The sequence below is a fragment of the Amphritea atlantica genome (assembly GCF_900111095.1).
Classification (GTDB): domain Bacteria; phylum Pseudomonadota; class Gammaproteobacteria; order Pseudomonadales; family Balneatricaceae; genus Amphritea; species Amphritea atlantica.
In genome coordinates this window covers 1-115343 of sequence record NZ_FOGB01000001.1, presented here as the reverse complement: position 1 = coordinate 115343, position 115343 = coordinate 1, and the positions used below count along the sequence as shown (strand labels likewise).

General features: G+C 49.7%; 110 protein-coding genes and 2 pseudogenes (1 of these 112 running past the window's edge). 48 read left to right on the top strand and 64 right to left on the bottom strand.

Annotated features, from left to right (window positions below):
- The 4 genes in view from xdhA to guaD are tightly spaced (at most 42 nt apart) and all read left to right on the top strand, a layout consistent with a single transcriptional unit that may run on beyond the window.
- Nucleotides 1-26, top strand: partial view of a xanthine dehydrogenase small subunit gene (gene xdhA / locus BMY09_RS00560; RefSeq protein WP_091352534.1) — the end only. The gene continues 1414 nt to the left of window position 1, outside the view; the window shows 26 of its 1440 coding nt (coding positions 1415-1440); the start codon falls outside the window, past its left edge; it ends in the stop codon at nucleotides 24-26.
- Complete coding sequence (xdhB, locus tag BMY09_RS00555) at nucleotides 19-2412, top strand: xanthine dehydrogenase molybdopterin binding subunit (RefSeq protein ID WP_091352531.1); 2394 nt, start codon at nucleotides 19-21, stop codon at nucleotides 2410-2412. Before xdhA ends, xdhB begins: the two co-directional genes overlap by 8 nt.
- 24 nt (nucleotides 2413-2436) lie before the next feature.
- Nucleotides 2437-3273 (top strand): xanthine dehydrogenase accessory protein XdhC, encoded by an 837-nt coding sequence (xdhC, locus tag BMY09_RS00550; RefSeq protein WP_091352528.1) that lies wholly within the window; start codon nucleotides 2437-2439, stop codon nucleotides 3271-3273.
- Between the two features lie 42 nt (nucleotides 3274-3315).
- Complete coding sequence (guaD, locus tag BMY09_RS00545) at nucleotides 3316-4626, top strand: guanine deaminase (protein ID WP_091352525.1); 1311 nt, start codon at nucleotides 3316-3318, stop codon at nucleotides 4624-4626.
- Between the two features lie 138 nt (nucleotides 4627-4764).
- Here the strand turns inward: guaD and BMY09_RS00540 are convergent, their stop codons facing one another.
- Nucleotides 4765-5493: a GntR family transcriptional regulator gene (locus tag BMY09_RS00540; RefSeq protein ID WP_091352521.1), complete on the bottom strand. Its 729-nt coding sequence runs from the start codon at nucleotides 5491-5493 to the stop codon at nucleotides 4765-4767.
- Nucleotides 5494-5956: 463 nt separating this feature from the next.
- On the opposite strand from BMY09_RS00540, the gene BMY09_RS00535 reads away from it, so the two are divergent.
- The 3 genes from BMY09_RS00535 (at nucleotide 5957) to BMY09_RS00525 (ending at nucleotide 8753) form a co-directional block, all read left to right on the top strand.
- Nucleotides 5957-7375 carry an NCS2 family permease gene (locus BMY09_RS00535; protein WP_091353833.1) on the top strand — a complete coding sequence of 473 codons (1419 nt, stop codon included), beginning with the start codon at nucleotides 5957-5959 and terminating at the stop codon, nucleotides 7373-7375.
- 86 nt (nucleotides 7376-7461) lie between these two features.
- The gene (locus tag BMY09_RS00530) at nucleotides 7462-8076 is read left to right on the top strand and encodes a LysE family translocator (RefSeq protein WP_091352518.1); all 615 of its coding nucleotides are present in this window, start codon (nucleotides 7462-7464) and stop codon (nucleotides 8074-8076) included.
- 332 nt (nucleotides 8077-8408) lie between these two features.
- Nucleotides 8409-8753 carry a cupin domain-containing protein gene (locus BMY09_RS00525; protein ID WP_091352515.1) on the top strand — a complete coding sequence of 115 codons (345 nt, stop codon included), beginning with the start codon at nucleotides 8409-8411 and terminating at the stop codon, nucleotides 8751-8753.
- 138 nt (nucleotides 8754-8891) lie between these two features.
- On the opposite strand, the gene BMY09_RS00520 is transcribed toward BMY09_RS00525, so the two are convergent.
- Nucleotides 8892-9407 (bottom strand): lipocalin family protein, encoded by a 516-nt coding sequence (locus tag BMY09_RS00520; protein WP_091353831.1) that lies wholly within the window; start codon nucleotides 9405-9407, stop codon nucleotides 8892-8894.
- A 103-nt stretch (nucleotides 9408-9510) separates the two neighbouring features.
- Entirely contained in the window at nucleotides 9511-10581 is a 1071-nt protein-coding gene (locus tag BMY09_RS00515) for a zinc-binding metallopeptidase family protein (RefSeq protein WP_175483411.1), read from the bottom strand.
- Between the two features lie 467 nt (nucleotides 10582-11048).
- Here BMY09_RS00515 and BMY09_RS00510 point away from each other — a divergent pair, with 467 nt between their 5' ends.
- Nucleotides 11049-11252: a hypothetical protein gene (locus BMY09_RS00510; protein ID WP_091352511.1), complete on the top strand. Its 204-nt coding sequence runs from the start codon at nucleotides 11049-11051 to the stop codon at nucleotides 11250-11252.
- Between the two features lie 127 nt (nucleotides 11253-11379).
- Here the strand turns inward: BMY09_RS00510 and BMY09_RS00505 are convergent, their stop codons facing one another.
- The 5 genes from BMY09_RS00505 to alaC form a co-directional block, all read right to left on the bottom strand.
- On the bottom strand, nucleotides 11380-12612 hold the full coding sequence (locus BMY09_RS00505) for a DUF711 family protein (protein WP_091352508.1): 1233 nt from the start codon (nucleotides 12610-12612) through the stop codon (nucleotides 11380-11382).
- 87 nt (nucleotides 12613-12699) lie between these two features.
- Nucleotides 12700-13086 (bottom strand): tautomerase family protein, encoded by a 387-nt coding sequence (locus tag BMY09_RS00500; RefSeq protein WP_091352502.1) that lies wholly within the window; start codon nucleotides 13084-13086, stop codon nucleotides 12700-12702.
- 59 nt (nucleotides 13087-13145) lie between these two features.
- Nucleotides 13146-13868, bottom strand: coding sequence for a polyamine aminopropyltransferase (locus BMY09_RS00495; RefSeq protein ID WP_091352499.1), 723 nt, complete (start codon nucleotides 13866-13868; stop codon nucleotides 13146-13148).
- Between the two features lie 183 nt (nucleotides 13869-14051).
- Nucleotides 14052-14480: a gamma-glutamylcyclotransferase family protein gene (locus BMY09_RS00490; protein ID WP_245756469.1), complete on the bottom strand. Its 429-nt coding sequence runs from the start codon at nucleotides 14478-14480 to the stop codon at nucleotides 14052-14054.
- A 309-nt stretch (nucleotides 14481-14789) separates the two neighbouring features.
- Complete coding sequence (gene alaC / locus BMY09_RS00485) at nucleotides 14790-16022, bottom strand: alanine transaminase (RefSeq protein WP_091352496.1); 1233 nt, start codon at nucleotides 16020-16022, stop codon at nucleotides 14790-14792.
- Between the two features lie 587 nt (nucleotides 16023-16609).
- Here alaC and BMY09_RS00475 point away from each other — a divergent pair.
- The gene (locus BMY09_RS00475; RefSeq protein WP_091352490.1) at nucleotides 16610-17227 is read left to right on the top strand and encodes a Fic/DOC family protein; all 618 of its coding nucleotides are present in this window, start codon (nucleotides 16610-16612) and stop codon (nucleotides 17225-17227) included.
- A gap of 503 nt (nucleotides 17228-17730) precedes the next feature.
- Here the strand turns inward: BMY09_RS00475 and BMY09_RS00470 are convergent.
- The 10 genes from BMY09_RS00470 to uraH all read right to left on the bottom strand — a co-directional run bounded on the left by BMY09_RS00470 (nucleotide 17731) and on the right by uraH (nucleotide 26660).
- Nucleotides 17731-18078 carry a DUF3024 domain-containing protein gene (locus BMY09_RS00470; protein ID WP_091352487.1) on the bottom strand — a complete coding sequence of 116 codons (348 nt, stop codon included), beginning with the start codon at nucleotides 18076-18078 and terminating at the stop codon, nucleotides 17731-17733.
- A 158-nt stretch (nucleotides 18079-18236) separates the two neighbouring features.
- Nucleotides 18237-18641: a DUF1801 domain-containing protein gene (locus BMY09_RS00465; RefSeq protein ID WP_091352484.1), complete on the bottom strand. Its 405-nt coding sequence runs from the start codon at nucleotides 18639-18641 to the stop codon at nucleotides 18237-18239.
- Nucleotides 18642-18732: 91 nt separating this feature from the next.
- Entirely contained in the window at nucleotides 18733-19098 is a 366-nt protein-coding gene (locus BMY09_RS00460) for a VOC family protein (protein WP_091352482.1), read from the bottom strand.
- Nucleotides 19099-19891: 793 nt separating this feature from the next.
- Nucleotides 19892-20926: a GGDEF domain-containing protein gene (locus BMY09_RS00455; protein WP_091352479.1), complete on the bottom strand. Its 1035-nt coding sequence runs from the start codon at nucleotides 20924-20926 to the stop codon at nucleotides 19892-19894.
- An 857-nt stretch (nucleotides 20927-21783) separates the two neighbouring features.
- The gene (locus BMY09_RS00450) at nucleotides 21784-22974 is read right to left on the bottom strand and encodes a DUF3047 domain-containing protein (RefSeq protein ID WP_091352476.1); all 1191 of its coding nucleotides are present in this window, start codon (nucleotides 22972-22974) and stop codon (nucleotides 21784-21786) included.
- Between the two features lie 102 nt (nucleotides 22975-23076).
- Complete coding sequence (locus tag BMY09_RS00445; protein WP_091352474.1) at nucleotides 23077-23763, bottom strand: response regulator transcription factor; 687 nt, start codon at nucleotides 23761-23763, stop codon at nucleotides 23077-23079.
- Nucleotides 23757-24323, bottom strand: coding sequence for a sensor histidine kinase (locus BMY09_RS00440; RefSeq protein ID WP_245756468.1), 567 nt, complete (start codon nucleotides 24321-24323; stop codon nucleotides 23757-23759). Before BMY09_RS00440 ends, BMY09_RS00445 begins: the two co-directional genes overlap by 7 nt.
- On the bottom strand, nucleotides 24263-25243 hold the full coding sequence (locus BMY09_RS22300) for a hypothetical protein (RefSeq protein ID WP_245756467.1): 981 nt from the start codon (nucleotides 25241-25243) through the stop codon (nucleotides 24263-24265). The genes BMY09_RS00440 and BMY09_RS22300 overlap by 61 nt, the downstream gene beginning before the upstream one ends.
- Nucleotides 25227-25745 (bottom strand): tetratricopeptide repeat protein, encoded by a 519-nt coding sequence (locus BMY09_RS00435; RefSeq protein WP_091352469.1) that lies wholly within the window; start codon nucleotides 25743-25745, stop codon nucleotides 25227-25229. Before BMY09_RS00435 ends, BMY09_RS22300 begins: the two co-directional genes overlap by 17 nt.
- Nucleotides 25746-26306: 561 nt before the next feature.
- On the bottom strand, nucleotides 26307-26660 hold the full coding sequence (gene uraH, locus BMY09_RS00430; protein ID WP_091352468.1) for a hydroxyisourate hydrolase: 354 nt from the start codon (nucleotides 26658-26660) through the stop codon (nucleotides 26307-26309).
- A 347-nt stretch (nucleotides 26661-27007) separates the two neighbouring features.
- Here uraH and puuE point away from each other — a divergent pair, with 347 nt between their 5' ends.
- From puuE to BMY09_RS00400, 6 genes are all read left to right on the top strand, one after another.
- The gene (puuE, locus tag BMY09_RS00425; protein WP_217647365.1) at nucleotides 27008-27961 is read left to right on the top strand and encodes an allantoinase PuuE; all 954 of its coding nucleotides are present in this window, start codon (nucleotides 27008-27010) and stop codon (nucleotides 27959-27961) included.
- Nucleotides 27958-28479, top strand: a complete 522-nt coding sequence (gene uraD, locus BMY09_RS00420) for a 2-oxo-4-hydroxy-4-carboxy-5-ureidoimidazoline decarboxylase (protein ID WP_091352462.1) — start codon at nucleotides 27958-27960, stop codon at nucleotides 28477-28479. Before puuE ends, uraD begins: the two co-directional genes overlap by 4 nt.
- Nucleotides 28480-28505: 26 nt before the next feature.
- The gene (gene alc / locus BMY09_RS00415) at nucleotides 28506-29492 is read left to right on the top strand and encodes an allantoicase (protein ID WP_091352459.1); all 987 of its coding nucleotides are present in this window, start codon (nucleotides 28506-28508) and stop codon (nucleotides 29490-29492) included.
- Nucleotides 29493-29530: 38 nt separating this feature from the next.
- Entirely contained in the window at nucleotides 29531-30049 is a 519-nt protein-coding gene (locus BMY09_RS00410) for an ureidoglycolate lyase (RefSeq protein WP_091352455.1), read from the top strand.
- Between the two features lie 116 nt (nucleotides 30050-30165).
- A complete protein-coding gene (locus BMY09_RS00405; protein WP_091352452.1) occupies nucleotides 30166-31341 on the top strand; it encodes a urate hydroxylase PuuD in 1176 nt (391 codons plus the stop codon).
- 164 nt (nucleotides 31342-31505) lie between these two features.
- Nucleotides 31506-32126, top strand: coding sequence for a TetR/AcrR family transcriptional regulator (locus BMY09_RS00400; protein WP_091352450.1), 621 nt, complete (start codon nucleotides 31506-31508; stop codon nucleotides 32124-32126).
- Between the two features lie 66 nt (nucleotides 32127-32192).
- Here BMY09_RS00400 and BMY09_RS00395 read toward each other — a convergent pair whose 3' ends face one another.
- The gene (locus BMY09_RS00395; protein WP_091352447.1) at nucleotides 32193-32630 is read right to left on the bottom strand and encodes a GlcG/HbpS family heme-binding protein; all 438 of its coding nucleotides are present in this window, start codon (nucleotides 32628-32630) and stop codon (nucleotides 32193-32195) included.
- 1202 nt (nucleotides 32631-33832) lie between these two features.
- Here BMY09_RS00395 and BMY09_RS00390 point away from each other — a divergent pair.
- Entirely contained in the window at nucleotides 33833-34477 is a 645-nt protein-coding gene (locus BMY09_RS00390; protein WP_091352445.1) for an HAD hydrolase-like protein, read from the top strand.
- A gap of 20 nt (nucleotides 34478-34497) precedes the next feature.
- Here the strand turns inward: BMY09_RS00390 and BMY09_RS00385 are convergent, their stop codons facing one another.
- The 5 genes from BMY09_RS00385 to bhcA form a co-directional block, all read right to left on the bottom strand.
- The gene (locus BMY09_RS00385; RefSeq protein WP_175483410.1) at nucleotides 34498-35364 is read right to left on the bottom strand and encodes an isocitrate lyase/PEP mutase family protein; all 867 of its coding nucleotides are present in this window, start codon (nucleotides 35362-35364) and stop codon (nucleotides 34498-34500) included.
- 134 nt (nucleotides 35365-35498) lie between these two features.
- Nucleotides 35499-36527 carry an iminosuccinate reductase BhcD gene (bhcD, locus tag BMY09_RS00380; RefSeq protein ID WP_091352440.1) on the bottom strand — a complete coding sequence of 343 codons (1029 nt, stop codon included), beginning with the start codon at nucleotides 36525-36527 and terminating at the stop codon, nucleotides 35499-35501.
- Between the two features lie 79 nt (nucleotides 36528-36606).
- Nucleotides 36607-37764, bottom strand: a complete 1158-nt coding sequence (gene bhcC, locus BMY09_RS00375; RefSeq protein ID WP_091352438.1) for a 3-hydroxy-D-aspartate aldolase BhcC — start codon at nucleotides 37762-37764, stop codon at nucleotides 36607-36609.
- Nucleotides 37765-37786: 22 nt separating this feature from the next.
- Nucleotides 37787-38764, bottom strand: coding sequence for a beta-hydroxyaspartate dehydratase BhcB (gene bhcB, locus BMY09_RS00370; protein WP_091352434.1), 978 nt, complete (start codon nucleotides 38762-38764; stop codon nucleotides 37787-37789).
- A gap of 21 nt (nucleotides 38765-38785) precedes the next feature.
- Nucleotides 38786-39967, bottom strand: a complete 1182-nt coding sequence (gene bhcA / locus BMY09_RS00365) for an L-aspartate--glyoxylate aminotransferase BhcA (RefSeq protein WP_091352431.1) — start codon at nucleotides 39965-39967, stop codon at nucleotides 38786-38788.
- A gap of 324 nt (nucleotides 39968-40291) precedes the next feature.
- Between bhcA and BMY09_RS00360 the strand changes: the two genes are divergently transcribed.
- The 3 genes from BMY09_RS00360 (at nucleotide 40292) to BMY09_RS00350 (ending at nucleotide 42690) form a co-directional block, all read left to right on the top strand.
- Nucleotides 40292-41062 carry an IclR family transcriptional regulator gene (locus BMY09_RS00360; protein WP_091352428.1) on the top strand — a complete coding sequence of 257 codons (771 nt, stop codon included), beginning with the start codon at nucleotides 40292-40294 and terminating at the stop codon, nucleotides 41060-41062.
- A 262-nt stretch (nucleotides 41063-41324) separates the two neighbouring features.
- Nucleotides 41325-41768 (top strand): hypothetical protein, encoded by a 444-nt coding sequence (locus tag BMY09_RS00355; protein ID WP_091352426.1) that lies wholly within the window; start codon nucleotides 41325-41327, stop codon nucleotides 41766-41768.
- A 436-nt stretch (nucleotides 41769-42204) separates the two neighbouring features.
- Nucleotides 42205-42690 carry a hypothetical protein gene (locus BMY09_RS00350; protein ID WP_091352423.1) on the top strand — a complete coding sequence of 162 codons (486 nt, stop codon included), beginning with the start codon at nucleotides 42205-42207 and terminating at the stop codon, nucleotides 42688-42690.
- A gap of 244 nt (nucleotides 42691-42934) precedes the next feature.
- Here the strand turns inward: BMY09_RS00350 and BMY09_RS00345 are convergent, their stop codons facing one another.
- The 5 genes and pseudogenes from BMY09_RS00345 to BMY09_RS00325 form a co-directional block, all read right to left on the bottom strand.
- A complete protein-coding gene (locus tag BMY09_RS00345) occupies nucleotides 42935-43642 on the bottom strand; it encodes a hypothetical protein (protein WP_091352420.1) in 708 nt (235 codons plus the stop codon).
- A gap of 80 nt (nucleotides 43643-43722) precedes the next feature.
- A pseudogene (locus BMY09_RS00340) lies at nucleotides 43723-44033 on the bottom strand (transposase); the annotation flags it as partial.
- A 251-nt stretch (nucleotides 44034-44284) separates the two neighbouring features.
- Nucleotides 44285-45562 carry an HNH endonuclease gene (locus BMY09_RS00335; RefSeq protein ID WP_091352416.1) on the bottom strand — a complete coding sequence of 426 codons (1278 nt, stop codon included), beginning with the start codon at nucleotides 45560-45562 and terminating at the stop codon, nucleotides 44285-44287.
- A gap of 60 nt (nucleotides 45563-45622) precedes the next feature.
- On the bottom strand, nucleotides 45623-46495 hold the full coding sequence (locus BMY09_RS00330) for a hypothetical protein (RefSeq protein ID WP_091352413.1): 873 nt from the start codon (nucleotides 46493-46495) through the stop codon (nucleotides 45623-45625).
- 99 nt (nucleotides 46496-46594) lie between these two features.
- Nucleotides 46595-47101, bottom strand: a complete 507-nt coding sequence (locus BMY09_RS00325) for a hypothetical protein (protein WP_091352410.1) — start codon at nucleotides 47099-47101, stop codon at nucleotides 46595-46597.
- Nucleotides 47102-47436: 335 nt separating this feature from the next.
- On the opposite strand from BMY09_RS00325, the gene BMY09_RS00320 reads away from it, so the two are divergent.
- Nucleotides 47437-48387, top strand: a complete 951-nt coding sequence (locus tag BMY09_RS00320; protein ID WP_091353826.1) for an IS110 family RNA-guided transposase — start codon at nucleotides 47437-47439, stop codon at nucleotides 48385-48387.
- Nucleotides 48388-48409: 22 nt separating this feature from the next.
- Here BMY09_RS00320 and BMY09_RS00315 read toward each other — a convergent pair whose 3' ends face one another.
- The 3 genes from BMY09_RS00315 to BMY09_RS00305 form a co-directional block, all read right to left on the bottom strand.
- Nucleotides 48410-49546: an SIR2 family protein gene (locus BMY09_RS00315; RefSeq protein ID WP_091352407.1), complete on the bottom strand. Its 1137-nt coding sequence runs from the start codon at nucleotides 49544-49546 to the stop codon at nucleotides 48410-48412.
- 67 nt (nucleotides 49547-49613) lie between these two features.
- Complete coding sequence (locus BMY09_RS00310; protein ID WP_091352405.1) at nucleotides 49614-50315, bottom strand: hypothetical protein; 702 nt, start codon at nucleotides 50313-50315, stop codon at nucleotides 49614-49616.
- A 646-nt stretch (nucleotides 50316-50961) separates the two neighbouring features.
- Nucleotides 50962-51849, bottom strand: coding sequence for a LysR family transcriptional regulator (locus tag BMY09_RS00305; RefSeq protein ID WP_091352402.1), 888 nt, complete (start codon nucleotides 51847-51849; stop codon nucleotides 50962-50964).
- Between the two features lie 123 nt (nucleotides 51850-51972).
- Here BMY09_RS00305 and BMY09_RS00300 point away from each other — a divergent pair, with 123 nt between their 5' ends.
- Nucleotides 51973-52443, top strand: a complete 471-nt coding sequence (locus BMY09_RS00300) for a PACE efflux transporter (protein ID WP_091352399.1) — start codon at nucleotides 51973-51975, stop codon at nucleotides 52441-52443.
- A 308-nt stretch (nucleotides 52444-52751) separates the two neighbouring features.
- Here BMY09_RS00300 and BMY09_RS00295 read toward each other — a convergent pair whose 3' ends face one another.
- The 9 genes from BMY09_RS00295 to BMY09_RS00255 all read right to left on the bottom strand — a co-directional run bounded on the left by BMY09_RS00295 (nucleotide 52752) and on the right by BMY09_RS00255 (nucleotide 59962).
- Complete coding sequence (locus tag BMY09_RS00295; RefSeq protein ID WP_091352396.1) at nucleotides 52752-54356, bottom strand: ABC-F family ATPase; 1605 nt, start codon at nucleotides 54354-54356, stop codon at nucleotides 52752-52754.
- Nucleotides 54357-54684: 328 nt separating this feature from the next.
- Nucleotides 54685-55371 (bottom strand): tetratricopeptide repeat protein, encoded by a 687-nt coding sequence (locus BMY09_RS00290; protein ID WP_091352395.1) that lies wholly within the window; start codon nucleotides 55369-55371, stop codon nucleotides 54685-54687.
- A gap of 102 nt (nucleotides 55372-55473) precedes the next feature.
- Nucleotides 55474-56085, bottom strand: coding sequence for a DNA-3-methyladenine glycosylase family protein (locus BMY09_RS00285; RefSeq protein WP_091352392.1), 612 nt, complete (start codon nucleotides 56083-56085; stop codon nucleotides 55474-55476).
- Between the two features lie 69 nt (nucleotides 56086-56154).
- Nucleotides 56155-57510: a sensor histidine kinase gene (locus BMY09_RS00280; protein ID WP_091352390.1), complete on the bottom strand. Its 1356-nt coding sequence runs from the start codon at nucleotides 57508-57510 to the stop codon at nucleotides 56155-56157.
- Nucleotides 57507-58166, bottom strand: a complete 660-nt coding sequence (locus tag BMY09_RS00275; protein ID WP_091352387.1) for a response regulator transcription factor — start codon at nucleotides 58164-58166, stop codon at nucleotides 57507-57509. Before BMY09_RS00275 ends, BMY09_RS00280 begins: the two co-directional genes overlap by 4 nt.
- Complete coding sequence (locus tag BMY09_RS00270; RefSeq protein WP_245756466.1) at nucleotides 58163-58465, bottom strand: PepSY domain-containing protein; 303 nt, start codon at nucleotides 58463-58465, stop codon at nucleotides 58163-58165. The genes BMY09_RS00275 and BMY09_RS00270 overlap by 4 nt, the downstream gene beginning before the upstream one ends.
- Nucleotides 58419-58946, bottom strand: a complete 528-nt coding sequence (locus BMY09_RS00265; RefSeq protein ID WP_217647364.1) for a diheme cytochrome c — start codon at nucleotides 58944-58946, stop codon at nucleotides 58419-58421. Before BMY09_RS00265 ends, BMY09_RS00270 begins: the two co-directional genes overlap by 47 nt.
- A gap of 25 nt (nucleotides 58947-58971) precedes the next feature.
- Complete coding sequence (locus BMY09_RS00260) at nucleotides 58972-59355, bottom strand: DUF1924 domain-containing protein (protein WP_091352379.1); 384 nt, start codon at nucleotides 59353-59355, stop codon at nucleotides 58972-58974.
- Nucleotides 59348-59962 carry a cytochrome b/b6 domain-containing protein gene (locus tag BMY09_RS00255; RefSeq protein WP_091352377.1) on the bottom strand — a complete coding sequence of 205 codons (615 nt, stop codon included), beginning with the start codon at nucleotides 59960-59962 and terminating at the stop codon, nucleotides 59348-59350. Before BMY09_RS00255 ends, BMY09_RS00260 begins: the two co-directional genes overlap by 8 nt.
- A 390-nt stretch (nucleotides 59963-60352) precedes the next feature.
- On the opposite strand from BMY09_RS00255, the gene ilvC reads away from it, so the two are divergent.
- Both ilvC and modF read left to right on the top strand, forming a co-directional pair.
- Nucleotides 60353-61828, top strand: a complete 1476-nt coding sequence (gene ilvC, locus BMY09_RS00250; protein ID WP_091352373.1) for a ketol-acid reductoisomerase — start codon at nucleotides 60353-60355, stop codon at nucleotides 61826-61828.
- 205 nt (nucleotides 61829-62033) lie between these two features.
- Nucleotides 62034-63467, top strand: coding sequence for a molybdate ABC transporter ATP-binding protein ModF (gene modF, locus BMY09_RS00245; RefSeq protein ID WP_091352370.1), 1434 nt, complete (start codon nucleotides 62034-62036; stop codon nucleotides 63465-63467).
- A 138-nt stretch (nucleotides 63468-63605) separates the two neighbouring features.
- Here modF and BMY09_RS00240 read toward each other — a convergent pair whose 3' ends face one another.
- From BMY09_RS00240 to BMY09_RS00225, 4 genes are all read right to left on the bottom strand, one after another.
- On the bottom strand, nucleotides 63606-64547 hold the full coding sequence (locus BMY09_RS00240; RefSeq protein WP_091352367.1) for a porin: 942 nt from the start codon (nucleotides 64545-64547) through the stop codon (nucleotides 63606-63608).
- A 307-nt stretch (nucleotides 64548-64854) separates the two neighbouring features.
- A complete protein-coding gene (locus tag BMY09_RS00235) occupies nucleotides 64855-66396 on the bottom strand; it encodes a tripartite tricarboxylate transporter permease (RefSeq protein ID WP_091352364.1) in 1542 nt (513 codons plus the stop codon).
- A gap of 4 nt (nucleotides 66397-66400) precedes the next feature.
- The gene (locus tag BMY09_RS00230) at nucleotides 66401-66874 is read right to left on the bottom strand and encodes a tripartite tricarboxylate transporter TctB family protein (protein WP_091352361.1); all 474 of its coding nucleotides are present in this window, start codon (nucleotides 66872-66874) and stop codon (nucleotides 66401-66403) included.
- A gap of 178 nt (nucleotides 66875-67052) precedes the next feature.
- Nucleotides 67053-68036, bottom strand: coding sequence for a tripartite tricarboxylate transporter substrate binding protein (locus tag BMY09_RS00225; RefSeq protein ID WP_091352358.1), 984 nt, complete (start codon nucleotides 68034-68036; stop codon nucleotides 67053-67055).
- 244 nt (nucleotides 68037-68280) lie between these two features.
- Here BMY09_RS00225 and BMY09_RS00220 point away from each other — a divergent pair, with 244 nt between their 5' ends.
- The 11 genes from BMY09_RS00220 to yafN all read left to right on the top strand — a co-directional run bounded on the left by BMY09_RS00220 (nucleotide 68281) and on the right by yafN (nucleotide 80586).
- On the top strand, nucleotides 68281-69885 hold the full coding sequence (locus tag BMY09_RS00220; RefSeq protein ID WP_091352356.1) for an ATP-binding protein: 1605 nt from the start codon (nucleotides 68281-68283) through the stop codon (nucleotides 69883-69885).
- 16 nt (nucleotides 69886-69901) lie between these two features.
- Nucleotides 69902-70588, top strand: coding sequence for a response regulator (locus BMY09_RS00215; RefSeq protein WP_091352353.1), 687 nt, complete (start codon nucleotides 69902-69904; stop codon nucleotides 70586-70588).
- A gap of 103 nt (nucleotides 70589-70691) precedes the next feature.
- Nucleotides 70692-71204 carry a DUF2937 family protein gene (locus BMY09_RS00210; RefSeq protein ID WP_091352351.1) on the top strand — a complete coding sequence of 171 codons (513 nt, stop codon included), beginning with the start codon at nucleotides 70692-70694 and terminating at the stop codon, nucleotides 71202-71204.
- Between the two features lie 402 nt (nucleotides 71205-71606).
- Complete coding sequence (locus BMY09_RS00205) at nucleotides 71607-72107, top strand: putative pterin-binding protein (protein ID WP_091352348.1); 501 nt, start codon at nucleotides 71607-71609, stop codon at nucleotides 72105-72107.
- Complete coding sequence (locus BMY09_RS00200) at nucleotides 72107-74059, top strand: putative bifunctional diguanylate cyclase/phosphodiesterase (protein WP_091352345.1); 1953 nt, start codon at nucleotides 72107-72109, stop codon at nucleotides 74057-74059. The genes BMY09_RS00205 and BMY09_RS00200 overlap by 1 nt, the downstream gene beginning before the upstream one ends.
- Before the next feature lie 191 nt (nucleotides 74060-74250).
- Nucleotides 74251-75258: an MsnO8 family LLM class oxidoreductase gene (locus BMY09_RS00195; protein WP_091352342.1), complete on the top strand. Its 1008-nt coding sequence runs from the start codon at nucleotides 74251-74253 to the stop codon at nucleotides 75256-75258.
- A 587-nt stretch (nucleotides 75259-75845) separates the two neighbouring features.
- Nucleotides 75846-76676 carry an AraC family transcriptional regulator gene (locus tag BMY09_RS00190; protein WP_091352340.1) on the top strand — a complete coding sequence of 277 codons (831 nt, stop codon included), beginning with the start codon at nucleotides 75846-75848 and terminating at the stop codon, nucleotides 76674-76676.
- 63 nt (nucleotides 76677-76739) lie between these two features.
- A complete protein-coding gene (locus BMY09_RS00185) occupies nucleotides 76740-77348 on the top strand; it encodes a LysE family translocator (RefSeq protein ID WP_091352337.1) in 609 nt (202 codons plus the stop codon).
- Nucleotides 77349-77701: 353 nt separating this feature from the next.
- Nucleotides 77702-78697: a sulfotransferase domain-containing protein gene (locus tag BMY09_RS00180; RefSeq protein ID WP_091352336.1), complete on the top strand. Its 996-nt coding sequence runs from the start codon at nucleotides 77702-77704 to the stop codon at nucleotides 78695-78697.
- Nucleotides 78698-79177: 480 nt separating this feature from the next.
- On the top strand, nucleotides 79178-80068 hold the full coding sequence (locus tag BMY09_RS00175) for a DUF2167 domain-containing protein (RefSeq protein ID WP_091352334.1): 891 nt from the start codon (nucleotides 79178-79180) through the stop codon (nucleotides 80066-80068).
- A 218-nt stretch (nucleotides 80069-80286) separates the two neighbouring features.
- Nucleotides 80287-80586 (top strand): type I toxin-antitoxin system antitoxin YafN, encoded by a 300-nt coding sequence (yafN, locus tag BMY09_RS00170; RefSeq protein WP_091352331.1) that lies wholly within the window; start codon nucleotides 80287-80289, stop codon nucleotides 80584-80586.
- A gap of 393 nt (nucleotides 80587-80979) precedes the next feature.
- On the opposite strand, the gene BMY09_RS00165 is transcribed toward yafN, so the two are convergent.
- The 6 genes from BMY09_RS00165 to BMY09_RS00140 form a co-directional block, all read right to left on the bottom strand.
- Nucleotides 80980-81585: a DNA-3-methyladenine glycosylase I gene (locus BMY09_RS00165; RefSeq protein ID WP_091352328.1), complete on the bottom strand. Its 606-nt coding sequence runs from the start codon at nucleotides 81583-81585 to the stop codon at nucleotides 80980-80982.
- 5 nt (nucleotides 81586-81590) lie between these two features.
- Nucleotides 81591-81878 (bottom strand): YciI family protein, encoded by a 288-nt coding sequence (locus BMY09_RS00160; RefSeq protein ID WP_091352326.1) that lies wholly within the window; start codon nucleotides 81876-81878, stop codon nucleotides 81591-81593.
- Nucleotides 81879-81908: 30 nt separating this feature from the next.
- The gene (locus BMY09_RS00155) at nucleotides 81909-82493 is read right to left on the bottom strand and encodes a TetR/AcrR family transcriptional regulator (RefSeq protein WP_091352324.1); all 585 of its coding nucleotides are present in this window, start codon (nucleotides 82491-82493) and stop codon (nucleotides 81909-81911) included.
- Nucleotides 82494-83074: 581 nt separating this feature from the next.
- On the bottom strand, nucleotides 83075-83710 hold the full coding sequence (locus tag BMY09_RS00150) for a hypothetical protein (protein WP_091352322.1): 636 nt from the start codon (nucleotides 83708-83710) through the stop codon (nucleotides 83075-83077).
- Nucleotides 83711-83838: 128 nt separating this feature from the next.
- Entirely contained in the window at nucleotides 83839-84228 is a 390-nt protein-coding gene (locus BMY09_RS21990) for a hypothetical protein (RefSeq protein WP_139203111.1), read from the bottom strand.
- A gap of 92 nt (nucleotides 84229-84320) precedes the next feature.
- A complete protein-coding gene (locus BMY09_RS00140) occupies nucleotides 84321-84854 on the bottom strand; it encodes a hypothetical protein (protein ID WP_091352318.1) in 534 nt (177 codons plus the stop codon).
- A gap of 435 nt (nucleotides 84855-85289) precedes the next feature.
- Between BMY09_RS00140 and BMY09_RS22495 the strand changes: the two are divergent.
- Nucleotides 85290-85514, top strand: a pseudogene (locus tag BMY09_RS22495) (phage integrase N-terminal SAM-like domain-containing protein); the annotation flags it as partial.
- 132 nt (nucleotides 85515-85646) lie between these two features.
- On the opposite strand, the gene BMY09_RS00130 reads toward BMY09_RS22495, so the two are convergent.
- Genes BMY09_RS00130 through BMY09_RS00115 form a run of 4 tightly spaced genes read right to left on the bottom strand, consistent with a single transcriptional unit; the run spans nucleotide 85647 to nucleotide 90783 of the window.
- The gene (locus tag BMY09_RS00130) at nucleotides 85647-87296 is read right to left on the bottom strand and encodes an electron transfer flavoprotein-ubiquinone oxidoreductase (RefSeq protein ID WP_091352316.1); all 1650 of its coding nucleotides are present in this window, start codon (nucleotides 87294-87296) and stop codon (nucleotides 85647-85649) included.
- Between the two features lie 27 nt (nucleotides 87297-87323).
- Nucleotides 87324-89069 carry an acyl-CoA dehydrogenase gene (locus tag BMY09_RS00125; protein WP_091352314.1) on the bottom strand — a complete coding sequence of 582 codons (1746 nt, stop codon included), beginning with the start codon at nucleotides 89067-89069 and terminating at the stop codon, nucleotides 87324-87326.
- Nucleotides 89070-89092: 23 nt separating this feature from the next.
- Nucleotides 89093-90022: an electron transfer flavoprotein subunit alpha/FixB family protein gene (locus BMY09_RS00120; protein ID WP_091352312.1), complete on the bottom strand. Its 930-nt coding sequence runs from the start codon at nucleotides 90020-90022 to the stop codon at nucleotides 89093-89095.
- Nucleotides 90023-90033: 11 nt separating this feature from the next.
- Complete coding sequence (locus BMY09_RS00115; RefSeq protein ID WP_091352310.1) at nucleotides 90034-90783, bottom strand: electron transfer flavoprotein subunit beta/FixA family protein; 750 nt, start codon at nucleotides 90781-90783, stop codon at nucleotides 90034-90036.
- A gap of 193 nt (nucleotides 90784-90976) precedes the next feature.
- Between BMY09_RS00115 and BMY09_RS00110 the strand changes: the two genes are divergently transcribed.
- From BMY09_RS00110 to BMY09_RS00100, 3 genes are all read left to right on the top strand, one after another.
- Nucleotides 90977-91987 carry an AraC family transcriptional regulator gene (locus BMY09_RS00110; RefSeq protein ID WP_091352307.1) on the top strand — a complete coding sequence of 337 codons (1011 nt, stop codon included), beginning with the start codon at nucleotides 90977-90979 and terminating at the stop codon, nucleotides 91985-91987.
- A 298-nt stretch (nucleotides 91988-92285) separates the two neighbouring features.
- A complete protein-coding gene (locus tag BMY09_RS00105; RefSeq protein WP_091352305.1) occupies nucleotides 92286-92819 on the top strand; it encodes a hypothetical protein in 534 nt (177 codons plus the stop codon).
- Between the two features lie 9 nt (nucleotides 92820-92828).
- Nucleotides 92829-94319, top strand: coding sequence for a di-heme oxidoreductase family protein (locus BMY09_RS00100; protein ID WP_091352302.1), 1491 nt, complete (start codon nucleotides 92829-92831; stop codon nucleotides 94317-94319).
- Between the two features lie 60 nt (nucleotides 94320-94379).
- Here the strand turns inward: BMY09_RS00100 and BMY09_RS00095 are convergent, their stop codons facing one another.
- Together BMY09_RS00095 and BMY09_RS00090 are read right to left on the bottom strand one after the other, a co-directional pair.
- The gene (locus tag BMY09_RS00095) at nucleotides 94380-94952 is read right to left on the bottom strand and encodes a hypothetical protein (RefSeq protein WP_091352300.1); all 573 of its coding nucleotides are present in this window, start codon (nucleotides 94950-94952) and stop codon (nucleotides 94380-94382) included.
- Between the two features lie 69 nt (nucleotides 94953-95021).
- Nucleotides 95022-96656: an acyl-CoA synthetase gene (locus BMY09_RS00090; RefSeq protein ID WP_091352298.1), complete on the bottom strand. Its 1635-nt coding sequence runs from the start codon at nucleotides 96654-96656 to the stop codon at nucleotides 95022-95024.
- A gap of 487 nt (nucleotides 96657-97143) precedes the next feature.
- Between BMY09_RS00090 and BMY09_RS00085 the strand changes: the two genes are divergently transcribed.
- Entirely contained in the window at nucleotides 97144-99987 is a 2844-nt protein-coding gene (locus BMY09_RS00085) for a cache domain-containing protein (RefSeq protein ID WP_091352295.1), read from the top strand.
- Between the two features lie 36 nt (nucleotides 99988-100023).
- Nucleotides 100024-100731 (top strand): response regulator transcription factor, encoded by a 708-nt coding sequence (locus tag BMY09_RS00080; RefSeq protein ID WP_245756465.1) that lies wholly within the window; start codon nucleotides 100024-100026, stop codon nucleotides 100729-100731.
- A gap of 104 nt (nucleotides 100732-100835) precedes the next feature.
- On the opposite strand, the gene BMY09_RS00075 is transcribed toward BMY09_RS00080, so the two are convergent.
- Nucleotides 100836-102287: a xanthine/uracil/vitamin C permease gene (locus BMY09_RS00075; protein WP_091352293.1), complete on the bottom strand. Its 1452-nt coding sequence runs from the start codon at nucleotides 102285-102287 to the stop codon at nucleotides 100836-100838.
- A 671-nt stretch (nucleotides 102288-102958) separates the two neighbouring features.
- On the opposite strand from BMY09_RS00075, the gene BMY09_RS00070 reads away from it, so the two are divergent.
- Nucleotides 102959-103183: a hypothetical protein gene (locus BMY09_RS00070; protein ID WP_139203110.1), complete on the top strand. Its 225-nt coding sequence runs from the start codon at nucleotides 102959-102961 to the stop codon at nucleotides 103181-103183.
- Nucleotides 103184-103359: 176 nt separating this feature from the next.
- On the opposite strand, the gene BMY09_RS00065 is transcribed toward BMY09_RS00070, so the two are convergent.
- The 5 genes from BMY09_RS00065 to BMY09_RS00045 form a co-directional block, all read right to left on the bottom strand.
- A complete protein-coding gene (locus BMY09_RS00065) occupies nucleotides 103360-104121 on the bottom strand; it encodes an ABC transporter permease (RefSeq protein WP_091352288.1) in 762 nt (253 codons plus the stop codon).
- A 1-nt stretch (nucleotide 104122) separates the two neighbouring features.
- A complete protein-coding gene (locus BMY09_RS00060) occupies nucleotides 104123-105052 on the bottom strand; it encodes an ABC transporter ATP-binding protein (protein ID WP_091352285.1) in 930 nt (309 codons plus the stop codon).
- A 62-nt stretch (nucleotides 105053-105114) separates the two neighbouring features.
- Nucleotides 105115-105750, bottom strand: coding sequence for a LysE family translocator (locus BMY09_RS00055; protein WP_091352281.1), 636 nt, complete (start codon nucleotides 105748-105750; stop codon nucleotides 105115-105117).
- Between the two features lie 74 nt (nucleotides 105751-105824).
- Complete coding sequence (locus tag BMY09_RS00050) at nucleotides 105825-106634, bottom strand: helix-turn-helix transcriptional regulator (RefSeq protein WP_091352279.1); 810 nt, start codon at nucleotides 106632-106634, stop codon at nucleotides 105825-105827.
- Between the two features lie 17 nt (nucleotides 106635-106651).
- Complete coding sequence (locus BMY09_RS00045; protein ID WP_091352274.1) at nucleotides 106652-107596, bottom strand: AEC family transporter; 945 nt, start codon at nucleotides 107594-107596, stop codon at nucleotides 106652-106654.
- A 447-nt stretch (nucleotides 107597-108043) separates the two neighbouring features.
- Here BMY09_RS00045 and BMY09_RS00040 point away from each other — a divergent pair, with 447 nt between their 5' ends.
- The 4 genes from BMY09_RS00040 to BMY09_RS00025 all read left to right on the top strand — a co-directional run bounded on the left by BMY09_RS00040 (nucleotide 108044) and on the right by BMY09_RS00025 (nucleotide 111801).
- Entirely contained in the window at nucleotides 108044-108982 is a 939-nt protein-coding gene (locus BMY09_RS00040; RefSeq protein WP_091352272.1) for a 3-carboxyethylcatechol 2,3-dioxygenase, read from the top strand.
- 53 nt (nucleotides 108983-109035) lie between these two features.
- Complete coding sequence (locus BMY09_RS00035; RefSeq protein ID WP_091352270.1) at nucleotides 109036-110235, top strand: acyl-CoA dehydrogenase family protein; 1200 nt, start codon at nucleotides 109036-109038, stop codon at nucleotides 110233-110235.
- 69 nt (nucleotides 110236-110304) lie between these two features.
- The gene (locus BMY09_RS00030) at nucleotides 110305-110856 is read left to right on the top strand and encodes a flavin reductase family protein (RefSeq protein ID WP_091352267.1); all 552 of its coding nucleotides are present in this window, start codon (nucleotides 110305-110307) and stop codon (nucleotides 110854-110856) included.
- A gap of 81 nt (nucleotides 110857-110937) precedes the next feature.
- Nucleotides 110938-111801 (top strand): alpha/beta fold hydrolase, encoded by an 864-nt coding sequence (locus BMY09_RS00025; protein WP_091352265.1) that lies wholly within the window; start codon nucleotides 110938-110940, stop codon nucleotides 111799-111801.
- Between the two features lie 74 nt (nucleotides 111802-111875).
- On the opposite strand, the gene BMY09_RS00020 is transcribed toward BMY09_RS00025, so the two are convergent.
- Entirely contained in the window at nucleotides 111876-112658 is a 783-nt protein-coding gene (locus BMY09_RS00020; protein WP_091352262.1) for a DNA-binding transcriptional regulator, read from the bottom strand.
- 324 nt (nucleotides 112659-112982) lie between these two features.
- Between BMY09_RS00020 and mhpD the strand changes: the two genes are divergently transcribed.
- The 3 genes from mhpD to dmpG all read left to right on the top strand — a co-directional run.
- A complete protein-coding gene (mhpD, locus tag BMY09_RS00015) occupies nucleotides 112983-113768 on the top strand; it encodes a 2-keto-4-pentenoate hydratase (protein WP_091352259.1) in 786 nt (261 codons plus the stop codon).
- 71 nt (nucleotides 113769-113839) lie between these two features.
- Nucleotides 113840-114748, top strand: coding sequence for an acetaldehyde dehydrogenase (acetylating) (locus tag BMY09_RS00010; RefSeq protein WP_091352256.1), 909 nt, complete (start codon nucleotides 113840-113842; stop codon nucleotides 114746-114748).
- A gap of 15 nt (nucleotides 114749-114763) precedes the next feature.
- A partial coding sequence (dmpG, locus tag BMY09_RS00005; RefSeq protein ID WP_139203109.1) for a 4-hydroxy-2-oxovalerate aldolase occupies nucleotides 114764-115343 on the top strand: 580 nt, incomplete at its 3' end.

The following is a 115343-nucleotide window of genomic DNA, read 5'->3' as shown; positions in this document are numbered from 1 at the left end:
AAACACGGGTAACTGCATATGTCTGATCATAAGAAAAAAGCCAGCTATGAAGAGATGCTGGAACTGACGAAACAGGATCTGAATACCGGCGTTGGCCGCAGCGTTAAACATGAAAGCGCGGCAAAGCAGGTCAGCGGTGAAGCGATCTATATCGATGACCGGCTTGAGTTTCCCAATCAGTTACATATCTATGCGCGGATGTCTGAAAAGGCCCACGCCCGGATCACCCGCATCGACACCAGCCCCTGCTATGAATTTCCTGGGGTTGCCATTGCGATCACCGCTGAGGATATCCCCGGTATAAAAGATATCGGCGCACTGAAACCCGGAGACCCGCTGCTGGTTGAAGATCTGGTGGAGTATTATGGTCAGCCGTTACTGGCGGTGGCCGCCAATGACCACGAAACCGCCCGCAAAGCAGCGATGGCCGCCATTGTCGAGTATGAAGAGCTGGAACCGGTGCTGTCGGTTGAACAGGCTCTGCGAAACAACCACTTTGTCAGCGATCCGCACACCCATCAACGGGGTGATTCTGCCGCTGCGCTGGCCTCTGCAAAACACCGTATCTCCGGCAGCGTGCATATTGGAGGTCAGGAGCATTTCTATCTGGAAACCCAGATATCCTCAGTTGTGCCCACCGAAGATGGCGGCATGATCGTCTACTCCTCCACCCAGAACCCCACAGAGGTTCAGAAACTGGTGGCTGAGGTACTCGACATCCCCTTTAACAAGGTGCAGATCGATATGCGTCGCATGGGCGGCGGCTTTGGTGGTAAAGAGACTCAGGCGGCGGGACCTGCCTGCATCGCCGCCGTGGTAGCCAGACTCACCGGTCGCCCCGCCAAGATGCGTCTGCCCCGTATGGAAGATATGATGATGACCGGTAAGCGTCATCCCTTCTTCAACCAGTATGACGTTGGCTTTGACGATAACGGTATGATCACCGGCTGCGAAATGAAGCTGGCGGGCAACTGCGGTAACTCCCCCGACCTGTCCGACTCAATTGTCGACCGGGCGATGTTCCACAGCGATAACAGTTATTACCTGGGTGATGCCACTATCACCGGTTATCGCTGCAAAACCAACACCGCATCGAATACCGCCTATCGCGGCTTTGGTGGCCCACAGGGGCTGATCATGCCGGAAATCATTCTCGATGAGATCGCCCGCACACTGGGAAAAGACCCTCTGGAGGTGCGCAAGCTTAACCTCTACGGTGATGAGGGTCGCGACACCACCCACTACTACCAGAAAGTGGAGGATAATGTGCTGCCCGAAATGCTGGCCGATCTTGAGCAGAGCAGCGATTACCACCAGCGGCGCCGGGAGATTAAGGCATACAATGCCAGCAGTCCATTCCTGAAAAAGGGGCTGGCGCTGACACCGGTCAAATTTGGCATCTCCTTCACGGCCACCTTCCTCAACCAGGCCGGCGCCCTGATCCATATCTACACCGATGGCAGCATCCACCTTAATCACGGGGGTACCGAGATGGGACAGGGGCTGAACACCAAGGTTGCGCAGATCGTCGCAGAAGAGTTCCAGGTGGACTTTAACAACATTCAGATCACCGCCACCAATACTGAGAAAGTGCCCAACACCTCACCGACAGCCGCCTCATCCGGCGCTGACCTGAACGGTAAAGCAGCGCAGAACGCAGCCCGTACCATCAAACAGCGTCTGGTAGAGTTTGCCGCCCGTCACTTTAACGTGACCGAAGAGGATGTTGAGTTTCGTAATAATCACGTGCGGATCCGGGATCAACTGATGCCCTTCGCTGACTTTATTCAGCTGGCCTATTTCAATCAGATCTCGCTCTCCAGCACCGGTTTCTATCGCACACCTAAGATATTCTATGACCGGGAAAAAGCCAGTGGCCGTCCTTTCTACTACTTTGCCTATGGCGCGGCCTGCAGCGAAGTGGTGATCGATACCCTCACCGGTGAATACAAAATTCTGCGGGTTGATATTCTTCATGATGTAGGTGCATCGCTGAACCCGGCCATCGATATTGGTCAGGTTGAAGGGGCATTCGTGCAGGGTGCCGGCTGGCTGACAACAGAGGAACTGGTGTGGAACGATCAGGGACGTCTGATGACCTCAGGCCCGGCCGGATACAAAATTCCTGCGATCACCGATATGCCGATCGATTTCCGTGTCCGACTGGTAGAAAACCGTAAAAACCGCGAAGACACCGTGTTCCATTCTAAAGCGGTGGGAGAACCCCCCTTTATGCTGGGAATCTCGGTATTCTGCGCCATTAAAGACGCCATCGCCAGCATTGGGGACTATCGCAGCAGCCCGGCACTGGATGCACCGGCAACCCCCGAACGGGTGCTCTGGGCGGTCCATGATATGCAGCAGCAACAAACGCAGCATAACCCGGCCCCGGCGGCTGAGATAACCACCTGAAGCGAAAATCGCAGGAGCCTTGCCATGAACACAGCATGGATCAGAGCACTAAGCCAGATTGAAGCCGATGCCACTCCGGCGGTTATCATCACGGTGGTGGAGGAGCGCGGGTCAACCCCGCGCAACGCCGGCGCCAAGATGATCGTCAGCGAAGCACAGCAGTTTGACACCATCGGCGGTGGACATCTGGAGTATAAGGCGATCAAAATCGCCCGTAAGCTACTGCAGGAACAACAGACACAACCGAGGCTGGAACGCTTCTCCCTGGGGGCCAGCCTGGGACAGTGCTGCGGCGGCGCCACAACACTGCTGTTTGAGCCGATGAACACTGATATAGTCAAAATCACCCTGTTCGGTGCCGGTCATGTTGGCCGGGCGCTGATACCGATACTGGCCAGCCTGCCCTGCAAAATCCGCTGGGTTGATGCCCGTGAGGATGAGTTTCCAGCCAGCATCCCTGAAGGAGTGGAGAAAGTGGTCAACGAGTTCCCGGTGGATGAAGTCGAGAAGCAACCTGCTGGCAGTTACTTTATCGTCATGACCCACAACCACCAGTTGGATCAGGAACTCACTGAAGCGATACTGAAGCGAAATGACTTCAGCTACTTTGGACTAATCGGCTCGCAAACCAAACGTAACAAGTTTATCCACCGGCTGCAGGCAAAAGGTTTCAACAGCGAACAGATCGATCGGATGACCTGCCCAATGGGTATTGCCGAGGTCAAAGGCAAGCTGCCCGCCGAGATCGCTGTATCGGTGGCCGGAGAGATCATCGCCCACTACAACGCTGGATTCAACAGCGGACGTAACGCGACAACCACGACGTCAGCAACCACTGTGGTTGATCGTCTGGCCATCTGAAGCGGCCAGCAAATGATAAATGATGTACAACAGAGAACCCGCATGACACAAAACACCGCAATCGCTTACCGTGCCGCTATGCTGGACAGCCTGGGCGACCCCGCTGAGATCGGTTTAACCGACAGCATCCGCTATTTTGAAGATGGCCTGATGCTGGTTGAGAACGGTAAAATCAGCGCACTGGGACACGCCACGGACCTGTTACCAGAGCTACCGCAGGGCTGTGAAATCAAGCATTACCCGAATGCACTGATCACCCCGGGGTTTATCGACACCCACATCCATTACCCGCAAACGGGCATGATCGCCTCCTACGGCGAGCAGTTACTGGACTGGCTGGAAAACTACACCTTCCCGGCTGAACAACAGTTTGCCGACCGTCAGCATGCTGACGAGGTCGCTGATATCTTCCTGACCGAATTACTTCGAAACGGCACCACCACTGCACTGGTATTTGGCACTGTGCACCCGGAATCAGTTGACGCCCTCTTCAGCAAAGCGGAGCAGCGCAACCTGCGTATGATTGCCGGTAAGGTGATGATGGATCGCAACGCCCCCGAAGCGCTCACCGATACCCCTCGCGGCAGCTACGAAGAGAGTAAAGCTCTGATCGAACGCTGGCATGGTAAAGGCCGTCTGCACTATGCGGTCACCCCCCGTTTTGCCCCTACCAGCTCACCGGAGCAGCTGGACCTGGCCGGCCAGTTACTCAAGGAGTATGACGGCCTCTATATGCACACCCACCTGTCGGAAAACAGAAATGAGATCGAGTGGGTTAAAGAGCTGTTCCCGCAACAAAACGGCTATCTTGATGTGTATGATCACCACCAGCTACTGGGTGAGCGCTCGGTATTTGCCCATGGTGTGCATCTGTGCGATGAGGAGTGTGCGCGTCTCAGTGAAACCGGCTCAGCCATCGCATTCTGCCCCACCTCCAACCTGTTCCTCGGCAGCGGGCTGTTTAACCTGCCCCAGGCAGAGCAGCACAAAGTCAAAGTGGGACTGGGTACCGATGTCGGTGCCGGCACCAGCTTCTCGATCCTGCAAACCCTCAATGAAGCTTATAAAGTGATGCAGTTGCAGGGCGTCAGACTACATCCGTACAAGTCCTTCTACCTAGCCACACTGGGCGGCGCCCGGGCGCTGCATCTCGATCATCAGATCGGTAGCCTGGAGCCCGGCAGTGAAGCCGACTTTGTGGTGCTGGACTATCAGGCCACACCGCTGCTGAGCTACCGTATGGCACAGACAAAGACAATTGAGGAACGTCTGTTTGTGATGATGACGCTGGGTGATGACCGGATGATCAAACATACCTTCTCCATGGGAGAGCCGGTATATAACCGACACTAAACACTGCCGTTGAGTAATAAAAAAGGCTGATCGTGAAAGATCAGCCTTTTTTACATTCTGCGGTTAACACTTTGCCAAATCTGGCAAAGCGTTAACAATACTTAACCGCAGAGCTCGACAAGCGTGAGAAACCAGCAATCATCTCGGATTACGGACATGGGAGAAGATCGCCTTCAGATCATCGGTAGCGATCTCATCATCCAGACTCAGCTTCTCCTCAATATGATCGAGGTGATGCATCATCAGGCTTACCGCCCTGGGTTTGTCTTTCCCGGCAATGGCATCGATCAGCTCAAAGTGCTCATCATAGGAACAGTGAGACTTAGCCCCGCTTTCATACTGGGCAATAATCAGTGAACAGAGCGACACCAGACTGCGTTGAAAACTCAGCAGCGGTGGATTATTCGCAATCTCAGCCAGCAGCAGATGAAACTCACCGGATAACCGGATACCCGCCCCCCGGTCACCACGATCAAAGCAGGCCTGCTCATCCCGCACCATCTGTCTCAGCTGCTCCAGCTGTTTCTTCTGGGCATTATCACACACCAGCTCCATAACCGCCTTCTCGACCACCCGGCGGGCAAACACGATCTGCCGGGCCTCTTCTATGGTCGGACAAGCCACCACGGCACCACGGTTAGGCCTTAAAACCACCACCTGCTCATACCCCAGGCGGGATAGCGCCCGACGAATAATGGTGCGGCTGACACCAAAGATTTCACCCAATGATTCCTCATTCAGCTTGGTGCCGGGAGAGAGGCGCTGTTCCAGAATCGCATCAAAGATATGTGCGTAGACAATATCATCCTGGGTCTTTTTACCATCCCTTTTGGTATCACTCTTTTTTAGCTCAGATATCTGACTCATTTAAGCCTCATTAACTCCGGGTTAGCGGTCAAAAGCAGATCGGGAAACAGCCATAACATTTTGATCGTAAACGTGATTCGATAGTACACAAAAGTGGTTATTTTGTACACATAATCAATATTATGCTTGCCTCAACCTCATCACATCAAGGTTTGTTCAGACAGGTTGATTTAACGTCTGCTCCAGCAGTTTCTCTGCTACGTTCGATACCCGGCTGACAAAACAATTTCATATAATAAAACTAGCAAAATCCAAAAACCTGACTTTTGGGTTGACTTTTTTGTATACAATTATAGTATGAATACAAGCACAATATTACTCAGGACGCGTTATATTTCCAGGGAATGAAACACAACAACCCGGCAGCTACCCCTTCCGTTGACTGCCTCCATAAAAATAAAATGGGTGACACCCCAAATCAGGAGTTAAAGTTGTGGAAAACATACAACTCGATACCGCCACGATGGATTCACCGTCGGCGTCTCAAAAGCGCACGTTTCTGGACCGTTTTTTTAAACTCAGCGAACATAAAACCAATCTTCGGACAGAGATGATCGCAGGCCTGACCACCTTCGTCACCATGTCCTATATTATGTTTCTTAACCCCATCATCATGTCGAAAACAGGCATGCCGTTTGATGGTCTGTTTCTGGCCACCTGTATCGGTGCTGCCATCGCCACTATTTTCATGGGGCTTTATGCCAACTGGCCTATTGGTCTGGCACCCGGCATGGGCCTGAACGCCTTCTTTACCTTCACCGTTGTGCTGGAGATGAACTACAGCTGGCAGATCGCCCTGGGGGCGGTATTCCTCTCCGGGGTGCTGTTCGTGCTGATGAGTGTCACCCGTTTAAGAGAGTGGATGCTGGAAAGTATCCCTCTAAGCCTGCGTCTGGCGATGACCGCCGGTGTAGGACTGTTCCTCGGCTTTATCGGCCTGCGCTTTACCGGCCTGATCGTACCCAACGCCGACAATGTGGTTGCTCTGGCAGACCTGACCCACTTCGGTTTTGGTCCCTTCGGTCCGGAAGCCCCCGCACTGGGGCTGCTGAGTTTTCTGCTGATCTGTATCCTCAGCTATCGCCGTGTTTTTGGTTCTGTCATTATCGGTATCGCCATTACCACTGCGATCGCCTTCCTGATGTCGGCAGTACTTCCCCATGAGTTTTTCAGTGTAACCTCAGACAGAGCACCCGCCTCTGGCTTTATGGCCTGGCCTGAAAACGGTCTGATCGCGGTACCCAACTTTAGTGATCTCGGACCCGTCTTTATGCAGCTGGATATTATCGGCGCGTTGGATGTCGCGTTGATTCCGGTGATTATCACCTTCCTCTTCGTGAATATCTTCGATACCGCCGGCACCCTGATGGGGGTTGCTCAGCGAGCTAACCTGCAGGATGAAAACGGTAAAATCGAGGGGCTGGACAAATCGCTGAAAGCGGACTCTATCTCTTCGGTTATCGGTACCGCGTTTGGCTGCCCTCCGGTCACCTCCTATGTTGAGTCTGCAGCAGGAGTTGCCGCCGGTGGCCGTACCGGTCTCACCGCTGTGGTGATCGGTATCCTGTTCCTGCTGGGGCTGTTCCTGCTGCCGCTGGCGCAGATGCTGCCAGGCTTTGCGGTGGATGGTGCACTGATCTATGTCGCCATGCTGATGATGGGCTCACTGGCCAGTATCGACTGGGATGATCTGACCGAATTTGCTCCCGCGCTGATGACCACCATCATGATGCCGCTGACCTTCTCCATCGCCAACGGTATCGCTATCGGTTTTGTCACCTACACCTTTATGAAGGTGGCTACCGGTAAGGCATCCAGCATCTCCACCGGCGTCTGGGCACTGACCGCGATATTCGTTGCAAAGTTTATCTTCCTGCCATAAAGTGCGCTTAATTTTTGATCAGATTTAACCGGCCCTCCCTTCTCAGGAAGGGCCTTTTTATTGACTCAATAACCTACGAGAAACAGATGACCCTGGACACCTGGCTACTTTACTGTTCTGCCGCCCTGCTGGTAATCCTGATCCCCGGCCCGCTATCGCTACTGATGATGGCCAACAGTCTGAATTTTGGTATCCGCCGCAGCTATCCTGCATTTTTAGGCGGTGTCAGTGCCTCCCTGATTCTGCTGATCGCCTCGGCCACCGGACTGGGGGCGTTGCTGCTGGCCTCAGAGCAACTGTTTACCCTGCTGCGTTATTGCGGTGCCGCCTACCTGATCTGGCTGGGCTACCGGGCCTGGCGGGATGCCGGCCAGGCAAGCGGCAGGAATGAAACGACGAATAACAGTGGTCGTGGTGTAATGTTCCGGCGGGCATTTACTCTGGGTATCAGTAACCCCAAGGATATTCTCTTCTTTGTCGCCTTTCTGCCGCAGTTTATGACTCAGGAAAGTCCACTACTGACCCAACTGCTGATTATGTCGGTCAGTTGGTGTGTCCTCGATCTGATCAGTAAACTGGGATACGGCCTGGCCGCCCGGGTGCTGGCACCGGCCCTGAAAAAGCAGCGCAATATCCGCCACTTTAACCGCGTCTGTGGCGGACTGTTTATCAGCGCCGGAAGCCTGGTGTTTATCCGCTAGCCAGTTTCACTAAACACATTTTTTACCACAGAGAGATATGCATTCCCACGCAGGAGCGTGGGAACGAGATAAACTGAAAGAGCCTCAGTATATTTCTCTGTACCCTTCACCGATCACTGCAGCTAAGCCAGAATCAACGCCGCTGTATTAAAAATATAGATCTTTGCTCTTCTCCGTGTACTCTGGGCACTTCTCCTCCCTGCCCTCTGGGGTTATCGCTATTTAAGGCTCTGAATGAGCGTTTTAGAATAAAGCAGGTCGGAACCGGACAACCCGGAATATGACACTCCAATACAATGACCGCTCTTTGAATCATAATCTTTGGAGCTGATATGTCCGATTTCATCACAGTAATGCGCGAAACCTGCCCCACTCCAGTCGTTGACGCAACCAAGTGGAAACGCATCGGCGGTGAGCCGCACACCGTGAACCTCAACGCCTATCTGTCTGACGACGGCAGCAAAATCATGGGCACATGGATCTGCACCCCGGGAAAATTCGAAGTTAACTACGATAAGTGGGAATTCTGCCACTTCCTGGAAGGTTACTGCATCATCACACCGGAAGGCGAAGAGCCGGTTCACCTGAAAGGTGGCGATGTCTTTGTGATCGAACCCGGAATGAAAGGCACCTGGGAAGTCGTCGAGACTGTACGCAAATATTTCGTTTTTGCCTGATCGTTCTCTGCCCTGAGCGTTCTTTACCAGGACGCTATATCTGAATGACAGATCAATCCGTTGGGCTGAGTAAAACAAAGCCCAACGTTTAACGGCTGAGCGAAAAGATGTAAAACAGGTCTTTTCTGGCAGCTGTGGTCATTGCTGCTTAACCCAGATGAGTTCATCCGTATCAAAACCCCGTTCCTCAGACAATCTGATAAACCACTCTCTCACCTCCGGTGTCACCGTCGGCTTTCGTGACAGCAACCAGAGATAGGATGAGTCAGGTCCGGAAACAAAGGAGTACTGATAGTTCTCACGATCCAGATCGAACACCACATAGGAACCATAAAATGGTCCAAAGAAGGACACCTTGAGATACCCTTCATCGTGGTCATTAACGAAATAAGCCTTCCCTTCAGCTTCCTGCCAGACTCCACTCGCTTCAGAATACCCCCGGTTAAGAACAGCAACACCACCATCATTCCGCAAAGAGTATTCCGCCGATACCCGGGTTAACCCCCGCTCAAACGAGTGATCCAATCGGGCAACTTCATACCACTTGCCTAAATACCGCGCTAACTCAAACTGACCCACCGGCTTCACAGACTCCGGCATTCCCAAGCAGCCATGCAGCAGTAACGCGGTCATCAAAATCAAAACCGTTTTCATACTATCAATCTCAAAAGCGATAGACAGGCCCAATGAAACCAGACCATTTGCACCTTATACGCTGAGATAGCCGTTCAGATCATCCACTGTTGTAACAGAGCGCTCAGATCCGCTCTTTCAGCAGTTCATGGATAAAGCGCAGTTTCTCTTTCACACGAGGCATCAGCACGAAGGGGTAGAGATCAGGCTGCCCCATACTGCGATTCAGGCAGTTGGTTGCAAAAATCACCGCCAGAGCTTTGGACATAAAGGCATCAAAATCGACCTGGCCGTAAGGGTCAATATCTGCAGTCATCGCTAAGCCCTGATTTTTCTCAGCATAATAAGGGTTAACCGATACCCTTAGCGCCGTGGCCGTTTCCATAATATCGGTAAGATGCAGATAGTGAGACCAGGTTTCGGCCCAGTCCTCCCAGGGGTGGGACGAAGCATACTCAGTAACATAATACTGATTCCAGTCGGGCACAGGGCCGTTATCATAGTAACGCTGTAGCGCCTGAGCATAATTTTTCCGCTCGTCACCAAACGCTGTTCGATAGCGCTCCAGCCAGCGAGGGTTATCCCGAATCAGTACGTCCCAGTAATAATGACCCACCTCATGACGCAGATGCCCCAGCAGGGTTCGATATTGCTCATGCATATCAATGCGGGCCTGCTCACGCTGGACTGAGTTAGCCTCATTCATTGTTATCGTGATTTTGCCACCGGCATGACCCGTCATGGTGTGCGCATCTTTCGGCACAACCTGCCGGGTGTTGATAAAGTCAAACGAGATGCCCGAGTCCTGAGGAGACTGCTTACGGTCAACCGGTAACTGATGTTTCAATAAACTGTAGACCAGCCGGTGTTTGGCAGACTGCAGAGCACGCCAGCCATCGAGATTTTCAATCGTACCAATATTCGGAATATACCGGTTCAGTTCACAGGAGATACACAAACCACTGGCTGAGTCACTGTCGACCAGCCAGTTGCACGCCTGCTGCTGCTTGTTTTTACAATATTTCCAGGTGAGCCCCTGCGGTTTATTCACCTCGATTAAGTTGCCGTTATGCTCACAGACGGTAATAAAGCGTAATAACTTAGGCTCAAAGGCAACCTCATATTGACAGCGTTCGCACCTGACACTCTCAAACAGTATGACGTGCTCACAGTGTCCGCATTGAAAAATCTGCATAGTTTCGCCTTCTGAAATTGCTACAGCACTGACCGGATTGCCGCCCGCCGCAGGTTGGGCCCAGCTTGAGCCCTGGTTAAAATGTCGTTGTATTGGCTCACTCATGATCCTGACTGAATTCATGCGGCTGAGAACCGATAACAGTGTCACCTTAGATTAGATCCGCTCAAAAAAGTATCAAATAATGTTTCCGCACCGCTGTGGTTATAAACAGGTCAGAAAGTCTGATTAGCTCTATGAACGTTCGCGCATTACCGGTGTCTCAGTGAGAGATCGTGAAAGACCATCAGTTACCACAGTAGCTCTGAGATAAAGCACGACCGAAGAGTGCAGAGGAGTAAATCGCCACCGATCTGATAGACGCCTCTTTACCGCTTCAACCTAAAGTAAAGTAACGTAAAGTGAATTGAACAGTCCCCTGCTTAAACGTTATAAAACAGTGGTTGTCTAATAATAAGGAGAAGATTATGAATAAGTATATCGCATCATTTCTTGCTGCCAGCGCGCTGGCATTCACAGGCACCAGCGCTATGGCGCAGGACAGTAGCCGCACCGAAAGCCAGACAGAAGAACACCGGGCTCAGTCAGAATCCACAACCGAATATTCAGCTATCTCAGACAACGAACTCTCTGCATATACCGGCTTAAAGGATAACCAGGCTGAAGGGTAATTCAGCTTAGCCATCATTAACAGGGAAGCGGTTACTCAGCCGCTTGAAAAGGCTCTCCCCCTTGACTCAGTCTGGCTATACAGGCCTGAGTCGTTCAGCAGCCCGTCCAGTGTCGCTGGCATGATGTTTATGGAACAGCCAACACCGCGCAATTGCAAAGATCATCACTTTCAAAAGCCGTGATATCGCCCGCGTCCAGGCCGGGAACGGGAAACACACGCACGGTTAATGGTTTATTCAAACGGTATGCCATAGTCCCGGTATCTCTCATCAGCGCCGCAATCTTGTCTGCTGGGGTGTCTCCAGGGATCGGTACGGTATCCAGCCCAATACCGCACACAGCGCTATAGGTTAACAACGAACGGATATCAAAATTTGCCTCGATACTGCCCTGCGCCAGGCCGGTATCTTCTGTCAGCGCCAGCATCAGGCCGGAAAAGCCGACCAGATCGACCCCCTCAATCGATTTGAAAACCCGGGTCAACAACGCTGACGCCTCAACGGTGCCCGCAGCACCAAAGTATTCCACTCCCATCTGTTCATAGACAGCCGTCATACTCGCACAGTTTTTAGACGGGGCGGCAGAGCTGTCAAAGCCCGCAAATTCAAATGGCATATCAAATTCAGCACGGCTGATAATCGTTTGAATATGGCTGATATGGTGCTGTAGTGCGTTACGCATCACCTGATAATACCCTTGAAACAGGTCATTATGGTTTTCAGCGTTGGCTTTCTGGTTATAGGTCTGCAGCACATCAACCAACAGGTCCGGTGTTTCAAGGCCGATAACAAAGCGGTTACCTGACGCTTTGCGATGATAGCTGGCGGGAAAATAGGGAATAAGCGGCTCACAGTTAAAATTAACGGTGAAGTTAAAGTTCCCCTCACCCCGCGGGGTGATAGCGCTGATCCTTTTAACCGCCTTTACCGCATGGTGGATCAATTCGTTATCAAGAAAGCCATATTCATCCAGACCGACATTGACACACACATTGCACAGATCACCAAACGCCTGAATTAACTCGGGTAAAAGCGATATTTCATGTGCCGTTTTAGCCTCACCGATGGCAAAGCGGATGCGCAACCCGGACAGGTCAGACGCGTTCAACAGCTCACTCAGAAACGCCAGATCAGCTCTGGCACTGTCAAGACTGGCGGTATTCAGATACTCACCGAAGGGGTTTGTCACAATGCGAATCGACTGAACAGTATAGCCATTATCGATAAATTCTTGTGATAATCGCAGACAAAACCGGGAGGCTTTATCGATCTCGTCCTTCCAGCTCTCTATATCACCCGTCAAAGACAGAAAAGTGGTGATCGTTCTGACTTTACAAAGATCTTTATTGTGATAGCTCAATTGTCTGCCTCCATTCTATATAAGCTCTCTAACCCGGTCTTAGAGCTCTGTCTGAGAATTGTGTGATCAACACAGCTCTACCGTTTCTTACACATTAACTTTGTAGTTCAGATCCCTGGCTTCATCGCCAGTTATCCCTCTGAAGCCCCACTGATAAGGAGCCTGCTCCTTAATGGTAATCTCAACATCCACCGGGGAGATAGACAGCTGCCCCTCGATCTCATGAAACAGGGCCTTGATCAGCGCCTTTTGCGTTTCCGGTTTACGACCCGCCATCATATTAATCTCAATCACCGTATAGGCGTCAGATCGGCCACCCGGATAATAGAAGTCCTCTTTATCCATCGGCACAAAACGGTGGGCACGCTTATCTTCAGGCATACCCAGCACCGCTTGCATACAACCATGAATCACATCGGATAGCTGAGCTTTTAGCGGATTTAAGCGCTCTTTAATTCCATAGACAACGATCATAATTATTCCTTAATGATGATAAGTATGGGGTTGCGAAAACCGCAAGCCTACTGAATGCGCTATGGCTTCACACACACATACACAGAGTTAGTCGATTCGCCGCCCTGAAACGGATTATAGAAAGAGACCACATGGGATGTCACTTGTGCAAAAACTGTGTTCAGCAACGCTTCAAACTGCGCTTCAGGCAGATTCTGTGACCACATGGCAAACACACCACCGGGATTCAGCTGTTGCGCCATCAGTGCCAGATTTTCAGTGGTATAAAAGCTGGCATTGGCAGAGTTAAGGTATTCCGTAGGCGAATGATCGATATCCAGCAGAATGGCATCAAACTGTTTACCAGCACTGTCCGGGTCAAACCCCTGCTCAGGGTCTGTCGCCAGATCGAAGAAGCTACCCAGCACATAGCGATTACGAGTATCTTCATTCAGTATTTTCCCCAGCGGCACCTGCTCTTTCCGGTGCCAGCCGATCACAGTCTCAATCGCATCAACCACCAGCAGCTCTGCAATGCGCTCATCCTTCAGAGCAGCCACAGCGGTATAACCCAGCCCCAGTCCACCGACCACAACACTAAGGTCATCACCCTGCACTGCCGCTAACCCCAATGTCGAGAGTGCCTCTTCCGCCTCGACAAACATACTCGACATGAGAAACTCTTCACCGAGTTTCACTTCGTAGATATCCCGGTCACCAAAAGCAGGCATCCGCCGTTTGCGTAATGAGATCTGCCCTAATGGCGAGCTCTGGCTATCAATCTCTTCAAATAATGGCGGCATGGCGGGTTAGTCCTGATATCTGATGTGAAATGGAGGCAGGCAAACATCATACTTGCCTGATGCGGTAATGGAAAATATTGGTTAGTTTCGCTGTGAGAGTTTTTAAAAAACAAAAGCGGTTTAACCACAGAGGGCACTGAGGACACTGAGGAAAGAACTGAGGAAAGATAAACGGGAACGGATTCATTCTTTTTTCAGCAGACGGTACACCCAGGCTGACCGACCATCCTGCAGCGTCACTTCCACCCTCTCGTAGCGAACACCCAGGCGTTCATAGCGATCCAGCGCTCTGAACTCATTGGCATTCACCATGATCAGCTGTCCCTTGATAACCGCCCCGTTATCCACCTGAATATCAAGCTTATCCTTACGAAAACCCGGTAACTCAGCCAGCTCAACATCGCCGCTACGCCCCATCACCAGCCAGCGAACCCAGGGTTTGGTGAGGGTTCCATAGACAAATACGGGATAGGTCGCGTGCTCCTCAATAACAGGCAGATTGTCAGGCGGATTATAGCCAAAGGGGCTGGCAAAGGTCAGCCACAGATAGCCAACCGCCATAATCATGAATGCGGACAGAGTCGCCAGTATATATCGAATCGGTTTTCCCATGGCGTTCCCCTGATTGAACCTACTTTTTATAAAAATCGAGCGTTTTTACTGCAGTAGCCAAAGGGCATGCTAAGGACACAGAAAGCACTGAGGGAAAAGCGGAGAAAGAGGCTCGCTTATAAATCGAATATATCTATCCTTAACCTTCTTCTCCCGAGCCTTTTCTTTATCCTTTCTCCGTGTACTCAGTGCCCTCTGTGGTAAGTTTTTTAAGGATTATCCACAGAGAACACGGAGGACAGAGAGGAAAACGCGGGTAAAGATTCATTTTTATAAGCACAATAAATCTGTCCCGTTTTTTCCTTATGCTTAGCGGCGTTTTTCCGGCATCTCAATCAGGCCATCTTTGCGGAACATCGCCTTAATACCACGCACCGCCTGACGGATACGGTCCTGATTCTCGATCAGGGCAAAGCGAACGAAACCATCACCGTAATCGCCAAAACCCACGCCCGGAGAGACGCATACTTTAGCGTCAGAGAGCAGTTTCTTGGCGAACTCCAGTGAGCCCATCGCCTGATAAGGTTCAGGGATTTTAGCCCAGATATACATCGATGCTTTAGGGATATCTACCATCCAGCCTGCTTCATGCAGCCCTTTTGCCAGCGCATTACGCCGTTGCCGATACTGCTCAGCAATATCCAATACGCACTGCTGATCCCCTTCCAGCGCCGCAATTGCCGCGACCTGCAGCGGCGTGAAGGTGCCGTAATCGTGATAGCTTTTGATTCTCGCCAGCGCATGCACCAGCTCTTTATTACCCACCATAAAGCCGATACGCCAGCCCGCCATATTGTAGCTCTTGGACAGGGTGAAGAACTCCACCGCGACATCCTTGGCACCCGGCACCTGCATAATCGAAGGGGCTTTCCAGCCATCATAGACAATGTCGGCATAAGCAAGATCATGCACCACGATGATATCGTGCTCTTTGGCCAGGGCGACCACACGTTCAAAGAAATCCAGTTCAACACATTGTGCAGTGGGATTGGACGGAAAACCAAGAATCATCATCTTCGGTTTCGGAATCGATTCACGGATCGCCCGTTCCAGTTCCACGAAAAAGTCGACGCCGGGAATCAGCGGTATCGAGCGCACCTGGGCACCGGCAATCACCGCACCGTAGATATGGATCGGGTAACTCGGATTGGGCACCAGCACGGTATCACCATGATCCACCGTCGCCAGCATCAGATGCGCCAGCCCCTCCTTTGAACCAATGGTAACAATCGCCTCCTCTTCAGGATCGATATCAACATCATAACGGTCCTGATACCAGCGGGAGATCGCCCGTCGAAGGCGTGGAATACCCCGAGACGTGGAGTAACCATGGGTATCATCGCGCTGCGCGACGGTGCAGAGCTTCTCAACAATATGCGGTGGTGTGGGGCCATCGGGGTTGCCCATACTGAAATCGATAATATCCTCGCCACGACGGCGCGCCGCCATCTTCAGCTCAGCGGTGATATTAAAAACGTACGGGGGCAAGCGATCGATACGGGAAAAATGACGTACGGGGGGTGTGCCAGAATTATCGGCCATAGTAACCTCTATTAACGTAAGCGCCCGGAACCGTCCGAGCGACGCCGACCCTGTGTTCAGGGACGTAGGGGAAATATTAGCGGTATATGAGCGGGCTGGCTAGTCGGGAATACCAAAATTTCTGGAGAAGCAGGTAAAGACTTGAGTCGCTAGACGTCGCTTCGCAGCTATTAACTTCAGTAGTTAGACGTCGCTTCGCTCCTTGCCAGATGCGGCTTCGCCGCTTGCTAGAAAAAGACCTGCGCAGCTCGTGGTTCAAACGCCGGTTCCCAGCTTGCTCGTTATCTCGGAAAGCCTGCTTAACAGGAAGAGTGATGGAGCAGGTTTCTGTGCTATTAAGAAGGGGTGGTGAAATCGATGACTCTCCGGCCCTTTTAATTTCATTCACCACAGAGGGCACGGAGGAAGAATTCATGATTCATAACCCATATAATTTTATCGCCGATGGATTACGGTTACTCTTGCGCATAAAAGGAATCTACCTCTTTATTTTGTCACTATCCCGAATATAACAAACAATCGTGATTGAATTGTTTGGTATGTGCTTTTAAGCTGGCAATACTAACGCTAAGGGGTTTCATTAACCTATGACCAGATATGAGATCGATTCGTCTGAAACCCGATACCAGAATGGTTCAAACGGCACCGTGTTGGCAAATTCGCTCGGCATCACAAATCCTTCAGAGATGAATGATATTGAAGCAATACTGTTAACCAAGCTCTATGAAAAAATTTTCACCGCTAACACTCTTGAACCTGACAGCTGTTCTTTTGAAGACATTTCAACCTGGCATAGACAATGGCTTGGTAACGTCTATGAGTGGGCAGGGAAAATAAGGAATGTCGATATGGGAAAAGCCGGATTCCAGTTTACTTCACCACTTCAGATTCGCAGATGCATAAACAAATTTGAAACAGACTATTTATCCCAATTCCAAAATCTGCCATACATGGATAAAGAAGAACTAATCCGCTACCTGGCACGCAGCCATATCGAATTTATCCTGATACACCCTTTTCGTGAGGGGAACGGGCGCATAAGTCGATTACTGATGGATTGCATGTGCAACAAAGCGGGAATTGGGTTATTAGATTATAGCCTTTGGGATAAACATAAAGAATTTTACGTAGCATCTATCCAGGCAGGCGTGTCACACGAATACCAGCATATGGAGCGGTTAGTTAGTGATATTCTAGACAGCTAAAGACAGTGAGCGATACTTACTCTTGTTTGCTTGCAGCTTTTGCTCTATCGAATCCACAGACTCCCTTGTTTCGATAGCGGTAGAGCTAGCCACGGCCCTGTATATCATTTTTTGGGTTACTTTTTTCTTTTCATGTTTCATGGCTGGCTACCGTAACATCAGCAAACTAATAAATTACATGCTACATCAGCACTACTCGCTATTCAATCTCAAAAAGTCCATCGTTAGGTTGAGGGTCTTTGCAAACACACTGCGGGTATTGAGTGCTCTGAATTACAAGAACGTCAGGTTCTGTTTTTTGTACTGAGTCTGAATCATATTTTCAGATCAAAATAAAACTGCCCCTTTTTTAAGACTATCTACATAGCGGCTGCTGGAGTTATCCGACAGTCTGAAGCTTGCAATAAAAGCCAATTGAAGTAGAACTAAACCATGATAGAGTCGCGCAGTGAATCACGGGGTTGGCGGCACGAAAAATGATCGCAATGCTTGTGATTGTTATCTTATCCGAAGAAGCAGCTGTTTGCGTCTTCACCCACAACTGCTAAGAATTCTTCGAAATACTTCACAGTTGGCATTGGCGTGTAGCTATGCCATTTAAGATCCTGGCGCTGCCAGAAGATCTTCCAAATGCCGTTCTTTTTCACGTAGGTTGCTTTCGCAATGGGAATTTCGATTTTCTCGTTTGGATTATCCCATCCAGATCTAATTTCGAATATCTCGACACTTTGATTTTCAATGCGATAAGCGAGATCAACCTCATTCCGAATATGGGGTGGAGGCCGATGATCATCAAGAAATTTCTCCAACTCCTTCTCACATCGCTTAGTTTCAAACTCACTGATCGCCATCTTGGAAGCCTAATCCTCGTTTTCAAATAACACAGAGTTCAGGGGGGAGCAACGCTACCACCCTGCCTAAACCATTGTGCCGCAAACACTAAAGTCGATTCAAACTAAAAATGCCAGGCGTTGAGAATCTCTCTTAAACGCTTTGTAATGTGAATTTTTCAGGCACCAAGAAGCGGTAAATGTTTACGCTGTTGATACGTTAAAGCCAACTCTAAGCAGTGCTTTATGATTCCTTCTGGCAGTGGCTCTGATAATGAAAACACTATTGCTCTGTTTCCCTGAAACTCTAGCACTTCACCATACAGTTCCCGGAATGTATCGACTAACTTAGTTTTGCAATTGAAGAAGAGAAAGTAATGATTGGGAGACTTCAGTTTCCAGTCCATTCTGAGCGGGGTTCCTGTTTTGACACTGTAGCTTGGTTCACCCCATTTAAGAGATTCTTCGACTTCACCCAACTCCAACTCAGCAGCGACTTTAAAGACAAGATTTCTCACTTCCTCTAACCTGGCACGTGCACTTTCTGGATATTTATCGAAGCGATCTTTAACGACCCGATCCATTGAACTCTCCTACTTACATAATGCCACACATCGGCGGTGCAGCTTTGCTGAGTCAAGCTGCATGTGATTGTTAGGCGGTAGTTTTGATATATTAATTATCAATCTTCTCACCAAACATTATTCGGTGTCCGTCATTCGTACAAATTCCGAACTCCCTCATGCCCCAGGGTTCACTTTTTAGAGCTTTTATTACTTCGGCACCTTTACTGGAAATCTCCGCGAAATGCTGATCTGCGCTATCAACTATAAGGTACGCAAAATAGGAATGATCCCCCAATTCACTTGCCGGAATCGAATCTGGGCAATCTCCTGCCATTATTCGGCATCCATCGCGTTCAAACATACGCCACCCATCATCTCCGATTTCTCGAATAGTGAATCCAAGCACATCTTGATAATACGAGGCTGCCGCAGATAAATCCCGAACGGCAATAACATACATATTGTGAGTAATCATTGCTTACCACCTAACATTAGAGTTGCGTGCCTTCGCGCTTTGACACCGCCAGACTGTAAAATGAGAAGCTATATCTATTTGAACTGAAAGGGTAGTTCTGAAGCACATCGTTTTTCATCCCTGAAAATGCGCATGCGCGTTTTGGCACTTTCAACCGGCACATAGTCTCACCTGTTGATATCCTTATTTGCCTGATTCTGCACCACTTTAAAGGGTTATGCCAGTGGCAAAGCGTACCACTCTTTCTGAGTTATCCCAATTGACTGTTTATATAAAAATACTGGGATTATCCACAGCGAGTAACGAGAAGATTAAAGACTATAAATGAGGCCCTTTCTCTGTGACCTCAGTGTTCTCTGTGGTTAACCTTTGATCTCTGAAAGTCGTTCTAGCGCATAAAACGCAGGGGATCAAAAAGTATCATCGGCCGTGGTATCAGGGTATGCATTCCCATGCCGGAGCATGGGAACGAGCGCAAGGGCTCCTACAGTGAGTTGATTAATTGCAGGGGGCGTGTGGGCGAGTCTTTTCAATAAGAAGTTTGACAGTAACCCCAATCGAGACGGGGTCGCCGTCTCCCACAAAACACAGAAGGCCATAATTCCCGCTTTTTCGAGCAACAAGCCACGAACAACGGCTTCGCTTTTTCTAACAACTCAATCCCTATCATTAGAGCAGCATCCATAGGTGCCATTTGCAGGTTACCCAGTCTTGCATTGATGTGACGTTGATGCGCCCAAAGCGAAGATAAGCAGTATCTATCAATGACTGAACAGTATATTCATACGACTGATTACATGTACGCTGGATTATTGGCAATGTCCTGAATGCCTGAGTTTTTTCTTACTTCTTTGTACTTGTGTTTTGCAACATACATATTCTTATCAGCCTGCTGGATTAACCCTTCAGCTGAAATATTTTCGCCTGCAGAGGCCTGTGCATAGCCAAGACTAATAGAAAGGTTTTTATCATACTTCCTAAGCCGATCGGCGATACGCACGCCAAAGGTATTCTTTGCCTGAGCTTCTGTGCAGTTAGCGAAAATGATACCGAACTCATCACCACCATAACGAAAAGCATGATCTTCTAATCGCGTAAGACTCTTAATTGCGTCGGCTACAGCGATCAGGATTTGATCTCCTTGTTGATGACCAAGGGTGTCATTGATTAGCTTGAAATCATTTATATCGATAAATACATAGGTCAGTGGTTCGGAAGATCGCTTTGAGCGACTCAACTCATTAGTAAGTATTTCAGTCAGCGAACGCACATTCATCAGACCTGTCAGAGGGTCTTTTGCGGCCATGATATTTAAGTGATCAACAATGACTTCACGTCCTGACTCGTATACATGGGCTGCAGCCCATATTGCTGTAGAGCATAGTCCAATATTAACCAATGCAATCCAATGAGCCTCCGGGACTGGTTGCCAGTTGCGCCACCCAAGAATGCTTAACCCCACCAGTAGAAAGACTGATGTTATCCACATAGCTGTTTTGCGGCCCAACAGAAGATAGGAGATCACTGGGAAAATATAAATCCAGGAAAACAGGCCTGAACGAAAACTGGAAACCCAAATACCAAGCAGAACTAAGCTAAAAAAGGTACACAGATAAATAAGTGACCATCTATGCAGGTTAGGTGTTTTTTTAGCAATTAATAATAAACAGCACCAGAAAACTGTCATCGTTACCTGAATCAATGCATAGAGCTTGAGATCTACTGTCCAGTTAAAATATGCAAAAAAAGCTGCGGAGGGGATAGAAATGCTGAGCAGGACACTCAATACTGATCGACGGTAGTGATTTACATCTGACAAGAGCATCATGTGTTCTTTAAGAACCTCTTACGGCAAAGAATTATTTCAGCGTTGAAATGTGTCTGTAATCATTGAAGAACCATTGGCTGCTATTTGATCTTTACCAAGCGTAAATGTTTTACGAAATGCCACAGCTGCTAAACACCTGATTCTCTAATGAGGAAATAAGCATAGTGGCTGCGTTGAACAAAATATACTGTATATTTTGGGGAAGATACTCATTTTAGGGTCTGCCCTATTCCGCCCCCTGGTGAGAGATTGTGCGGCTTGTGAGAGCAGTGGGGTTAGGGCGAGTACTGCCTCTTGAGATGATCAGGTGTGGGATTTTAGAGATGGGCTAAGTGGGGCTGGTCGAAAGGCAAAGCCGAGGAGGAAAGATAGAGATAAAAGATCGCCCTTTCTCTGTGTTCTCTGTGGTTAACCTTTGATTTCTGAAAGTCGTTCTGGCGTAGAAAACACAGGGGATCAAAAAGTATCATCGGCCGTGGTATCAGGGTATGCGTTCCCACGCCGGAGCATGGGAACGAGCGCAAAGTCGTTCTGGCGCAGAATGCACAGCGGATCAAAAAGTATCACCGGCGTGGTATCAGGGTATGCATTCCCACGCCGGAGCATGGGAACGAGCGCAATAGTTTATTGCAGGGGTCGTGAGGGTGAGTCTTTTCAATAAGAAGTTTGGCAGTAACCCCAATCGCGACGAGGGCGTCGCTCCCACAAAACACAGAAGGCCATAATTCCCGCTTTTTCGAGCAACGAGCGACGGCCTTTCATTTAACCATCCATCGCTTCAGCAGAAAATAATGCCCCTTCAAAAGGGGCGAATATCCTTTTCTTTCAATTAGTTAACACAGGAGAAATAACCAGCGTCACAACACTTTGACGATTGTTGAGCCGTGGTGTAAGGCTATATCACTATAACTACATCTACCCGAGCTACGAAGGAACACGCTGTTGGCAATCAACCAGATTCGGGTGATCTGGGTGGCCGAACCTCCAATAAATTGCTGATAATCACTATACAGGTTCCGCTGCTCTTTCAATTCTTTACCTAACTCAGTTGCCCCACTTCGCTGCACAACATGGGTTTCTATGTCGCTCCAGCGCGGCAGTGGACATTGAAAAACCTTGCCTTCCGGTAACGATGAGCTCCACATATATGTAATGTCTTTACCATCATCAAACTCAACTGCAATTGATAGATAATCGTGACTCAAGACGGCATCTTCGGCTACATCAGCCGGTAGCTGTTCAACCAGCCACTGCCAGGAAATACCCAGCCCCTTCTCCAGGGGCATTTCGATGGGATATTGTAAAATACCTACATCTTTGTGAGTGTTGCAGTCTATATGGCCCTCATGATCACCGGTAAAGATCCCCCCATCACCAAACATATACATATAGTGCCAACCCGCCGGCAGGCTGCTTTCATGGCTTAATCGCTTTATTTCGGCACTTACCAAGCCTTCTACATCACCGGCTGCGGAAAGTTGTATCAGTCCCTGGAGCGGATCGTCCTGCCATACGATCGCCACTCCCTCGATGAAGCCTTCAGCCGCGACGTAGTGCTCAGGGGGCGTGAATAACTCACCCTGTGGATTTGAAAATTCACCTACGGAACGGGCGATCTCTAAAACACCGGAGCGGTCGGCTAGCATAGTGCCGCTATTATTCATCGGATTATATGAGAGGCCACCATCAATACGTGCATGAAAAGCAACACCCGGCTCCACCCACAGATCCATCTCTTTAACAATCCACCAGCGACCGTTCAACAGAAAAGTAACAGATTGCCCTGCAGTTAACTGTCCCAGCGTTTGGGTCCAGGGAAGATCCTCCGGGGTCAGGGTAAAGTTGATCAGCCGTTCGATATTAGCCCTGGAGCGGTTAACTAAATTCGCCACCTTGAGATGAAAGTTTTTATTCGGCTCCGGTGCAGAGGCACCACTTTTCAATGCTAATGCCGAGGCACAGGGAAGCAGAGCGCCAACCCCCAATATAGATTTAATCGCTCGTCTGCGACTCTGACTGCTTGACTGATCTGAAGATGACTTTGACATACAGGATTCCTTATTACGTTACGGTTTCTATGTAGCGTAATAAGTGCGCGCTGTTGTTAGGTCAGTTTTGAGTAAGTAGAAGGTAAGTTTTTTGTAAGCCCTTCATGCCTCATAACGATAGCCAGAACCCCGTGCGGTTTTAATAATCTCGGGAACCTTCTGATCTGTTTCAATTTTCCCCCTTAGCACCGCAATAGATTGATCAAGCGCCCGGCTATTGGGAAAGTAATCGCGTCCCCAGCACTCGTTAAACAGCATATCCCGGCTTACCACATTGCCCTCTGATTCATACAATAAGCGCAGAATAGATAGCTCTCTGGGGGTTAATTCCACTGAATTACCCTCACGCACCGCCCTTAAACCACCAACATCAACATACAGATCACGCATCCAGAATCCGGAGATCGGTTCACAGCTTTTATACAGGGGTATTCTTCTCACCATCGCCTCGATGCGAGCTAACAGTTCATTCACACTGTAAGGTTTGCTGACATAATCATCCACACCCAGCGCGAGTCCTTCAATACGTTCAGGTTCAGAGCCCTTGGCAGATAACATCAGAATCGGCAGTGTCGGCCAGTGACTTCGCAGCCTTTTACAGAGTTCGTCACCCGACATGCCCGGTAAATTCCGATCCAGAATACAGAGATCCGGTTTCGACTGCTGACAGGCTTGCCAGGCGTGTTCTGCCGTGTCAAAGCACAGGCAACGATAACCCTCAAGTGTCAAAAGCTCTTTTAAGCCCAAAGTGGTCAGAGAGTCATCTTCAACAATCAGCACAGTTAACATGGGGGATCTCGCTTCAGTATGGGCAGATAAAGCTTATAGTGACGGCCGGAGTCTGTCATTTTCATATCCAGTCGACCATCAAATTGAGCTGCGAGTCGCTGACAGGTTTGCAAGCCAAGGCCCAGCCCGGCAGGGGCGATAGCATAGGGGCTATCAACCGCTTGCTGCCTGCAGTTATTTACCGAGAAGAACAATTCGTTGTCCTCCAGTCCTGCCGCCATTGTAACCAGATGTCCGGGAGCATACTTACGCGCGTTGTCGAGCAGATTCAGTAACACTAACTCAACCGCGAGTTTTGGATACCAGTACTTATCATTGAGTGTCGTTTGTACACAAAGCTGACAGCCCGTTGACGTCAACCGGAGCTGATACTGCTGATATAGCGACTGTAAATGGGTTGCCGGTGACAAATACTGCCACGGGTCTACTGGTTTTCCACGCATGAGTGCTGTGGCATTATCGATGATCTGAGAAATACGCAGCATCTCGTTATCAACAATCAATTGATAACGTTCTTTATCTGATTGTTCTTCGGAGCGCAGCATGAGACCGACATACAAATTGATATTACCCAGAGGAGTTCTGAGTTCGTGGGCAATATCCTGAGTACAACTAAGCAGCGTTCCGCCCGCGAGACCTGCACTTTGTAATGCCGGTAAACCAGGTAGGAGACAGCGCAGCTCAGCCCCAGCAGCGGCAGCACCATCGCGAGAAATAACCAGCGAGCAGAGGCAGTTTCCTGCGGTGCAACTTTAAGTTGCGGCGTAATGATCAACCCGAGTTTTTTGAAGGTGTACTGCACCTTGGGCGGAGTATCAGGAGCGGCCTGCAACTGACTAAAGCTGTCCTCAATTTTAAAGTCATGGCTCAGCACTCTGAGTTCATCGCTATCCCACACCCAATCATGTACCACTTTAGCTGTCGACAACACACATAGGGTCATACCTGGCTGCCCCCGCCAACAGTAAAGATATGCAGGACCAATTGAAGTGGTTACCGCCAGCCAGACATCCACTGTCTGATTAGCTGAGCGACGCTGTAATTGATCATGTGCAGAGATAATGTCTGTTTTCACATCGTCCAGTAACGTTTTATCAAAAAACGTCAGTGCGAGGCCAGAATCCGGGTAGAGAATACCATCGTCGGTATACACAGATACCAGTTCAATCAGGGGGCTATTAGTGGCCAGAGAACTTAAATCTCCATATTTATCATCCAGTATCGCACTGCGCACCGCGGTCTGATGCGATAAGGCCAGGGCATCAACCTGCCTGGATAATAAACTCTGTAACAGCCTGGACTCTGCCGTAGTCTTATCGAACAACTCGCCCTTATGCAGCTCGTCCAGCGCCCGATAACCATGAATACCCAGTCCAACGACCAGCATAAACGGAATCAGAACGGCGATACCGATAAGCAACCCAGCATACCGGCCAGTGCTGCTAATCAACCGACTTAGCACATTATCTCCACTGCTCATACGCCTCTACGGCATCTGGAAACCCTTGTCTGGCAGCCAGTTCTATCCATTGCCGGCCGAGTGTTTCATTTCTGCTATGGCCGTAACCCCGTAACAGCGCCAGGCCATAATAATACTGCCCCCGGCTATCGCCAGTGTCTGCCGCACGCTTTAACCATAACGTCGCAACTTCAGGTAGTTCACCTGTATTAAGCACGCCGTCCTCATAAAAATTTGAGAGCATTAACATTGAGGCAACCAGGCCTCGGTCAGCACAAGCATTAAGCAGGGTCATCGCACTCTCATGTTTACCCTCTTTATGAACCTCATAAGCTGCCCAGCAGATCACCCCTAATCTTTCGGGCAAACGCTCAAGCTGTTCCATATAGTAACGTAGATCTTCCACCGGATTAAGATAACCATCGTCGATGGGGGCAGTATTCGCGTGAACAGTGCCGCCGTGCAACATGAATATCAGCGCCAGGCTGGTATATAAGTGATGAACGTTCAGGAAGTATTTCATAGCTAACCTCTGTATTAGAAAAAACCGTTATAGGTAGGCTTTAATTTTTACAGAAGTTGCTCCGCCTGTGTGTAAGAAGCACGTAAGAAATTGATCGGGGATATGACAGCATGAAATTTACAGAAAGACAGATGTAAAAGGTCGCCCTTTCTCTGTGACCTCTGTGTTCTCTGTGGTTAACCTTTGATCTCTGAAAGTCGTTCTGGCGTAGAAAACACAGGGGATCAAAGAGTATCATCGGCGTGGTATCAGGGTATGCATTCCCACGCCGGAGCATGGGAACGAGCGCAACAGTGGGTTGATTAATTGTGTGGTTGAGTCCCTTTAATAATAAGTGCGGCAGTAATACCAATCGCGACGAGGTACCCAGAGGGCATGCTAGCGTCGCTCCCACAGCTCCTACAATACCCAGAGGGCATGCTAGCGTCGTTGCTACAATTACCAACCCCCGCTTTTTCGAGCAACGAACAACGAGCTACAGCTTTTGAAACGCTTTTTCTAACAACTAGCAAGCGGCGAAGCCGCGTCTGGCAGTCGCGAAGCGACGTCTAGCGACTGCAGTTAAGACCCGCGATACGTCGAATAGCTGTAAGGCGAGATCAGCAGTGGAACATGGTAGTGCTCCTCTTCATCGGCAATACCAAAGCGCAGTACCACATCATCAAGGAAGGCGGGTTCTGGTAGTTCGACACCCCGTTTGCGGTAATAACTGCCAACACTGAAGACCAGTTCGTAGACGCCCTTTTTAAAATCAGCTCCTTCCAGCACCGGCTGGTCACAGCGGCCATCATCATTGGTCAGGGTGGTATGCAGCAGTTCGCGGCGGGTATCGCTGATACGGTAGAGCGCGACAGGTATGTCACTGCCAGGACAGCCGTGGGCTGAGTCCAGCACATGTGTTGTCAGATAACCCATAAGTTATTCATCCTCTCTTTTATACTTACGCTTTGCATAGTTAAACGTTTGCGACTTACGTTCGGCAGACCGGACTAAACTGATCTGAAGATAGCTACACTATAGAACAGCCAAAACCACAGTTAAAGACAATTTTTTAATTTATTGTATACATTATTATCTGAGTAATATCACATTCTGAAATCAAACCCTGAAACCATTGATCTTAAAGGTGTAGCATCGGTTTTAGTGGAGATCCACCCGGGCTAACCTGGAATTTACTGCCTATTTTCGCTTGTTACTTTTAAAAAATATTGTATACAATGATTGCATACCAGTTTGGATTGATCCATTATTTAGTCCAATAGATGCTTACCGTTTCGTTAAGGAGTGCCCCTGTGAACAATGACTATCCCCGTGATCTGATCGGATATGGCAGCAATCCGCCCCATCCCCGCTGGCCTGGTGAGGCCCGTATCGCTATATCATTTGTTCTTAACTACGAAGAGGGGGGCGAGCGCTGCATTCTGCATGGTGACAGCGAGTCCGAGGCGTTTCTGTCAGAGATGCCGGGGGCACAGCCGCTGCCCGGTGTGCGCCATATGAGTATGGAGTCCTGTTATGAATATGGCAGCCGTGCCGGTGTCTGGCGTCTGTTAAAACTGTTTAGTAAATACGAGATCCCCCTGACGATCTTTGCTGTGGCGATGGCGATTGAGCGTCACCCGGAGGTGGCAAAAGCGATGGTCGAGGCCGGCCATGAGATCTGCAGCCACGGTTATCGCTGGATCGACTATCAGTATTTTGATGAGTCGGAAGAGCGTGATCATCTGATGCGCGCCATCGATATCATCACTCAGGTGACCGGTGAGCGGCCGCAGGGCTGGTACACCGGTCGCAACAGCCCCAACACCCGTAAGCTGGTGATGGAGGAAGGCGGCTTTATGTATGACTCCGATGCCTATGACGATGACCTGCCCTACTGGGTCAATAATCAGGGCAAGGGCCATCTGGTGATCCCTTATACACTGGACACCAACGATATGCGCTTTGCCACACAACAGGGCTTTAATAGTGGCGAACAGTTCTATCAGTATCTGAAAGACAGTTTCGACACCCTGTACGCAGAGGGCGCCGATGCACCAAAAATGCTCTCTATCGGTCTGCACTGCCGTCTTATCGGTCGTCCGGCCCGGATCGCAGCACTGGAACGGTTTATCCAATATGCCCAGAGCCATGAGCAGGTGTGGTTCAGTCGCCGCATCGACATTGCCAAACACTGGTACGCCGAACACCCCTTTAACCCGGAGAGCGCATCATGAGTCACGCTCAGTTTCAAAGCTGCACCCCAAGCCAGATGAGCCGCGAAAGCTTTGTCAGTACCTTTGGCGACATCTATGAGCATTCGGCCTGGGTTGCTGAGCAGGTCTTTGATCAGGGAATCGATAGCCGTTGTGATGAGATAGAGGCTCTGCATGGACGGATGGCAAAGATCTTGCTCGAGTCTGATAAACAATCTCAGCTGGATCTGATCAATGCTCACCCGGACCTGGCCGGAAAAGCCGCTATTGCGGGTGAGCTGACCGAATCTTCAACGTCAGAACAGGCCGGTGCGGGCATCAGTGAGTGCACCGCCGAAGAGTTCGCCCGTTTTACCCAGCTGAATGATGCGTATAAAGCGAAATTTGGTTTTCCGTTCATTATGGCGGTCAAGGGCAGCAACCGGCACCAGATTCTGGCGGCCTTTGAAGAGCGCATCCATAACAGTCCCGAGCAGGAGTTCAGCCGGGCATTACAGGAAATCAACAAAATAGCGCAGTTCCGACTGGAAGCTATGTAACCAATTTACGCTAGATGAGTAAAATAATGACAACAACATTTGAGAAACAGATCAACCTGGCTGACGCCCGTCTGGGCAGCAAGGCAATTTTTGTAACCGACGACTGGTTTGCCGCCGTCGACCGGATGCTACAACCCGAAGCCCCCGTCTGGAAAGAGGGTGTTTTTGACGACAATGGCAAATGGATGGATGGCTGGGAATCCCGCCGTAAGCGTTTTGAAGGCTATGACTACACCATCATCCGCCTCGGCGTACCCGGTGTGATCAGCGGCGTCGATATCGATACCTCGTTCTTCACCGGCAACTACCCGCCTTCAGCCTCACTGGAAGCCTGCTTCTGTCAGGACGGAGATCCAGCTGAAGATGCCGAGTGGACCGAACTCCTGAGTGCCGTCAGCCTGAATGGCAATAGCCACCACCTGCACGCCATTAATAATGATAAGCCCTGGACCCATATCCGCTTTAATATCTTTCCGGATGGCGGTGTTGCCCGTTTACGGGTGTATGGCACTCCCTACCTGAACTGGTCTGAGATTGGCAGCGAGCAGGAGATCGATCTGGCGTCCTCCCTCAACGGTGGCCGGGCGCTGGCCTGTAGTGACGAACACTTCGGCAGGATGAGCAACATTCTTAACCCGGGACGAGGGGTTAATATGGGCGATGGCTGGGAAACCGCCCGCCGCCGGACACCGGGAAATGACTGGGTAATCGTGGCCCTGGGACATCCAGGCGAGATCAGCCGCATCGTGGTGGACACCCTGCACTTTAAGGGCAACTACCCGGACAGCTGCTCCATTCAGGCCGCCTACGTTAAAGGCGGCACCGATGAGCAGATCGAAACCCAGAGCCTGTTCTGGAAAGAGTTACTGCCCTCGCAAAAACTGGAGATGCATCAGGAACATGAGTTCAGTGAGCAGATCAACGCGCTGGGGCCGATCACCCATATCCGGTTGAATATCTTCCCGGACGGCGGCATCAGCCGACTGAGACTGTTTGGCCATATTTCTGACTAAGAGCTACGGACTGAGAACTAAGGACTAAGGTGCTTTAAATGACTGAACAAACCAGGCTGACGCTAACACCGGAACCGCTGACCGCCACCGCATTCGCCCCCTATGGCACGGTGATTGAGACCCGGGATCGTGATTTTTTCATGATCAACAACGGCTCTACCCAGCGTTTCCACCGACTGGCTGAAGTGATGCTGGGCAAGCCGGACGACCGGGGGATTATCAGTATCTTCCGCGCTCAGGGGCTGGCAATGCCGTTGCGGGTGAAACTGCTGGAGCGGCATCCGTTTGGTAGTCAGGCGTTTATTCCCCTGAAGCAGAACCCGTTTCTGATTATTGTTGCAGAACCCGGCGAAGTGCCAGAGCCTGCCAATATCAGGGCTTTTATCACCGATGGCAGCCAGGGGATCAATTACCACCCCGGCGTCTGGCATCACCCGGTGTTAAGTTGCGTGCCCGAAGATGACTTTCTGGTGGTCGACCGTGAGGGTGAGGGCAATAACTGCGATGAATATTTCTTTGCTGAAGACACTGAGATAGTCCTTGAGAACAGTCCTTGAGAACAGTCCTTGAAAATAGCCCTTGAGAACAGCCAATAGCGACCAGAGCACAACAAGAACATTAACACTTTGGCCTTTAGCGAAAGCTATGAGTGTCACTATATGAGGAGTAAACCATGGATCCCCATATCACTGAATGGTTAAACCTGGCGGTACGCTGGGTACATATGATTACCGGTATCGCCTGGATCGGCGCGTCCTTCTATTTCGTCTGGCTGGAGAACCACCTGGACCGGAGTAACCCCCGTGAAGGTCTGTCCGGCGATCTGTGGGCTATCCACGGAGGCGGCATCTACCATCTGGAAAAATACAAACTGGCTCCGCCAAAAATGCCGGAGCAGTTGCACTGGTTTAAATGGGAAGCCTACGCGACCTTCCTGTCTGGCTTTACCCTGCTGGCGGTGGTGTATTACCTCAATGCACAACTCTATCTGGTAGCGCCCGGTTCAGACCTCAGCTCGGCTGCCGCCATCGGCATCAGTGTCGGCAGTCTGGTGGCGGGCTGGTTTATCTATACCACCCTGTGTGATTCCCCCCTGGGTAAGCAACCCGCACTGCTGGGCCTGGTTCTGTTTGTTCTGCTGGTTGCTGCTGCCTGGGGCTTCACTCATGTATTCAGTGGCCGCGCGGCATTCATCCATATCGGCGCTATTATCGGCACCATCATGGTGGGCAACGTATTCTTTATCATTATGCCGGCTCAGAGTGATCTGGTGGGGGCAATTAATGCAGGGCGCGAGCCTGATCCTGCGCTGCCAGCTAAAGGCTTACTGCGCTCCCGGCACAACAACTACTTCACCCTGCCGGTGCTGTTTATTATGATCAGCAACCACTTCCCCAGCACTTACAGCTTTGAGTATAACTGGGCGATTCTGGCGGGCTTAGCGATACTGAGTGTGCTGGTGCGCCACTACTTTAACACCCGTCACGAAAGCCAGAAATTTGTCTGGACCCTTCCCGCGGCGGCGCTGGGGATGATCGCACTGGCGTTTGTCACCGCACCGAAAACCGCTGAAACATCCACCACCCAGGTCAGCTTTACACAGGTGAAGCAGATCATCGATGAGCGCTGTTCCGTGTGCCATTCGGCCACACCGACCTTTGCCGGTTTTACCGCCGCACCTCTCGGGGTCATCATGGATAATCCGCAACAGATCCAGATGCTGGCTCCGCGGATTCAGGCGCAGGCGATTACCACCCAGGCGATGCCGCTGGGTAATATCACCCAGATGACGCCGCAGGAACGGGATCTGCTGGGCACCTGGATCGCTCAGGGCGCGTTGACAAAGTAGTCAGCGTCACAATCCGTTTGCTACATTCTGCTAAAAAGCCCTGTTAACCGACAGGGCTTTTTCATTTTCGCAATAACACGGTTGAGCCGGGTTCAGTGCGGGTGATAACATGGCCCCGCAGTTGACCATCACGGTTAAAGAATAAGACAGGATAAGGTAAGCCGATGGCTAAAATAGGGGACCGTAACCGGGAGCTGATTATTCAGGCTGCCAGTGAAATTTTTGCCGCCCGGGGTTACGCCGCGACGAAAACCATGGATATAGCCAACCATGCGGGCCTCCCCAAAGCCAACGTTTACTACTACTTCAAGAGTAAAAAAAACCTCTACCGCAGCGTTGTTGAAAGCGTTATTGATCCCCTGTTGCAGGCAGCCACACCGTTTTACGAGAACGATGATCCGGCCACCGTGCTGGAACAATATATCCGCGCCAAAATCCGGGTGTCGCAACAGCACCCCCACGCCTCGAAGGTGTTTGCCAGTGAGATTATGCATGGTGCTCCCCATCTGCCTGAGGATATTGCTGAACAGATGATGGAGCAGACCAGGGTCAGCAGTAACAGAATAGCGTCCTGGGTCAAACGCCAGCTGATCGATCCGGTAGACCCCCATCATCTGCTGTTCACCATCTGGGCGGCCACCCAGACCTATGCCGATTTTGACTGGCAGATATCCCGGGTGACCGGTAAAGATAAGATGAGTCAGGCTGACTACGACACCGCCGCAGAGCAACTCACCCGGCTGATACTGAAAGGCTGTGGGGTTAAAAGCATACAGCCTGAATAGCAAAAAGCCCCCGATTGACTGGAGGTCTGATCGGAGGCTTTATCTGTCTTAATAAACGACTATACGCTAGATAGCCCCGGCATCCGCGATCAGCCCGGCGGCCTGAATGCCGGTGATGGCACACAGCTCATCCACATCGGACAGATCACCACTGACTCCCACAGCACCAACCACCTCATTTTCGCTGTTGCGCACCAGCACACCACCGGCTACCGGTACCAGATGCCCCTGCGCCAGCGTCGTTAACGATGAGATAAAGGCGGGACGTTCCAGCGCATCCCGGCCCAGATCACGGGAGGATTTACCCATCGCTACCGCCCCCCAGGCCTTACCTATCGCAATATCCGGCCGCAGCATACTGGAACCGTCCTGACGCTGCAGCGAGATCAGCCTGCCCGCACTGTCCAGAATCGCCACGGTCAATGGCGAAGTATTCAGCTCGCGGCTTTTATTGAATGCCGCCTGGATTATGGTGATCGAATTTTCCAGATTTAGTCTGACCATCAGTGTTACCTCTGAATTGTTAATTTTATTAATTGAGAAATCTGATCGTTCGGCGCTGTGGGCAACCCTCACTCAGCGGTAGACAAAACGAATATATAGATAAAACTTACATTCAGACCAAAGTATTGTATACAAATAATAATATATATTGTTGCCATATTATGAAACGGGATTATCTGACAACAAGTTGACCAAAAAGTCAGGATTAACCACAATAGCAACAGCATTACGGCCCTGAAACCAGTGATCGCTGATCTCAGGCTTCACAGGTCCGGGTGCTGTGTCTTCACCGGCAACCTATCATTGTCGGTAAGATTCTTGTTGACTCCCCTCTGCGAGGGTTTAAGACTGTCAGGACGCTGACGGTCTTTTTTTTGTGCTTTTCCGTACCTCGGACCTCAAATAACGCCCCCGTAGGAGCTGCATCCTGCAGCGATTGAGCTTATTGCCTGCACCCAATATCGCCGCGAGGGCGCGCCTCCTACAAACGAGACAACCACCCTGCATTTTCCGGACTGCGGACAAGCGCAGCGTTCGGACCCGGCCCCCGAATAACGCCCCCGTAGGAGCTGCATCCTGCAGCGATTTGGCCCAATGCCTGTTCAGACTATCGCCGCGAGGTACCCGGAGGGCATGCTAGCGCGTCTCCTACAAAAGCGATTCTATCGCCGCTGGAAGCGGCTCCTACAAAAGATGCCACCCCCTCTGCTCTTTCCGACCTCGGACAAGCGCAGCGTTCGGACCCCGGCCCCCGAATAACGCCCTGGTAGGAGCTGCATCCTGCAGCGATTGAGCCCAATGCCGCACCCAATGTCGCCGCTGGAAGCGGCTCCTACAAAAGATGCCACCCCCTCTGCTCTTTCCGACTGCGGACAAGCGCAGCGCTCGAACCCCGGACCCCGAATAACGCCCTCGTAGGAGCTGCATCTTGCAGCGATTTGGCCCAATGCCTGCACCCAATATCGCCGCTGAAAGCGGCTCCTACAAACGAGACAACCAACCTGCATTTTCCGGACTGCGAACAAGCGCAGCGTTCGGACCCGGCCCCCGAATAACGCCCTCGTAGGAGCTGCATCCTGCAGCGATTCAGCCCAATGCCGCACTTCGGACAAGCGTAGCGTTCGGACATCGAACAACGATCTTTAAAATTGTGTACAATAATCAACTCACACTCTGTAACCGGATAGATAAATATAAACGCCATGAAAACGCTGTTTTTTGATCTCGATGGCACCCTCCTCGATTCTCAACGGGGAATAGCCGAATCGATCCAGAGCGCCCTCTCCGGTCTGGGGTATCCACAGGCCGACCCTGAGCAGCTACAGCGCTGCTTTGGCCCACCTATTCGCGATAGCTTTGCCCGACTGATGAACAGCACTGAGAAGGCGCTGATTGAGGATGCAGTGATCCGCTTTCGCCAGCATTATCTGCAACAGGGGATTCGCAACTATCAGGTTTATCCCGGTATCAGGGATCTGCTACAACAGCTTTCAGATGCCGGGCTGCGGTTGCGGGTGCTGACAGTTAAACCCCAGCCGCAGGCTGAGTGGCTACTTGAGGATGCACAGCTGGCTAAACTGTTTGAGGGGGTTCACGGTAGTGAACTCAACGGCGCTAAAAGTGATAAAACTGAGCATCTGGGAGAGTTGATCAAAGAGCACCCCAGGCCCTACAGCCGTCACTGGATGATCGGCGACAGAGCGAGCGATATCCGGGCGGCCCGGGCCCATGGTCTTAATTCGGTGGCGGTTAGCTGGGGTTATGGCGAAGCCGGGGAGCTGCATAGCAGTGACTGCGATTATCTGATTAATGAACCGTCGGCCCTGTTGGATCTGCTGATCCGTTAACCCCCCTTCAAACGACTCCATTACCCATGGGAGGGGTTGAGGTAGTCATTGCAGATCGCATTGAATCTCTGTTGTTGAGCAAACCGGCCAATCAGCTGTTTACCATTGCGGCTGTTAGCCATTTCGCGGCTGGGAAAATCGCTGTTATACAGTTGCAGCAGTGACTGATAGATCGCCTTAACGGAGTCTTCATAGGTGCGATGCCCCCTGAAGTGGATCCTTACCCCCAGCTGCATCATCTCTTCTGCTGAAACCGTCGTCTCTGCATAATCGATCAGCATCAATGGCAGATCAGTCACCCGGTTAAGCTGTACCAGCAGCGCCTTGGAGATCTGGCCAAAAATGCAGATACCATCAACACCCGTGCGACTATAGGCATCCACCCGTTGCAGCAGATCCCGATGGGGTTGCTGTGCATGAGTGCGGGCAAAGATCGCCATATCAGCATCGTTACGGGCTTGCAGCGCGGCCTGTAATTTACTGCATCCCTCTTCCACCGTACTGAGGTTCAGCTCCGGTTGTTTATAAGGTCTGGGAATCACCGTATCTTCGATAGTGATCACCGCCGCGCCGGCATGTTCCAGCTCAGACACCGTTCGCATCACATTGAGGGCGTTACCATAGCCATTATCACCATCGACAATCACTGGCAGGTCGGATGCCAGACACACCCGGCGCGCCTGCTCTGCCAGCTCACTCAGGGTCAGCAGATAGATATCCGGCACACCCAGCGACATCAGCGAGGCCACTGAGCCACCCAGTATGCCAACCTGAAAACCAATATCATCCGCCATTCTTGAAGACAGGGGATCAAACACAGACGCGCAGGTCACACACTGCTGGTTGTCCAGCAGCTGACGCAGTCGTAATCGCGCAACAGAAGCCATCATGGATACCTGTAATACAAAGAGGATTAACCAATAAAACACCCCGTCCGTCGGAAGGGGTGCTCAGCGGGAGAGACTAGATCTGCTCAGGGCAGTCAGCTCAGTTATAAAAAGCTTGTTTATAAAGTGCTCAGTTACAAAGAGACCTGTCCCGCCAGCCCTTTGGCTTGTGCAAGCTCGACTGCTGCAGAAGCGACGGCCAGATCCTGCAGACCGACCCCGGTGCCATCAAACAGGGTGATCTCAAGATCATCCCGACGACCCGGATGGGTGCCATTAATCACCTCACCTATCGGCGTGATATCGGCTTCATTCAGCAACCCGGACGCGACGGCATGCTGCGCTTCACCGATACTGATCGATTGCGCCACCTCATCGGTAAAGACGGAGGCTGATGCCAGCAGTTCAGGATCAACCTCCTGCTTACCTTTGGTATCGGTGCCCATGCAGGCGATATGGGTTCCCGGTTTAATCCACTGCTTCATGAGCAACGGTTCAAACGCTGAGGTGATAGTGATAATAACATCCGCCTCGGCGCCCAGTTGTTCCCGCTCGACGGCGGCAAACGGCATACCCAGCTCTTCACACACGGCAGCCAGTCGGGACAGGTATTCCGGGTGGGGGTTCCAGGCAACCACTTTTTCAAAGTTGCGCTGTTCAAGAGCGGCCCGCAACTGGAAGGTTGACTGATGTCCGGCACCCACCATCCCCAGCACCCGGGCATCTTTACGCGCCAGATGAGCGATAGACACCGCCGACGCGGCAGCGGTGCGTACCGCCGTCAGATAGTTGCCTCCCACCAGCGACCGCAGTTGGCCGGTATCCGGATCAAACAGAATCACGGTGGACTGATGGTTGGTCAGGTTTTTATCAACGTTGCCCGGCCAGTAGCCGCCGGATTTAACCCCCAGTACCATCCCGGCACGATCGAAACCGGACTTGAACCCATAGAGGGCATCCGCGTGGCCGATCGCTTCCCGCACCACGGGAAAGTTATAGGCAGCACCGCTGGCCATCGCAGCAAACACGCTTTCAACAGCAGTGAAGGCTTCAGGACGACCCACCACCTGTTCACATACCGCTTCAGATACCAGGGATATTCCTGCGCCTGCATCAACCGGAGAAAGCTCTTCAAAACTACGTTCTTCAATAGAACCACCCATAGATATTCTCCTTATTCGGATAACCGGTAGCGCCCGGACGGGCAGCTACCGTAAAGATGAGATTAATAAGACCGCTTTATTAATACGCCTTACCACGGGCGGAGACTGGCCACAGCGTCTCAACCTTACCGTTACGCACACCCACATAGTAATCGTGAACGTTACAGGTGGGATCGCAGTGTCCCGGCACCAGGCGGATCTTCTGATTAACTTTCAGTGCGCCATTGGGATCGGAGATCACCCCGTGTTCATCGGAGCACTTGATATACTCCACATCATCGCGACCAAACACGTAGGGCAGTCCACTATCAACCGACTGCGCTTTCAGACCGGCATCACAGATCGCTTTATCCGCTTTCGCATGACTCATGATGGAGGTCAGGATAAACAGTGAGTTTTCAAACTCAGAGATCCGCTCACCGTTTTCATCATGGATGGTCTGATAATCAGCATCCATAAAGGCGTAAGAGCCACACTGCAACTCGTTATACACACCGGAAGCACCCTCAAAGTAGTAAGAACCGGTACCACCACCGCCAACGATGTCGCACTCCAGGCCAACCGCTCTGAGCATCTCAACCGAACGGGCCACCATCTCAATGGCGATATCCACTTTCTCTTTGCGCTCGTTGTAGTTCTGCAGATGTTGCATCGCGCCCTGATACGCCTGAATGCCCGCGAACTTAAGACCGGGAGCCGCATCAATCGCCTGAGCGATATCCACCACCGGTTGTCCCGCAGCCACACCACAACGTCCGGCACCACAGTCAATCTCAACCAGACACTCAATCTGGGTGCCATGCTTCTGCGCGGCAGCAGAGAGTTCCGCGACATTTTCAATGTCATCAACACAACAGATCGTCCGGGCACCCAGTTTCGGCAACCGCGCCATACGGTCGATCTTGGCCGGATCACGCACCTGATTCGAGACAAGTACATCTTTAATACCGCCACGGGCAAACACTTCCGCCTCGGACACTTTCTGGCAGCAAACGCCACAACTTTCGCCCAGCTTTTCCTGCAACAACGCGATATCAACGGATTTATGCATCTTGCCGTGCACCCGGTGGCGCACGCCCATCTGCTTAGCGTAATCCCCCATGGTGCGGATATTCTTCTCCAGCGCGTCCAGATCAACAATCAGACAGGGTGTCTGGATATCTGCTTCATCCATTCCCGGGATGGCCGGAACGTCGTACCCTACTTCCAGATTGTGCAATTCATTCTGTGCATTCATTGGTGTTCTCCTGTCAAAATTCTTAGTTGTTCAGCCATGGCAGTTTGTCGAGGTCGACATTTCCGCCGGTAATAATGACCCCTACCCGTTTGCCTCTGAAGAGTTCCGGATTCTTCAGAATGGTCGCCAGGGGCACTGCGCTGCTGGGTTCAATCACAATCTTCATCCGTTTCCACACCAGCTTCATCGCCTCGACAATCTCCTCCTCGGTGGCAGTGAGAATGTCGGTGACATGGTTGCTGACAAAGTGCCAGGTCAGGTCTTTCAGCGGGACTTTCAGGCCATCGGCGACGGTATCCGGAGCATCATCCGCAATAATATGACCGGCCCGGAAAGAGCGGGCGGCATCGTCCGCATTCAACGGTTCTGCGGCGTAGATCTTCACCTGGGGCGCGATGGTGGAGAGTGTCAGACAGGTGCCGGAGATCATTCCACCGCCACCGATCGGAGCGATCACCGCATCCAGGTCATCCACCTGACTGAGCAACTCTTTGGAGCAGGTCGCCTGTCCGGCAATAACCCGTGGATCGTTATAGGGGTGAACAAAGTCAGCCCCGGATTCAGCCACCACCTCGGCAAACACCGCTTCGCGGGAACTGGTTGAGGGTTCGCACTCAATGATGGTGCCGCCATAGCCGCGCACCGCATCCTTCTTCGCCTGAGGCGCGGTGCGAGGCATGACCACCGTCACCGGAATGCCCCGCTGGCCCGCCGCATAGGAGAGCGACAGCGCATGGTTGCCGGAGGAGTGAGTTGCCACGCCCACCGCCGCCTCGGCTTCAGTCAGGCCAAACACCGCATTGGATGCCCCGCGTACTTTAAAGGCCCCGGCCTTCTGCAGGTTTTCACACTTAAAAAACAACTCTGCACCGGTCAGCTCATTGAGGAAACGGGAGGTCAGTACCGGCGTTTCATGGATATAGGGTTTAATCCGTTCGTGGGCGATCAGCACATCATCATAGGTGGGGATCGTCATCTTCTGTTCAGTTATATCGGTCATGGGATACCTCAAAAATTAACATCAGGCACAGTTCTTACTGGCAGTCTTACGAAAATATTCCTGTGCGGCGGCAACCCCGGAGCCCAGCGTGATCGGGTAGTTCAGATCCGCCATCGCCATCTCAATCGTCGCCAGACCCGACAACACCATCACGTCAGTCAGTGAGCCCAGATGGCCGATGCGGAACGCTTTACCGTTCATCTCTCCCAGACCGATACCGAAGGAAACACCGTAGGCATTAAAGGCATGTTCGGTCAGTTGGTTGCTGTCAAAACCCTCCGGTACATAGATCGCGCTAACCGTATCGGAGTACAGCTCCGGCGACTGTGCACACAGTTTCAGCCCCCAGGCGTCAACCGCTTTACGCACCCCTTCAGCCAGACGGTGATGACGGGCATAGACATTCTCCAGCCCCTCTTCAAACAGCATCGCCAGACTCTCTTTCATGCCATAGATCAGCTGCAACGGAGGCGTATAAGGGAAACCACCGTTGGCATTCGCGGCCATCATGTCGCGAAAATCGAAGAAGGTGCGGGTCAGAGTCGCCGTCTCCATCGCTGCCAGGGCCTTCTGGCTAACCCCCAGAATGGCCATACCGGTATTCAGCATGAAGCCCTTCTGCGAACCGGAAACCGCAATATCAACGCCCCAGGCATCCATCTCAAACGGCATCGATGCCAGTGAGCTAACGCAATCAACAAACAGCAGTGCCGGATGGCCCGACGCATCCATCGCCTGACGAACGGCGGCGATATCACTCTTAACACCGGTCGCCGTTTCATTGTGGGTTACCAGTACCGCTTTAATCTCATGGCCATTGTCGGCACTCAACACCTCGGCAAACTTATCTGCCGGTGCACCGCTGCCCCAGGCACACTCAATAACCTGAACATCGAGATTGTGGCGCTGGCAGAGATCGATCCAGCGGTGGGAAAACATCCCGTAGCGGGCGATCAGTACTTTGTCACCCGCTGACAGGGTGTTACAGATAGAGGCTTCCCAACCGCCGGTACCACTGGACGGGAAGGTAATCACTTCACCAGTCTCAGTACCAAAAACACGTTTGCAGTCGCGCAGTACCGGAGCGAATGTTTCAACAAAATCCGGCGCGCGGTGATCGCGGGTCTGGAGATGCATCGCATTGCGTAACCGATCAGGAATATTGGTCGGGCCGGGTATAAAAACAGGATTCTGATCTGTCATGGTGAATACTCTTTATAAGTGTTAGAAAAAAGCACTCTGCTCAGGATCGTCTGAAGCAGTAAGACTTAAGTGTTATTCACCATAAGAAGAACGATTAACTTCCGCAATATGCAAATATTCCATATTATGAAATTTTAATTATTTACCCGTTTACTTTTACTAACTAACTGAAATTAAAAGAATAAAATAGAGAAAATGGTTGAAAACTAAGAATTTCATATTATGAAATACAGTTTTTTATTGTTGCTATGTGGTAATTTCATAAAAAATTGCACAATATAAAAAGCATCAAGCCGATACATCAGCCCTTAACAGGAGATCTCTATGTCAGATACAAAACCAGAAGCCCGGATTCAGGTTATCGACCGGGCCACACTGCTGCTAGATGTTATCTCCCGTTATTCAAAGCCGGTGAAACTGAAAGTCCTGAGTGCGGATGCCGGGCTACACCCCTCCACCGCCCACCGGATTCTTCACTCGCTGATCGATAACCGTTTTGTCGAGCGCAGCAGCGCCGGTGAATACCGACTGGGACAGCGGTTATTGCAACTGAGTAATCGGCTGCATACAGATATCGACCTGCGGGCGGTGGCGATGCCCTATATGGAAAAGCTGCGGGATAAGCTGGGCGAGACCATCAACCTCACCATCCGTGAAGGCGATGTAGTCATCTACTTTGAAAAGGCCACCCCCAACCGCATGATGCACGTACAACAGATCGTTGGCAGCCGGGCACCGCTGCATGTCACCGGCGTCGGTAAACTGATGCTGGGCATCAGTGGCGAACAGGAGATCGCCGGTTATGCCCAGCGCACCAACCTGCCCGCCTACACCCGTAATACCTTTAACTCCCTTGAAGCACTGACCGAAGAGTGTCTGACATCAGCTCAACGGGGCTATGCCCTGGATAATGAAGAAGCGGAGATCGGTGTTGGCTGTATCGGCGTACTGATCTACGATCAGAGCAACCAGCCAGTGGCCGGACTATCCCTCTCGGCCCCGATAGACCGCCGCCGGGATGAATGGATCGGGGAGCTGGTTCAGGCGGGCAATGCGATATCAGAGCAGTTGGGGTATGGGAAAAGCAGTGGCTAGATCGCCGCTACGAGGCTGGCTAGTGGTTAGAACGTCGCTCCGCGACTGCTAGAAAAAACATCGGAAATAGCGGTTAGGGCTTCGAATTAAAGTGCTTGCGCAAATAGGATGAAAATCGATAGCGCCTGACAGGCGTAACTTGCTGCACAAAATAAATCTTTCCCTTTTTTAGTATACTGAATAATCTAAGATTGTTTATAAAGAATTAGTACAATAAAATAAGATGATGACGCTATACAGCATATAAAGGGGGGGGCTGATAATGAAACTTAAGTTCTTAATAGCACTTAGCATATTTTTCTCATCCACTTTATTTGGCAAAGATATAACCTTGCAATGCTCTGGCACAGAAAAATTCATGCCTGCTACTTTGAATGAAAGTAGGTCACAGAAATACTTGATTGTTTTTAATCCAGAAAAACTAAAAATAAGTAAGTATTTAACTTATATTAGTGTATTTTTTGGAGCCAAAGATAGTGATTCTAAATACGAACTAAAACTCAATGTTTCAGACTCTGAATACATTCTTGGAGAAACTGCAAAGGATAAATTAGGAAATCTTGTAATCATGAGTTCACTATCAATAAATCGTTATACAGGAGAAGCCTCTAGATCTACCTTTTCTTTTCCTACTGGAATGGTAAATCCTGTTGTCATTTCTAATTTTAAAGGAGACTGTCATACTCTTAAAGACAAAAAATTCTAGCCCAAACCATAAGACAGTTTTTTTGTGACTTTAATATTTGAACTTCTTGCCTATTTAGCATGAAAGCTCAGAAAAACAATAAAACAATAACTACCACTCCATTTTAAATAAAGATATCGACTTAATATTACATGCCTTCGGATTAATTAATGTCAACTCCAGGCTAAACAGATAGATTTTACACTTTTTATCTTAATACGCTTATAAATTAATTATGCTTTAAATTAGAGTACATTAATGTCCGTCGAAATAAAGGAAGTCCAAAATATATCGTAGCTACCGGATTGATTTCTGCAACACTTGGGTAAACCACAAACTATGGAAACAAATTGGTTCGAGCAAAGCAATTGAAGGAGGATGAAAATATTGACTACATCTTATTAGTCATATGATAGACTAGATTTTACCAATGACATTTTTAAAAGGATTTGGATACATGTCTAGGATACGCCTACTTGGTTCTGTATTTCTATTGTTCACTCTAGTTGGTTGCGGAGACTACACTTCAAATAAAGTAGTATCCTATAGCCTTCCGAAGGAGGGTATCAAGAAGCTAATCTTGGTTTCGCGGATGAATTTTATCTGTGGTTACTTAGGGAAATATCATGCTGAGTACAGTACTTCTTCTTATTATCATCATTTTTTAGACAATGGAGATTTTTTAATTAAAACTTTGCTGGCGTCAAAAATTGACGGAAACGATCTAGATAAGCGACAAACGGAGTTCATAAAGTCAATAAAGCCTGGCATGGCAAGCGCTCTTCGAGACGATCTTTCTAATATTGATAATAGCATAGAGATTGAAACTATGATCAATACTTGGCTGAATACGCTAAACAATCGCACTTCAAACTGCCAGGATGTAACCACATATACTCGACTTATTATTGATAGGTTAATAGAGGAAAAAATAGTTTTTTGATAGTTAGCTATAGCTAATCTAACTGTGTTTCAAATAGTAAATAACAAGATAAGTAGGAACAAACCAAAATGCTCTTTAGAGATTGTTATCCCGACTTTTTAATGTCCGCTTATGGCACGGAGAAAACTTCAATCAAAGAGTTTTGACCCTTTAGATACGGGTTCTTGTGCTATCAAAGCACAAAGCCAAGCGAAGCCAAAGCTGTCGGCTTGATAGCCTTTTTAGAGAAATTCTTATCTTTGAGTTAGATATACATACCCGTATCATTTGTATTTTTCCGTGCTTCGTGATAGCTATCACGCATATCTTTGGTTATTTTATCTCCTCTAAATTTTTCTTTTAATGGCGCACAGTAAAGTCCGTAATAACCTTCAAAATAAGGCTTTGTTTGACTTGAAATCTCCTCATATTTTTTTCGATCAGTGAATTTAAGTTCAAACCACTCGCAATGAGTAATAATTTCATTTGAGTAATTAAGAATAGCTTCTAACTGAAATATGATGTGTTTAATGCCAGCATAATCATCAGTATATTCATTTTCTATGCGATCATTTTGACTAAGCAGCTCTTCAACAGCTGCGTTATACCCTTTAACTATCTTATAGAACCCATCAGGTAAATCTTGGTGAAAAGGGAAATTTCTTATTAATTCACAACTTATTAAGTCTCTCCTCGGGTGATAAATTGTAGATTCCATCATCAAATACGAGCTTCCATTCTGCTCCATTGAACCGCTGAAGCAGTTATTAAATATTAGTTTCCTAAAATACTCATGAGAATCCAAAACAAATCTCTTCAACTCTCTTAAGTCTTTTAAAGCTTCTTTATCTACATTTTTCTTTTTTTCTTTACTTTCGTAATTTTTACTAATTTTATACATCACAAATGCTGAAAAAAACGCTAGCATTGAACCTATTACTCCAGCTATGGTCGCATTATTCAGAAACTCCATAGTATCCTCTCTTAAACATAAGGTCTTATTAACTTCTAACGAGACTGTCGGATTAGACATTTTGACATAAAAATACCTGATTACCCATAATGCTCAGCCAGCTTCAGGAGTCGGTATGGCATCGGTGGTGTCCTGACGGCGGTACGACCAAGCTTGGGCAGCATTGCAGGCAGATCAAAGCGATGATTAAAACGGAAACAATATTCAGCCAGATGTCTTGGTAAATGCTTTGCTCCGATTGAATGGCAACTACCTCGAAGTGAATTTTTAACGTTACTAATCATCGTGTTAACCCAGTTGAACGCTTTGTGATCCAGTAACTCAAGCTTGCCGCCCACAACAAACCCAGGTGTTCACATTCAGTCTCTTTAACCGCCTTAAAACAAGCCAACTAAAGGGGTCAAAGCCCTTTTATCACGGAAAATAATTTTCCTAATGGAATCTTTAACATCGCCTCACAATATCGCTTGCACCGTAGGAGATCGTCAAGAGCCATAGTAATTCTATCGTAGTAATAGCGGTCTTTGCTCATATCTTCCCTTGACACTTAACGCCTTGCATGAGGGGCGCATTTGGAGTGAAGCCCGAAGGGCGTAGCGAAAAATGCGTCCTTCTCAATGCAATTGTTAGATGCCAAACCATTCATAGCTTCGCAATCTGCCGCAGCTCTTCACGGACGGCTATTACTTGCACCAACTTTCCTGTGGGCAATATTTTTATGAATAGCTCATCTTGGATTGGGAAAGTGTGAGCTATACCCCCTCCTTCTAAAGCCTCTGAGGTTACCAAATGCTCTGATTCCTTCATTTTTGAATAGAGGTCTGAATCAAGAGGGTTTCCTTGACTATCAAAAACGGGGTGACCTGCTTCCGTTGTATGAAACCCAAATTCTTCAGAGGTTTGCAGGTCCAAGAATTCCTGAGCCGCGTGTTCTGTTGGAAAATAGTATTGAAATCTGAGCTCAGGAGGTGCAAAAACCTCTTGCAGTAGCTGCTCTGGGTGTATCTTTCTGAACGACTTCTTTTCTATGTCGTTTACACCAATTACCGCTAAGCTGTCTGGATAAGGTAAATTAGATAAGCGGACACCTACTGAAAACATCCCGTGAAGGTGAACCAAGCACACTAACCCATGATCTTGCGAACCAACAATTATGAGATAGTGTTTTTTACTTTCAAAATCTAAATAATCACGTAAACCATCAAATATTTGATGATCGAAACCACTTCCAATGGAAACAAATTTCTCTACTGAGTCGTATTTTGCATTTTTGAGAATTTCTGATATTTCTATAGCCGATGGATCCGAAAAATACCCATCCACTGTGTCCACAGAGAATTCATAAGCAATTTTCAATAACCCAATCTTAAAATCTGCCAGATCGATAGATAGCGAGCATTTAATGTTTGGTTTTTCGACTGTTTGAACGCTGCGGTCTATTCCTTCGAGCTGCTCTATTGGTACCTGCAATTTTTTCGCTATTTTCTCAAGTATGCTATCTAGCTTTTTTTCATCCGACGCATCAATACATATACTAACTTTGGTTCCGCCACCTTCAGTTTCTAATTCTTCATAGCTTACATTGGTAATGGTGTAGGGCGTGGGCTTACCGTCCTCTCCAAGCCGAAGTTGAATTTTTTTGTTTACGTCTTCAGCAATATGGTGCGTGCCAGAGAATGGGTTTGGTAGTTTTTTAGATTTACCTGTTAAACCAAGCAAATATCTCTGGAACTCTGCAAATTGATGATTAACCAACTTTGCGTCAACCGATGAACCGAGATCAGAGTTGCATTCTTTGCAAACAGTATAAATATGGTAGTAACCACCTAGGGCGTCAGGGATTACATGCTCATCAGAAAAGTTATCGCTTTCTTCTCTGCAAATGATGCAATATTTTTCCATAGAGCTATCCTTTTGCATCTAACGCCCCTATTTAACGGCGAGGGGCTTTTCCGAGTCCGTTACAATGGCTTGTTACATTTAAAGATTTTCACTAGAGATACCATTGCATAATTCTTCTCCAATCCAGGTAAGAGAAGTTCTTTGTTTGATAAATGGGAGAAACATAATGCCTATCATAACGCCTAATACACCCATTAAAATTACATTATTGGCTGAGCTAACGTTTATTGACATACTGGAGAATAATTCCCTGTTAGCTTCTGCTGCTAGCAAGAAGAAAAAAACTGGCATAAGAGCAAGCAAAATCGTTCTTACCACTGGAAACGATTGCTCAAGAATTCCTTTCGAACTAAGTGATTTAGCTAATTCTCTATTTCGAAGATATTCTTTGTCCTTACTAGACCGAAATGAAAGTGCTTCTACTGCGGAATTTACGTTAACGTTTGCATGCTTATCTAGATAGAATTCAATTAGAAACTTTGCTTCAGCAGTAGTTAATAGCGTTAATTTTTCCTTTAGAATCTCTACGTCTACATTTCCGTTTTTTATCTTGGAAATGATGTTGCTCCACAGCTCTGCTACTTCGGGATTCTCAATATCTTGCTCTATGGCACTCTCTACAGCATCATATATCTTCTCAATTGCATCTAAATTACTAGAGTCTTCTTCGGCTTTCTCAAGTATTTCTTCTATAGCCCCTTGATTTTTTTTCAGTAATTTTGCCTTTTTCCTATCGCGATTAAATTCTTTAACTTTATTGATACCCTTAACTTCTAACTTTGCTATCTCGCTTGTTATGGGGTAAATGAGAGTTCCAATTGATTGACTTATGGTAGCCTTAGTAAGCTCAACTTTTGCAAGGTCTTCTAAATCAGTATCTCTTTTATCAATAGCAGGTTCTTCTTTTTCTACACTTGCTTGTTGGATAGCTGGATCTAATTCATCTTCCATACGAATCTCCCATTTGCAATGTAACGCCACGCATCACCGGGAATTTGCGGCGCGCAGCAGAGCAAATTATCCGTGTGAATGCGATTGTTATGTACGTTGTTAATTTCTACTAATGCCATCTTTTGGATATACAAAAACATTTGAATATTTTCGCCTCCATAATTGATCGCTGACACAAGCTCTTAAATCTCGGCTACAAGAACCTTCCAAAATTTCCTCTAAGGTTTCATTAGGAACAAAAACCATGTGAGACTTTCCTGATTCTAATGATATTGGACATTTGTCATCAATTTTATAAAGTGAAAGACTTGAATATACCCAGCCTACAGAGATTGGTAAGCGTTTATACTTGAATAGGAATTTAACCCGCTCGAAAAAGCTTTCCTCGCTATGACGGTAAAGAATATCTATATTCGCCAAATGTACAGTGTGGGGCGATGGATTTTTTGTTGAAATGTAAACTCCATGTTTCGGTTGATCATTTTCACTTTCTATACCAAATCCAATATCTACTTTGTATCTAGGAACTGTTCTGACGACATTCCAAAAGAAAACAATTGTAGAAAGAAGCGCAGCGTAAATGGCTAATATTTCAGTTAGCTTCAAGTAATGTTCTCCTGGCTATTCCTTAAAGTACATAACGCCGCTAGCAACGGCACAAAATTGATGGCGCCTTTATTGCGCCGTTTGCAAAAAAGGTGACAGCGAGTTTGTGTCCGATTTGCCTGGCCTTGTATGGTTAATTCCGTTCCATTTCAGGGTAAATTGGAGGCCCACCCTCAACGGCCATTGAGGGTCTTTATGCAGTAGCTCGATGATTGGCCGGCTCCTCATACGAGAGACCGATAACAAGTGGGTAGCGCTGCATAACTCCGAAGCAATAACTCGAACAGTCATTGGGGCCTCGAGCCCGCATAGCAAGGCAGAGTCAGCTTATTATGATGAATACGAAAAGTCACATTGAAATCAACGTCGGTGTTGATGTCGGTAAATCGAAACTTGATATAGTCCTTCATCCATTAGATCTCCATTTCTCAATACCCAACGATGATGAACATATTCACAAGATCGTCCAGGTTCTTAAAACTCATCAGGTTAAACGTATCGTAACCGAAGCTACCGGGCGTTACGAGCACGCTTTTGTCTTTGCCTGCGACAAAGTAGATCTTCCTGTTGTGGTGGTCAATCCCACTAATATCCGACGCTACGCTCAAGCCATCGGCGTACTGGCTAAAACCGATAAAATTGATGCCACAGAGATTGCGCAATTCGCAGCCACTATTCAACCTGATATCAAGCCTATACCCGACAGACAGTCCCGTATAATCAAGGATTTACTTATCCGGCGCACTCAGCTATTAGAGATGCAAACTATGGAGAAAAACCGTCTCCAGATCATGCCAAAGGAGCTGCACTCATCCATCAAAGCCTTACTTAAATCGCTACAAACTCAGATCGAAAAGCTCACTCTGAAACTCGATCAGCTTGTGGCTGAAGTCAAGCACTGGCGCATTAAAACCGAAATACTGACCAGTGTTCCCGGTGTCGGTAAAGTCCTGGCCTACACTCTGCTCAGCGAACTGCCAGAACTTGGAAAACTAAACCGAAAAGAGATCGCCGCCCTGGTCGGCGTCGCGCCAATGAACCGCGACAGCGGTTCGTACAACGGTAAACGTCGTATCCGAGGTGGCCGCCATCGCATACGCACAGTGATGTTTATGGCAATGCTCTCTTCGATACAGTGCAATCCTGTTTTTAAACGCTATTACGAGCACCTGAAGGCCGTAGGGAAGCTCCCTAAAGTGGCTCTGATCGCCTGCATGAGAAAACTGATCGTCATCCTAAATACTATGCTGAAAAACGAGGAGCGCTGGAATGAAAAATCAGCCTGATATTATTGACAGAACACCACAGTCACTTGTATGGTGATTCTATCAGGCTTGATAAGTTATCAGTTACAAACTCATCAAATGTTTTGTTATAGAAAAAAGGTTCGGCTGATAAGGATTTGTAACTAGACCTAATAGTGCTGTTTATATAAGGATCAACAATGTGTAATTCAGCATCGTTCTTCATGTTTTTTATAAAGAGAGCTTTTATATGAACATCTGCTTCTGGAAATGAATAACCTACAAATACTATTTTTTTAGCCTTCCTAATTTCGATTGCCGCCTCGTCGAGTAATTTGTTAATAGCTGGATGAGAAAGATCTTTAATATGGGACGGCGGGACTATAAATGTATCGAACCTGTTTCCATCTAATGGGCAAACAAGTTCAAATTCTTGGGTTTCTAAATTGCCACAGCTGGCATATGTGAACCCTTTGAAAGCCATAGAGCTTAGATCGATATTAGTGTCCCATGCCGTTAATAAGACTTGATTGCAGCAATTACAATATTTCCAGTTCAGTGAGCCATGTACTTTAATGAGTTTTATTGGCTTAGGATCACCGCCATCCCATACTGTTACAGGATCTCGGGGGTTTGCCCACCAATGAAATGGGTCAATTTTGTCATAATGATTATAATTCATTAGCTCAATGCAATAATCAATATAACCTCTATCGGGATATAAAAAGTCAAACGCCTCATCTAGAAGCGTATCGTAATTCATAGTTACAACAGAGATATTCCTATTGGTTTCAGAGACAGCACTCCAAAATTTCCGATATGTGTTGTTTTTATCTGCCATGGGCTTTGAAATCACATAATGTACTAGCTGTATCAAAGCTTTTTTGATTTCGATAATTTTTAAGGTTGTATACTCTTTTCCTAGACCTTCTCGCTTGCTAATAAAGTATTCTAGATAACCAAATACTGATTCGAGCGTTGGGTATCCATCTTCAGTTAGATCAAAATTCTCGTTAATAAAGACGCGTACTTGATTAGCAGCTTCAGAGGAAGTTAATTGCTTGTCATTAGACTCGAAGATCAGCTTTAAAATGTCTTTTTGTAATGGAGCGCCTTCTGCAATAGATGCGCCTGCACCAAAGACAAAGAGAGTATTTCTCTCTTCTTCATATTTTATGAACTTTTCTTGATTCGATCTCAATTTGATTCCTTTCACCTAACGCCGCAAGAAGGGGCCGCCGTCTAGGCGGTTCCTCTTGCTTGCCTTGTTAACTGTTTGCTCGATGAACTTCATTTGGATAGACCAAAAAATAGATTTCATTAAACTCACTTTCAATATCAATTTTGTTATCCGTAAACAAGAGCTGACCAGAACTATATGTAGGATCAGCGACCAACAAAAGCCGTATATCATCTAGGTGAATTTTATACTTCGGAATCTTTTTTTCCTTCTCTATGATAAATGGTGCTAGAAATTCACTATCGATTTCTCTTACCCACCCGACTCTATCGTCGACATACTCCCATCGTTTATAGATTCCTATTTCTTCAGGAAGGTGGGTAGCGTAGATTATAGAGTTCTTATTCGTATCTATTCTTATGTTATCCCACTCCTTAGATTCGATGGAGAACTGCAATAGAGATTCTAGTATTACCGTCTCATTATCAATATTTCCCAAGATTCCAACCTTTATAGGAATGCTAGTCTGCTGATAATAGCTATCAGCGAGCTTCTGAATAATTTGATTGTTGCGACCCTCGCTGGCTCTTCGTATGGAGCCTTTTTTGGTTTCCTTATCTTTAGTAATTTCTCTTACTTCTAGTCCAAACTGCTGAACTCCATCGTGAACGAGCAAGTCAGGCCATTCACGCTCATCGTCTGGAAACTCAATAGTCCAATTGCCCCCTAGGGTTTTAGCCAATTGAGATGCGTAAACCATTTCTCGCTCTTTTTGTGCGTTGGTAGTCATAGGTACAGTTAACAGCTAATTATAGTGCCCTTTGGCACTATAACTCCCAGGCACTATAATTCTGGAAGCCCGATAGACCAAAAAACATTTTTATATTATAAATCAGCAGGTTAGCACTAATTAAGAGAGGCATCTTACAGAATTATAGTGCTTCCAGAGGCCGCGTCCCTGCCATAAACTTGCCTCAATCATAATACCCATATTCAGTTGAATCAAAGAGTTAGTTCACTATTTTCAGTGTTCAAGAGAAAGGGGGTCCCCTGAACAGGGACAATTGACATACTTTCATCCCTAAACCACTGGAATCAAAGCCAATGGTATCCCCGCGAGCAAGCCGCTCAGCCACATTATAACCACGGCTTTTTATGCTCTTTTCTTCGCTTTTTCTAGCAAGGAAACGAAGTTTCCGTCTAGCCACGAGCAGGAGCCGAAGGCTCCGTTCTAGCCACGTCTTCGCTTTATCATTACAAAATTAAAGGAATCAAACCCTGTGGTATCCCCGCGAACAAGCCGCGCAGCCTCATTCTAACCACGGTTTTTATGCTCTTTTCTTCGCTTTTTCTAGCAAGGAAACGAAGTTTCCGTCTAGCCACTAGCAGGAGCCGAAGGCTCCGTTCTAGCAAGCGACGAAGCCGCGTTCTAAGATTTACACAGTCAGATCCAGCTGTGACAGCTCTTCCAGCAGCCAGCTACCGGCACTACCCAGGGAACGGTTTTCTGCCCAGACCACGTCGATCCCCTGCAAGCTGGCGACCTTCTGATAGTCCCGTTGCAGGATAATCAGTTCGCCGCTATCCAGTTTTTCCTGCACCACATTACGGTGCAGATAGGCCCACCCCAGACCACTGCATAGCAGGTCCATAATCAGGTGGGGACTTTCTGAAAACCAGATACTGGGGCTGAACATCAGTCGTTCATGGCTGCGATCACTGAGGTCCAGGCTACGCAGCACCAGCTGCCGATAAGCACGCAGGTTTGCATGTGACACCGGCTGTTTAACAACAATGGGATGATCATGGCGGCACACTGCCACCCGCTCAGAATAACCGATGCCGCGAAAACCAAACCCCTGAGGATAGCTCTCGCGCTCCAGCATCAGGCCGATATCCGCACGGTTGGTGCGCACCAGTTCCGCGACATCGCTGCCGCCGGGGTCCAGCAGTTCCAGCTGAATATGGGGAAATCGCTGTTCGAAGCGGTGCAGAATCGCCATCAGTGGCCGGTTGGAGATACTCTGCTCCACCGCCAGACAGAGTTCGACCTCATCACTGTGCCCCAGCGCCTGGGCATGGACACGAAACTCATGCTGACTGTGAAGCACGGTGCGGGCGTATTCCAGCAGTGCTTCTCCGCTTTTTGTCAGCACCGGATTGCGGCTGCTGCGATCAAACAGCTCGACATTACTGTCCAGCTCCAGATTACTGATCGCTGTACTCACCGCGGACTGCGCCTTTCCCAGACGCCGGGCGGCGGCCGAGAACGAGCCGGTTTCAGCCGCCATTACAAAGGCCTCCAACTGATCAATACCTGCCATCTGCACACCCTCAACCTATCTGAAATTCAGATAGTATCTAACTTTTATCTATCTAAATAAACCCTAGAATGGCCACCATCATTTAAGCACTGTCAGCTGACAGGGAATTTGTAAGGAGCCATCATGAATCAGCCTATTATTACCCGTACTCCCATGGATCGTCTGCGTCACACTCTGATGTTTGAGGCGCTGTTACTGACCCTGCTGGCGCCGATGATGTCTCTGATGCTCAACCGGGATATCGTTGATGTGGGGATGTTATCCGTGGTGATCAGTCTCAAGGCGATGCTGATCAACCCGATCTTTAACTACTTGTTTGATCGCTATGATGTTCGTCGTGGCAGGGTTCCCACCGAGCGAAAACTGCTGGGCCGGATTATTCATGCGATGGGACTGGAAATCACACTGACTGCCACCTCATTGCCGCTGATTGTCTGGTGGCTGGATGTGACCTTTATGCAGGCACTGGTGGTGGATATGGTGATGATTTTCGCGGTAATGGCCTACACCCTGGTATTTAACTGGAGCTATGACCGGGTGTTTCCGGTGGCTCAACCCGCCGCGTCACTGCCTTTGTCTGAGAGCACTGTCTGAGAGAGCTCGTCTGAGAGCACTGAAACACCTCTGGTGCTGTGCTTTGGCTAACCGGGGGGATAATAAATTTTTACCACAGAGTACACAGAGGCCACAGAGAAGAGCTTATTAATCTTTCCTCTGTGTTCTTAGGATGCCCCTTGGGTACGGTGTCCTCTGTGGTGAGCCAGGTTCAGGGGTTGCACCTTCGCTGTCTCATAATCCAGCAATATTTACCACAGAGAGCACAGAGGCCACGGAGAAGAACATTATGAATCTTTTCTCTGTGACCTCTGTGGTGAGCTAGCTTTAGCGGTTTGCTCCTTCCTTCAGGCGACCCGGGCAGCTTTGGTCTGGTTATCCAGATATTCATCAAAGGTACCGGGGAAGTGGATCACTTTGTGATCTTTAATCTCAATAATATTGTCCGCCAGCGACGAGACAAAGGCGCGGTCATGGCTGACAAAGATCAGTGTGCCATCAAACCCTTCCAGAGCGATATTCAGTGCTTCAATCGCTTCCATATCCATGTGGTTGGTGGGCTCGTCCATAATCAGGACATTGATATCCATCATCATCAGTTTGCCGAACAGCAGTCGGTTTTTCTCACCACCGGAGCAGACCCGGGCCTTCTTATTGAAGTCATCCGCGGTAAACAGCAAACGTCCCAGCAGTGCACGGACTTTAAGGTCATCATGTTTGGGCGTACGCCACTGTGACATCCACTCGAACAGCGTCAGATCGCAGTTAAAGTCAGCCGAGCTATCCTGCGGACAGTAGCCGATTGAGGCATTTTCCGACCATTTCACGGTGCCCTCTTTTGCCTGCAACTCATCCATCAGACAGCGCAGGAAGGTGGTTTTACCGGCACCGTTCTCACCGATAACCGCCAGTTTGGCACCCGCTTCGAGAATCAGATTGCCACCGGAGAACAGCATTTCATCCTCAAAGCCATGGCCCATCTCTTCCAGAATCAGCGCCTGGCGATGCAGCTTTCTGTCCTGCTTATAAGTGATTGAGGGGAACTGCCGACTCGAGGTTTTTACTTCATCCAGTTCAATTTTTTCCAGTTTCTTCGCCCGCGAGCTGGCCTGTTTCGCTTTCGAAGCGTTCGCCGAGAAACGGTTAACAAATGCCTGCAGATCTTCCATCTCGGCACTTTTCTTGGCGTTGGACGACAACAGTTGTTCACGAATCAGCGCAGAGGCTTCCAGATAGTAATCATAGTTACCGGGATAGATTCGCAGCTCACCGTAATCGATATCCGCCATATGGGTGCAGACAGCGTTGAGGAAGTGACGGTCGTGGGAGATGATGATCATGGTGCTCTTACGCTGGTTGAGCACATTCTCCAGCCAGCTGATGGTGTGGATATCGAGGTTGTTGGTGGGCTCGTCCAGCAGCAGAATATCGGGATTGGCAAACAGTGCCTGGGCCAGCAGCACCCGCAGTTTCCAGCCCGGAGCTACCTGACTCATCAGGCCAAAATGAAACTCTTCTGCAATACCGGCTTCCAGCAGGATATCGCCCGCACGACTCTCGGCGCTGTAACCATCCATCTCAGCAAACTCCACCTCAAGATGGGCGACCTTCATGCCGTCCTCTTCCGACATCTCTGGCAGAGAGTAGATCCGGTCACGTTCCTGTTTCACTTTCCACAGTTCGGCATCCCCCATAATCACCGCGTCGATCACCGTATACTCCTCAAAAGCAAACTGGTTCTGACTGAGAATACCCAGCTTCTCCCCCGGTGTTATAGACACATTACCCGCCGTCGGCGTCAGCTCACCGCTGAGGATCTTCATAAAGGTGGATTTACCACAGCCGTTGGCACCGATCAGGCCGTAACGGTTACCGTTGCCGAATTTAGCGGAGATATTTTCAAACAGCGGCTCAGCGCCAAACTGCATGGTGATGTTCGCAGAGGAGATCAAAGGAGTCAGTCCTGAAAAGAGTGTTCTGGAAAGAATGTACTGAAAGAGAATCCGGAAAAAGAGTCCTGAAAAGTACAGGTTACACAGCGCAAAAACGATGCTGTTAATAGTGCGGCAACTTTAAAGAGTTAAGGCCCCAATGTCGAGAGGCAACTGTACATTTATTGAACAAAAATGATGTTTATGAAAATCAGATCCGGGGTATAAACCTCTGTCGCGTAAAACCAAACGGCTGAGGGCCTTCCCTCTCTCTGTCCTCAGTGGCTTGCTATCAATTCACCACAGAGGACAGGAACAAAGATCAGGGCGGTAGATAACGACCGTTTAATCAGGGCAGTTCTGCCAGCATCTTCGCAGCAGACTGCCCTACCTGGGTATCGGCACCCAGATCTACAGCGGTTTTCAGCGCGGTGCGGGCCTTTTCAGTATCACCCATCTGATTGCTGACAAACCCCAGGGTCAGCCAGATTCGCTGATTGGATGGATCGATAATTGATCCCTCATCCAACATTTTAAGGGCTTCATCTGAGCGACCGATATAATGCAGTGTCAGTCCCAGGTTGTTGTAGGTGGCGGCATTTTCCGGGTCAAACGACAACAGTTTTTCATACAGTTTGGCGGCCTGCTGATAGTCCTGTTTGGCAAACATCTCATTGGCCATACGGGAGATCTCCACCGGGTCCTGCAGCACGCTCAGATCGGATGTTGCGCCAACACTGTTGCCGCCCATGCCTGAGCCGCCCATTGAGCCCCCCATTCCAGAGCCTCCCATAGCGGCAGAGCCCATCGCTGAGGGTGTACGCCCCTGTGCACCGCCTGCTTTACCCGTTAGCAGATCACCGGAGAGCGTCTGCCCGGCCACGGGCCAGTCAAGATTGGGCTTAGTGGCCGCTGATTGTGGCTCTGACAGGTAATACTGCCGGGTAAAGCCAAACACAACCAGACCAAAGATGATCTGAAAGGCGATGATGGTGAGCCAGAACTTAACACTATGAGAGTTTTGACTATCGGTCATACAGATTCCTCAACAATTAAACGTAATGCCGCGACTGAAAAATAGTACGACTCATTAGTCGACCACGCAGACAGCAATAAATTCCAGATCAATGACAACGGATTACACCGGTGCACCCCGGTAATAGTGCCAGAGAAACAGTGAGCCGGCACTGCGATAGGGTGCCCAGTGCTCAATCAGATCCCGCGCCTGCCTGGGTGTGGGTTTTTGCGTCAGGCGCTTTAAGCGTCCTAAAGCCACCAGCAATGCCAGATCATCGGCGGGAAAAATATCCTGCCGTTGCAGCGAAAACATCAGGTAGATCTCTGCACTCCAGCGACCAAAGCCCCGCAGCGAAGAGATCACTCTGATCGCCTCATCATCAGGCAGATGGGGCAGCGCGTCGAGATCCAGGGTTTTATCGACAACGGCACCAGCCAGACCGTTGGCATATTCAATCTTACGCCAGGACATTCCGGCGTCTCGCAACGCCTGATCATCCACCGCCAACAGCCGCTCAGCGCTAACCTCGGCCAACAGTGTTTCAACCCGCCCCCGAATCGCCGCAGCCGCCTCGGTAGACACCTGCTGACCGATAATAATCGCCAGCAGTGCGGCAAAACCTGACGCTCTCTGTCGGGGTGCCGGAGCGCCTGCCTGGGGCAGTGCACGGGCAATATCGTCATCGACACAGGCCAGTTGCTGCAATGCCTGGTCAATAAAAGCCTGATCCATCCACACTCCTTAAAAACAGAACCATAACCGTCTGCGGCAACGGCGTGTTATGCAGAGGTTATCAGCTATTCAGCGCAATGGCAGCTCGATGGTCACCCGGATACCATGGGGCTCACGATTTTCCAGTGTCAGCCGGCCCTGATAACTTTCGATAATATCGTTACAGATCGACAGCCCTAATCCAGCCCCCTCCTGCCGTTCATCGAGACGCTGACCACGTTGCAACAGGTGTTCGATACTCTCCTGTGGCAACCCTTTACCGTCATCCAGCACCCTTATCACGGCCAAGTCTTCAGTCACCTGTACCGTTAAGTACACCTCACTCAGACCATATTTGCAGGCGTTATCGAGCAGGTTTCCGATCAGCTCAAGCATATCATCACGATCCTGCGGCAGAGTGCCGGCCGCTGACAGGTCCGTTTCAATACGGATCGCCGGGTATAACTTACTCAGTATATTGATCAGCGGAGGCAGATCGACCGCCAGATTAGTCTGCCGCCCTGGCGATGATACGCCGACTATCCGGGCCCGTTTCAGCTCACGCTGAATCAGCCACTGAATATCATCCAGCAGTGCTTTGATATCCGCGCCAAACTCGGTGACCGATTCATCCTGTAGCTGCTGCAACCGTTGCAACGGACGCTTGATCTCATGGGCCAGATTTCCCAGGGAGTTACGGGTGCGACTGACCCGCTGTTTTAACTGTTGCAGCAGCTGATCTATATCATCCGCCAGGGGCGCCAGTTCCTGCGGTACGCTGCTCAGATCGGGCTTATCCTCTGCGTAACGGAACGACTGGATCTTCTCCCGAACCGAATCCAGATAGCGGAAGTTGCGGGTCAGAATCCATTGCTGCATAAAAAACAGCGAAATCGCACCACCAGCCAGTACCAGCAGCGCCCAGAATGAGTATCGCCATTTCAGGGCATCCAGCGGTGAGCTGTCTTCGATAATGGTCAGCGTAAACGGGGTATCATTTTTATTGAACCCCAGTTGCCAGACCAGCCAGTGCTGACCATCGGCACCGGGCATCTCGAAACTGTTTTCCTCCCCCTTGGCAAGCGTGGCAAATTGCGCCGGATAATCCCACAAAGAGCGACTTCTGATCTCTATATCTGGCCCGGTTATCATATAGTAATGCCCGGAAAGCGCACGCTGATAGACGGTGCTTGTGCCGCGGGGGCCCACCTCCCATGTCTGATTATCAGGCTGCAACTGCAAAGCGGCAATAATCGATTCGGCATCATGTTTAAGGCGGGAAAGAATATATTCGTGGGAGATCTGACCAATACCCCAGTTCACCACCATCAGCAGTGCCCCCATCGTCAGGCACAGGGCGACAATCAGACTACGACTGAGTTGCCGGCGAATCGACATTCTCACCATGGCGGGGGCTTTTAACGGTTTATTCAGATCACTGTTCACTCGCCTATCCGATACCCTTTGCCCCACTGGGTCTTTATAAAGTCTTTACCAAAATAGTTACGCAGCCGGTTTACATAGACCTCGATCACATTACTGTCTTTGATCTGCTCCTCTTCATAAACCTGCTCACTCAGATAGCTTTTCGAGTGCACCTTATCGGGATACATCATAAAGTGCCGCAGCAACCGAAAATCGGTGGATGTCAGGGTGATCACCCGGCCATCCTGGGCAATCGCCTGCTGCTCAGCCAGCAGCAACCGGACCCCCTTCCATTCCAGTACATTATCGGCTTTTCCCACGGTACGTCTGACCACGGCCTGCAGACGGGCGATCACCTCATCTGCATGAAACGGTTTACCCAGATAATCATCAGCACCGGCATTCAGCCCATCAACCCGTTCATGCCAGGCATCCCGGGCAGTGAGAATAATCACCGGCACATGATTGCCCTTCTGGCGCCAGTGTCTGAGCACCTCCAGCCCCGGAATTTCCGGTAAGCCAAGATCGAGTATAACCGCATCGAACTGCTCCTCATCACCGAGAAACTGTCCATCGGTGCCATTATGTGCCATCTCGACAACATAACCGGCCTTCTGCAGACTGCGCTTCAGAGCCTCAGCCTGTTCCAGATCATCTTCGACCAGTAAGATTCTCAATCGTCCCGTTCCTCTTTTAACACCGAACCGCTCGCCGCATCGATATGAAACTCCCGCACCTCACCATCTTCGCGCAGCACCTCAACTTCATAGACGATGCTGTCATCTTCCTGCTCGATCTCCAGATCGAGCAGGCGACCATCAAGGCGGGATTTATTGGCAGCCATAATATCGACAAAGGACATGATTCTGCCTTCGGCCACCCACTCCCGCACCTGTGCATCAGTGATATCAGAACCGGCACAGGCCTGGTTAATCATCCCAACGGCCATAACCAGGAATGCGAACCGAATCTTCATCGAAGTCTCCACTTTCTGCGCGCTGATGGCACGCATTACAGTTGCTGAAACTACCTACTTCCGCATTACCACTGACCATACGCTCTGGCACCTCATCGTGTTTACGCACAAAGTATGGCAGCTCTGTAATCCGTAAAGGCGCATCGCCCTTAACTCTTTTTAACATTCCACGACCCGGTTTACCCGCATTATCCGTCAGATAAGCGCTGATCATCGCAGCGGTTTCATCCGACACTTCAGCATTTTCACCAAAGTGATCATCCAGCGTCGTCATTATAGTGCTCCAGCTTTCCGCTGGCAGCAAACGCGCAGGATAAGCGACATGACAGGCTCCACACTCCTCCCGGTAGACAACGGCCTCTGCAGTTGTCGCGTTACCGGCACTGTAGGTGCCAGACGCATTGCTAACGCCGGTGAGTCCCAATCCCCATGCGGCGACGATAAAGCTGCCTGCCACACCATAACGAATATATCCCGCCATTTTCTTCATTCCTGGTTTCATACGTTTATTGCCCCCTGATCCATACTAAGAAATCACCCTTTTCCTGCGCAGTACACTCACGGTTGAGCGTCCATTTACAGTTTCTTAAAAACCACTTATCGATCTTCTTGCTATCGGTAAACCGTTTTGGGTTTACTGACGGCGCCATCGGTTTGATCGCTTTACCGGTTTTCGCGTGTTTGCCCACACCGGTTGGATCAGCACCATGACACTGCGTGCAGCTTCGACCATCGTTATCTGAGTTCCACAGCGCCTGTCCGGCATCAGCACTGAACGTTGTGGCCCCCGCAGCCCGGTATTGATCCAGCTTCTGATCAATAACACCGGCATTTGCGGTCATTGCCAGACTGGCAATCAGGCCTGCCAGCAACCATCTTTTTTTAGACATGACTCTCTCCTTTAACAGTCTCAACCTTTGATTTTTTTGCACCGATCACTTTGACACCGGTTACCATGGCGCGAATCAGATTTTCCCGGTGCAGCAGACTGCTGACGACCACGCCCGCAAGATGAATAAATACCAGCGCCAGAGTGCCGTTGGCACAAATCCCATGCAGCTCTTTCACCAGATCTTCATTAAATGAGGCCACAAAGGTGCCGGCCAGCGGCCCAATATTGTCAGTCGCAATCAGAGCCATGCCGAAGAAGCAGGTCAGTGCCAGCATCAGCAACAGCGCAACCACCATGATGCCGCCAGCCGGATTATGGCCAACATAGTGTTCCGCTTTGCCGGTTAGCAGCGACTTCAGGTAACTAACCACTTTCTCTTTGCCGGTTACAAAATTTGTGAAGCGCGCGTATTTGGGGCCAATAATGCCCCACAGCAGGCGAAACAGAATCAGAGCGCTGATCCCATACCCCATATAGAAGTGCACCGTTTCGAAGTCACCTTCCGTCAGATAAGCGACCGTAAAAAACAGTGCCAGCGACCAGTGAAAGACCCTGACAAGGGGGTCCCAGACCTTTACTACTTGTTGTGAATCGTGCGTTGACATCTTAAAGCCTCCTCATACCGTTCATATCCATGACCGATCTCTATAGTGGCCATATTAATGACAAGTTCTTAAAAGAAGCTTAAAAAGCCATAGCATTTCAGAGGTTTTTATAAAAAAGCGGCTGAAACCCAATCGGGATCAGTTTTTCCGGATTAAGTACGGCATCAGGTGTATTTCATATTTTGCAATACTGTGATGTGTATATATCAATATACGCAAGACATATTTTTATATAGAGTAGCGCTATTAAACTTCAGCGGGTGTCTCTGTATAATATTGCCCTGCCTGAATTTGAGCCTCGCCGGTAACACTGTTCCCGCCTGGTAAAATGAACAGAATTTACAGTCGTGCCGACCGGGCTGCGACTTAATCAAACGGAACTATCAGAATATGTCTAATAACTACTTCAACACGCTGCCACTGCGTGAGCAACTGGAACAACTGGGCAAATGCCGCTTCATGTCTATCGACGAGTTCAGCGATGGCGTTGAAGCCCTCAAAGGCAAGAAGATGGTTGTTATCGGTTGTGGCGCTCAGGGCCTGAACCAGGGTCTGAACCTGCGTGACAGCGGCCTGGATGTATCTTACGCACTGCGTGCTGAAGCGATCGCAGAAAAGCGTCAGTCCTGGAAAAATGCGACCGAAAACGGTTTTGTTGTCGGTACCTATGAAGAACTGATCCCGACGGCTGACGTGGTACTGAACCTGACACCTGATAAGCAGCACACCTCCGTTGTTAACGCGGTTATGCCGCTGATGAAAGAAGGCGCTTGCCTGTCTTACTCTCACGGCTTCAACATCGTTGAAGAGGGTATGAAGATCCGTGAAGACCTGACCGTTATCATGGTTGCACCTAAGTGCCCGGGCTCTGAAGTACGTGCTGAATATGTACGTGGTTTCGGTGTTCCTACCCTGATCGCCGTTCACGAAGACAACGACCCTAAAGGCGAAGGCCTGGCTCTGGCGAAAGCCTATGCTGTCGGTACCGGCGGTCACAAAGCGGGCGTACTGATGTCCTCTTTCATCGCTGAAGTTAAATCTGACCTGATGGGTGAGCAGACTATCCTGTGCGGTATGCTGCAAACCGGTTCTCTGCTGTGCTTCGACAAGATGGTTGAAGAGGGTATCGATCCAGGTTACGCATCCAAGCTGATTCAGTACGGCTGGGAAACTATCACCGAAGCACTGAAATACGGCGGCGTCACCAACATGCTGGACCGTCTGTCTAACCCAGCTAAGATCAAGGCATACGACCTGTCTGAAGAGCTGAAGCAGATCATGCGTCCGCTGTACAACAAGCACCAGGATGACATCATCGACGGCACCTTCTCCCGCACTATGATGGAAGACTGGGCGAACGATGACAAAAACCTGCTGGGCTGGCGTGCTGAAACGGCAGAAACTGCCTTCGAGAAAACACCGGCTGGCGATGTTGAGATCTCCGAGCAGGAATACTTCGATAACGGTATCCTGATGGTTGCTATGGTTAAAGCGGGCGTTGAGCTGGCATTCGAAACCATGACTGCGGCTGGCATCATCGCTGACTCTGCCTACTACGAGTCACTGCATGAGACTCCGCTGATCGCTAACACCATCGCCCGTAAGAAGCTGTATGAGATGAACGCAACTATCTCTGACACTGCTGAATACGGTTGCTACCTGTACAACCACGCGTGTCTGCCACTGCTGGCTGACTTCATGAAGGACATCAAAACCGACGTTATCGGTAAGGGTCTGGATCTGGAAGATACCGGCGTCGACAACGCCCGCCTGATCGAAGTGAACACTGCACTGCGTTCACACCCGGTTGAAGCGATCGGTGCGGTACTGCGTGGCCACATGGCTGACATGAAGAAGATCGTTTAATTAACTAAGATCTTACTTCCAGAAAGGGCTGGGCTTAATCGCCCGGCCTTTTTTTTGGCCTTACTATTAATGTAACTTAACGTATTGAGCGAAGCCAAGACGCGGCAAAAACGGGCGAGAAAGCGGAATTTACTGTAGTAAATAAGCATTTTAAGCCTGTTTTTAACAAAGTATTGGCGAGTTCAATAGTTAAAAGCAGATAACTATGAATATTCGCCTCGACAACCTGACAGTTAACTTCGATGATCGCTTTCAACTGGATGAGATCAACTGGCAACTGGACGACACCCAGCATTGGGTGATAACCGGTGCTAACGGTTCTGGTAAATCAGCATTAGCTGCCGTGCTGGCAGGCGCTGGAGACACACTCAGCGGTACTCTTGAAGGTCTCCCTCCAAAGGTCGGACTGGTCTCTTTTGAAGCCCAGGCTGAGCTGATCGAGCGGGAACGTAAGAAGGATGACGCCGATATTATGGACGTTATCTCAGAGGGGACACCGGTCAGGGAGATCCTCTGCGAAGGGGGGCGTAATCCTGAGCTGATCAGCCAACTGGTAACGATGTTCAAACTGGACTCGCTACTGGACCGGGCCTTCCGCAAACTCTCTACTGGAGAGTCCCGTAAAGTGATGCTGATCCGGGCGCTGGCCAGCGAACCTGATCTGTTGGTGCTGGACGAACCCTTTGATGGCCTCGATGCAGATACCCTGAAGATGTTGCAGCAGTATCTTGCTGGCCTGGTGGAGAGCGTGCCGATGGTGCTGGTGCTGAACCGCTTTGATGAGTTTCCCGACTTTATCACCCATATCGCCTATGTGGATCATGGCCGGTTGCAGCATCAGATCGACCGTCACGACAGCAAAGCCTATAACGAGCTGTATCAGTTGCTCCATCTGAAAACCACTGATCTTGAAGTACCGGGCGCGGATCCGGAAACTGCGATTCCCAGGCTCGATCCGACGCAACCTCTGGTGCGACTCAACAAGATCAATATCACCTACGATGGTCACCGTATTATCGACTCCCTGGACTGGACTATCGAACGCAATCAGCACTGGCAGCTAAGTGGCCCCAACGGCAGTGGTAAAACCGGCCTGCTGTCACTGATCACCGGCGATCATCCCCAGTGTTACGTCAACGATATTTTTGTATTTGGCTTTCAGCGGGGCAACGGCGAGAGCATCTGGCAGATTAAACAGTTTATCGGCTATGTCTCCACTGCCCTGCAGTGGGAATATAAGGTGGGCACCGGGCTGAGAAATGTCATTATTTCCGGGTTCTACGACAGTATCGGTCTGTACACCAAAGCGACCGACCGGCAGAAAAAAATCGCCGACGAGTGGCTGGCCCTGCTGGGCATGTCTGACCGGGCAGATACCCCGTTCAACAAACTCTCTTACGGTGACCAGCGTCTGCTACTGATCGCCCGGGCGATGGTTAAACACCCTCCCCTGCTGATTCTGGATGAACCCTGTCTGGGGCTGGATGATATGAACCGCCAGTTGGTTCTGGCACTGATCGAAAAGATCTGCGCCGGTAGCGAAACCTCAGTGCTCTATGTGAACCACCACGCTGAAGACAGGATCAAAGGGATCGATAACTACCTGAAACTGGAAAAGCGCGAACCCGCAGCCGGTTAATCGCTGCGTTACAGGCCTACAAATAAGAAAACCCGGCATCACTGCCGGGCTTGCTCTGCGCTGATGAGCGGTACCGTGTGCGATAACTTGCCCGAAGGGGAGGACAATCAGGCGCAATCACTGTACCACCGCAGAGAATCAGAAGACGATACGCATACCCACCAGATAACCTGGATCGGTATTGTCGGCATCGGTATCACCGATCTCTCCAAATACACTCACCGCTTTCTGTTCAGGGAACTTGTAGGTCGCGTTGGCGTACCAACCCGTTATATCATCACCCGCATCTTCATCGCGGTTCTGAACGCCCACCGCAACCGTAGTCGTCTCGGCAACAGGGAAAGATGCCACCAGGTTATAGACATCAGCGGTATCTTCCATTGAACCGTAATCAGCCCCAAACCTGGCAAAGCCGGCATCAAAAGTGACGCCTACACCCCAGGAAGAAACGGAATCTGAACCCATCTCCTGATAGTTCTGATACGCCGCCATCAGCCCCACATTTCCCAGGTCGGTTGAGACAAACAGATCAGTGGATTTAGTACCATCGCTGTCCGCATTACCTTCCGCTTTAAGGTCAGTAGAGAGCGACACAAACAGATTATCAAACTGTGCATCGACACGGATAACATCATCACCAGCATCATCGTTGAGGTCAAAAATATCGTCCTCAACTACGGTCTCATACGCCTTTTCAACGCTGAATTCATCGGTGGAATAGTTTTGCTTACCGACCCGCAACGCAATATTGTCAAACTTAAGCCCCAGATAGGCCTCTTCCAGCTTACCACCATCCTGAGAGTCGGCACTTTGATCGTTGGCGCGTTTGTCAAAACTGTAATCAAGCTGTGCAAACGCACTCATACCGTCATTGAGGTCATAGGTTACCCGGTTTTTCAGTTCCAGATCGTCAAACTCCAGATCCTGATCCTGGTTATCACCAATCTTCTGGCGTAACTGAACCTGCAGATCCCCTTTCAAGTCATATTTCAGGCCGTTGCCTTCGTAGATGGTGGCTGCCTGAACGGAACCAGCCAGCATAGCGGCTGAAATTGCAGTAGTCAGTGCTACTCTCTTCATCGTATTCTCCACTTCGTTAATGGATTGCTTTTATATTTTTTGTTCAGGTTTTCGGGGTTCCTGAAGCCCATTGGTGCTCTCTAATCGCTTCACTCGAACAGCCATTCAGACATCTCAGGCTGATGCGAACCTTAGCGTTTGAGTCACTTTAAAGAGAACAGAAACCCATTTGAAGTTATTGAAAATAAAGTATTTATTGTTTATACACCGCATTAAGTTCGTTTTGTTTACGGCACCCGACAGGCATAAAAAAACCCTGGCAATGGCCAGGGTTTTTGCAATTTACAGCGGGCGGTAAAAAACCGGGTCAGCCCTCTCCTTCATTCACGGCAACTTCGGGTCCCCGGGTACGATTGCGATTGCGCACCAGATCCAGCAGCGGCGGGACAACCAATACAATCACTGCAATCGAAATAATTGCCAGCGTCAGCGGACGCTCCCAGAGAAACGCCAGACTGCCGTCAGAGATCACCAGTGCCCGGCTCAGATTGGTCTCCATCAGACCTCCGAGAATATAGCCCAGCAACATCGGCGCCATTGGGAATTCCAGCAGCTTAAGGAAGATTGCAATCACCGTAATGACCACCATCATCTGGATATCAAAGGTATTGAAACTGACCAGATAAACCCCGGTGATGGAGAAAAACAGAATCATCGGAATCAGAATCGGCCGTGGAATCACCAATAACTTTGAGATATAGGGAATCAGTGGCAGGTTCAGAATCAGCAACACCAGGTTGCCAAAATACATTGAGATAATCACCGACCAGAACACATCCGGATGATCCAGAAACAACCGTGGACCCGGCTGAATACCATAGGCAATCAGCGCCCCCAGCATAATCGCAGTCGTACCTGAACCGGGTATCCCCAGCGTCAGCAGTGGTACAAATGAACCGGTAGAGGCCGCATTGTTAGCCGACTCCGGTGCTGCCAGCCCCCGCAGTGAGCCCTTACCAAACTTCAGTTTTTCTTTAGCGGATGCCAGGTTACGCTCCAGACCGTAGGCCAGAAACGATGCGATAGTCGCGCCGGCGCCCGGCAATACCCCTACCAGAAAACCAAATACCGAAGAGCGGCCAATAGTCGGGGCAACCTCTTTGATCTCCTCTCTGCTGAGTTTCATGCTGCCCAGCTTGCTCATATCAACCTGTTCTTCCTCTTCCCGGTGCTCGCCTTTCAGCACTGTCATCACCACTTCCGTCAGCGCGAAAGTCGCCATCGCCAGTAACAGAAAGCTGACACCGTCGATCAGGTCGATACTGCCAAAAGTAAAGCGGGTTGCACCCGAGGTTGTATCGGTACCGACTGTCGCAATCATCAGGCCAAACACGGTCATCAGCAGGGCTTTCAAAACCTGCCCCTTACCCGAAAACGCAGCCACCGCAGTCAGCCCAAGAATCATCAGGGCAAAATAGTCGGTCGACTGAAAGCTGAGCGATACTTTTGCCAGTGCCGGGGCCGCAAACAATAGAGCCAGTGCACCGACAGTACCGCCGGTAAAAGATGAGTAGGCAGCCAGCGCCAGCGCCTTACCCGCCTGATTCTGTTGTGCCAGTGGGTAACCGTCAAAAGCTGTCACTACAGTACTGGCACAACCCGGTGCATTGATCAGAATCGATGACGTTGATCCACCGAATACCGCCCCGTAGTATACCCCCGCCATCAGAATGATCCCGGAAGATGGATCAAGACCATAGGTGATCGGAATCATCAGCGCTACCGCCGAGATAGGCCCCAGGCCTGGTAACATGCCGATAAAGGTGCCGGCAAAACACCCCACGACCACCATCAACAGATTAAAGGGCATCACCGCAGTGCTCAGCCCGGTAAAGATTCCGTCTAACATTGCATTACCCTCCAAACAGTTGAACGAACAGTTGCCCCGGTGCCAGATAGATATCCAGCAGTTTGGCGAGGATAAACCAGATCCCCACCGCAAAAGGTACGGACACCATCAGCAGCATTTTGGTACGACGTTCGCCCAGCAACCAGAAACCAGCGATAAGGAATAACACGGTGGCGAGCAGAAAACCGATCCATTCGAGTGCCAGTCCGAAGATCACTATCAGCACCAACAGTTTTGCCACCAGGGCAAAATCATAGTTGTTTAACCGCAAACGTTTTTCAGCTTTTCTCTCTGCTGTCAGCAACAGTGCAAGGGAGATAACACCGCCTAAAATAGCCAGTGCATACGGCACCGTACGGGCATGAAAGGGTTCAAACTCATCGCCAGGCAACAAAGGAATATCGCCGGCATAGTAACCGTAGAAAGCCGATAACAGGAGAAACCCCATTCCGCCAATATGGTCTTTGGTAATAATCATGTAACGCTCCCGGACAGAGGGCAATCTGTCGGATATAACAAAAAACTCCGGGCCAGGCGCTTAACCTATACTAAGCGCAGTCGATTGAGGCCCGGAGAAAACAAACACACTCAGGTGAAACAGCGCAGCAATAGAGCATCGGGCTGATTGACTGCAATCAGCCCGATAATACGAAGGCTTACTTAAGGAAACCCAGCTCACGCATCAGATCACCCACCTCTTTTTCCTGCTGTTCCAGAAAGGCAATAAACTGATCGTCAGGCTTAAAGATCTCAACCCAACCATTACGGGCGCGCACGGTTTCCCACTCAGGTGTCTGGTACATCTTCTTCAGAGTGTCAACGAACTCAGCTTTCTCTGTATCGCTGATACCCGGTGCGGCAAAAAAGCCACGCCAGTTGACGAAGGTTGCGTCATACCCCAGCTCTTTCAGGGTAGGTACGTCCGGTGCTGCGGCGTTGCGCTCATCGCCGGTCATGACCAGAATCCGGACTTCACCCGACTCTGCCAGCGCCAGTGCCTCACTGAATCCGGTAGACAGGATGGAGGTTTCGCCAGACAGCAGACCCGCCATCGCTTTACCACCAGCATCGTAGGCAACATAGCGTACCTGACGGGCATCGCCACCGGCGGCTTTAAAGGCCATCGCCGCCACCAGATGATCCATGCTGCCCCGGGCTGAACCGCCACCAATCTTAATCGCGCGAGGGTTTTCGCTAAATTCAGCAACAACATCTTTAAAGCTTTTGTACTTTGAATCGTTCTTCACCACGAAGGCACCGAAATCACCAATGGTCGCGGCAACCGGTGTCAGATCACGGAAAGACTGTGGGAATACTTTTGACAGAGAGCGGATCACGATGGGAGTTGAGTTCACCATCAGTGTGTCATGATTCTGATCGGCCGTTTCAATCAGGTGAGCGATCGCTTTACCACCGCCACCGCCGGACATATTCTCGTAGGAGATACTGTCGACCAGGCCCGCTTTGCTCAGTGCTTCACCGGTACCACGTGCAGTACCATCCCAGCCACCACCAGCGCCACCTGGAATCAGAAAGTGTATACTCTCCACCGCCGCCACATGCAGAGAAGCACCGGCTGTCAGACAGCCAGTCAGCATAGCAGCGATCAGGGTTTTCTTATTTACAGTTTTACAAAACATTCGGACTTCCTCGTACAGAGTTCTGGTTCTTATTGTTATATGCACATTAGTTTTCCGAAGATTTTTATGAAAGCTTATGAATTTAAAGGATTTTTAAAACATAAAATTCATTTTGTTCATAAAGTTTACGAGTCAAGCGGGTGCAGATTGATTACTATCTGCACAGACGTAATCAAACTAACTAAACTAAGATCAGCGATCTCAGAAAATCCGCAAAGTCAGAAAATCCGCAAAGAGAGTACAGATGAGGCTTCTCCAGCTAAAACTGAAACAGCGAATGATCCTGATTCTGGGGGTCATGGCACTGATTCAGACCGGCTTTATCGGTCTGTTTGCACTGCATTACCTGGAACGTTCGCTGGATGAACAGATCGGTCAGCGGGCGCTGGATGTCGCTAAAACCATCGCCGCCATGCCTCAGGTTATTGAATCGGTAGAGCAACGGGACAGCCATTACCTGCAACCATTAAGCCTGGCGCTGGCAGACACCACCCGTGCCCGCTTTGTGGTTATCGGCGACAGTAATGGTATCCGCCTGGCCCACCCTAAAGTAGAAAAGATCGGCCACTCAATGGCCGACGATGACGGTGATACCGGTTATCCCGCCCTGATAGAGGGGCATGGCTATATCTCTAAAGCCGTTGGCTCACTGGGCTGGTCGATGCGGGGCAAAGCCCCGGTGATCAGTGCCGATGGCAGTATTTCCGGATTAATATCGGTGGGTTATGGCCTCGACCGGGTTACTGAGATCATTAACCGGTATCGGGTCACGCTGATTCTGGTCATTCTCTGTTCCTTTATTCTCAGCGCCGCAATAGCGGTCTGGTTTGCCTATCATTTCAAGAAAGCGATCTTCGGTCTGGAACCGGAGCAGATTGCCCATCTGTTTGACGAACAGCGGGCCACCCTGGAGTCGGTCCGTGAAGGCATCATCGCGATCGACAGCACAGGCGAAATAACCACCATCAATCAGACAGCCATTGAAACCCTGGGCTTACCCAAAAACTGCGAGCTGATTGGCCGTAGGGTGGAAGAGGTGCTGCCCGACAGTTCAATGCTGGAAGTATTGCAAACCGGCGAACCCCAGTTTGACAGTGAAGTCTGGCGCGGGGATCACTGCATTATCGCCAACCGGTTGCCGCTGAAACAGGGCGAACAGATCACTGGTGTTGTCTCCAGTTTCCGCCGCAAGGATGAACTGGATATGGTCAGCCAGCAACTGACCCGGATTCAGCAGTATGCCGATACGCTGCGCAGTCAGGCCCACGAATATTCCAACAAATTGCACACCATCGCCGGACTGATCCAGATAGGCGCCACCGATCAGGCACTACAACTGATCGGTCAGGAATCACAAAGCCATCAGGCGCTGATCAAGCTGCTGATGAAAGCGGCGCCTGATCCGGTACTCGCCGGCTGTTTGCTGGGCAAATATAATCGTGCACGGGAGATGGGTCTTGCACTGGTTATCGACCCGGAAAGCGAGATGACCAACCTGCCAGATAAGCTTCCTCGCGAGCAACTGGTAAGTATTATCGGCAACCTGATCGACAACGCACTGGAAGCTACCCTGAACCATCAAGGCAGCGACGGTAAAGTGCATCTGTCGATGACGGATCTGGGTAATGATCTGATCTTTGAGATCGAGGATCAGGGGGCGGGTATTCCACCTGAGCAACAGGACAGAATCTTTGAAAAAGGTTTCAGCAGTAAAAACCGGGATGGTCATGGCTACGGCCTGCATCTGGTCAAAAACCTGCTGGATAAACTTCATGGCACTATAACTATAGAGAGCGGGCCTTCAGAGGGTAGCCGCTTTACCGTGTATATTCCCAAAAATAAAAATTAATTCGGGTTTAGCTAAAATGATAAAAGTTGTTATCGCCGAAGATGATCCACAGATCGCAGAGATCCAGCGGCGCTTTCTCGAACGGATAGAGGGCTTCGAGCTGGCCGGTATTGCACACCGCCTGGAAGAGGCCGAAGATCTGATAGAGATACTGAGTCCCGATCTGCTGCTACTGGATATCCAGTTCCCCAACGGCACCGGTTTTGACCTGTTACGCAAGCTACGTGCGGATAACAGCAGTATCGACGTTATCATGATCACTGCCGCCAAAGAGGTTAATACCCTGCGCGAAGCACTGCACGGTGGGGTATTCGATTACATTCTCAAACCTCTGGTCTTTGAACGGTTACAGGAAACCCTGCAAAACTACCAGCAGCATCTGCAAAAGCTGCACAACCTTGACACTCTGGCCCAGAGTGATGTGGATAAAGTTATGCCACGTAACAGCCCTGCGGAGATGCCACCTGTCGAAATCACCAGATTACCGAAAGGGATTGACGCGATTACACTGGAAAATATCAGCCGGGTATTCAGTCAGCGCGACTCTGCCCTGAATGCTGAAGAGGTAGGCGAGATTATCGGCGCCAGCCGCACCACCGCCCGGCGCTATCTGGAATATCTGGTCAGCCTCGGTAAGTTAAATACCGAAGTCAGTTACGGAAGTGTGGGTCGCCCGGAAAGACGGTATCAGCGAAGTAACTAGAAAAAACCCGGGGGGCAGATGGGACCTCCCGCCAACGACTGGTTTTTACTAAGATCCCTGGTGCGGTATATTAACTGACCAGACCACCTCAGGAAGCATTCCGTTGATTGGCAGACTATTCGATAAACTGACCTTTGGCGTCACACTGTTACTGGCGTTACAGGTGCCACAGCTGGCCGACCATTATCAGCAGTTTCTGGCGGGCATGTATGCATCAACACAGTGGCAGGTCGAAGGTTATGAGGCCACCGCAAAAGCGTTTGGTTACCCCGATGTCCGCTCGATGATTCAACAGCACCAGCAGAACAGTGAGCCCAGTGTCAGAGCAGATGCCCGGCAAAAGCTGGCCACCCTTGATCAGTATGCTGAGCTACAACAGGGTATAGCGGTGTTTGCCAACGGCAACCTGCTGAATAAAACCCTCTATATGTTTACCCCCTCCCGCTACTCCTATCTGGAGAAAACCCTGGATAACTTTAAGCCGGGTCTGCCACTGACCTCAGAGGGTATTGTTTTTGGTGTTGTTGTCGGTCTGCTGCTCAACCTTATGCTAACGCAACCCTGCGTTTTTCTGGCCCGGCGGCTGAGACGCAGACAAGCACCCGACACAGTTTAAAAATATCCTGTAAACCATCTGGTGCTGCCTGTCAGGGATATCAATACCACCATTGAGTTTTATTCCCCGGTGCAGGGAATGCAGCAGGTCACCTTTGGCAAGCAGAAGATCGACGCGGCACAACCAGGCCGATCCTCTCCATCTACTTCAGGGCCCCTGACGATAATCTTATATAGATCTCAGACTATACCGGGCAGTAACAAAGCTCAATTACACAAAATGGGTAATACATAACGGTTCCCCCGCTGACATATGAGCGTACTGTCTGTAAATTATGACAGATAAACGGTCATGGAGAGACGCTGAGTCATTCTGAAGGCGCAGAGGCTATGATAACCGCTGATAAACAGCCGTTCAGATCAGTTGATTCTTTTCATTTACAGATTAAAAAAGGTTTTCTCCATGACAAAGTGGACTCTTGCGCTACTGGCTTGTTGGGCCGTATCGCTCAGCGTTGCAGGCGCCCCCCTGCCCCAACCCACCGGACCAGTCATACTGTCCATCAGCGGCAAAATTGAAAATACTCAGGATGGCCAGACAGCCGCTCTGGATCTGTCGCTGTTGCAATCTCTGCAGAGTGATACCTTCAGGCTGAAAACCCGCTGGTCGGATAGCATTCACAATTATCACGGTCCGCTGCTTTCAGCTGTACTCAGGTACGTTGGCGCACAGGGAGACCACATCAGACTTACCGCGCTGAATGACTATAGCGTCGAATTTGAACGGCAATATATGGACAGTTATGAGCCGATACTGGCCTGGAGAGAGGATGGAGAGCAACTCTCCGTCCGTGAAAAAGGGCCACTCTGGTTAATGCTACCGCTCGACAAATATCATGAGCTCAACAGTGAAATCAATACCGGCAGGATGATCTGGCAGCTTAGCAAAATTGAGATCTACTGATGGGACAAAGATTGCCCTACATGGGTAAAAAAGTCTCCCGTAAGCGCGTTTTACTGATCGCCATTGTGCTGATCTTCTTTATCAGTGCGGCCATGAGTCTTTTCCAGCTCCGCCAGTCGATCGCTCTCCTCGATGAGAACTATGGCACCAGCGTCTTTTCAATGTTTCAGTTAAAACTTGAACTACGCCGTTTTAACGACGCACTGGCGCTGTACCAGGTGGCACCCGACAATGCACATCTTGAAGATGTGAAAACACGTTACGATCTCCTCTGGAGCCGCTTCCCAGTGCTGCTTGAAGGAGTCGACGGTGAACGGATAGCAAAATTTGAACACGCAAAAGAGACCCTGAACCAAGCCTTTAATACCGTCAAGTCACTCGAGCAAGACGTCTTTAAAAAGCTCGCATCCGAGCCGGAATACAGCCTTCAGATACAGCAAGCACTGAAGCCTCAGATTGCACAAATTGACGCACTGGCTCTGCAAAACTACTATCAGACAAATATCCTTTTCAACCGTAGCGAGAGTCAGGTTATCGACCTGCAACAACAGTTAATTCTGCTGATGTGCGGCCTGATACTCTCCGGTAGCCTGCTGTTAGTAATGATCATCCGGGAGAACAGACTCAACCGTCATCAGGCCGAACATGACAGTCTCACCGGAATTCCCAACCGCGCATTTCTACAAAATGAGATCTCCCGGTATTGTCGGAAAAAGCAACCTTTCGCCCTGCATCTGATCGACCTCAACGGCTTCAAAGATGTCAATGACACACTGGGACATCACGTTGGTGATGCCCTGTTACAAGCAGTATCCAACCGTCTGTCCAACGGGATTGATAAGCGTTATGGTTGTCTCACCTGCCGCCTGGGTGGCGATGAGTTTGCCATTCTCCAGCCCCGGCTCATCAACAATGACAGCCTGCGCATAATCACTGGAAAAGCCATTCAGCTTTTTGAAAAACGCTTTCAGATCGACCAGCACACCTGTTTCATTGGCGCCAGTATCGGCAGCGTTATCTATCCGGAACATGGTATCGATGTCGGCAGTCTGCTCACCCGGGCCGATATCGCTATGTATAAGGCGAAAGAACAAGCCGCACACTCAAGTCAGATGTTATTTGATTTTGATATGGATGCGCAGATCCATCGTCGACAACAGCTGCAGAAAGACCTGCGGATAGCACTTGAGCGCAGCAAACTGCACCTGGTGTATCAACCGATAGTCTCTCTGCAGACGCAACAAGTGGTCTCTCTGGAAACCCTTCTGCGCTGGGATCATGAGACCTATGGTGCAATACCACCACTGGAAATCATCAGCATCGCGGAAAAGTATTCACTGGCGAACACCCTCGGCTGCTGGATTATTGATGAAGCCTGCCGCCAGATCGACGAATGGCGAAACGAGGGGTTTCAGCCACTGCCGGTCGCTGTGAATATTTCTCCATCGATGCATCAGCTTGATCTGGCGGCCATCATTAACCAGTCGCTGAAACAGCACAATCTGCCCCAGGGGCTTATCCGCATCGAGGTCACTGAAGATACCGGCATGCAGATACTGAAAGAGACGCAGGACCTGTTACCCGGTCTGGCGCGACACAATATCAGTGTCGCCCTGGATGATTTTGGCACCGGACTGTCATCCCTCAGCCATCTGCAGCAGCTACCGATACAGACGCTCAAAATCGACCGAAGCTTTATCAGCAAGATCAGCGAGGATCAGGTCAGCCGCCGTTTAGTCCACAATATAATCGGTATCGGCCATGATCTGGGCATGAAAGTGGTCGCAGAAGGAATCGAAAATGAGGCCGAAGCCCGCCTGCTCGCAACTTATCAATGCGATTATGGTCAGGGCTATCTTTTCAGCAAACCCCTGGCACCCCGCCTGATCCCCGCCTGTTGCCGGGAAATTGCAATGACTGCAAACGATTCGGCTGTAACCGAAACCTGCTAATCATCTGACGTTGAACAGCCGAAATCTGACAAAGATACTGTCACAGCGGGCTTTGCAGGCGATTCAGTCCGGCCCGGTCCGGGCTTCGTCCGAAGACCGGGCTCCTCCCCTATAGCAGCACAATGCAGAGCCGCTGCCATTGAACTCTCCAGACATAGTAGTTAACATATTAATAAATTCAGGAGATAAAAATGAGCATCAAACTGTCAGTGGTGGATCAATCCCCGGTCCAGGGTTCCCACCCAGCGATCGAAGCGCCGCAGCTAACTATTGAGCTGGCAAAAATCTGCGATGAGCTGGGCTATTACCGTTACTGGGTGGCGGAACATCACGACAGCATCCACTTTGCCAACCCCTGCCCGGAGATCATGGCCACTGCGATTGCCAGTGCCACCAAAAATATCCGGGTCGGCAGTGGTGGCGTCATGCTCAGCCACTACAGCCCGTTAAAAGTGGCCGAGTGCTTCAAGATGTTAGCCACCCTGTTTCCCGGCCGTATCGATCTGGGTATTGGCAGGGCGCCCGGCGGCACCGGTCTCACCTCTCAGGCACTGGCCTTCCCCCATCAGCCCCATCATGGTGACCTGTATGCCGATCAGGCACTGCTGCTGAAAGGGTTTATGCAGGGTAACCTGCCGCAAAACACACCATTCGGCCAGATAAACGTCCTGCCTGACGCCAGCCCCCAAGCAGAGTTATGGATGCTGGGTTCCAGCGGAGGCAGCGCCGGTCTGGCAGGACAGCTGGGGTATAACATCGCCCTGGCCCGCTTTATCGATCCGGATAACTGCCACCCATCAATCTTCACCGAATATCTGGAACAGTGGAAACGGGCAGAACATTCCGGCACGCCAAACAGAATGCTGGCGATCGCCTGTATCTGTGCAGATACCGAAGCGGAAGCAAAACTGCGGGCGGGTACCGCGGTGTATCGTAAACTGGCCGCGCAACTGGGGATCCGTGAAGCCTTCCTGACGCCGTCTGAGGTACAGGACCGCTACCGCACCCTCCCCTCTGCCCATCAGGCAGCCTATAACCATATCCTCAATGGCTATACCGTGGGCACTCCAGAGCAGTGCGCCGAAGAGATCCATCAACTGGCTAAAACGTTTGATTGTGACGAGATTGCCACGGTTGCGGTAACCCATAGCCAGGCAGACCGGATCGATAGCTATACACGGCTGATGAAGGGTTTTTAGCCCCAAGTTATCAGACACCGCTGGCGACAGATAAAACAGACTAAAGCAGCTGTTATCGGCCTCTGAACAATCCCCTCTCTTAACTAACGGAGATTGATCAGTCGGCTCGCTGACTGAAAGACTGAACCTGAACCATGTTGCTTATACAGCCATTACCCAAAATGGGTAATGGCTTATCAGATCTGCTTGTTAATCGACCCCACTTTTGTAAATATGCAACCGTCAGTCGGGCCTGACAAAGCCCGCTTTGCGAACTCCATCATCGTCCCCCCGGCAGTGTTGGATTTTTCGTAGTGCCCGACTGACATTACTTCCGTACAAGCAGTCGCTAGAATGTCACTGCGTGACTTGCTAGTGGTTAGACGCGACTGCGTCGCTTGCTAGAAAAATCCTCAACGTAGCTCGTGGTTCGAACGCCGGTTCCCGGCTTGCTTGTTACCTGTTCAGCGAATATTCAAAAGTTGCCTCAACCGCAGAACATCATTTCCCAACCGTAAATGCGCAATTTCATCCAAGTAAAACACTCGGCTATATCCTAGAATGACTCTTAGTCAGTAACGTCTAAACCCTGCAGACGGTGAGTGAAGATGAAGTTCGAAAACCAGTTTCAGTTTGTCAAAAGCCAGCACCTTGATCAGGTGACAGCATTACAGGCGACTATGCATGATTTCTCCTATGGCAAGCACGCCCATGAGGAGTATTCTTTTGGCGTAACGCAGGCGGGTCGACAGGACTTTTTCTCCAACGGTGAGTTTCATAAAAGCCACCCGGGTAACATTATTATATTCAATCCGGGGCAGTTTCATGATGGCCACTCGGGTGACGACAACGCCTTACAATACCGGATGATCTATATTCACCCCAGTCAGTTAGAACCGATGCTGGGTAGCGCTGGGGTTAAACAGTGTCAGGATTATCAGATTAAAGACACCCTGTTGGATGACCCTCAGTTACGACACTTTATTCTCAATATAGCCGCACATATTGAGAATAATGCCAACGATAAATTGCAGTTAGAGAATCTGTTGTATCAGATGTCAGAAAGGATTGCCCAGCGACAAGGAGACCTTCTGCCAGAACGTCAATCGAACAAAAATGACACTCTGCTATTAAAGGCACAAAACTATATTCATGAGAATATTGGGGCAGATATCACTCTCGATGAGATCAGCAACCAGGTCAGTCTGTCGAAATATCATTTCATCCGCATGTTTCGGCAGCAGTTTGGCATTACGCCTCACCAATACATTCTAAACTGCCGGATAAACCGCGCCAGGCAGGCTTTAGAGGCAGGTTGCGTGCTGGAAGATGTCGTTTTTGACTTCGGTTTCAGCGACCTGAGCCATCTCAACAGGCGCTTTAAGCCGGTGTTTGGTATGACCCCGCGTCAATATCAGAAGCACTTTCTTATCTCTTAGACAGAGATAGCGGACCTCTCCGCAACATTAATCCCAATCACTTAATTTATCAGGGTAACCACCATGGTTGAGATCCTCCTGTATGCCTTTGGCATTATGTACACCCCTGGCCCGGCAAACCTGCTCAGCCTGAATGCAGGTCTCAACGGTGAAATCAAAAATACACTGCGCTTCTGTATGGGCGTAGCGTGCGCCATGCTGATACTGTTTCTGCTTTTTGGTTATACCGGTGCCTGGCTGATTACACCTGACTCTCAGCTCGTCATAGGTCTGCTGGGTAGTTGTTATATCGCCTATCTGGCCTATAAAATCGCCCGTGGTAGTCAACAGATCACCGATAAGATCAGCGCTGATAAGGCTCAACCCGGCCCCAGAAGAACAGGATTCCGTTCCGGCCTCATGCTGCAGTTACTCAACCCCAAAGCCTTTATCGCCATCTTACCTATCGTCACCGTACAGTTTCCAGCCGCATATATTTCCGGTGTATCCATCCTTCTCTGGTCATTACTGCTGGCGGGGTTAGCCTTTGGCGCACCGGGTAGCTACCTGTTCATGGGTGTACGACTGAGTAAACTGATCAGCCAGCCCCGCTATTTCCGATGGCTCAACAACGCTATGGCGTTGCTACTACTCTATGTAGCCATAGAGCTCGCGTTTAAAATCAGCGGCTAGAAAAAGCAGTCGCTAGACGTCGCTTCGCGACTTGCTAGTGGTTAGACGCGACTGCGTCGCTTGCTTTACGAAATTCAAAAGAGAATTCCTTAAATATTGGAGTTCTCACGTTCTCCCAAACCTTTGTTTCTTGCTTTATTATTTCAAAATACCTATTTGAGCAATAAAGACCACACTCCTATTGAGATCAGTGGCATTTTTTGTCACTATAAAAAATAAAATCCATGACTCAGCCAAGAATGATCAAATAACATAAACATTTCTACGTGGGCATGATAAGCAAAAGACAACTTTAAAAAAGTTATCATAAAAAATAGTGCAGTGGCAATACTTAGAAGTTCATTGGAAGAAAAATGTCTCAAAATAAAAACTATCCCTCCGTTATTCTATGTGGTTATGAGCGTGGAGGAACAACACTATTATCCGAGATTTTTAGAAGTAATGGCTATGAATCCGGGTTTGAATGTGGAGTATTGATGTGTGAAAAACCTAGCCATTTTATTGATTTCAAACCCTATTCAAATATGATAAAGAGCGGATGGAAGCTAGAATTTGAAATCAATTCTTACATTCCAAAAAATGATAGCTTTGTTGATTTTTATCATAATATTTTAAAAGGATCTGGCCTTGATAAGAAGGCAAATAAATTCTTTGATAAAACGCCTATCTATATGAGGGATATTGGTAAGTGCTTAAGCAGAGCACCTTTCATAGATAAAGCCATTATAATTACTCGTGATCCAAGATCCATTTTTACATCGTGGGCAAAACGGGCTAAAGATTCAGAGGGTTTGTCTCTGGAAGAAATTATAAATTCAAAGTTACCTGCATATTCTTCACGTTATAATCGTTATTTTGCAGGAGCTATTGCAGAGAGAGACAATCCTAAAGTAATGTTTGTTTCTTTCGAAAACTTGTGCCTTGACCCAAAAAGCGTCTACCAGTCTTTAGGTTTTTTTACTGAAGGCTCTGCTTTTAAGCCAATAGTTAATACTTCAAGATTTAAAAATGTCTATTCTAATGAATTTAAGCTAGATAAGGTAAATGAATATGATTCATATCTTAGCACAAAAATTCAAAATAAAATTCTTGATAACTGTGCAATATCTGCTCTGTTTTTTTCTTCTAACAATGAGCGAATAAAGCATCTAAATACTTTTTTCTCTTTAGATAAAAAAATAAGAGACATTTTGTCTAAATATAATTTAGATGCATCTACAATTGATATAGATGGCCAACCCTTTAATCCGTGGCTATATCTCTTCCTCAACCGAGATATTCTAAACTTAGCTATTAATCCAGTAATGCATTATAAAAACAACGGAATTATAGAAAAAAGACCATTTTAAACCTAAAATCTTTAAATACTTACTGCTCCAGCCAATACGCAAACAAAATTAGCCCATCATCGATTTGAGTAGGTTGGCTTTCCAGGGAAGGTGCGAATAAGTCCAGTAATTGAATTACTACCTTCCTATCTATGCGGTCTGTAGAGAAGTAAAAAGGACTTGTTTGTAGTTTCCCTAGATGTAGATTTCAGATACCTTTTTCTCAGAACGCCTGTTTCTGAAAGGAATATTGAGGAACCTTACGTTTATAAACAAATCCCAAACTGGGTAATAACCCTCATTTTTATGTTGAGAATGGCTGCGGTTTTTGACACTATCAAAACAGATGGAAACCCGTGGTAACGCCACACAACCTATCACATGGTTTACGTATTTTCAGTGGACGAGAATGTAGTAGCTATCTCTTAGCCTTTTCTGCTAAAAGTCACAGTTTTCAAATACTGCGAATACCTTACCTTCATGCAATAAGGTGGAAGTTTAATGAAAAAAATAGGGATTTTTTTAATCACTCTCTGTCTGCTGATCTCACTCCCTCTCCGTGCGGAAGAGCAGCAATTAACGCCTGAACAGCAGCAGTACATCCTCGAAGCCAGAAAACTTCTGGACTCCCTCAATAAACAAACCGGCAAAGTCGCTTTGCCAAATGGCGCCGCCTCTCTGGACGTGCCTAGTAGTTTTTATTATTTATCACCCGAAGATTCTGAAAAAGTTCTGGTAGATGTATGGGGAAATCTTCCAGGCACAGGTTCTGAGACTCTTGGTATGCTGCTTCCCTCTGATACCACACCTTATGATGACAATTCCTGGGGGGTTACGATTGAGTATGAAGAGGACGGCTATGTTTCAGACGAGAATGCTGATGATCTTGATTACAACGAACTATTAGAGCAGATGAAACAAGACGCTCAAGAAGCCAGTAAACAACGAGTCGCCGAAGGATACGAGCCTATCGAACTGATTGGCTGGGCTTCGCCCCCTTACTACGACAAGACATCGAACAAGCTCTATTGGGCGAAAGAGATAAAGTTTGGCTCACAAGAACTGCATACCCTCAATTACAATATCCGCGTACTTGGCAGAAAAGGCGTACTTGTTCTCAACTTTATCGCCGGCATGGATCAAAAAAGCCTGATTGACTCAAACCTCCAGACCGTATTAAACATGACCGAATTTAATCAGGGCTCCCGCTATGAGGACTTCGACCCCAGCATCGATAAAGTTGCAGCCTACGGTATCGGCGCACTGGTCGCAGGCAAAGTCATCGCTAAAACGGGATTAATTGCTGCCGCACTCATTTTCCTGAAAAAGTTTGGTGTACTATTCATTGTCGGAATTGGCGCATTATTCCGAAAGATATTTAAAAAGAAATAAAAAGCAGTCGCTAAATGTCACTGTGTGACTGCGAGTGGTTAGACGCGACTGCGTCTCCTGCCAGGAAAAGCAGCGGCGTGGCGGTGGTTCGCAGCCCCATTTCAAGCGGTTTTTACAAACAGCAACTGACAAGGTACGAGCTTCAGACTATACTGAAGACCTTAAAGTACATAATTATGTACACCATATAGTACATTCAGTATATAGGAGCACTTATAATGGCTAACGCAACACATGCCATTCTAGCCCAGCAAACCGTCAGCATTACTGAGCTGCGAAAAAACCCGGCACAGTTTTTTATCGACGAGCCTGTAGCCGTACTCTCAAACAATATCCCTCAAGGATATATGGTAAATGCTGAACTGTTTGAAAAGTTGGTAAACGCGCTTGAGCAGCAACAGCGAGGATTTAAAGCCAGCTTCAGACCAGCGTCTGTCCGTCTGGAAGAGATCGCTGAACAAGGCAATCAACTGTTGCAGGAGGCTACAGATGAAGAGATGAAGACGTTCACTGAATAATGGAAATATTCAAAGGATCGCTGCTTAAGCAACAGCTGTCAGAGGCCGAGCTCAGCGCACTGGAAAGTGACTTCCGCCATTACAAAGAAACAGGCGAACTGCCAGATAAGAATTAAAGCGGCTAGACGTCACTGCGTGACTTGCTAGTGGTTAGACGCGACTGCGTCGCTTGCTAGGAAAAGCAGCGGCGTAGCTCGTGGCTCGAACGCCGGTTCACGGCTTACTCGTCTCTCGGAAAGCCTTCTTAATGGCAGAAGTTATGGAACATATTTCCGTGCGATTAAGAGGGTTTGGTGAAATTGATTACTCTGGCCCCTTTAATTTCTAAACGTTGAAACGGTAAGTAAGAAAGGCAGCGTAGTTCGCGTCCGAGCCAGCGCTTTGTTAAGAAAATCATGGTCTTTTAAACTTCTTTCTGGCGCTCTCTGCTTTTGATCTGCCCACACAACCTTTTGCATGGTCATTAATTAGCCCCATCGCCTGCATAAAAGCATAAACCGTGGTTGGGCCGACAAATTTCCAGCCTTTTTTCTTTAGATCCTTCGATAAAGCAACTGATTCTTCGCAAGTAGAGACCGTTTGTGGCTCAGCAAGATTATGCTGGTCGGGTTCATAACGCCAGAAGAAAGCGGCTAATGAACCTTCCTCTTTTATCAGTTCTTTTGCTCGCTTTGCATTGTTGATAACGGCCTCAATTTTACCCCGATGGCGGACAATCCCTTTATCCTGAAGTAACTGATCTATATCTTTCTCTGTAAAACACGCGATTATTTCAAAATCAAAGTTATGAAAGGCTGCCCGAAAATTCTCACGCTTAGCGAGGATTGTTCGCCAACTCAAACCGGACTGAAAGCTTTCCAGGCATAGTTTTTCAAATAGGCGATAATCGTCATCTACTGGATAACCCCACTCTATGTCGTGATAGTCAACGAATTCCGGGGCCTGACTACACCAGCTACAACGCGCCTTACCATCTGGACCTTTTATTATTTTACTCATCGTTCTTACTCAATCAGAAAATTCAGACGGCTATCCGCTTTTTTGGGATCAATTTCGATTATTTCAGCATTAACAATATTTTCCGCAACGAAAGGATCGTTGTTTACTCTTGCTTGTAGCTCCGATAGTGAGGTGTTGTGCGCGATAACAGAACCACCCAGATTAGGTTGAAGGCTACCAGCCAACAGAAAAACACCCTCTTCGAAGCCTTGTTTAATCCATAGATTGTGACCAGCCATATGATCTCCAGCCAGAGATTTTTTGTCGGAAAATTTTAAAAGTACAACAAACATATCTGCTCCCTTTTCTGTGTCGCTAGTAATTCATCTGGACTGTTTTGTTCTGACGGACAGATCATCAAGCCAGTCCTCCATCTTTTTCACTTCCTGTCTGACATATTGCAAATCATCAAAAGCATTACCCAGGGTCGCAACCCCCTGACTCCAGGAGAGTACGTGCATAGCCAGTGAATCGGCATTCTGTGTATATCCAAGCTGAGTAAACTGAGCTTTCAGCCATACTCTGAAGAGTGTGAAAACTTTATTGGCCTCAGCTTTTGAGGCGTGGTTCAACTTGGCGAGTTCCGTGCACAATGTACCGACCGGACAACCGTAGTCCCTGATCATTGGCCAGTTTGTCAGAAGGATATTGATATAACATTTGATGCGGTCTTCCGGGGTTGCCGCCTGCTCTTCCCAATCCGTCAGCATCTGTTGCGTCCTGTCCAGGCGGACTTTGATGACAGCATCAAGGATGTCATCCTTGGTCTTGAAATGATGGTATAGATTCCCGCGCGAAATATTCACCAGAGTGGATATGTCTGCAAACGAGGTATGCTCGAACCCCTGCCGATAAAATAAGTTATCGGCGGCCTCTATAATCTGATGACGCTTCTCACCATGTCCCATCGCACTTCCTCTTTACACTACCTCTTTACACAACCTGTTCCTGAGCACCGGGTCGCTTTCTGGTCATCGGTGCCATCACTATAGGATTTGCCAATATCAGACCGCCGAGCTGAAAGGCATCAAACAGATCAGTGTTCATTGCCTCCCTTGGGAGTATCAATAATTAAAATCTTAAAATTAGGTCACCCGCCCTATTTTTAATCTAGGTCGATCGCCCTAGTTTGTCAACAAGCTATTTTGTTTTTCTTTACAGGGCTCATAGAATATGAAATTGAGAATTGATCAGCGTCGCTCGTAGTTCGGATGATAAGAACCGTGGCTCGCAAAGCCTTCTTAACGGCAAGAGTGATGGAGCAGGTTTCAGTGCGATTAAGAGGGTTTGGTGAAATTAATTACTATATGCATTCCCACGCAGAAGCATGGGAACGAGATATAACTGAATCTAAAGGGTCAGGTCTTGAATTTTGCACAAGAACTTAATCCTATTTCCTTACCCCTGCAAAATGCAAGACCTGACCCTAGCTACTCGCAAGACCTGACCCTAGCTACTCGCTAGCTACTTTTTTGAACGGCTTGTTATATTAAATATTCACCGATAATGTAGCTTGCATTAGCTTTTTTATTCTTTCGAACTCAAGGCTATTATCACCTGAATCTAATGGAGTATCTTGTAGAATAATAAGGACACACGATTGCTTGTTACTAAAGTAAAATATATGTTGCTCTATTTTAATTTCACCTAAATCAATATCAAGCTTTCTACCCTTCTTAAGCTTACTATCAACAACAAGCTCAGTTTCTGACATTTTAATTTCTGCTTTCATTTGACTATACTGAGCATTAAGAGCCTCGGTTAATTCATCAAAATCCACCTTATCCGAATATTTCTGAACTATTATAGCTGCATTATTTCCGTCTAATGACCAGTGATCAACACCTGGGGATATCTCCTCGTACGAAAAGTACATTTTTGCATCAAACTCAAAGAAAGCACCTGCAAAATCAAAAACTCTAGTGTTACTTTTAATTAACTTTAGAACGTGTTTTTTATTCTCTATTTGTATTTCCTCAAGATTATTGAGAATAACTTCATGAGAAATGCCATCTATAGCTAGGATATAAGACTCAATGGGGGCCTTATTTTTTCTTTCAAAATCATTTGTAGCTTGTACTGGAAAAGCTAAGATTAATATAAATATTAGAGAAAAAGTTTTCATGTGATCCTTATTGAGATTTGAAAATCCGCTAGTTTATTTAACGCCACCATTTGCGGCCGTAGAGTAGGCGCGAAGCACCGAAACGAAGGGCCAGAACCAGCTTGCTGGTGCGAGGCAAGATGGCTTTGTTATGAGCCATTTTCGGAGCCACTGAAAACAAACTTATACCCCATGCAAAGACCGGTACCGTATTCAATACTGACCTCGTAGCTGAACCCTTTTTCTTTACTTACAATACCAACAAATTCTGCGTTTTTTGATTCTTCTTCAAAAGAAGTGACAGCTTTAGATACTAGCTCACCATTTTTAAAGACAGAAAAAATTGCATGTGACGCAGGGCGACTATCATATTCCTTTGGAGAATCAATTGAAATCATGCTGCAATTTCTACATTGATCCGATTGTTCTTCCTTAAAGTTAAATCCCAATTCTGGTTTAGGCTCAATGCTCAGAGGGCCAACAATACAAGCAAAGCTGATATTTGAGATGAGGAGCAACATTAATGATAGATATTTCATTGAAGGCTCATAACGCCAGCCATCACCGGCCCTGAGTGAGCGCAGCGAGTGAAGGGTCCGAGTGCATGGCATGGTTAGGCGACTTAGATTCATTACTGCGACTTATTGTACTCATTAACTCTGATTTCGAACTCCCGCGTATTGATTCCAAATGTATTAGATTGCGGCGGTAAAAGCGGTGGATACGTAAGACCATTAAGATAGCAACTTAAACCCTCAAACGACTCTTCTGTTAATTTGAGCGCGGTTTCTGGAATACCGTAATGTAGCTGAGTATAACCAGCCTCCAGTTTCAGGAAGGCGATAACACTATAAGCATATTTTCCATTCTCGGCGTTTGGCTTCAAAATAATACTTTTAGGCTTTTCTGAAAAGATGCGGGAAATGTCTCTCTTTCCGTAGAATGGGCCATATCCAATGTTCTTGAAGTCGCCCTCTCTAGTTGCGCCAGTTGCTTTGCAAAATATTTGAATTGGCCTGTTTCTTTCAGCAACAAAGAAATTATAAAGCTCTTTTTCGCTTTCGATATTAAACTTAACCGCCTTGAATTCTTTCTCCGCAAGCTCCAAGGAATGCGACCTCCCCAGTTTCTTATTGCTTGTTTCAATTATTCTTGCGTCCTTCATAACTACCTCTACCGTCGATGCACATCCTGACAGTAGAAGTACAAAACCAATGAGGAAATAGATTCTTGACATGGGCTTCTTTCGCCTAACAGCTAAATATACGACAACGGTTTTGGAGAAATACGACAAGTTGTCGTATATCACAGTTTCTAATTAGATTATAAATACCATCCAACCATCTGAATTTTAATGATTTATATAAAGATTCGACTTTGGGAAAACACGACACTTTGTCGTATATCTGCAGAAATACGACAAAATGACCATTAATAAGAGTGATTTGCATTCATAATCCCTGAAGTGGCGGGTGTTTCTCCCTGAGTATTTCAATATTTGCATAGATTTATGTGTCATGAAATACTGTTCATAAACACAGTAAAAGAATGTACAGGATGAGTTCACCTTTCACGTGCCCGCAATTAGAGTAAGCGCACAAAACAAACCTATGTACATTGGATTCTGGATTTTATTCGCTACCACAACCGGGTTCATCCCGGTACATTAAATCAGCAGGCTACCACTGCTTATCTGGAATATCTGGCGATACACCGTCAGGGGCTAAAAAGGGGACAGATTTATTTTACTAAATCAGCCCCTTGTTTATTCCTTTCGCGCCTGGAAGGCGCTCCTACACGGGTATTCGAGCCCCAGGCCGCGTAGCGGCTCCTAGCCACTCGCAAGTTGCGCAGCAACGTCTAGCCAGGTGCGTAGCACCGATCTAGCGAGCGACGAAGTCGCGTTCTGACTACCCTGATATGTAAAAAACGCGCCCTGAGGCGCGTTGTTCGTTTTTTACATGTTGGGGTAGTTCGGCCCACCGCCGCCCTCCGGCGCCACCCAGGTAATATTCTGGGCCGGGTCTTTGATATCACAGGTTTTACAGTGCACGCAGTTCTGGCTGTTGATCTGGAAGACTTTCTCTCCCGCATCGTTTTCCAGGACTTCGTATACGCCTGCTGGACAGTAGCGCTGCGCCGGTTCGTTGAACTTCGGCAGGTTCTGCATCAGCGGTATACTGCTGTCTTTCAGTTTCAGGTGACAGGGCTGGTTTTCCTCATGGTTGGTGTTGGAGATAAACACCGAGGAGGGCTTGTCAAAACTGAGTACACCATCCGGTTTCGGATAACTTATTGCCGCACATTCAGATGCAGGCTTCAGTTGGGCGTAATCCGCATGGTTATCGCGGATGGTAAACGGCAGGCTGAAGATGTTCTGATCGATAAAGTTCAGGGCGCCACCGATCATGGTGCCGTATTTGTGCAGCGCCGGACCGAAGTTGCGGCTGCTGTACAGCTCGTCATAAACCCAGGAGTTTTTGAAGTTTTCGCCGTATGCGGTCAGATCATTACCACCTTCATCACCCCCGGTCAGTGCGGCAAAGATCGTTTCGGCAGCGACCATACCGGACTTCATCGCGGTGTGTGTACCTTTGATCTTGGCGAAGTTCAGCGTGCCTGCGTCACAACCTAACAGCAGTGCGCCGGGCATGGTCATCTTCGGCAGGGCATTAAAGCCACCTTTGGTGATCGCCCGGGCACCGTAGGAGACCCGTTTGCCGCCTTGCAGATATTGGGAGATCAGCGGGTGATGTTTCATCCGCTGGAACTCGTCAAACGGGCTCAGGTGCGGATTATCGTAGTTAAGATCGGTGATCAGCCCCACTACCACCTGATTATCTTCCGCGTGATAGAGGAAGAAACCACCGCTGGCACCGGCGTCGCTCAGCGGCCAGCCGGCACCGTGCAGCACCAGACCCGGCTGATGCTGATCGGCGGGCACATCCCATAACTCTTTAATACCGATGCCGTAGTGCTGGGCATCGGCGTCTTTATCCAGTTCAAATTTAGCGATCAACTCTTTGCCCAGATGGCCGCGGCACCCTTCGGTGAAGATGGTGTATTTCGCCAGCAGGTCCATACCCGGCATATAGCTGTCTTTCTGCTCGCCATTTTCATCCAGCCCCATATCGCCGGTACCGATACCGGCCACCCGGCCATCATCGCCGTAGATAATGTGTGACGCGGGGAAGCCGGGGAAAATCTCGACCCCCAGTTGTTCCGCCTGCTCTGCCAGCCAGCGGCACAGATTGCCGACACTGGCAATATAGTTGCCATGGTTGTGCATGGTTTTGGGCACAAAGCCGTTGGGGATTTTGGTCGCTTTCTCGCCGCTTTTCAGCAGGTAGATCTGATCTTCAGTGACCTCAGTTTTCAGTGGCGCGCCCTGCGCTTTCCACTCGGGGAACAGCTCATCCAGGGCGCGGGGTTCAACCACCGCACCGGAGAGAATATGTCCGCCAACCTCGGCTCCTTTTTCAACCACGCAGACCATCAGTTCCTGGCCTGCGTCATTTGCCTGTTGCATCAAACGACATGCAGTGGACAGTCCGGCGGGACCGGCACCGACAATCACTACATCGAATTCCATCGATTCTCTTTGCATTGTTTTTATCCTCGTCGTTTTGCGCTACTAAAACTGCTCTTCATCCAGTTGCATTATGCTGTCACTGCCGGCCATCACAGAGGCAAGGCAGGACTGGGTACGGGGCAGCATATGTTCACAGAAGAACCGGGCAGTTGCCAGCTTAGCTTGCAGGAATTCAGGATTACCTTCACCTGCGTCAAGCTTAGCCTGTGCCCGCATAGCACTTTTCGCCATCAGCCAGCCACCACAGAGGAAACCAAACAGCATCATAAAGTTAACGCAGGCACTGCCAGGGGCATTCTTATCCGCTGCACTATCCAGCAACCACTGACGGGCTGCAATACCATTATCGAGTGATCTGCGGCACTGTTGCGCTGCCAGGGTGAACTGACCACCCAGGGATTCAAACTGGGCGATATCAGCGGTCATCTCATCCAACAGAGCTTGCAGGGATTCACCGCCATTGACCAGCGTTTTACGTCCCACCAGGTCCAGCGCCTGGATCCCGGTGGTGCCTTCATAGATGGTGAGAATCCGGGCATCACGGTAGAACTGTGCCGCGCCGGTCTCTTCGATAAAGCCCATTCCGCCATGAATCTGCACCCCCAGATAGGTGAGTTCCTGAGCAAATTCCGTCACCCAGCCTTTAACGATGGGCGTCAGCAATTCAATCCGCGCAGCATTGTCGCGGTCGGCTTCGGCGGCGGCCACCAGACAGAGAGCCCGCATCGCTTCGGTACCGGACTTCATGGTCATCAGCATGCGACGAACATCGGGGAAACGGATAATCGGATAGCGGCTGCCATCTTTATTGGTGCCCTGAATCCGGTCTTTTGCATACTGCAATGCATGCTGATAAGCCGCTTCAGAGACCGCCAGTCCCTGCAGACCCACCCCCTGACGGGCATGGTTCATCATGGTGAACATATAGGCCAGGCCTTTGTTCTCCTCGCCGACCAGATAACCCACTGCACCGCCATTATCGCCAAAGCTCATAACGCAGGTCGGACTGCCGTGGATACCCAGTTTATGTTCCAGAGAGACCGCATGGGCGTCGTTGCGCTCACCAGGATTGCCGTTCTCATCCAGCAGGAATTTGGGCACGATAAACAGTGAAATACCTTTCACACCCGCGGGGGCGTCCGGCAGACGAGCCAGCACCAGATGCAGGATATTATCGGTCATCTGATGGTCACCCCAGGTGATAAAGATCTTCTGCCCGGTGATCAGATAGTGGTCACCGTTAGGCACCGCTTTAGTCTTAACGGCCGCCAGATCGGTCCCCGCATCGGATTCGGTGAGGTTCATGGTACCGGTCCACTCACCGCTGACCAGTTTTGGCAGGTAATGCTGTTTCAGCTCATCGCTGCCGTGGTGACTGATCGACTCGATCGCTCCCTGACTCAGCAGCGGGCAAAGAGCAAACGACAGGTTAGCGGTCTGCCAAACCTCATTAACTGCGGTGCCCAGCACGTTAGGCAGGTTCTGTCCGCCAAACTCTTCAGCAGCAGTCAGCGTGGCCCAGCCCCCCTCAACATACTCCTTATAGGCTTCAGCAAAGCCTTCGGTCTGCTGTACGCCGCTGTCACCCAGTACCGGATGATTCAGATCACCGGTACGATTCAGAGGGGCCAGCATGCCGGAACCCAGCTTACCCGCTTCAGTCAGGATAACCGACGCCAGTTCACTGTTGATATCTTCGAGTCCGGCATCAGCACACAACTGATCGAACTGTACCAGCTCATTCAGAACAAACTCGGCATCTGTAAGGGGGTGCTTGTAGTCACTCATGGTCTTTACCTGTAATTTACTTTTTAGATCTGGCCAGACAGTTCAGGAACCGCATCAAACAGGTCTGCGACCAGCCCGTAATCCGCAACGGAGAAGATCGGCGCTTCTTCATCCTTATTGATAGCCACAATGACTTTCGAATCCTTCATCCCTGCCAGATGCTGAATCGCACCGGAGATACCCACCGCAATATAAAGATCAGGGGCTACCACCTTACCGGTCTGGCCTACCTGCATATCATTAGGTACAAAGCCTGCATCTACTGCAGCCCGTGAAGCACCGACAGCCGCGCCCAGCTTATCGGCCAGACCATAGAGCATTTCGAAATTGTCACCGTTACCCATACCCCGGCCACCGGAGACGATAATCGATGCTGCGGTCAGCTCAGGACGATCAGACTTCGCCAGCTCTTCGCCAACAAAACGGGATGTCCCGGCATCACACACCTCAGACACCGCTTCAATCGCAGCGCTGCCACCCTCGGCAGCCACCGCATCAAATGCAGTACCACGAATAGTCAGCAGCTTAACGGTATCGTCAGTTTTAACCGTTGCGATTGCGTTACCGGCATAGATCGGACGCTGGAACGTATCTGCAGATTCAACGGCGATCACATCGGACAACTGATTGACATCCAGCAGTGCAGCAACCCGTGGCAGATAGTTCTTACCACTGGTGGTCGCAGGTGCCAGGATATGGCTGTGACCGCTGACCAGTGCAACGATCAGCTTAGCAATATTTTCCGCCAGTTGATGCTCATAGGCGGCGTTGTCTGCCAGCAGCACCTTTGCAACAGAGGGGATCGCAGTCGCTGCATCGGCAACCGCCTGGCAGTTATGCCCCGCCACCAGCAGTTCAATATCACCGCCGATCTGTTGTGCAGCCGCCAGCGTGTTCAGTGTTGCAGGCTTCAGTGCCTGGTTATCGTGTTCAGCTATTACCAGAATTGTCATCTGCCCGCTCCTCAAACTACTTTTGCTTCGTTTTTCAGTTTATCCACCAGCTCGCTGACAGATGCCACCTTGATTCCCGCCTGACGCTCGGCCGGTGGGTTGACCGCCACCAGGGTGACTTTATTACCCACTTCAACCCCCAGATCCGCCGGGGTTTTCACATCCAGCGGCTTACGCTTGGCTTTCATGATGTTAGGCAGAGATGCATAACGGGGTTCGTTGAGTCGCAGGTCAGTGGTGATGACTGCGGGCAGATCCAGCTCCAGAGTCTGTAAACCACCATCGATTTCGCGGGTTACCTGCACCTTATCGCCCTCAACCTTCACCTCAGAGGCGAAAGTTGCCTGAGGATAATCCAGCAGAGCCGCCAGCATCTGGCCGGTCTGGTTGTTGTCTGAATCGATAGATTGCTTACCCATAATGACCAGCTGTGGCTGTTCTGCCTGTACCACGGCTTTGAGTAGTTTAGCAGCAGACAATGCATCGGGAGCTGATTCAGTTTCGATCTGGATGCCACGGTCAGCACCCAGCGCCAGGGCGGTGCGGATCTGCTCCTGGCAGGCTTTATCGCCGATGGATACCGCAATAATTTCGCTGGCAACACCCGCCTCTTTCAAGCGAACCGCTTCTTCTACAGCGATTTCACAGAACGGATTCATGGCCATTTTGACGTTAGACAGATCAACATCACTGTTATCAGACTTAACCCGTACTTTAACGTTGTAGTCGATAACACGCTTTACCGGAACAAGTATCTTCATAGCACTCACTTTTAGATTGCGGTTTCTTATTGAGATCTAGTTTGCCTGTTGTCAGCCAGGACAACAATAACGAAAAAAGCCTTATAATTGACTTTTTCGGACACAACAAACCATTTAATTTCGGATATTTCTGATAGTATCGGACAAACAGCTCCATTATAGGACAATCATTTAATGTTTCTGGTACCCGTTTATGAGCTATAACCATCACTCGATCTCGATTCACTTTGCCAATGCGATGCTCAAAGGTGCACGCGCGAACGGGCTGAATGAACAGCAGCTGTTACGGGAGGCCGGGCTTAACAGTGAACTGTTAAGAAACCATGAAGTGCGCATCACGCCGATGCAGCTTAGCCGCCTGGTCCAGTCGATCCTGCGGCATAGCGATGATGACTACCTTGGCCTTGCCAGCCCCCCCTGTCGTTTTGGTGTGTTCGCAGTGATGTGCCGTATGGTGATCCATTGCACCGATCTGCAGCAGGTGTTCACCCAGGCGGTTCATTTTTATAACCTGCTGGTGCCAGCCTCCCACATGACGATAACTGAAACGGACGACCGGGTTATTTTCACCCTGGACCTGACCCATCCGGAGAAAGATCCGGATCACGCCCTGATCGATTTTCTGCTGTTGCTATGGCACCGTTTTCCCAGTTGGCTGATTGGCCAGCGGATTCCGCTGAAACAGGTTGGCTTTCGTCATTCAAAGCCCGCCCACTTCGAAGAATACCGTTTAATGTTCCCCTGCCCTTCAGTGTTCGACCAGCCCCATAACAGTCTGACCTTTGACCGGGCAATCATGAATGCGCCGGTGGTACAGACTGTTCAGAATCTCAGCAGTTATCTGCGGCGCGCCCCGCTGGACTGGTTTAAGCGACAATCCTATTACCCGGTGTATACCCGTAAGGTGATGGACTACCTCGAAAACGCCGAATCGATGGTCGATACCAGTATGGAAGATATCGCCAGCCAGCTGCATACCACCTCCCGGACCCTGCGGCGTAAACTGGATGAAGAGGGCACCAGCTTTCAGGAGATCAAGGATGGTGTTCGACGGGACGAAGCGATTCACCTTCTGAGTCAGCCGAACCTGCCAATTTCCAGGATCGCCAGACGACTGGGTTTCGCCGAAGCCGCGGCCTTTACCCGGGCTTTCAAACACTGGACCGGCATCTCTCCCAGCACTTACCGCAAATCAAAAGGCTAACCCTGAGGTGTTAACTTCTGTCCGATTAGGTCAAAAGACTGACTGCTCAGGCTATCGTCACAGCCTCGCATAACCGCCAGAATATACACCGTATAAACGCCCTCCAGCTCACAGCCTCATGTCTGTGAGCTTTGCATTCTTAGTTTATTATTCTCACCGGCAGCTGCTTCGCAGTTGCCGGTTTTTTTATTCTACCATTCAAAGAATCATTCTAAATCTGTCAGAAAAATGGCTTATATTATTGTTTTAATTATGCATTAATGATAATAATTCTCATTATTTTCAATAAAAACCGCCCATGACAGAACTCCAACTGCTCTATTTATCACAGTTATTTCGCATCTGGACCGTAGGACTGTGTCTGGGCACATCCACTATCGCCATGACGTTCTACTTCTACGTGGTCAGTAAGGGCTTCACCCTTGCCGCCGAAAACAGAATGATGCATATCGTGTATACCGTTCTGAGAATAGGTATGGTGCTGGTTGTGATCTCAGAATTGACGACCTTTATCTATAATTATCGCATTAACAACTTTATCTACTGGACAGATAATCCAGAGTTTATGATGAGGCTGACAATTTTCTGCGTGATTGTCAGCAATGCAATCGCCATGCAAAACCGCTGGATCACCATGTGGCTGGGGCCCGTGATTGCCGGCGGTTCATGGTACGCTTACTTTTTCTTTTCTGTCTGGATTGAAACAGAATCTACCTATCCAACATTGTTACTCGGTTACGGTTACTGGCTGGTGAGTGTGGCGGTGCTTCTGTCAGCGTTGCGCCTATATCTGACCAGACACTCGTCAGATGGCCCTGCGAATAACCGGTAACTGATTCTGATGATGGCTAAAACACGCTACAGTAAAGTTTCCCGGTTACCGCCCCCGACATTCATTATTGCGTTTGTGTCACTGATGGTAGCCATCAGCTTGCTGAGCTATCAGGCTTACCAACTATTATGGCGCCCCTATAATGGATATGGCGAAGTCCGGATAAACTATCGCCAGAGCCACCAGAAAGACAGTTTCAGCGCTGGGGATCTGACCCACTTCCACTCAGATAACAGCGCTTTTGAACAGTCAGCCCCCAACCTCTCTTCGGGACTTGAAGCCGCATTTGAGCGGGGCGACAAACTCTTTGGTCAGGCCTTCTCTGCTAGCGACGGTCTTGGTCCTCTGTTTAACAACGCCTCCTGTGATGCCTGTCATCCTGCTGATGGCAGAGCACAACCTCCGGTTGGGCCAGATGAACCGATTGAAGGCGGTTTTCTCAGGGTTTCTATCCCCGGCATCGGCCTCTATGGTGAACCGTTGTCCCCCCCGGGCTATGGTCTGCAAATCAGTGACCGGGCGATAAAAGGGGTAAAGCCTGAAGCCCGTGTGCGGATAAAATGGCATGACACTCAGGGCGCGTTCCCTGATGGAGAGTCTTACTCCCTGCGCAAACCTGAATTTCTGATAAAAGATCTGGCCTATGGTGCGCTTCCGCCGGATACACAGATCACTCTGCGCCTCGCACCGCCGGTCTTTGGCCTGGGCCTCCTGGAAGCCATTCCGGAACGTACACTGCTATATTGGGCAGACCCGGATGATCTGGACGGTGATGGCATCTCTGGCCGCCCAAACTATGTCTGGGACCTCGAACGCGGAGGCAAAGCCATCGGCCGCTTTTCCTGGAAGTCCAATGCCTTCGATATCCGCCAACAGGCCGCCACTGCAGCCTTTAACGATATGGGGATCAACAATGAGCTCTTTCTGTATCGCTATGATGATCAGAGTAAGGTCCATAAAACCCGTCAGAACTGCGAACCAGAACAACTCAGCTGTCTCCGCGCCTTCGATAGCAAAGAGTTCGAGCTCCGGCCCGATCAGTTAAAAGACCTGACCACCTACCTGCAGCTGCTCGGTGTGGTCTACCGGCGTAATATGGAAACCCCACAGGTGCAGCAGGGTATCGCCCTGTTTAACAAAATCGGATGCGAGAAGTGCCATAAATCCCGGGCAATAACCGGTGAACACGAAATTGCCCGATTGGAAAATCAGTTGATTCGTCCCTATACCGATCTGCTGTTACACGACATGGGTGAAGGTTTGTCGGGGGGACCGGATTTCGAAGCCACTGCTCAGGAATGGAGAACCGCGCCACTGTGGGGGATCGGCATGACCCGCACCGTTAATGGCCATACCCATTTTTTGCACGATGGCCGGGCACGTAATATCCAGGAAGCGATTCTCTGGCATGGCGGCGAAGCGGAACAGGCCAGACAGAAATATATTCATCTGAAGCGGGAATCACGGCAAGCGATACTAAAATTTGTCGGTAGCCTGTAACACGATTATCCGACGCTGAGACACCGCTTTTTACTATTTCCGCTAATATACCTGAACAGGTTAACCGATCTGTTTTCCACCTGCCGGTTGAGTGAACAGGCCTACTCTCTGGGGCTTCTGCGGCAATACAACCGGGCTTGCCACTGAAGCTGGGTGGCTGTAAGCCGTATTCAGCAACGACACCCGCACCGTATGCATCCCATTGCCAATTTCGCGAATAACCAGAGTGCGGTAGAGCTGAGCGTCTTTAACCGGATCAGACTGGGATAACCGAAACGCCAGCAGCTCGGCCAGCATGGTGCCGAGCTGACTCTGACCCTCGTTGTCACCACGACCGATAAACATCAGATCAGGGGATAGCAACTGAATGATTGCGACACAGTGTTCAGCCAGTTCCATCGGCCCCGGGCTGCGGTCACAAGCGCTGAATTGCGTCGAATCAACCCCCTGTAACAGCAACCCAGTACGCACCGGTTCACTTAAAGGCTGTCCGATTGAAACAACGACGACCTCATGAGCCCGCCCGCTCTGCTTCAGTGTTAACGCTTCAGTGATACTCTCCTGCGCCTGACGCCCCACAGCAGACCAGTTATCTGCGAAGACGTCGGGTGTCAGTATTACGGCTATCTTCATTATTATTGTTCCGCCTGACTTTGAGTGGCGAAGAAGTGAACCCTCTCCGCACAAGTTACCAGTCTGGACTCACTGCAGCTCTTTCGCCTTCTGCCGCAGTATAAACTTCTGGATTTTACCGGTTGAGGTTTTCGGCAGATCCCCGACAACAACCCGTTTGGGGGTTTTAAAGTGCGCCATATTAGCCCGGCAGAAATCGATAATCTCCTGCTCGGTGACCGTTTCGCCCTCGGTTGTGGTAATAAATGCGCAGGGGGTTTCGCCCCACTTTTCATCCGGCCGGGCAACCACTGCCGCATCCTGAATTTTAGGATGCCGGTAGAGCACATCTTCAACCTCGATACTGGAGATATTCTCGCCACCGGAGATAATCACATCTTTGGAACGGTCTTTAATTTCGATATAACCATCGGCATGCCATACCGCCAGATCGCCAGAGTGGAACCAGCCACCTTTAAACGCTTCATCGGTGGTCGATGGATTTTTCAGGTAACCTTTCATCACCAGATTACCCTGCATAAAGATCTCACCGATAGTTTCGCCATCTTGTGGCACCGGCTCCAGAGTATCGGGATCGGCCACCATCAGACCATCCAGCATCGGTGCACGCACCCCCTGTCGGGATTTCAGCCGGGATTTTTTCCCCTCATCGAACTCATCCCACTCCTCATGCCAGGCACACACCACCGATGGACCATAGGTTTCGGTCAGGCCATACACATGGGTCACTTTAAAACCCAGCTCCTCCATGCCCTGAATCACTGAAGCGGGTGGCGCCGCTCCCGCCGTCATCACTTTCACCTGATGTTCGATCCCCGCTTTCATCGCTGCAGGCGCTGAGTTGAGCATATTCAACACAATAGGTGCACCACAGAAATGGTTCACCTGCTGCTCTTTGATCTGTTCAAAGATGATATCGGCCCGCACATGACGCAGGCTGACACTGGTACCGGCGGCGGCAGCAATCGACCAAGGGAAACACCAGCCATTACAGTGGAACATCGGCAGAGTCCAGAGATACACCGGGTGTTGCCCCATATCCCAGGAGACGATATTACTCACGGCATTGAGATAGGCTCCGCGATGATGATACACCACTCCTTTAGGGTCACCGGTAGTGCCGGATGTATAGTTAAGGGTGATCGCATCCCATTCATCTGCAGGCTTCACGCCAGTAAATTCGTCATCCCCTTCCGCCAGAAACGCATCATAGGTCAGGTCACCGATCAGCTCGCCTTCAGCATAGGTTGGATCATCGATATCGATCACCAGGATTTTTTTACCGATCATTTTCAGGGCTTTACGCACCACAGTGGAAAACTCCCGCTCGGTAATCAGGACTTTGGATTCCGCATGCTGCAAGACGAAGGCGATCGCTTCTGCATCCAGCCGGGTATTGATCGAGTTCAACACCGCGCCACTCATCGGCACGCCAAAATGAGATTCAAAATGTTCAGGCAGGTTAGGCGCGATAATGGATACGGTATCACCACTGCCGATCCCCCGCTGCACCAGCGCACTGGCCAGACGACAGCAGCGCTGATAGGTTTCTGCCCAGGTTCTGCGCTGCGCACCATGAACGGTGGCAATACGGTTTGGATAAACCTTAGCACTGCGTTCCAGAAAGCTCAGCGGCGTCAGCGCCGTGAAGTTGGCCGCATTCTGATCGAGGGACTGATTATAGACATTATGATGTTCAGACATTGTATTTTCCTGTACCTGTTTTCGACCGGTTCACATGCTCAGGTCCGGCCAGTCGATCTGAAAAAAGTATTTAATGGAAGCTCCCTCACGGGAGTATGCTGGTCAGGTCGGGATGCCGACACCTGAACCACCCGGCCTGTGGGCGCAAGAGTAAAAGGTGGGATAACTGATGAGCATTAACCAGCAACACAGCACCGTAGCCGATCCATAGCGGCTCAGCTCAGCTGTGAAATAATTGTGTGGATACAGAGAAGGCATCTTTACTCTCTCCCGGCCATTGCTGCTGGCCAGCGTTTTTATTGTTATCGGTCACAGTATTGAGTCTGTGATTTTCTAACAGTAAAACCGATAATCATTGCCGCAATTTGTCTGAAATATAACGAAATGTAACAGCCAGTATGGCGACCTGACATTTCCTATAGAATGACAGAACAATAATAATGGTACGGTGACAGACGACAGCACTATGCTTTTCAGATCGAAACTCATGCAACGCTTCTTCGTGACTCTGCTGATAATCATCTCGATGATTTTTATCACGGTGTACTTTTATTCGGTGCCGGTGATTAAGAAAAAGGTGTTCGAGATTGAACGCAATTCCAGCGCTATCGCCCTCAACAGCGTCTTTTCCCTTGCCAATAAGATGTACGCCGATACCAAAAAATACCGCAGCCAGGCACTGGAATCCCATAAGAAGCGTCTGCGTACCGTAGTTGATCTGGCCGACTCATTCTTCGACAGTGCGGTTGCCGAAGCGCGTCGTAACGGTCTCAGCGAAAAGCAGGCACGTCAGGTTGCTTTCGAGCAGCTGAGAAGCTTTAAATACGGCGACAATGACTATATCTGGATCGCCGATCAGCATGGCATCCTGCTATCGCATCCAGACCCGCGCTATCAGGGTAAAGATACCGCGACCCTGCACAGCCAGGAGGGTGACAGTGAGGTTCGCGCAGTCATCGATCTGGCATTACGCCAGGGAGAGGGCTTCTACCAGTACAAATGGAACCGGCTCGACTCCGAAAAGCCGCTGGATAAGGTCTCATTTGTTAAAAACTTCCCCGACAAAGGGTTTGTGATCGGCTCAGGGGTTTATCTGGATGACCTGGATGCGGATATCGAGCAGATCCGCAATGAAGCACTGATTGAGCTGCGCGAAGGTATCAGGGATATAAAAATCGCCTCCACCGGCTACCTGTTTGTTTTTGATGCCAGCACCAATATGCTGATCCACCCGAACTCAAATATTGCAGGTAAAAACTTCCTCAAACTGACAAATCCGGTGACAGGCAACTCTATCGCCGAAGATCTGATTCAGGTCGCTGATACCGGTAAAGAACTGTATTACAAATGGGACCGGCCCGATGACCCTGGCAACTACAGCTATGAAAAACTCTCACTGGTGCGTTATCTGCCGGGGTTTGACTGGTATATCTGCTCATCGGTCTATGTCGATGAATTGCGCAGCAGCGCTGAACTGCTGACAGAAAGAATCATCACTATCGCAGTGATCGCACTGTTTGTTGCACTGCTGCTGATGTTGCTATTCAGTCAGTGGATAACCCAGCCGATCAAACGACTGGCAGATACCGCGGTCAGGGTATCGGAAGGTGAGCTATCGGCTAAAAGCGGTATCCGCCGAGATGATGAGGTGGGACTGCTGGCTTACACCTTCGACACCATGGTGGAACGCCTGCGCGACTCGATTAAAAATCTCGACAGCAAGGTAGAACAACGCACCCATGCATTAGCCGAAAAAAACCAGCAACTGATCATCGCTTCAGAGTCGATGGCCAGTGCCAAGGAAGCGCTGGCACAATCAGAACAGCGTCAGCGACAGATTCTGGACGCCCTGCCCGCACAGATCGCCTATCTCGATACCTGCCTGAACATTCTGTTTGTCAATCGGGTGTTCGCCGAGACATACCATCAGGATAAGGCCAGTATGATCAATAAGCCCCTGCAGCAGGCGATTGGAGAGACCTGCTTCAACCATATTCAGTGGCAACTTCAGTCCGCCCTCAGGGGGCAACAAACGGCAGGCGAATATACCGAACCTCTACAGCAACGACAGGTGATCTGTAAACGCACCCTGATCCCCTGTTTTAATCCGGATAATAAGGTTAATGGTATTCTGATTCTGACCTTCGATATCACCAGTGAGAAAGATGCCGAACGGCAGTTAAATGAAGCGCAACGGATGAATGCCGTGGGTCAGATGGCGGGAGGACTGGCCCATGATTTTAATAACCTGCTGACCATTATACTTGGCAACCTGCACTCGGTGGGTGACCGCTACAGCGGGGATGATCAGCTACAACGTTATCTTGAACCCGCCATCCGAGCCACCCGACGCGGCGCAGACATCACCAGCCGGCTACTGTCATTCTCCCGTCGACAACCGCTCTCGCCAACGCTGATTAATATCGGGCAGATGCTCAAAGACTCCCTTGAACTGCTGTCCAGCTCGCTGCCGGACAATATCACGATCCGCATCAATAACACTCCGTCAGAGCTGCAGCCGTTTGCAGATCCGGGCAGGCTTGAGGATGCCCTGGTCAATCTGGTGTTCAACGCCCGGGATGCGATGCCAGAGGGGGGCGAAATCAGCTTCACAACCCAGAGTATAGCGGTGCAGCATCGTCTGATCATGGACGAGCTGGTAACGCCCGGTAATTACTGCGAAATCTGTATCAGCGACACCGGCACGGGCTTCTCCGATCAGGCGTTGCAACAGTGTTTTGAACCTTTCTTTACCAGCAAAAGCAATGGTGCAGGTTCCGGTTTGGGTCTGAGTATGGTGTACGGTTTTGTTAAGCAGTCAAAAGGCTATATCAGCATTCAGAACGCCGCCCACCGGGGCGCTACTATCACCCTTCTGCTGCCGGCAAAAGCAGCCAGAGAAGAGAGGTTAAATGATCACCCCGGCGCACAAGAGAACACGCTGAAGCAGGAGGGCAAGCTGGTATGCCTGGTCGAAGATGATCCGGATGTCCGCTCGGTGGTGCGTCAGCAACTGATCGACCTGGGATTTGATGTGATCGACACCCATAGTGCTGAAGAAGCGCGGCGTCTGATCCCTCTGCTACCGGAACTCCATGCGCTGGTTTCAGACGTCATGCTGCCGGGCAACCTCAACGGCATTGAACTGGCAGACTGGCTGCATCAGCAACATAACCGTTGCAGAATTATCCTGATCAGTGGATATTCTTACCAGCAAAGCGGTGATAAGCCGATCAATCCGGCCTTTCTGCTGCTGAGCAAACCCTTTGGGATTGCGGAATTGAAAAAGGCATTTCATGATAGTGAGAAGCGCTATGCCGGGTTGGATTAAACTCCCTGACCGCTTCTCTCTTTGCGGAGGCAAACCTTGAATAATAATAAAATGATCTACGTAATCGATGATGAGAAGGATATCTGCCAGATGGTCAGCCTGGAGCTGGAACAGTTTGGCTATTCGGTGCGCAGTTTTACCACCGGGGCACAGGCCTGCCATGCCATCCGCACCCGGCCACCAGCCCTCTGTATTATCGATCTGGGCCTGCCCGATATGGACGGTATGGAGCTGGTTAAGCAGCTGTGCGACAAACACAGTGTTGGCGTTATGATCCTCTCAGGGCGTAACAGCGTCCCCGACAAAGTCCTGGGACTGGAACTCGGTGCTGATGACTATATCGTCAAACCCTTTATCCCCCGGGAGCTGGTCGCCCGGGTGAACAGCCTGCTCCGTCGGTTGGAAAACAGCGGGCCTGATCCCAAAACAGAGACCCGCACCGCCCAATTTGCCAACCTGAGATATGACCCCAAAACACTGACCCTGATCACCGGCGATGGCAAACAATCAGAACTCAGCTCAGCGGAGCATGTACTGCTGATCAGGTTGCTGAAAGCGCCAAAAACCATTCTTTCAAGAGATCAGTTGATGGGGGAAACTACCGGTCCGTTTGACCGCAGCATCGATGTCAGAATGTCCAGGGTGCGCAAGAAAATTGAGCAGGACCCAAAAAACCCTGAGATCATCAAAACCATCTACGGCGTAGGCTATATCCTCACCACCGATGTCAGTTGGACCCCCTGAACATCTGCTCAGCAGAATAAGCCAGAAAAAACCCGGCAGATGCCGGGTTGGTCTTACTGGGGGTTCTTATTTAACCAGTTGAGACAAAGTCCTCAGCCCGCTGACTAAACCGTTTCTGATGGTGACTTAGCTGCCGCCTCTTTAGCGGCAGCCCTGGCGGCCTGCCCCTGAGATTCCTCTTCACCGTCGGCAAAGATCACCTCATCGGCAGGATTGTGCTTACCCAGTAGCTTTGGCCTCTCGATCAGGAAGTAGAGAATCAGACCGATTGCCACCGCATACACTGTTGACTTGGGATCGGGCATCGCCAGGGTTACCGCAACGATACCCGCTACGCCCCGCTCGACAGAGTTTTTCAGCTGTTCCATACCCACCATGATGCAGATATAAGCGGTCAGCACCAGCGTCAGCGAAAGCGCGATGGGCAGTACCGGTTTAAACAGGGTGACCAGCGGTAACACAAACAGTGCGACCAGGCCGGTTAGCCAGAACGTGCCGCCCCCGCTGTAGATCGAATCCATCGCCTTGCGACCCATCGCATAACGCTCCGCAACCGTCGCATGGGCTGCGGTCCACAGCGGACCTGCAAGACCCGGCCAGGGCGCCAGAAATGCATGCAGACAGTTACGCATAGCGGTCACCAGATGCACCCGGTCGACACTGTCTTCAATACTCTCATCTGAACGCAGATGATCAACCCGCTTCACCAGGGTAAAGCCGACAATAATGTCACCAAAGGCGATCACATAGGCGATCACAGCGGTAGGAATCGCCAGCAGGAAAACATCCCATCCGGGAAAACCAACGGTAAAGGTAAGATACTGCCACATCAGTGCAAAGTCCGGGTGAGTAATGCCCCACTGAATATCCGGCAGTGGATATTCGCCCACACTCCAGCCAACAACCATCGCCAGAATCATCCCCGGCACCATACCGAAATTGGCAATTTTCTTCGCCAGCGGATTACTGTCGACCACGTTTTTAAAAGAGAGGGAGAACAGCACATAGGCCGAGATCAGCGAACCGATAATCAGGGACACCGGTGTTGCGTCAATACGACCACCCACTTTCAGCTCGCCCATCATCGCCGCGATACCGGCACCGATAATAATACCGGATTTCAGTGAATTGGGGATGATATCCACCAGCTTTGAACCGAGTCGGGTTACCCCCAGAAACAGAAAGATAAAGGTCACTTCCAGTTGCAGCGCAAACATCGCTTTAATCGCATCCGGCCCCGGCTCAAACCCTTTCAGATAGAGCAGAACCACCGGTATTGCCGGGGTTATCCAGCCAGGCACCAGCGGCACCCCCAACAACGCTGGCAGGATATATCCCAACCCAGCAACAAAGGTGAATGCCAGGGCCGCTTCATAGGGCATCCCCAGATATTTTTCCAGCAGCGGAATCATCGCCAGGCCAACCACAAACATGATTAACCCCTGAATCATCTCAGGGGTTTCCCAGCGGTAGTGAATAAAAGGTAGTCTTATTTTAAAAGGACCTGCAGGCCAGTAGGGCTGCTCAGCACCGAACTCTCGAGTCTTTAACGGCATTATTGTTATTCCTGTCATTATTATTGCTGTGTTTGTCAGATCGGGACAAACCAGGTTGCTAACTCCTGACCGGTTCTCTCACCCGGCAGGACAGCGTTGCGCAACAGCCATTTAACAACAGGAGTTTTGCTGCAATCTTTCTCAGAAATAACGAAATGTATCAAGCCGCCAGAGTCGATCATCCGCAAGGAAACGTGTGCCCGTTATTGTTCACAATGCAGAAGCAGATAAGGAAACCAGGGACAGCAATTGTCGACTACAACCGGAGCTAACTTCTTGATTTTTTGCCCATCTATCTACCAGGCAAACAATAAATTGCTGTGATTTACCAACCAGCGGGGATGATGCAAAACACAAATGCACCAAGATAGGTCACAAAATTACACCATTCAGAACCCCGTCCCTCCTTTCTATAAACAGCACAGCTCAGCTCAAATTTCAGCCAAAAAAAGAGAGAACGCCACTATAGCTATCTATAAGCTACAGACTGATATAACGAGAAAATATAAATGATTAGAATAATTCATCATTCAGATGAAAAAGTATACTTTGTCACTGGAAGCAATTCTGGATAATCTGCGCGCGTAAACAAAGTTTGCACTAACAGTATGCAATTAAAGAATGACTGCATCACAAACGCACCAATAATGTGCATAATGAGAGATAAGATCATGCTAACTACCTTCTACTACATCGACCTTTACAACAAACAGCAACAGAACCAGCCAGAAACTGAGCGTGAATATTTCCTGCGTATGGCTCGTGAAATGGAACAAGCCCGTATTCTCGAGAAGCGTCAGGCAAGAAAAGCAAATATTAAGGCTATTTTTGTCGCAGCACTGAACCTGTTCAAGGCCAAGCCTGTTCAGGCTACTGACTCCGTTTTCGGGCATTGATAGGATGCTGGTGAAAATGCAGCTTAGCCCGGCAACTTCCACTATTGGACAACCGGGTTACGCTGCAGATACGCTAAACTGTCACTGCTTAAATTTTCAACTGAACTGATACCTCCCCTGACCTCTGAAATCAGCTTCTCAGCTTCCAAAACTCCGGTTACCTGCCCGCATAATGATTAAGTTCTGATCCGATATCCGGTACGAAAGATCCACCACACCACCGTCAGACAGATCAGCAGAAACACCATCGTCATCCCCAGACTGACCGCCACATTGACGTCTGCAACTCCGTAAAACGCCCAGCGAAAACCACTGATCAGATAAACGACCGGATTAAACAGCGTCAGCGTCTGCCAGGGTTCCGGCAGCATACTGATAGAATAAAACGCGCCCCCGAGAAAGGTCAGCGGCGTGATAACCATCAGCGGTATCACCTGAAGTTTCTGAAAATCATCGGCCCAGATACCGATAATGAAACCGAACAGACTAAAGGTCACCGCAGTCAGGATCAGAAATGCCAGCATCCAGACAGGATGTTGAATATGGTAATCAACAAACAGCTGGGCAGTCAGCAGAATCAGCAATCCCAGGGTCACCGATTTAGTGGCGGCAGCGCCGACATAACCGATCACAATCTCCATCGAAGAGACCGGTGCGGATAAGACTTCATAGATAGTGCCGGAAAACTTGGGAAAGAAGATACCAAACGACGCGTTGGAGATACTCTCACTCAGCAGAGACAGCATCACCAGTCCCGGAATAATAAAGGCACCATAGCTGATCCCCTCAATATTACCCATACGGGATCCGATCGCGGTACCGAACACAATAAAGTAAAGCGAGGTAGACAGCACCGGAGAGGCAATACTCTGCATCAGGGTACGGAAGGTACGCGCCATCTCAAATTTATAGATCGCCCGGATTGCATACAGATTCATCTTACTGCTCCTTCTCGTGAACCAGACTGACAAAGATCTGCTCCAGTGAACTTTCACTGGAGTGCAGATCACGGATCTCCAGCCCCTGCTCGGTCAGCTTGCGCAATAACCGGGCGATGCTGTCGCTCTCCTGACGACTGTCGTAACGGTAACAAAGGGTATCGCCATCCTCTGCCAACTGCAGACTGAACTCCGCCAGCGCTTCCGGGACTTCACTGACGGGTTGCTGCAGACGAATACTCAGCAACTTACTGCCCAGTTTATCCATCAGCGCCTGCTTCTCCTCCACCAGCAAAATCTTACCTTTACGGATAACACCGATGCGGTCCGCCATCTCTTCCGCTTCTTCGATATAGTGCGTTGTCAGGATAATGGTAACGCCCTGCTCTCGTAGCTCCCGAACCATCTGCCACATATCTTTACGCAGTTCGACATCCACGCCGGCGGTGGGCTCATCGAGAAACAGAATATCCGGCTCATGGGAGAGCGCCTTGGCAATCATCACCCGGCGTTTCATCCCCCCGGACAGCTCCCGCATCTGCGCATCTTTTTTATCCCACAAAGACAACTGGCGCAGTAGTTTTTCAATGAACTCGGGGTTAGCGGGCTTACCAAACAAACCCCGGCTGAAGCTGACTGCCGACCAGACATTTTCAAAGGCATCGCTGCACAGCTCCTGCGGCACCAGACCGATCTTACTGCGCGCCGCACGATAGTCTTTGACGATATCGAAGCCATCGGCCAGCACGGTGCCTTCCGAGGGGCTGCTGATACCGCAGATAATACTGATCAGGGTGGTCTTTCCTGCGCCGTTTGGCCCCAACAGAGCGAAAATCTCCCCCCGGTGAATCTCCAGATCGATATTCTGGAGTGCCGTAAAACCGGAGTCATAGGTTTTCGTCAGGCCGCTGACACGAATAATTGATGGCATGGTGCTCCCTCTGAACAGATAAGAGCCACATAGTAACCGCTGAATCATAAAGACTGTAGTGGCTATCGGCCAGATTGCAGAAACAATCCGATACCCAATGCAGCCAACACCCCACCAGCACCTCGTTCAATCAGATGAATACTTTGGCCAAGCATCTTTCTGACCCGCTGCAGACCGATAGCCCGGGCGAGTAGCAGATCCCAACATAGCACCGTCGCAAACATCCACAAGCCGCAGAATATTTGTTGCGCCAGTGTGGCATCCGGCCCGAGAATAACGGTCATCAGACTCATATAAAAAAGTGCATTTTTGGGATTCAATAACGCCGAATTAAGCCCTGAAATCAACTGACGTCGAATGCTGGGTGCATGGCCTGCTGAATCTCCGGTAACAAAATCACCGGCCTGACTGCGTAACAGTTGAATACCTATCCACAGCAGATAGATCGCCCCCAACGTTTCGATAATGCTGAATAGTTGCGGGCTGTCGCGAATGCCACTCCAACCCAGTATTGCGATAGCGATATACACGCCATTGCCCAGCGCTACGCCAAGGCAGATAAAACGGCTACCGGCCAGACCATGGCGTACGGCACTCGCACTGATGAGAAAAAAATCCTGGCCCGGGCTTAACAGCGCGACGAAGTGTGCCAGAATCAACGCGGGAAAAGCAGCAGGAATAAGATAATCAAGGGACATAGAGCCTCCGTCACAGATAGATACAAGAAACGGAGTTTGGCAGAGCATACAAACGAATGATTGTGCGAAATTGATCAGCTCTGCTGATACTGCCCCGGAGTTGACGCAGTGTAGTTAACAAAGGTGCGGTGAAACTGACTCTGATCGGAAAAACCCAGTTGCCCCGCCACATCAACAATCGGCACCCCCTCACGCAGCAACAGCTTGGCCTGTTCGATACGGGCATTATTCACCAATGCCTTTGGCGTAATACCGTAATGACGGCGGAACCTCCTGATCACTGCCTCCGGTGTACAGTCGCTGATTGCGGCAAGTTCCGCCAGTGCCGGAGGATGTTGCAGATCGGCCAGCAAACGCTGCTTTAGCTCAACGCAGCGGTGATCTCTGTCACTGCCCTCTTCTGCAGGGCTGCAGTATGGCAGCAACAGCTGAGTGGCCAGTCGCTCCAGCGTTATCGGGATCACTCCGCCATCCTGACGCTGTAACTGTTCGACCAGGGTCAGAAAGGTATCAATCACCTGCTGATCACGGATCAGAGTCTGCTCGCAATAGAAATGCGTCACGTCAGATCCATAGAAGGATGATAGCCACTGCAGACACCAACTGGCCTCAATATAGAGCATATAGTAGCCACGACTACCATTTTCGAGGGGGTTACAGGCGTGAACCCTGTCGGGTTCGATGATCACCAACTCCCCTGCAACGATCCTCTGTTCGTCGCCTTTACAGCTGAAGCAGGTCTCCCCGGAGTGCAGCAGACCGATTGAAAACTGTCGATGGCTATGGGATTTATACCCCTGTCGGCTGTCCCATGTAGAACGCAGCTCCATCTGCGGCATCCCTGGCAAACGTATAAACTGCTGTTCGATATCCCTGACCTTCATCCTCTGCGCTTGCCCTGTCACTGTATCAGACTCAGCAAACTCAGCATCAGACTGATACTGAAAAACGCCAGCACGGTAGTCACCGTCAGCACCCCGGAACAGTAGGCTTGTTTACCATACTGCCCCCCCACAATAGGGTAGATACTCAGCATCGGCGATGCCGAAAAGATCACCACCGCCAGCTTCAGCATCAGATCCATATCGGGCACCACGAAGATCACCAGACACAATGCAATCAGCGGTTGTAGCAACAGTTTAAAACTGGCAATCATGAGGATATCTTTGAACGATGCACTAAACGCTGCGCCAACCAAAGAGCCACCAATAATGACCAGTGCCACCGGTGCTGCTGCCCCAGCCAGCAGGTCCATCCCCCGGCCAAGAAATCCCGACGCCTGAAAACCGATCAGCGACGCGAATACACCGGAAAAAACCGCAATAATAATCGGATTCCTCACCAGCCGACCCGCGACCGTGATAACGATCTTTTTCGGGCCAATACCGGTGTCACCATGGGTTTCCATCAACGCGAAGGCGAGCGGAAACAGGACAATATTCTCCACCATCAGCGACATCGCAAACGCCTGAGTCGGCGCATCTTCAGCAAAATACTGCAACAGCACCGGCAAACCGATAAAGGCACTGTTAGGGCAGGCACTGCCAAAACCTTTGAGGCCGGAAAAGCTGGTGCTATTGTTGAGCAAAAAACGGCTAATGCAAAAAACAGAGACGAATGAGACGAGGCAACTAAAGCTGTACACCATCAGGTATTGGGGGTCGATCAGTACCCCCAGATCCAGTTGCGATATTTTCTGAAACATCAGCACCGGCAGCGCCAGAAAAAGCACAAAGCGACTCATCCCCGGTAGCGCTTCCCGGGGAATAATACCGACCCGGGTGGCAACAAAGCCGACCAGAATCAACAGGAAAATAGGCGCGGTAATACCGATTATCGTTAGCATAGCGATTGTGATACCGAATCAAAGCGTGAATAAACAAGAAACTGTCAAGGATTGTTGAGGTGGTAAACATACCGCTATAGGGCTACCTGACGCAAGTGCAGCAAGCGGCTAAAAGCAAGCACAATGTCAGGTTTCAGCGTGAATTTCACACCCCTTCCCCCTGACGACAACATCTATTTCTGTGCACTAAGTGCACCATCAGACTGTTTTTTATTGCCCTGCAATAGCCCTCATCTCTACACTGGCCTCACTCTGAAATGACGCCTGGTTAACCCCCATAGACTTGCCTGAGTTACCTAAAGCTCACAACGCGTCATCTCAGAATTCAAATAATAAATCGCCTTTCCAGGGCTGAGACCGTCCCATGGAAAGAGCTAAGAAAACACGCCGATTAATGGAAAGCAAAGTGCATTGCCTTCCCCTGACCGGCAGGTTCTGGAGTCCCGCATGAGTGTAATGTTGAAGTGTCTGTCTCACACCCCCCTGAGAGACTATAACGATCCTGACGCGAGCATCGTCAATGAGGTTAATGAGGTGATTGCTAAGGCCCGTGCCGAGGTTGAAGCATTCGATCCTGAGCTGATCATCCTGTTTGCACCAGATCACTATAACGGCCTGTTTTATGATCTGATGCCACCCTACGTTATTGCTACTGCGGCGGAATCTGTCGGTGATTACAGCAGTCTGCCTGGCCATCTGAGTGTTGATTCTGATACCGCAATGGAGCTGGTGAAATTCCTTTTCGCCAACGGCATCGATATGACCCTGTCGCACCGTTTGCAGGTCGATCACGGTTGCACCCAGACGCTGGAAGAGATGACCGGCAGTCTGACACGTTACCCGGTGGTACCGATCATCATCAACTCTGTAGCGCCACCCTTCTGCCCCTACGCACGCATCCGCAAACTCGGCGAGATCGTCGGCCAGTTTATTGCGGGACTGGATAAACGTGTGCTGATCCTGGGTACCGGAGGACTGTCACACGAACCTCCCGTGCCGCTGCTGGCGGATGCCCCGGAAGAGGTGGCTGAATTTCTGATTGCCGGACGCAACCCTACCCCGGAGTTCCGTGCCGCCCGTCAGGAACGCACCATCGCCGCCGGTAAGATCTATGGCAGTGAGCTGTGCGAACAGACCCCGCTCAACGCAGACTGGGATCTGACCTTTATCCAGACACTGATCGATGGCCGGGTGGCCGAGATTGATGAACTCTCCATTGAGGAGATCTCGCAACAAGCCGGACGTTCAGCGCACGAGGTACGCACCTGGGTGGCTGCCTTTGCTGCGATCGGTGCAACCGGATCAGTAACCGCAAGAAAAGATTATTACCGCGCAATTAACGAATGGATTGCCGGGTATGGCGTTGTCAGCGCCGAGTCGGCCTGATCCGACCCGGACTGATGCCAGCAAATAATAAATAGAATTTCAGGAGAACATCGATGAACAATATGACTGTCCAGATCCCAACCGAAGAAGAGATCGTAGCCCGCGCAACTAAGATGATTCCGTGGCTCAGAGAGAAAGCCGATGCCGTTGAAAAAGCCCGCATGGTGCCGGAAGATACCATTCAGGCGTTTCAGGAGGCAGGCTTCTTCCGCATCCTGCAACCAAAACGCTGGGGCGGCTATGAGATGAACCCTAACGTGCTTAACAAAGTTCTGATCGAACTGGCGCGCGGTTGCCCTTCCAGTGCCTGGAACGTGATGGTATTGGGGGTGCACCCGTTCGAGGTCGGTTTGCTGGACAACACCGTCGGTGATGAACTCTGGAGTGACGATAGCAGCCGTCTGATATCCTCGTCCTACGCCCCTTTCGGCACGGTGAAAGCGGTTGAAGGCGGATACATTCTGAATGGCGAGTGGCTGACATCAAGCGGTTGTGACCATGCGGCAGGTGGCGCTTTTCTCGGTGGTCGTGTCGCCGATGCCGAAGGCAATATGGAGTTCCGCTCTTTCTGGGTGCAACGCTCTGACTTTGAGATTGAAGATGACTGGTTTGTTGTCGGCCTGGCGGGCACCGGTAGTAAGAAGCTTCTGATTAATGAGGTATTCGTCCCCGCCTATCGCAGCCATGTCATTGGTGATTACTGTGATGAGACCCACGGTCATGTAAACAACCTGTATAAGATGCCGTTCTTCGGCGTGTTTTACTCTGCGGTCTCTTCAGTCATCATCGGTATGGCTAAAGGGATGGCTGATCTCTATATCGAACATATGGTGCCACGTCAGAACCTCAACCAGGCGGTTGGTGCTGCCGTCAATGACCCCTTCATCAAAGGTAAGCTGGGTGAAGCTCAGGCTAAAATCACCGGCGCTGAAGCACGGGTGCTGATGAACACCGAGGAAGCCTGGAAATATGCGTCAAAAGGTGAGCTGGTACCCACCGATGTCCGCGTGCGTACCTTCGCCACCAACCAGTTTACCGGTGGTGACTGCTTTGAGGCCGCCCATATGATCTTCAAGAAAACCTCAACCCGTGGCGTCTGGTTGTCCAGCCCGATGCAGCGTCAGTTGCGCGACATTCTGGTGGGTGCGAACCACATCACTCAGAACCAGGACAACATTGGCGAACTGCTGGGTGGACAGATGCTGGGTAACCCTCTGCCACAACCCAATCCATTCGGCGTCAAAGCCCAATAAACAATAATAGCCACACCTGAGGCAGGGGCACGTCCCTTGCCCGGTATAACAATTTTAAAGGGTGCAGAGATGAATAAAGAGATAAATCAGGTTCTTGACTGGACGCCTAACGCAAAATTAGCGGCGATGCCAACTGTGACGTCAGACGACCACCGCTACGGTATGCGCCACTTTGCAGTGGGAGTAACCATCATCAGCGCATCAGACGGTGAAAACAAAGCCGGTCTGACCGCCACAGCGGTCTGCTCGGTTACGGCTGATCCTCCCCGACTGGTTGTATTCGTGAACAAAGATGTCGCTGCCAGTGAGATCATTTTGAACAGCGGCGCACTCTGTGTGAACATTCTTGCCAGTGAGCAGGAAGAGATTGCCAAGGTCTTTGCTGGCATGAACAAAGAGGTTCACGGTGAAGCACGTTTTGAATATGGCCAATGGCGTGAACTGGTGACCGGAGCCCCCAGCCTGGACGGCACTCTGGCCAATTTTGACTGCCGTGTGATCAAAGTGTTTGATGAAAGCACCCATCATGCGTTTCTCTGTGAAGTGATGGCCACCTGCGAGCGGGATGATGGCGAAGCACTGATCTATCTGAATGGAGCCTTTCGCAGCGTCCCTCAGTAAGTGCACAAACAATGAGATAAACCAGGCCCTGTCATACAGGGCTTATTGCGTTCGCACATAACGAATTAAAAGGCAGAATCTATGACTACGATTGAAATCAGTGAAGCCTCCAGCAGCAAATTTATCGATATTGTTGCCGAAGGTAATCCCTATAAGATCCACTACAACGAACTGGGGACCGGTGAGCAGGTGGTGATTATGCTGCACGGTTCAGGCCCCGGCGCCACCAGTTGGGCTAACTTTAACCGCAATATCGAGCCTTTTGTTAATCAGGGTTATCGTATTATTTTGCTGGACTGCCCCGGCTGGGGTAAAAGTGACCCGGTTGTCTGCACCGGTTCCCGCTCCGATCTCAATGCCGCCTGTGTCAAAGGCGTAATGGACGGTCTGGATATCGAAACCGCCCACCTGATCGGTAACTCCATGGGCGGACACAGCGTGGTGGCCTTTGCCCTCAGCTGGCCCGAACGGGTTAACAAACTGATTCTGATGGGTGGCGGTACCGGTGGGCCAAGCCAGTTTGTACCGATGCCAACGGAAGGGATCAAACTGATTCAGGCGCTCTATCGCAACCCCGATCTGGAAGCACTGAAAAAGATGATGTCGGTGTTTGTTTACGACAGCAGCCATCTGACCGACGAGATGTTCCAGCTGCGTCTGGACAATATGTTGTCCCGTAAAGATCATCTGGAAAACTTCGTTAAAAGTCTCGAAGCCAATCCAAAACAGTTCCCTGATTTTGGTCCGCGGCTGGCAGAAATTAAGGCAGAGACGCTGGTTGTCTGGGGACGCGATGACCGTTTTGTGCCAATGGATATCGGCATCAAGCTAATTCGTGGCATCCCTAATGCACAGTTACATATCTTTAATAATTGTGGTCACTGGGCACAATGGGAGCATGCAGATACATTTAACAGAATGGTGCTGGATTTTCTGCAACATTAATTAAATACCGGCGTATTACTTTCTAACAATCCTGTTTTAAAATATTTATAACCACTGCTATACAATAGCAGTGGTTATAACTGTTCCTCTATTTTCTCAATAACATCATTAATTTTCTTCAGATATTTTTTTGCTGCTTTTTCAGTGGGCATCGCTTTGGCGATATACACCAGGTTCAAACATCCCACCACTTCATCTTCACGCATAATCGGCCGGGCAATTGCTGCAATATTTCCCTCATCTCCCCAGTCCTGATTATTGGCACCGTAACCCTGTTCCCGGGTCTGACGTATTACCCGACGTACATAATCTTCATCATTAGCATGCATTCCCTGCCTGTCGTTATGCTGCCGCAACCGCTCCAGTATTTCGTTACGTTCAGCTTCCGGGCAGTAGGTAATATAAGCTCTTCCGGTAGCCGTCATCAGCAGTGGCAGCCGCCTGCCCACCATATCCCGGTGAAACGATAGTTTGCTGAAACGGTGGGTTGTCTCGCGAATAACCATCGCGTCACCATCCAGCGTGCAGAGATCTGTTGGCCATATAACCTGTTGTAATAACTGACCTAATAGTGGCGCAGCCAGCTGAGATATCCACTGAGCATCCTGAAATCCTTCACTCAGCTGTCTGACCTTAAGCGTCAGCTGATAACTGTCATCAGACGGGCTGCGCCGCACATAACCTTCCCCTACCAGGGTTTCCAGTAGTCGTCGGACGGTGGTGCGGTGAATACCACTCCAGTCCGCCAGATCACGGATTTTTGCCCCACCATGGGCGCGATTTAACAGATAGAGTAACTCAAGCCCCCGGGTAAGGCCCCGCACATTCTTATACTGCCCCGTTTCTTCAGTTTCCATGATTCAGTACTCATATGACCATATCAGAATGTGCACTTAGTGCACACTACAGCAGTTTTTAATTGTAGCCTGCTTAACCATTTTTTTATACTGACACAATAATTATAAGTATTAAAAAATAATAATAGTTATTCACTGGGTGCTGCAAAATGAATATTCTTGTCGCTGTCTGTCTATTTTTTCTGTCTCGCTATTTATTGCCAATTTCAATAAAACCCCAAAGAAACAAGCACTCCGTTTCAGCTTTAAAGCATCGAAGCAATATTTTTAACGCACTCCTTCTTAATATCATTTAGTCAGCCGAATTTAAACAGGATTACACCGATGTCAATTGATCTGGATCTGATCGCCAAAAACCTGCGTGAAGCAGAGCTTCATAACGAAGCAGTCGCCCCCATCCGGGAGATCATTGGAGAAGACAACGCCGAAGCGGCATACAGAATTCAGCAGCTCAATACTGAACATGCCTGTCATACCGGGCGTCGTGTTGTGGGCCGTAAGATCGGTCTGACTAACGTCAAAGTGCAACAACAGCTTGGGGTAGATCAGCCTGACTTCGGCACTCTGTTTGCGGATATGTGCTATGGCGACAACGAAACGGTTCCGGTCGACCGGGTGATGCAAGCCAAAGTCGAGGCGGAACTGGCCCTCATACTGACCAAAGACCTGCCCGAAACCGATACTACTTTTGCTGAGCTGATCGATGCCATCGGCTGGGTAATGCCGGCGATTGAGATCGTCGGGAGTCGCATCAATAACTGGGACATCAGTTTTGTCGATACGGTGGCTGATAACGCCTCCAGCGGTGCGTTTGTGCTGGGTGACGCGCTGCGCTGGCAGGGTGGCATCGATCTGGCAAAGATTAATATGACCATGACCCGCAACGGCACCGGGGTTTCTTCAGGCAGCGGTATTGAATGTCTGGGGCACCCGCTCAATGCAGCTGTCTGGCTGGCACGCACCCTGAGCAAGTTAGGAACCCCTCTTAAAGCGGGCGATATTGTCCTGACCGGAGCACTGGGACCGATGGTAGCGGTAGAGCCCGGCGATCAGTTTGAGGTGCTGATCTCATCAATTGGCCGGGTCAGCACTCAATTCAGCCAGGCCTGACTGGACTGGACAGCAATCCGCTCTGCAAAGCGTTGCTGCCAATACAATTCGTTGTTTGAAGGATTTTCCCTATGAAAAAATTAAAAGCAGTGATTATCGGGCCGGGCAATATCGGTACTGATTTGCTGATGAAGATGAAACGGTCTGAGTGGATCGAACCGGTGTGGATGGTGGGGATCGACCCGGAATCCGATGGTCTGAAACGCGCCCGCGAGATGGGTATTAAAACCACCGCTGACGGCGTTGATGGGGTGCTGCCGCACGTCATCGAAGATGATATCCGCGTCGCTTTTGATGCTACCTCGGCCTATGTTCATGCCGAGAACAGCCGCAAGCTGAACGAACTGGGCGTCATCATGATCGACCTGACACCGGCGGCGATTGGCCCCTTCTGTGTGCCACCCGTCAACCTGCGGGCACACGCACAAAATCTGGAGATGAACGTCAACATGGTCACCTGTGGTGGCCAGGCAACGATCCCGATGGTCGCCGCTGTGTCCAGCGTGCAGCCGGTTGAGTACGGTGAAATTATCGCTACCGTCTCCTCTAAGTCTGCTGGCCCTGGTACCCGCAAAAATATCGATGAGTTTACCCGCACCACCGCTGGTGCTGTCGAGAAGGTCGGCGGCGCGAAAAAAGGGAAAGCGATCATCATTATCAACCCCGCTGAGCCACCGCTGATGATGCGCGACACCGTGCACTGTCTGACGGAAGGCGAGCCGGATCAGGCGGCCATTACCGCCTCCGTTCACGCCATGGTGAAAGAGGTGCAGAAATATGTACCCGGTTATCACCTGGTCAACGGCCCGGTATTTGATGGCAACCGGGTCTCTATGTTTATGGAAGTGGAAGGTCTGGGTGATTATCTGCCGAAGTATGCTGGCAACCTGGACATCATGACCGCAGCAGGACTGCGCACCGCTGAGATGTTTGCGGAAGAAGCCGCTAACGGCAATATTACCCTGCCAGCACGCGGCTAAGTGGAGGAGAAAACAATGAATCTGAAAGGTAAAAAAGTAGTCCTCCATGACATGAGTCTGCGGGACGGTATGCACGCCAAGCGTCACCAGATCTCTCTGGAACAGATGATGAATGTCGCCACGGCACTGGATGAAGCGGGTATGCCGCTGATCGAAGTGACCCACGGTGATGGTCTGGGCGGCACCTCGGTAAACTACGGTTTCCCAGCGCACAGCGATGAAGAGTATCTCGGTGCGGTGATTCCGAAACTGAAAAACGCCAAAGTCTCCGCCCTGCTGTTGCCCGGGATCGGAACGGTCGATCACCTGCGCATGGCGAAAGATCTGGGTGTGAATACCATCCGTGTTGCCAGTCACTGCACTGAAGCCGATGTCACTGAACAGCACATCGGTCTGGCCGCCAAACTGGAGATGGATACCGTCGGTTTCCTGATGATGGCGCACATGGCCAGCCCGGAGAAGATTCTCGAGCAGGCGCGGCTGATGGTCTCTTATGGCGCTAACTGCATCTACTGCACCGACTCCGCCGGTTACATGCTGCCGGATGAAGTGACCGAGAAGATCGGTCTGCTGCGAGCTGAACTGGATTCCTCTA

Bases quoted from the DNA above. Each gene is read 5' to 3' on its own strand.
- xdhB (WP_091352531.1), top strand. From the start codon at position 19: ATGTCTGATCATAAGAAAAAAGCCAGCTATGAAGAGATGCTGGAACTG.
- xdhC (WP_091352528.1), top strand. From the start codon at position 2,437: ATGAACACAGCATGGATCAGAGCACTAAGCCAGATTGAAGCCGATGCC.
- guaD (WP_091352525.1), top strand. From the start codon at position 3,316: ATGACACAAAACACCGCAATCGCTTACCGTGCCGCTATGCTGGACAGC.
- BMY09_RS00540 (WP_091352521.1), bottom strand. From the start codon at position 5,493: ATGAGTCAGATATCTGAGCTAAAAAAGAGTGATACCAAAAGGGATGGT.
- BMY09_RS00535 (WP_091353833.1), top strand. From the start codon at position 5,957: ATGGATTCACCGTCGGCGTCTCAAAAGCGCACGTTTCTGGACCGTTTT.
- BMY09_RS00530 (WP_091352518.1), top strand. From the start codon at position 7,462: ATGACCCTGGACACCTGGCTACTTTACTGTTCTGCCGCCCTGCTGGTA.
- BMY09_RS00525 (WP_091352515.1), top strand. From the start codon at position 8,409: ATGTCCGATTTCATCACAGTAATGCGCGAAACCTGCCCCACTCCAGTC.
- BMY09_RS00520 (WP_091353831.1), bottom strand. From the start codon at position 9,407: ATGAAAACGGTTTTGATTTTGATGACCGCGTTACTGCTGCATGGCTGC.
- BMY09_RS00515 (WP_175483411.1), bottom strand. From the start codon at position 10,581: ATGCAGATTTTTCAATGCGGACACTGTGAGCACGTCATACTGTTTGAG.
- BMY09_RS00510 (WP_091352511.1), top strand. From the start codon at position 11,049: ATGAATAAGTATATCGCATCATTTCTTGCTGCCAGCGCGCTGGCATTC.
- BMY09_RS00500 (WP_091352502.1), bottom strand. From the start codon at position 13,086: ATGATCGTTGTCTATGGAATTAAAGAGCGCTTAAATCCGCTAAAAGCT.
- BMY09_RS00495 (WP_091352499.1), bottom strand. From the start codon at position 13,868: ATGCCGCCATTATTTGAAGAGATTGATAGCCAGAGCTCGCCATTAGGG.
- BMY09_RS00490 (WP_245756469.1), bottom strand. From the start codon at position 14,480: ATGGGAAAACCGATTCGATATATACTGGCGACTCTGTCCGCATTCATG.
- alaC (WP_091352496.1), bottom strand. From the start codon at position 16,022: ATGGCCGATAATTCTGGCACACCCCCCGTACGTCATTTTTCCCGTATC.
- BMY09_RS00475 (WP_091352490.1), top strand. From the start codon at position 16,610: ATGACCAGATATGAGATCGATTCGTCTGAAACCCGATACCAGAATGGT.
- BMY09_RS00470 (WP_091352487.1), bottom strand. From the start codon at position 18,078: ATGGCGATCAGTGAGTTTGAAACTAAGCGATGTGAGAAGGAGTTGGAG.
- BMY09_RS00465 (WP_091352484.1), bottom strand. From the start codon at position 18,641: ATGGATCGGGTCGTTAAAGATCGCTTCGATAAATATCCAGAAAGTGCA.
- BMY09_RS00460 (WP_091352482.1), bottom strand. From the start codon at position 19,098: ATGATTACTCACAATATGTATGTTATTGCCGTTCGGGATTTATCTGCG.
- BMY09_RS00455 (WP_091352479.1), bottom strand. From the start codon at position 20,926: ATGATGCTCTTGTCAGATGTAAATCACTACCGTCGATCAGTATTGAGT.
- BMY09_RS00450 (WP_091352476.1), bottom strand. From the start codon at position 22,974: ATGTCAAAGTCATCTTCAGATCAGTCAAGCAGTCAGAGTCGCAGACGA.
- BMY09_RS00445 (WP_091352474.1), bottom strand. From the start codon at position 23,763: ATGTTAACTGTGCTGATTGTTGAAGATGACTCTCTGACCACTTTGGGC.
- BMY09_RS22300 (WP_245756467.1), bottom strand. From the start codon at position 25,243: ATGAGCAGTGGAGATAATGTGCTAAGTCGGTTGATTAGCAGCACTGGC.
- BMY09_RS00435 (WP_091352469.1), bottom strand. From the start codon at position 25,745: ATGAAATACTTCCTGAACGTTCATCACTTATATACCAGCCTGGCGCTG.
- uraH (WP_091352468.1), bottom strand. From the start codon at position 26,660: ATGGGTTATCTGACAACACATGTGCTGGACTCAGCCCACGGCTGTCCT.
- puuE (WP_217647365.1), top strand. From the start codon at position 27,008: ATGCTTACCGTTTCGTTAAGGAGTGCCCCTGTGAACAATGACTATCCC.
- uraD (WP_091352462.1), top strand. From the start codon at position 27,958: ATGAGTCACGCTCAGTTTCAAAGCTGCACCCCAAGCCAGATGAGCCGC.
- alc (WP_091352459.1), top strand. From the start codon at position 28,506: ATGACAACAACATTTGAGAAACAGATCAACCTGGCTGACGCCCGTCTG.
- BMY09_RS00410 (WP_091352455.1), top strand. From the start codon at position 29,531: ATGACTGAACAAACCAGGCTGACGCTAACACCGGAACCGCTGACCGCC.
- BMY09_RS00405 (WP_091352452.1), top strand. From the start codon at position 30,166: ATGGATCCCCATATCACTGAATGGTTAAACCTGGCGGTACGCTGGGTA.
- BMY09_RS00400 (WP_091352450.1), top strand. From the start codon at position 31,506: ATGGCTAAAATAGGGGACCGTAACCGGGAGCTGATTATTCAGGCTGCC.
- BMY09_RS00395 (WP_091352447.1), bottom strand. From the start codon at position 32,630: ATGGTCAGACTAAATCTGGAAAATTCGATCACCATAATCCAGGCGGCA.
- BMY09_RS00390 (WP_091352445.1), top strand. From the start codon at position 33,833: ATGAAAACGCTGTTTTTTGATCTCGATGGCACCCTCCTCGATTCTCAA.
- BMY09_RS00385 (WP_175483410.1), bottom strand. From the start codon at position 35,364: ATGGCTTCTGTTGCGCGATTACGACTGCGTCAGCTGCTGGACAACCAG.
- bhcD (WP_091352440.1), bottom strand. From the start codon at position 36,527: ATGGGTGGTTCTATTGAAGAACGTAGTTTTGAAGAGCTTTCTCCGGTT.
- bhcC (WP_091352438.1), bottom strand. From the start codon at position 37,764: ATGAATGCACAGAATGAATTGCACAATCTGGAAGTAGGGTACGACGTT.
- bhcB (WP_091352434.1), bottom strand. From the start codon at position 38,764: ATGACCGATATAACTGAACAGAAGATGACGATCCCCACCTATGATGAT.
- bhcA (WP_091352431.1), bottom strand. From the start codon at position 39,967: ATGACAGATCAGAATCCTGTTTTTATACCCGGCCCGACCAATATTCCT.
- BMY09_RS00360 (WP_091352428.1), top strand. From the start codon at position 40,292: ATGTCAGATACAAAACCAGAAGCCCGGATTCAGGTTATCGACCGGGCC.
- BMY09_RS00355 (WP_091352426.1), top strand. From the start codon at position 41,325: ATGAAACTTAAGTTCTTAATAGCACTTAGCATATTTTTCTCATCCACT.
- BMY09_RS00350 (WP_091352423.1), top strand. From the start codon at position 42,205: ATGTCTAGGATACGCCTACTTGGTTCTGTATTTCTATTGTTCACTCTA.
- BMY09_RS00345 (WP_091352420.1), bottom strand. From the start codon at position 43,642: ATGGAGTTTCTGAATAATGCGACCATAGCTGGAGTAATAGGTTCAATG.
- BMY09_RS00335 (WP_091352416.1), bottom strand. From the start codon at position 45,562: ATGCAAAAGGATAGCTCTATGGAAAAATATTGCATCATTTGCAGAGAA.
- BMY09_RS00330 (WP_091352413.1), bottom strand. From the start codon at position 46,495: ATGGAAGATGAATTAGATCCAGCTATCCAACAAGCAAGTGTAGAAAAA.
- BMY09_RS00320 (WP_091353826.1), top strand. From the start codon at position 47,437: ATGAATACGAAAAGTCACATTGAAATCAACGTCGGTGTTGATGTCGGT.
- BMY09_RS00310 (WP_091352405.1), bottom strand. From the start codon at position 50,315: ATGACTACCAACGCACAAAAAGAGCGAGAAATGGTTTACGCATCTCAA.
- BMY09_RS00305 (WP_091352402.1), bottom strand. From the start codon at position 51,849: ATGGCAGGTATTGATCAGTTGGAGGCCTTTGTAATGGCGGCTGAAACC.
- BMY09_RS00300 (WP_091352399.1), top strand. From the start codon at position 51,973: ATGAATCAGCCTATTATTACCCGTACTCCCATGGATCGTCTGCGTCAC.
- BMY09_RS00290 (WP_091352395.1), bottom strand. From the start codon at position 55,371: ATGACCGATAGTCAAAACTCTCATAGTGTTAAGTTCTGGCTCACCATC.
- BMY09_RS00285 (WP_091352392.1), bottom strand. From the start codon at position 56,085: ATGGATCAGGCTTTTATTGACCAGGCATTGCAGCAACTGGCCTGTGTC.
- BMY09_RS00270 (WP_245756466.1), bottom strand. From the start codon at position 58,465: ATGAAGATTCGGTTCGCATTCCTGGTTATGGCCGTTGGGATGATTAAC.
- BMY09_RS00265 (WP_217647364.1), bottom strand. From the start codon at position 58,946: ATGGCGGGATATATTCGTTATGGTGTGGCAGGCAGCTTTATCGTCGCC.
- BMY09_RS00260 (WP_091352379.1), bottom strand. From the start codon at position 59,355: ATGTCTAAAAAAAGATGGTTGCTGGCAGGCCTGATTGCCAGTCTGGCA.
- BMY09_RS00255 (WP_091352377.1), bottom strand. From the start codon at position 59,962: ATGTCAACGCACGATTCACAACAAGTAGTAAAGGTCTGGGACCCCCTT.
- ilvC (WP_091352373.1), top strand. From the start codon at position 60,353: ATGTCTAATAACTACTTCAACACGCTGCCACTGCGTGAGCAACTGGAA.
- modF (WP_091352370.1), top strand. From the start codon at position 62,034: ATGAATATTCGCCTCGACAACCTGACAGTTAACTTCGATGATCGCTTT.
- BMY09_RS00240 (WP_091352367.1), bottom strand. From the start codon at position 64,547: ATGAAGAGAGTAGCACTGACTACTGCAATTTCAGCCGCTATGCTGGCT.
- BMY09_RS00235 (WP_091352364.1), bottom strand. From the start codon at position 66,396: ATGTTAGACGGAATCTTTACCGGGCTGAGCACTGCGGTGATGCCCTTT.
- BMY09_RS00230 (WP_091352361.1), bottom strand. From the start codon at position 66,874: ATGATTATTACCAAAGACCATATTGGCGGAATGGGGTTTCTCCTGTTA.
- BMY09_RS00225 (WP_091352358.1), bottom strand. From the start codon at position 68,036: ATGTTTTGTAAAACTGTAAATAAGAAAACCCTGATCGCTGCTATGCTG.
- BMY09_RS00220 (WP_091352356.1), top strand. From the start codon at position 68,281: ATGAGGCTTCTCCAGCTAAAACTGAAACAGCGAATGATCCTGATTCTG.
- BMY09_RS00215 (WP_091352353.1), top strand. From the start codon at position 69,902: ATGATAAAAGTTGTTATCGCCGAAGATGATCCACAGATCGCAGAGATC.
- BMY09_RS00205 (WP_091352348.1), top strand. From the start codon at position 71,607: ATGACAAAGTGGACTCTTGCGCTACTGGCTTGTTGGGCCGTATCGCTC.
- BMY09_RS00200 (WP_091352345.1), top strand. From the start codon at position 72,107: ATGGGACAAAGATTGCCCTACATGGGTAAAAAAGTCTCCCGTAAGCGC.
- BMY09_RS00195 (WP_091352342.1), top strand. From the start codon at position 74,251: ATGAGCATCAAACTGTCAGTGGTGGATCAATCCCCGGTCCAGGGTTCC.
- BMY09_RS00190 (WP_091352340.1), top strand. From the start codon at position 75,846: ATGAAGTTCGAAAACCAGTTTCAGTTTGTCAAAAGCCAGCACCTTGAT.
- BMY09_RS00185 (WP_091352337.1), top strand. From the start codon at position 76,740: ATGGTTGAGATCCTCCTGTATGCCTTTGGCATTATGTACACCCCTGGC.
- BMY09_RS00180 (WP_091352336.1), top strand. From the start codon at position 77,702: ATGTCTCAAAATAAAAACTATCCCTCCGTTATTCTATGTGGTTATGAG.
- BMY09_RS00175 (WP_091352334.1), top strand. From the start codon at position 79,178: ATGAAAAAAATAGGGATTTTTTTAATCACTCTCTGTCTGCTGATCTCA.
- yafN (WP_091352331.1), top strand. From the start codon at position 80,287: ATGGCTAACGCAACACATGCCATTCTAGCCCAGCAAACCGTCAGCATT.
- BMY09_RS00165 (WP_091352328.1), bottom strand. From the start codon at position 81,585: ATGAGTAAAATAATAAAAGGTCCAGATGGTAAGGCGCGTTGTAGCTGG.
- BMY09_RS00160 (WP_091352326.1), bottom strand. From the start codon at position 81,878: ATGTTTGTTGTACTTTTAAAATTTTCCGACAAAAAATCTCTGGCTGGA.
- BMY09_RS00155 (WP_091352324.1), bottom strand. From the start codon at position 82,493: ATGGGACATGGTGAGAAGCGTCATCAGATTATAGAGGCCGCCGATAAC.
- BMY09_RS00150 (WP_091352322.1), bottom strand. From the start codon at position 83,710: ATGAAAACTTTTTCTCTAATATTTATATTAATCTTAGCTTTTCCAGTA.
- BMY09_RS21990 (WP_139203111.1), bottom strand. From the start codon at position 84,228: ATGAAATATCTATCATTAATGTTGCTCCTCATCTCAAATATCAGCTTT.
- BMY09_RS00140 (WP_091352318.1), bottom strand. From the start codon at position 84,854: ATGAAGGACGCAAGAATAATTGAAACAAGCAATAAGAAACTGGGGAGG.
- BMY09_RS00130 (WP_091352316.1), bottom strand. From the start codon at position 87,296: ATGCAAAGAGAATCGATGGAATTCGATGTAGTGATTGTCGGTGCCGGT.
- BMY09_RS00125 (WP_091352314.1), bottom strand. From the start codon at position 89,069: ATGAGTGACTACAAGCACCCCCTTACAGATGCCGAGTTTGTTCTGAAT.
- BMY09_RS00120 (WP_091352312.1), bottom strand. From the start codon at position 90,022: ATGACAATTCTGGTAATAGCTGAACACGATAACCAGGCACTGAAGCCT.
- BMY09_RS00115 (WP_091352310.1), bottom strand. From the start codon at position 90,783: ATGAAGATACTTGTTCCGGTAAAGCGTGTTATCGACTACAACGTTAAA.
- BMY09_RS00110 (WP_091352307.1), top strand. From the start codon at position 90,977: ATGAGCTATAACCATCACTCGATCTCGATTCACTTTGCCAATGCGATG.
- BMY09_RS00105 (WP_091352305.1), top strand. From the start codon at position 92,286: ATGACAGAACTCCAACTGCTCTATTTATCACAGTTATTTCGCATCTGG.
- BMY09_RS00100 (WP_091352302.1), top strand. From the start codon at position 92,829: ATGATGGCTAAAACACGCTACAGTAAAGTTTCCCGGTTACCGCCCCCG.
- BMY09_RS00095 (WP_091352300.1), bottom strand. From the start codon at position 94,952: ATGAAGATAGCCGTAATACTGACACCCGACGTCTTCGCAGATAACTGG.
- BMY09_RS00090 (WP_091352298.1), bottom strand. From the start codon at position 96,656: ATGTCTGAACATCATAATGTCTATAATCAGTCCCTCGATCAGAATGCG.
- BMY09_RS00085 (WP_091352295.1), top strand. From the start codon at position 97,144: ATGCAACGCTTCTTCGTGACTCTGCTGATAATCATCTCGATGATTTTT.
- BMY09_RS00075 (WP_091352293.1), bottom strand. From the start codon at position 102,287: ATGCCGTTAAAGACTCGAGAGTTCGGTGCTGAGCAGCCCTACTGGCCT.
- BMY09_RS00070 (WP_139203110.1), top strand. From the start codon at position 102,959: ATGCTAACTACCTTCTACTACATCGACCTTTACAACAAACAGCAACAG.
- BMY09_RS00065 (WP_091352288.1), bottom strand. From the start codon at position 104,121: ATGAATCTGTATGCAATCCGGGCGATCTATAAATTTGAGATGGCGCGT.
- BMY09_RS00060 (WP_091352285.1), bottom strand. From the start codon at position 105,052: ATGCCATCAATTATTCGTGTCAGCGGCCTGACGAAAACCTATGACTCC.
- BMY09_RS00055 (WP_091352281.1), bottom strand. From the start codon at position 105,750: ATGTCCCTTGATTATCTTATTCCTGCTGCTTTTCCCGCGTTGATTCTG.
- BMY09_RS00050 (WP_091352279.1), bottom strand. From the start codon at position 106,634: ATGAAGGTCAGGGATATCGAACAGCAGTTTATACGTTTGCCAGGGATG.
- BMY09_RS00045 (WP_091352274.1), bottom strand. From the start codon at position 107,596: ATGCTAACGATAATCGGTATTACCGCGCCTATTTTCCTGTTGATTCTG.
- BMY09_RS00040 (WP_091352272.1), top strand. From the start codon at position 108,044: ATGAGTGTAATGTTGAAGTGTCTGTCTCACACCCCCCTGAGAGACTAT.
- BMY09_RS00035 (WP_091352270.1), top strand. From the start codon at position 109,036: ATGAACAATATGACTGTCCAGATCCCAACCGAAGAAGAGATCGTAGCC.
- BMY09_RS00030 (WP_091352267.1), top strand. From the start codon at position 110,305: ATGAATAAAGAGATAAATCAGGTTCTTGACTGGACGCCTAACGCAAAA.
- BMY09_RS00025 (WP_091352265.1), top strand. From the start codon at position 110,938: ATGACTACGATTGAAATCAGTGAAGCCTCCAGCAGCAAATTTATCGAT.
- BMY09_RS00020 (WP_091352262.1), bottom strand. From the start codon at position 112,658: ATGGAAACTGAAGAAACGGGGCAGTATAAGAATGTGCGGGGCCTTACC.
- mhpD (WP_091352259.1), top strand. From the start codon at position 112,983: ATGTCAATTGATCTGGATCTGATCGCCAAAAACCTGCGTGAAGCAGAG.
- BMY09_RS00010 (WP_091352256.1), top strand. From the start codon at position 113,840: ATGAAAAAATTAAAAGCAGTGATTATCGGGCCGGGCAATATCGGTACT.